Source organism: Streptomyces sp. NPDC096323 (genome assembly GCF_040302845.1).
Lineage (GTDB): Bacteria > Actinomycetota > Actinomycetes > Streptomycetales > Streptomycetaceae > Streptomyces.
The window spans coordinates 1-115,020 of sequence record NZ_JBEOSI010000016.1; the positions used below are offsets into that span (position 1 = coordinate 1).

Here is a 115,020-nt window from a genome sequence, read left to right on the forward strand (position 1 = left end):
GGCGGTCGGTGTGGAGATATCGATCAACGAGATCTTCGACGCGCCCACCGTCGCGGAACTCGACCGGCTCCTGGACACGCTGAGCACCGAGGTCTGACGACGAGCCGCTGCCGTACGGCCTGACGGCCGGCCATTGCCCGACCTCACCCGACAGATTCTGGAGTGTCACCGTGGACATGTATCCGCTGAGTTCCCGGCAGAGGGACCCGATGGGCCTGCAGCGCTCACCGAAGCACGTCTGCGCACACGTGCTTCGCATCAAGGGCGAACTGGACGTCGACGCGCTCAGGGGCGCGCTCGACGATGTGGTGGCACGGCAGGACGCCCTGCGCAGCCAGGTCCACTACGACGAGAGCGGCATGGGCGGATCTCTCAAAGTGCTGCCGCCGATGCCGGTTCCGCTCGCCGTGCGCGAGATACCCGAGGTTCCCGGCCGGTCCCGCGACGAGATCGCCGCCGAGCTGCTCCACGAGGTGAACGAGGAGTCGATGGACTTCCTCGAGGCGCCGTCGCTGCGCGCCGTCCTGCACCGGTTCGACGACCAGGACGCCGTGCTCACCCTCCTGAGCCACCACCTCTACAGCGACGGCTGGTCGGTCGGCGTCCTGCGCAGCGAAATCGCGGCCTGCTACCGGTCCAGGGTGACCGGGGTGCCGCACACGCTGCCGGCCCCCGTCCCGTTCAGCCAGTTCGCCACCTGGGAGCAGGAGTTCCTGCAGAGCGAGAAGGCGGCCGAGGCACGCCGCTACTGGAAGGACAAGCTGGCCGGCGCCACGATGTCCACGATGCCCACGGACCGGCCCTACGACCCCGAGAAGCAGTCGGCGCGCAGTGCCGTGCGGAACTTCTCGCTCGATCCCGACACCCTCGCGAAGGTCACCGCGGGCGCGGCCCGGAACCGGTGCAGCATCTGGCACGTCTGCCTGGCGGCGTACATGGTGCTGATGGAGAGGATTTCCGGCCGGACCGACATCACGCTGATGACCGTGAACAGCGGCCGGCCTGCCGGGGAGTACTACAACACCATCGGGTTCTTCGCCAACCTCGTCCCCGTCCGGCTGGAGTCCGACGGCTGCGAGACCTTCCTCGACCTCATGCTCTGCGCGCGCCGGGCGAGCGTCGAGGCCCAGCAGCACCAACTGCCCACCGAGTCGCTCCTCGGCATGTACCCCACCCTGATGAACCCTCCCGCCGATCCGATGGTGCTGCCGTCGGGCTTCAACTACGTCAGCGCGCCGGCGGACAACCAGGACACCGACTTCACCACCAGCGTCGAACCGGTGGCCCTGCCGCAGGAGGAGGCCGCCTCCTTCCGCCGCGGCGTGATCATCTGGACCTTCCTCGTCGTTCCGGGAGGCGACTTCCGCTGTGTCATCGAGTACGAACCCGGCTCGGTGGACTCCGCCACGGTGGACAGCTGGGGCTCGGACTTCGTGGAGCTGGTGCAAGCGATGACCGACCGGCCGGAGCAGGCATGGCACCGCGGCACAGCCGGAACGGTGGCTGCCCTCTCCGCGCGGGATCAGCAGTAGACCGCGGCGAATCCATCGACGCGAAGAGGACCCACCGCGCAAGCCGGCCGTTGTGACGCCGGGCGACCGCGGTGGCCATGACCGGCTGGACCGAGCCAATGGGAATGAGGTTGCCGTGTCTGATCCGCTCGAGGACCGTACGGCCGACGACGCGTCCGCGCGGCGCCCGCTGTCGGCCAACGAGGAATTCATGTGCGCCTTCGACCGGGGTGATGACCTCGGTGTGTTCGGCCCGCGAGGGATCGTCCTGGCCGGCTGGCGCGTACGCGGGCTGCTGGACGTGGCGACCGTGCAGCTCGCGCTGGACGACGTCGTCGCGCGGCACGAGGCGCTCCGCACCACCATCATCAGGAACACCGACGCCCCCTACGCACGCGTCTCCCCGCCGTGTCCGGCGTCCCTCACCGTCGTCGACCTTCCGCCGGCGGTGACGGAGGCCGACCGCGAGCGCCTGGCGCACGAGTTCCTCGACGAGGTCGACCGGGACGGCAGGCTCGGCGCCAAGGAACTGCCGTTGCTGCAAGCGACCCTGGCGCGGTTCGACGACGGCGACGCGGTGTTCGTCATCGTCACCAACCATCTGGCCAGTGACGGCTGGTCCATGCAGGTGCTCATGCGTGACTTCACCATCTGCTACGCGACCCGTCAGGGGCTGCCCGCTCCGCGTCTGCCGGAGACCAGTCAGCTCGGCGAGTACGCCTACTGGCAGCAGGAAGCCCGCGACAGCGAGTCCGCCACCATCGCGCGCGAGTACTGGAAGGACACGCTGTCGGGCGGCGAAATGCTGATCCTGCCCACTGACCGGCCACGGCGGCTGGACGTCCCACCGGTCTACTCGGTCTACCGGTTCGTGCTCGACAAAGAGCTGGCCGACGCCACCACGTCGCTGGCCAAGTCACTGCACAGCTCGCCGTTCATGGTCCTGTTCGCCTGTTTCAACCTGTTCCTGCACCGCAGGACAGGCAGGACCGACATCGTCTCCCCCGTCATCACCTCCGGCCGCACCGAGCCCGGCTTCGAGGACACGGTGGGGACGTTGTTCAACTTCCTGCCGATCCGGACCGACGTATCCGGCTGCGCGAGTTTCGCCGACCTGGTCCGCCGGACCCGGGCTTCGCTGCTTGAGGCCTACTCCTACGAACTTCCGTTCGGCGAGATCATCGCCAAGTCCGAACCGGAACTGATGTCGGGCCCGATCATGAACGTGAGCAGCGTCGTCTCCGCCTTCCAGATCTCCCAGTTCCCGGCGGAGGAGGCCGACGACATCGGCGGCCTCCGGCTCTCCGCGCTCCGCCGTCGCCTGACATCCCTCGTCGACGTGTCGGAGATCCCCGACGGCAATCTGTGGGAACTCGACCTGCACCCGGACGGGGACGTGGTGGGCGTCGTGAAGTACAACAGCCTCGACTTCGACCTGCCGACCATCGTGGCCATGGTCGACGAGTACCGGGAGCTGCTGCTCGCGTCGCTGACGTCCCCCGACTCGGCCCTGCCGAAACAGGAATCCAGCGCGTGAACCGGGAAGGGAACATCCATGCGTGCCGTCGTCGGTACCCAACCCCTGTGCAGCCGGCTCAGCTCCGGGGACAAAGCGGCCATCCTGGTCTCCGACTTCCAGCCGCTCACCACGGCCCCGCGGCTCAGCACGCTGATCGCTGACGCGGCAGCAGGTCACTCCGTCCATCAGGTGGACCCGCGCGGTGCGCTGTCGGGCGACCGGCTCTATGCCACCCTGCCGGACCTGGCTGACGAGGCCGCTGCCGCCTTCCGTGCCGGTGAGGCCTCCGCGGCGCCCGGCCGGCCGGTGTTCGTAGTGGCCCATTGCAGCTCCGCCGCCCTGTCCCTGCAGATCGCCGACCGGCTGGCGGGGGAGCGGGATGTCACGGCCATCCTGGTGCAGCCGACGTGGCCCGACACGGCCCACGTCACCGAGATCTTCACCGAGTTCCAGGGAAAGCTGGGCGCGGTCGGGCGGCCCTCTCCCGACCTGGACGGCGATCCGCTGTCCTGTGTCCTCGGGATGGAGCAGCGCATGAGCGAGGACCTGGCGGCGATGGCGGCGCGGCTCGGCCTCGGCAAGGCGCCCCTGGCCTTCTCCGAACTGCTGGTGTCCTACCGGACCTGGCTGGCCTTCCTGCTGGCCTGCCGCAACGACCGGCCCGTGACGGTGCCCTCCGGCGCGGTCGCGATCACGGCGCTGACCGACGAGCCCGGCTTCGTGCTGCCCGGTAGCGTTGCGCAACGGTGCCGCACCAAGGTACCGCCGCCCGCGAACCGGCCCGACGCCGTGACCCCGGAACTGGTCGCATCCGTGCTTGCGGAAGTCGACAATCAGCCACTGGATCACCAGGGGTTGTAAAACATCACCAAGTGGTGTCGAGTGCGTCGGTAGCGTTCGTCAAGGCCGAGTGCGCCCAGGACGGGCGCCCCCGAAATAACCGAGAAGGACGTTGTCTTGACTAGTTTAGATAAGCCTGACACGGAGACCGTGCCCGCGCCCGTCTCCCGCCGCCGGATGTGGGCGATCCTGGGGCTGGTGATCGTTGTCGACGCTCTCGACGTGATCGACGGAACCGTCACCAACATCGCGGCCCCCACCATCGCCGCCGATCTCGACGGCGGAGTGAGCCTGATCAAGTGGCTCGGGCCGGCGTACATGCTCGCCATGGGCATCCTGCTCCTGGTCGGCGGACGGCTGGGTGACAAGTTCGGCCAACGCCGGCTCTTCCTGATCGGCATCGGCGGGTTCACCCTGGCCTCGGCACTGGCCGGCTTCGCCCCCGACCCGGTATTGATCATCATCGCCCGAATCGCCCAGGGGGCGTTCGGGGCTCTGCTCATCCCGCAGGGCATGGCGATCATGATGAAGGTCTTCAGCCCCGACATGATCGCCAAGGCCTTCGGCCTGTTCGGCCCGATCCTCGGTGTCTCCGCCGTGGTCGGCCCGGTCCTCGCCGGCCTCATCATCGACGCGGACATGCTCGGCCTGAGCTGGCGCCCGATCTTCCTCCTCACGATCGTCCTCGGCCTCGCCGCGCTGCTCGCGGCCATCAAGCTCCTGCCGCGCGACGACGGCGACCGGACCGTCGTCATCGACGGGTGGGCCTCGGGCCTGCTCGGGCTGGCCATGCTCGGGATGATGTACGGCCTGATCGAGGGCTCGACCAACGGCTGGACGGCAGGCCCCGTCGCCTCGGTCGCCGCCGGCGTCCTGCTCTTCGCCGCCTTCGCCTATCGCCAGCGCACTGCGGCGAGCCCGCTCATCGTGCCCTCACTTCTGAAGAACCGGGGTTTCACCTCCGGCATGCTCGTAGGACTCGTCTCGTTCATCGCGGGCACCGGCCTGTTCTTCGTACTGTCGCTGTTCATGCAGGAAGGGCTGCACGCCAGTCCGCGGACGGCCGCGCTCAACATGGTGCCGCTCACCGCGGGGCTCATCGTCGCCACATTCGCCGCCATGGGCGGACTGGTCACCAAGCTCGGCCGCACACTTGTCTTCGTCGGCCTGGGCATCAGCATCATCGGCAGCGGCTGGCTCCTGGCACTTGTCAACCATTCCGGTGCGGACGTCAGCCTGTGGGCACTGGCCCCGGCGTTCCTGGTCATCGGCATCGGCACCGGCCTGTGCTACACCACGATTCCGACCATCGCCCTCGGCGACGCGAAGCCTGAAGAGGCGGGCAGTGCCAGCGGTTCGCTCACCTCGATGCAGCAGCTCTCCACGGCGATCGGCTCGGCCGTCATGGCGTCGGTCTTCTTCGGATACGCGTCTTCCGGATACGCCCACGCGATGCAGGTCACCCTGGTCGTCGTCATGGCCGCCACGGCCCTCAGCATCCCGTTCGTCGTCCTGATGCCCCGCCGGGCGCAGGCCGAGCCCCCGGAAGAGGGAACGGAGGGGGGACCGGCCCCGGAGCCGGCAGCCGCGTAGGACGGAAGCGGTCTGCCGGCGCGGTGTCTCCCACCTCGCCGGCAGACCGTTCTTTGCCGTTGGAACCATTACATTGAGACAGCTGATGCCGTCGGCACCAGCCGTCTTGGAGGTTGACGATGCATTCGACAGTTGACACGTTCCGCACGCCCCAAGGCGTCACACTCGGCGTCGAGCACTTCGGTGACGAGGCGGAGCCCCTGGTACTGCTCGCGGGCGGTACGACCATGTTGTCCTGGCCCGACGCCCTCTGCGAGGCGCTCGCGCGCGGCGGACGGCACGTCGTCCGCTACGACCTGCGCGACGCCGGCACGTCGACGACCGCCGACCCCGGCGCACCCGCGTACACGCTCCGGGACCTCGCCGCCGACGCGGCAGCGCTCGCCCGCGGGCTCGACGACCGCCCCGCACACCTGGCGGGGATCGGCGTCGGCGGGATGGTCGCCCAGGTGGCCGCCCTCGACCACCCCGAGGCGTTCTGCGCGCTGACGCTCGCCGGGACGCGGGCCGTCGCTCCCGGCCCGGTCGACGACGACCTGCCCGACCACGACCAGGCGGCGATGAAGGAACGCTTCACGCTCCCGAAGCCCGACTGGTCCGACCGTGACTCGGTGGCGGAGTGGGCGGCCGCCGCGGCCGGGGTCTTCGGCGACGACCCCGACGAGGCGCGGACCACCGCCGGACGGATCTTCGACCGCACACCGGACACGTCGCGCCCTGTCCAGATGGCCAACCAGCTCGGCATCGTGTTCGCCCACCTGGACTGCGGGCCCCGCTGGCGCGAGCGACTGCCCGAACTCGCGGTGCCGACGCTCGTGGTGCACGGCCGTCGCGACCGGTTCTTCCCGGTCGGCTGCGGCGAGGCGCTTGCGCGCGACATCCCCGGCGCGCGTTTGCTCGTGCTCGAGCAGGCCGCGACCGCGATCCCCGCCGCGTCCGCCGACGAGGTCGCCAAGGAGATGCTCAAGCTCTGACCTCGGCCGCTGCGACACCCCGGGGCAGGGGCCGGGTTGCCCGGTCCCTGCCCCGGATGGCTGCCGCAGCACCGGACTGCCGCCGGCCGGCGACGCCCGGGCGGGGGGGGGGGGGGGGCCCCCGGGGGGGCCCCGGGGGGGGGGGGGGGGGGGGGGGGGGGGCCGCGGGTGGGGCCGGGGGCGGGTTGCCCGGCCCCCGGCCCCGGTGGGCCGCCCCCCCCCGGGCTGGCCGGCGGCCGGCCCCCCCCGGCCGGCGCGGGCCGCCGGCCGGCGGCCCGCGCCGAAGCGAAGGGGTGGCGGCCGCGGGTCTCCGCCACCCGCCCGGTGCGCGGATCAACCGCGCCTACGCAGCCCCGCCCGGTGCGGGCAGCTGCAACCGCGCGTGGCTGTTCTGGTAGGCGGCCAGCCGCCATTCCCCGTCTCGCCTGACGACCACCCAGGATGCCCTGATCGACTGCTCGTCCGGCACCTCGGTGTGGCCGGCCGGCAGCACCCCGCCCTCGGTGAGGAGGATGCCGGAGTCCGCGCCGAGCAGGCGCAGGTCCAGCGGGCGCCCGGTGACCTGGGTGCCCTTGTACTGCCCCGCGAAGGACTCGGCCAGGTAGGCGTGAATTGCTTCACGGCCCTTGGCGTACATGCCGGGCAGGATCATCGTGCCCTCCTCGACGAAGAGGTTCGCGAAGGAGTCGGCATCGTTGTAGGCCCAGGCCGCGATCACCTTCTGGGTCAGTGCGGCGATCGCCGCCATGTCCGCCTCGGGCGCGGTGGTGCTCGGCTCGGTGTCGGTGTCGGTGCTCATATGCTCACTCCTGTCAGATGTAGGCGGTGTTCGGGTCAAGGCCGCACAGCACGCGTCCGTAGAGCTCCGCGTTCGTGTCCGGGTGCATCAGCGCGTGGAGCGTGACCGCGTTCAGGTCCCTGACATAGCGCTGGATCGGCACGCTGGTGTAGATCGAGGAGCCACCGCTCGCGGTGCCGAGGATGTCCGCCGCCTCCTTCGCCAGCCGGCCGGTCGCGCCGAGGTCGGCGCGGGCCAGCGCGCGCTCGCCGATTTCCCATGCCGAGCCCTCGGCGCTCTTCGCGTCGAGGGTGGCCGACAGCCGTTGCGCGTGGAACGCCGCCTCGTCGATCTTCATCGAGGCCTCGGCGATCTGCAGATGGGTGAGCGGCGCCTCGGACTGCTTCTCGTAGGCGGTGTAGGTGATCTTGCGGTCGGGCAGCCGCTTGACGAAGGCGTCCATAGCGCCGCGGGCCATACCGACCAGCGGTCCCACGGCGGAGGCCGAGGCCACCGGCAGCAGCGGGGCCCGGTAGATCGGCGAGTCGGCGTTCAGCTTGGACGCGGACTGGGCCTCCAGGATCGCCGGCAGCGGCAGTACGCGCTCGGCCGGGATGAACACGTCCTGCGCGACCGTGCTCACGCTGCCGGTGCCCCTCAGCCCGGAGGTGTGCCAGTCGTCCACGATCAGCAGGTCGCTCATCGGCACCAGCGCGACGATCGGATAGGGCTGGCCCTCCGGCGGTACCAGGATCGCGATGATCTCCTGCCAGTGCGCGTGCTGCGAACCGCTCTGGAAGCCCCACTTCCCGTTCACGACGACGCCGCCCTTGGTGGGGGTGGCCGTCGCCGACGGGCTCAGGGTTCCGCACACCCGGGCGTCCGGGCGGGCGAAGACCTCGTCCTGGACCTCGTCGGGGAACTGGCAGGCCATCCAGCCGGGGATCCAGTAGACCGAGGCCACCCACGCCGTGGAGCCGTCCGCGCGGCCCAGCTCGGTGGCGACGTCGACCATGGTCGCGCTGTCCGCCTCGAAACCGCCGTAGCGGGCCGGGAGGCGCAGCTTGAAGACGCCGGCGTCGGTCAGCGCCTCGATCGACTCGTCGTGGATGCGCCGGTGTTCCTCGTTCCAGGCGGCGTGCCCGCGCAGCAGCGGCGCCAGCTCAGCCACCCGGCGAACCATTTCCTGCCGGGTCGGCACTTCGATGTCGGACACGGAACACCTCCTGGGGAAGGGGAGATCTGTCGTCTGGGACCAGCCGCTACCGGCACGGGTGTCCAGGCCCCGTACGGCGAGCCGCACACCCTCACGACGGGCCGGATCGTCCCTGATGCTAAGAGCCCCGCGATCGTGGTGTCGTCTCCGAGAGTGCTGGCGCCGGCCGGGACGCGCGTGCCCGCCGCGGCGGTTTCCCGTACCGAGCAGGTGCGATGCGGCGCAGGCGCCCGGTCCGGCGTCGTCTCCTGGCAATCCCGGAGATGCAGGTTCACGTGCCACGGCGCAACGATGGGCGCAACGGCGGGCAACCTGACATACCCACTTGGAGAATCCGTGAGTGACGCTACGAAATCCCGCGCGGTGGTACTGGGTGGCAGCATCGCGGGCCTGTTCGCGGCCAGGGTGCTTGCCGACGCCTACGACGAGGTGCAGATCGTCGACCGCGACAGGCTGCTCGATGCCGAGGAGCCACGGCGCAGCTGCCCGCAGGGCAAACACATCAACGGCCTGCTGGCCCGGGGCCAGTTGGTGATGGAGGAGTTCTATCCCGGGATCACCCAGGAGATCTTCGCCGACGGGGTGCCCACCGGCGACCTGTGCGGCAATGTGCGCTGGTACTTCAACGGCGTGCGCATCGAGCAGGAGAACGCGGGTCTGACCTGCGTGGCGGCCAGCCGCCCGATGCTGGAGAAGCACATCCGCCGGCGTACCGCGGCGCTGCCGAACGTGGTGTTCGTGGAGGAGCACGACATCCTCGGCCTGGCGACCGCCCCGGACCGGGGCACCGTCGTCGGCGCACGCGTGCTGGCACACGGTCACGAGCACGAGCACACCATCGAGGCCGACCTGGTCGTCGACGCGACCGGCCGCGGGTCGCGCACCCCGGTGTGGCTGCAGGAACTGGGCTACGGAACGGTCGAGGAGGAGAGCAAGAAGGTCGGCCTCGGCTACGTCACCCAGCACTACAGGCTCAAGGCCGATCCCTACGGCCCCGACCTGTCGATCAACCCGGTCGCCAACGCCGCGCTGCCGCGCGGCGCGATCTTCACCAAGACCGACGGCGGCCGCGTCGAGCTGACCGCCTACGGCATCCTCGGTGACCACCCGCCGACCGACCAGCAGGGCTTCTACGACTTCGTCAAGACACTCGCCGCGCCGGAGATCTGGGAGACACTGCAGCACGCCGAGCCGCTGGACGAGCCGGTCGCCTTCCGCTTCCCGACCACACTGCGCCGCCGCTACGAGAAGCTGGCCCGCTTCCCCAACGGCCTGGTCGTCGTCGGAGACGCGGTGACCTGCTTCAACCCGGTCTACGCGCAGGGCATGACGGTGGCGGCGCTGTCGGCCCTGACCATGCGCGCGCATCTGCACACCGGGGCGGCCCCGCAGCCACTGCTGTACTTCCAGGACCTGGCGAAGAACGTCGTCGACCCGGCCTGGGAGATGACCAACATCATGGACCTGAGTTTCCCCGGGGTCGAGGGCAGCCGCACGCTGCAGGTCAGGGCAGCACAGAAGTTCCTGAAGCTCATTCAGATCGCCGCGACACGCGACAAGAAGGTCGCCGCCGCGTACATGCGGACGGCCGGCCTGATCGACCGGCCCGAGTCGCTGCAGAAACCCGCGTTCATCGCGCGAGTGCTGTGGAACGCGCTGCGCGGACCGGCCAAGAGTCCGACGCCACCGGCGCTGGTGCCGATCAGCCCGGTGGAGACCTGGTCCACGCAGAAGACGGCGGTATAACCCACGGCGCACCTCGCGCCATCGCAGCCGGCAGGCGAGGCGGGCGGCCAGGACGGGTTCCGCCGCGGTACAGGCGCCTACCCGCGGCCTTCGCGCTGAGCGCTGTGTTCCTCGGCCGGATCACATGCTCAGCCGAAGGCCGCCCGCACCTGCGGCGGTTACCGCTCCGGACTGCCCAACGGCTGTGACGCCTCAGGCCGACTGCTCCGCCGAGACGCCCAACAGGGCCAGGTTCCACAGACGTTGGAGCTGTTTCACGGTCCCTTCGCACCCGTGCTCGGTTCTGGGTGCCGTGCGCAGCTGCGCCTCGGCGCCATTGATCAGGTACTCCACCAGGGAGGTGACGTCCTCGGGCGGGGCGGTGCTGCGGAGCTGGTCGGCTGTGTGTGCCTCGTCGAGGAGGTTCTGGACAGCCGGGAGCCAGCTGCTGGGCCAGGACGAGGGAGCAGTCCGTTCCCGGGCAAGACGGGCCGTGGCGCGGACCGAGGGCTCCGCCTCCAGGAGCCGGACGAGGTCGAGCGTGAGGTCGGCGACCCGGGTGAGCGGTGGCGCGGTCTGCACGATCACCTGCTGAACGACGGCCTTGATGAGATTGCCGCCCTCCTCCTGTACGGCATTTGCCATCGCTGCCTTTGTCGCGAAATGGAAGCCCAATGAGCCCATGGATACGCCTGCGGTCGTGCTGATTCGAGAGAGCGATGTACCGGCATAGCCGCCCTGACCGAACTCGACGGCCGCGGCCCGGATGATGGCGGTGCGCGTCCGTAGAGCTCTGTCCTGTTTCACCATAGTTTCTCCAGGTGGGTACTTTTTAGTGGATGCACAAAGCTGCGAGTCCACGTCAACAGGTGTGTGAGCAGACGAAGTTGTCCGATCTTGCATCGGTTTGCAGAAGCCGCGACGCCATTACCGGATCTTTTCCGGCTCGTACGCTTTTGCGAGTCACGTACTTCTGTGCGGTTCTTGGTGTGTATCGGGGTGGCGAAGTGGGAACAGTTGCCCTTGTGGAAAAAAATGAGGGCGCTCCTCTTATTTTTACATCTCGGTAGTTGGGATGATCAGGCGGTATGACGTTCGGTGTGTCGTGGTAACGGATGGGGCAAGTGCCGGCCCAGGCCGCGAGTAGGAGTGGTATCTCGCGGACAGATCTGGGCTGTTGCTGCCCCTTTTGTGAGACTTTGGGCAGTCGTTGCAGGATGTGGAAGACATGGGACGGGGGGACGGGGGGACATGGCAGGGCCGGCTGTTCCAGGTGCGACCCCCGACGTGGGCTCTGCCGGGGGTCTGTTTCCTCCCGCGACAGCCGTGCTCGATGTTCCTCCCGCGACAACCGTGCTCGATGCGCCGGGCCCTGCCCCTGACGTCCCGCCCGGCTCGCGACGCCCGGCACTTCCCCCCGCACTCGGCTCCGTTCAAGCTGCAAAGACCCCATTCCTCGCCGCGCCGGCCGGTGTCTCTCGTACGGGACGTACGAGAGACACCGGCCGGCGCGGCGGGAAGCGGGGTCTCTCCTGTTCGAGGGGGGCCGGGAGCCCGGGGAAGCACCGGACGCCGCGGGGCGCGTCCTTCGGGCGTACGGCGCAACCGTGCCTCGTCGAGCATGCCGAGGCCGGGCCGCCACCAGGCGACCGCCACCGGCCCGTGGTGCGAGGCCGGAACACGCGCGAACAGCTCGAACGTGTCCGCCCGCCCCCCGACTCGCTCCGGGCACAGACTCGTATTCACCCGGTGTCACACACATCCCACGTGACACCGAGCCTGCCGGACACCCAGGCACGATGACCGCAGCCGACCTGACCCGGCACCAGTAATGCTTGCTCTTGCAAGGATGGGGGAGACGCCATGGAGACGCCTGCCACGACTCTCGCACAGGCCTCACTGCACGCGTTCGCCAGGAGTCTGTTCGAGCACCTGCCGAGGGCCGACCAGCGCCGCTGGGCGCAAATCTATCTGGAGGGGCTGCTCAATACGCCGGGAAAGAAGTCGGTGCGGCGCATCGCCGCAGCGGTCTCAGGATCTCCCACGGCCCCCCAGTCGCTGCAGCAGTTCGTCAACGCGAGTCCGTGGGACTGGATGCCCGTCCGGGAGAAACTGGCCCGTTGGGTCGAGCGGCGACTGCCCCTGCGGGCGATGGTGATTGACCGGGTCATCCTGCGCAAGCGTGGACAGCACTCCTGCGGAGTGCACCGCCGCTACCTGGCTTCCACAGGGCGCTCGGTGACCTGTCAGGTGGGGGTCGGAGCCTTCTTGGCGTCCGACGACGCCGCTCTTCCGGTGAACTGGAGCCTGCTGCTTCCCCGGGCGTGGACCGAGGATCCGCTGCGGCGGGCGCGCGCCCGCATACCGGACGGGGCGCGGGCCTGGCCTTTCGCGGCGCATGTGCTGGAGCTGGCCGGCCAGGGCGCCACGGGTGCCTGGCCGAGACCGCTGCCGGTGGTGGCCGACCTGGAAGGCTTATCCGGAGCGAGCGCGGTGATCGGCCGACTCGACGTGAACGAGCGCGAGTTCGTCGTCTCCGTTTCGGGAAAACTCAGGATTGTTCCCGGCAGCGGCCGGATGGCCCACTGTCATGTCAACGCCTCCTTCCGCGGACCGCTCCTGCCGGCGTACAGGCTCCATGAGCGCGACCCCGGCTATCAGGTCCGCACCGAGGAAGTGGTCGGGTTCGGCGACCTCGGCGCCGAGACCGTGACGTCCTGCCTGGTGCACGTGCCCGGAGCGGCCCCGCGCACCTACCGGCTGCTCGCGGTGCGGAACGGGGCGAAGGGCCGCTCGGCTCAGCTGTGGCTCACCAACATGCTGGACACCTCTACCGAGGAGGTACTCGCTCTGGCGGGAACGCTGTCCCGCACGGCAAGGGCGGTACGGGACATGGAGGAGCATGTCGGCCTGCTCGACTTCGAAGGGCGGTCCTACCCGGGGTGGCACCACCACATGACCTTGGTGTCCGCGGCCTACGCACACCGCCTGCTCAGCTCCGCCCCCCGACGGCAGGGCGTTCACCTGCTGCCGCGTGAGCGAATGCCCTTCGCGCACGCGGCAGCAGGTCCGTGACCGCACGCGGGGAGTGGTTCCGCGCGCTGTGCGGGCGCGGCGGCCGGGTGAGCGGGGCCGCCGGTCCGGCGGCCGCTGTGGCGGGCATTCACCGGGATCGGGCACTCCGCCCTTCCCGGGCTGCCACGAACGCCGTAGTGCCCGGCGAACTGACCGAGCCGGCTCAGGCCGCCCAGGGCGCGATCGGGTACCAGATCAGGTCACGGACCGCCAGGATCCGCACATCCCAGTACAGAACCAGGAAGACGCCCGCCACGATGAACCCTGCCGCCATGAGCGCCGCGGTACGGCCCGGCGAGGCTTCCATCCACCTGTGCAGCCGGTCTCCGAGGAAACCGGTCACAAGAAGGAACAGCGCCGACATGACCAGGATGTTGCCCAGGCTCTGAAACGCGAAGGCCGCCGCCCCGTAGAGCACGTTGTGACTCTCGGCGGTGTCCCGGAACAACTGGCGGAAAAGCGGAAAGGGCCGTCCGACGAGAAAGGCCCCGATCAGTCCGCCCATGAACAGCATCGGTGCACTGGGGTACTTCTCCGACACCTTTGCCAGAGGGTCTCGCACGATGCCCAGCGTCGCCAGGCCGAGGTACGTCATCACCAGACCGATGATTCCGAAGACCACCATGGCCTGAATCAGCCGGCCCGAGAGGCCGCTGCCCTGGCTCTGGTCGAACTGGGACATGTCCGTTCCGGTTATCGCGACCACCACGCCGTACAAGGCCGACACCACGACCGCTCCGGCGGCAAGATGTCCCAGCGGGCGAAGCCCGGCGGCCATCCGGCTGCGACGGGATGTGGCCCGTCCGCCGGTCAGCGGCGCCAGCGCGCTGAACACCGCGATGTTGCATGCGGTGAATGTTCCGGCGATGCCCGTGACCAGAGCGAACAGGACACCGGCCAGGGCGCCCGCGATCGGGGTGCCCTTAGCGGTGTGGCCCAGCAGCGTGTCCGCGATCGTGTCGCCGATGGTCCGGTCGACGAACTTCGCCGACCACACCACTGTCAGGGCGAAGCCGAGAACGGCGCTGGCTGCAATCACCAGCACCCGTCGGCGGGGCGCATTTCCGTTGAAGAAAAAGGACGGGGCGGCGTGTTCGGTGGACACGGACCTCTTCCGTCCTGCATCGACCTTGGCGGGTATCTGCGTCATGACGTGCCGCCTTCTGAGAGGTGGGGATACGCGGCGATACGGTATGGGTGCCGAGGCTCCGCAACAGGTATCGCGGGCATATTCAGCACGCAGGAAGAAAATCCCGGGGTCGATTTGTAAAGTTGATCCCGGAACCTGCTCCGGTCGCGCGCGGATCGGGTCGTTTCGGCGAAGGTGCACGCACGACTTCCGGTCTCACGAACCGCCCGCCGAAGCCCTCCACCGCAAAACCCGCATTCGAGACGACTCTAGGCGTGCTCGATGCGTTGGAGCTGGGGAGTGTGCTTGTAGCCCATGATCAGTACGTCGCGGGTGGCCGGCTCGTGGTTTGCTGTCCGGGTGGGCTGTACGGCGTGGAGGATCTGCCGGTCCGCCCAGAATATGGTGTCCATCCGTTCGGTGAGGGTGAACTCGGTGAGCAGTTCCTTGTCCGGGGTGTAGACCTGTGACTGGCAGCCCTTGGTGTTGGTTCGTCCCATCAGGTGGATCACGCCGTAGTCGACTTCGTCGCGGTGCGGTCCTTCGGGGGTCGGCTCGCCGATCTCGTCGGGGGTGCTGATGATGCGGAACTGATGGCACTGCACGCCCCAGGGTTCGTCCAGGCGGGTGTCGTCGTCGGCCAGGGGGAAGCGGGCGAAGTCGTCGCGCATCAGCCGGGTCAGCAGGGGGTTGGCGAGGGTGGCGGAGCTCAGCGGGGCCACTTCACGCTGGATGCCGCCCGCGTAGTCGTTGGCGCCCGGGGGCTGGTAGGAGGGCCGGTGCGGGCGCAGGCGGATCTCGCCGGTGCGGGGCAGGAAGTAGAAGCGGTCGTAGCGGCGCTCGCGGGAGCGTGAGCCGTTCGTCAGGTACTGGTCAGTCTCCAGCCGTTCCCACTCGTCGGCCAGTTCCTTCACCAGCGGCTGCAATTCGGGGGCCAGGGCGAATTGGCCGGCCGGTACCAATGCGTAGCCGTTGGCGCGCAGTTCCTCCCGCGTGGTCCGCGTGATGCTGTCCATGTCGTTACCCTCCGATGCGGATGAAATGGGTACCACAACTGCGCCCGGCCATGACAGAGCGCGATCACTGGCCCTCGTGGCGGATTTTCCACCGGCGAGTCGACCGGCGGCAGGCCGCGCCGGCGGCGCCGCCCCGGAGTGCCGGCCCCGGGGCGGCCCGTGTTCTACCGGCTGTCGGCCGCGGTCGCGGCGGGCGCACGCCGGTAGCGGACGCTGCCCGCCACCGCGAGTACCGCCACCGCGCCGGTCACCCCGGTGACGGTCCACAGTCCCGCGCGGTATCCGTTCAGTCCGCCGTCCGCGCCCAGGGTCAGGGCAGTGGCGGTGAAGGCCACGACGATGCCGTTGCCGATCTGCTGGCTCGTGCTGAACAGGCCCGAGGCCAGACCCTGTTCGTCTTCACGTGCCTGACCGACCGCCGCGATGTTCAGGGCCGGGAAGGCCGCGGCGAAGCCCAGGCCGCCCAGCACCTGCTGGACGAACATGATGAGCAGGGTGGGAGCGTGGCCCACCAGCAGGGCCCAGACCAGGTAGCCGGCGGCGAGCATGACCAGCCCCGCGCTCGCGACGGGCCAGGCGCCGTAACGGGTGACCAGGGTGGCCGCGTACCGCGCGGTGCCCCCCGTCAGTACTCCGCCGAGCAGGAAGGCGAGCCCGGCCTCCAGCGGTGACCAGTGCAGTTCGCTCTGGTAGTACAACATCAGCACGAATTGGAAGGCCACGTACGCCCCGACGAACAGCAGGCAGACGTTGGCCCGCGCCAGCTGGGGCCGGCGGAAGATGGACAACGGCACCAGCGGGTCCGGATGCCGGCGCTCCACCAGCAGGAAGAGCCCGAGCAGCACGACAGCGGCGATCAGCGTGGTGACGGTCCAGATGTCGCTCCAGCCGTCGGTGGCGGCGCGGCTGCACCCGTAAACCAGGCAGATCGCGGACCCGGTCACGGTGAGCGCGCCGAGGATGTCGATGCGACCGCCCTTCCGGTCGCCGCGTCCGCCGGGGATGGCGAAGGCGGCGAGCACGGCGACGGCGAGTCCGAAGGCGCCCGGCAGAAAGAAGATGAGACGCCAGGACACGTTCGCCAGCGCGCCGCCGAACACCAGGCCCAGGGAGTAGCCGGTCGCGGCGACTGCCATGAACGTGCCCAGCGCCTTGTTGCGGGCCGACTCCTCCCGGAAGGCGTCCAGCAGGACCGCCATCGCCACGGGGGCGGTGATGCCGGCGCTGATGCCCTTGCACAGCCGCGCGAGGGTCAGCACCAACTCGTCGTCCGCCAGGCCACCCGCGCAGCTGGCGAGCGCGAACACGCCCAGCCAGATGATCAGCAGTTTTCTGCGGTCGTAGAGATCGGCGAGCCGGCCGCCCAGGAGCAGCAGGCCCCCGAAGCCGAGGGCGTACGCACTGACCACCCACTGCAGTGCGGCGGCGGAGATGCCCAGTTCGTCCTGGATCAGCGGCAGGGCGGGGCCGACGCTCGCGATGTCCATCGAGTCGAGGAACTGTACGGCGCAGGCGACCCCGAGCAGCAGGGTGAGGTTACGCGGGGAACGGGCCCCCGCAGGCGCGGGCACCCCCGTCTGCGTATCGGACGGTGAGAGTTCGGTCATGCTCGGTCTCCGGGTCGGGGTGGTCGCGGGGTGGGGCGGGGCGCGGTTCTCACCAGCACACCGGCAGCCGTCGTACACCGCGCATCAGCATGCCGGGTACCCAGGGCAGTGTGGCCGGGTCCGCGTCCGGGGCCAGGTCGGGGCAGCGTTCGAGCAGGGAGCGCAGGGCGATGCGGCCTTCCATCCGGGCCAGCGGGGCGCCCAGGCAGTAGTGGATGCCATGGCCGAAGGCGATGTGCCCCCGGGCGTCACGGCGGATGTCGAACTCGTTGGGCGCCTCGAACCGTTGCGGATCCCGGTCGGCGTCAGCGATGGCGATGAGCACGGTCGAGCCGGCCGGGATCAGCACCCCTCCCAGCTCGACGTCGGACAGGGCGAGCCGTCCGGTGGACGTCTCCACCGGGCCGTCGTACCGGAGGAACTCTTCGATGGCGCCGTCCAGCAGGCCGTCCGGATCGGCGCGCAGCAACGCGGCCTGGGCGGGGTGGGCGAACAGCGCGCGCATGCCGCCGGAGATCAGGTTGACCGTGGTCTCGTGCCCGGCTATCAGCAGCAGGCTGCACATCCCGATCAGTTCGTTCGGGGACAGCCGGTCGCCGCCCTCGTCCACCGCGTGGATCATCGTGCTGAGCAGGTCCTCGCCGGGACTGCCGCGCTTGTCCGTGATCAGATCGGTGAAGTAGGCGGTGAGCGCGGTGTACGCGGCGGCCTGCTCGGGACCGCTGGTGGGCGCGATCGCCTGGGTGGACCAGCCGCTGAACGCGTCGCGGTCCAACTGCGGGACACCGAGCAGCTCGCAGATAACCGTCATCGGCAGGGGAAAGGCGAACGCCGCCACCAGATCGGCCCGCCGGCCGGGGCTCTCCAGCATGGCGTCCAGCAGATCGTCGGCGACCTGCTGGACGCGCGGCGCCAGTGCGGCGATCCGGCGCGGGGTGAAGTCCCGGGAGACCAGCCGCCGCAGCCGGGTGTGGTCCGGAGGATCCGCCATGAGCAGATGCGCCAGATTGGGATCGTCCTCGTCGGTGCTCTTGATCTGATGCATGCGGCCGGACCTGCGCCACTCCCGGCTCAGCCGCGGGTCGGTGAACGCGGCGCGGCACGCCTCGTGTCCGACGACGAGCCACACATGGTCACCGTCAGGCGTCCTGACGTGGTGCACCGGAGCCTGCCGGCGCAGTTCCGCGTACACCGGATACGGGTTGCTGACGAACTCCGGGCTGAGCCGCAGCAGATCCGTGACGGGCGGCTGCGCCGCCGTGCTCACCATGATGTGATGTCGCTCCCTCTCGCGTGGCGATCTCCTGTCAGCCGACCTTGAGGCTTACCTCGATGCCGTTCCGCGTCATGTTGGAGTACGGACAGATCGCGTGTGCCTTGTCCAACAGCCGCTGTGCGACCGCCGGTTCGAGACCGGGGAGGCTCGCGGTGAGGTCGGCGATGATGCCGAAGCCGTCGTTGTTCTTGCCGATCGAGACCCGGGCGGTGACGCTGGATCCGGTGATGTCCACCTTCTCCTCGTCGGCGACGATGGCGAGAGAGGCGTGGAAGCAGGCGCTGTACGTGGCGGCGAAGAGCTGCTCGGGGTTGGTGCCGCGGCCGGTTCCGCCGAGTTCCTTGGGCTGGCTGACGGTGACGTCGAGCTTGCCGTCGTCGGAGGAGACGCGGCCCTCGCGGCCGCTTTCCGCGGTGGCGACACCGGTGTAGAACAGGACGTCGCTGTGCTGAATGGGCATGACTGGCCTTTCCGTTCGTTGGTCGGGGGGTTGTGATGAGCCGGGCGGGGAGCGGGGCACGCTCTTCCCGGCGCGGCTAGGAGAGGGGCGCGAGCACGGGCAGCGCGCCCGCGGATATCCCGATGGTGCAGCGCGAGAAGTCGCCGGTCTCCGGCTCGCCGTCGTACTCGAGGACGAGTGGTTCACCGTCGGTGCGTTCCACGACGATCTCCGTTCCCTGGGCGTAGAGCACCCCGGGACGCTCCAGATGGCGTCCGCTGCGGCTGAGCTCGAGCAGGTCGGCGAGGTGCTTGCCGTCGGTCATGACGCAGATGTCGAGCAGGCCGTCGTCCGGCACCGACCGGGGCAGCAACTGGTAGTGCCCGGCCCGGTAGCGCCCGCCGCCGACGTTCGTCAGGTGGATGTCGCCCTCGTGCAGGAGCGCGCCGTCCACCTGGATCCGGCCGGGGTAGGGCTTCGTGCTGCGAAGGACCTCGTCCAGGGCCCGCCGGTAGCGTTCCCGGCCGGTGACGCCGGCGTGCCGGGCGGCCGCGTGGGTCACCTCGGCGACGAAGCCGGAGCCGGTCCCGAGGACGACCGGGGTGCCGGTCTCCCTGATCTGCAGCAGGTCGACGTGGCGGACGCGGGAGTTTCCGGGGGAGAGGGCGGCGTCCAGGGCGTCCGGCCAGGGGCGGTCCGACCAGATCTCGCGGTAGAAGGAGTTGCCGGTGCCGGCCGGCACGTTCACCAGCGCCGCGCCCGGCGAGTGCGGCTGTTCCCGGTGGGCCCGCGCCAGACCGGCGGCCGCCTCACGGGTCGTGCCGTCACCGCCGACCGTGATCAGGACGTCGGTCGCTCCGTCGGCGGTCGCCGCCGCGAGCTGCTCCGCGTGACCGGGGTAGGCCGTGCGCACCACGCGTACGTCTTCCAGCCGGCGGGAGCTGTGGCGTACCACCGCGTCGATGAGATCCGCACTGCGCCTGCCCGCGAGGGGATTGGCGACCAGCAGCCCTCTTCGCGCCCGCCGGCCCTGCACCATGCGTCCTCCCAGACGTGAACGGTCCGCCCCTGCGTGATGCTGGGTGCCTTCACGATGACTGCCCGTGATGACACGGTACTGACGGGGTACTCGGGTCCAGCTCGAGTCCCGGTCGGATTCGCTCGTCAGCGCCGCTCGGCCACGACCATCCCCATGAAGTCGTCCGCGCTGCAGTACGGATCGGCGCCGCCGTACTCCCGCATCAGGTCCGGTATCCGCAACTGCGCGGTCGGCCAAAAGCCCGCCCGCCGTACGGCCTCCCCGGCGGTCTCCGGGGTGAGCCCGGTCAGGTAGGGCTCACCCCGGGCCCCCACCTCCTGTGCCTTGGACAGGACCGCGGGGTAGGGCGTCGTGTGGTCGAGCACGGACTGGTCCATGTAGTCGAAGACGAGCGTGCTGCCGCTCGCGCACAGCTCCGACAGTTCCTTCAGCGTGTGCCGGAACGCGTCGGGGCGCAGGAAGAAGGCCACCCCCAGCCAGCCGACCACGCACGGCTCCTGGGGGTCGAACCCGACCCCGGCGAGCGCGTCGGCCAGCGATGCGCCGGCTTCGAAGTCCACCGGCACGTAGTGCACATCCGGGGTCTCGATCCCGCTCTGGCCCAGCAGTTCGAGCTTGTCGGCCTGGGTCGAGGGGTGATCGACCTCGTACCAGCGCATCGCGGTGAGGTCGGTCAGCCGCAGCGATGTCGAGTCGTAGCCCGCCCCGAGCAGCACGGCCTGCCGGACCCCGGCGGCCGCCGCCCGCCGCAGATAGTCCTCGAAGCAGCGCTGGCGCAGCAGGACGATCGCGAAGAACGGACCCTCCTGCCAGGCGTTCTCCGTCAGCCACCGCTCCGCGTCCGCGGGCGTGTCGGGCAGCTCCATGCCGGGGATGAACGCCCGCGCGTACGGGTCGTCGAGCATCCGCCGGCCGGGTTCGAGCGCGGCGTCCACGGCCCGGATGCGTGCGGTCAGTCGAGCCGTGTTGCTGGCCAGGCCCGCGGTCATGCGGGAGGGCTCGTGTGGGATGAGCACGGAGGGGCCCCTTCACGTCGAGAATGCGGGCGGCAGGCGCCACCCAACGGCATTACGCGCTCGTGCCGCGCCGCCCTCATTTTCGTTGTGTCGGGGGGCCGGCGGTGTCCGGGGCGTAACACTGGGCATGACCCTCACTGAAGAACTCTCGGCCTGGGCCGCCGGCGTCCGCTTCGGCGACGTCCCCGGGGACGTCGTGGAAGTGGCCAAGCTGCAGATCCTCTCCCAGTGCGCGGCGATCCGCTACGGCGCCGCGCACCCGCTGGGCCGGCGGCTCGTCGCCGGCTTCGGCGAGCCGTTGCAGCAGGACAGCCGGCGGTCCGCGTACGTGCTGGCGGGACTCGGCTCGTGGCTGCACTTCGACGACACCGCGTATGCCGGGCACCTGTCCAACTCGACGGTCGCCGTCCCCATGGCCTACGCGGCCGGGCAGCGGCTGGACGGGGCGGGCCTGCTGACATCCGTCGTCGTCGCCACCGAGTGCGCGGCGCGGGTGACCGCCGCCGTGACACTGGGTCCCTTCCGCGGGCAGACCGCCGCGCACACCCATGTCGCCGGCGCCGTCGCCGGCCGGCTCCGGGGCGCCGGCGTCCCCGCGGAGCTGTGGGCGAACGCGTTCGGCCTGGGACTCGGCCTGCCGCCGCGCACCGTGATCGCCGGCTTCCTGGGCGGCGATTCCAAGGTGTTCAGCGCGTCGACGCCGGTAGCCGTGGGGCTGGACGCCTGCGACGCGGCCGAGGCCGGGTTCACCGGCTGCCGGGATCTGCTGGAGAACCCCGACGGGTTCCTGCGCGCGTTCGCCGAACTGCCGCTGCCCCAGGCGGTGACCGAGTGCCTGGGCGAACGCTGGCACACGCGGACCACGTCCTTCAAGGTCCATCCGGGCGGCCCCGGCATGGACACGGCCGTGGACTGCGGCATCGAGCTGTACCGGGAGCTGGGGGCGGTGCGCGCCGGCGATATCGAGTCCGTCGAGGTCGCCACCTCGCTCTACACGGCGCTGGTCGCCCGATGGGCGCAGGAGCGGATGTGCGGCCCCGACTCACCGGTGGGCGCCCTGGTGTTCGCGCTGCCCTACCTGCTGGCGACCACGCTGCTGACCGGAGAGCTGACCGTCGCGGACTTCACGGCGCCGGCACTGGAGGAGCCGGAGCGCTGGGAGCTGGCCGACCGCGTCCGGATCGTCCTGGACGAGCAGATGACGTACGACCTCTTCCACAGCCTCGTGCCCTTCGGCCAGGGGCTGCGGCAGGCCGGCGACAGGGCCGCCGAGTGGCTGGCCGAGTTCGGGGCCCGCTGGGAGGGCGACGGCCGATGGCTGGTCGACCTGGTGGGCGAACTGCCGCCGCCCAGCCGGGATTTCCGGGACGTGCGCAAGGTGACACCGTCCCGGGTGACCGTCCGCCTGCGGGACGGCCGTTCGGCGACCCGTCAGCAGGACGTACCGGTGGGCGGCGTCGGCGCGACGGGGGGCACGCCGACGGCCGCACTCGTCCGGGAGAAGTTCCTGGGCGCCGGCGGGAGCAAGGAGGTGGCCGACCGGATCGCCGAGCTGGAGCGGGTGCCCGCCGAGGAGATTCCCGGGCTGCTGCGCGCGGCGCTCGCCTGACCGGGTCACCGGTCGTACGGGGTCAGCAGGCCAGGCTGTGGTCGTGCCAGCGCCGCAGCCGCGCCCGCGCCCGCGTGTAGGCGCCCTCCACGGCCTTGGCCGAGATGCCGTGGAGGGCGGCGTACTCGCGCGTGCCGATCCCCTCCCGGCGGGCCAGCATCACCTCGCGCTCCAGACCGGTCAGCCGCCCCACCTGCCGCAGGATCCACGCGTCCTCCGCCCGCGCGCAGACCGCCTCCTCGGGGCCCGTCGGGTCCCCGGGCAGCACCCGGTGCAGCACCCGGCGCGCGCGCTCCTCCCGGCGGTGCACATCGGTGCACAGCCGCAGGGTGACGGAGGTGAGGAAGGGGCCGATGCGGCTCTCGTCCAGCGCGTCGAACGCGGCCGCCCGCAGCAGCGCCTCCTGGGCGCAGTCCTCCGCCTCCGCCGCGCCGCGCAGGCGGGAGCGGGCCAGCCGGTGGATGCGGTCGTGATGGCTCAGCAGCTGCTGCCAGCGAAGAGCGGGCGTCGTCATCGCAGCTCCTCCTCGCCGGCCCGGCCGACCCAGTGGGCGAAGGTCCCAGCGGGCCCCGGACGGCCGTCCCGGTCGCGGAACCGTCCGTGCCGGCCGCCCGGGTCGATGGCGGCTAACCCCTGCCGCTCGTACACCCTCTCGATCCGCTCGCGCACCCGCAGCGGGTCCTGGGCCTGTTTCATCCCGTCGTTCCCGTTCAGCGCGGTCCGGCCGCCGAGCGCCCACCGACCCCCGTCGCGCCCCGCGTCCGGTCTGCGCCGCCTCGGCGCCGGCCCCGTGGCCATCACGCCCCCTTCTCCTTGAACGGTCCCGCCACCGAGGCGATCATCCCGTTGGGCAGCCAGTCGGCGGTCGTGGTGCCCTTGTGGCGGTGCTCGCCCGCGCCGGGGCCGGACAGCGGTGAGCCGGGGATGTACATCACCGCGGTGGCGTAGAGCCGCACCGAGCTGGCGTCGTCTGTCGCGGCGCCGCCCATGGTCCGGCGCCACCCCTCGTAGCCGGCCCCCGACGGATATTCGCCGGGCAGCAATGCGGACAGCGCGGACACGTACGCCATGGGCAGCTCGGTGCGCGGCGCGTAGCGCAGCGGAATGAGCTGGCCCGCGCCGGGCACCAGCAGCGGACGCGTCAGCAGCCAGGGAGCGAGGTAACTCCCCTGCGCGCGCAGCCGGCCCGCGGCCACGGCCCGGATCGTGCTCTCCGCTTCCTGCCAGCCCGCCACGACGATCAGCGGGCGGGCCGCCTTCGCCGTGCCCGGTCCCTTGGTGGGCGCCGCGAGGGTGATCCGGGCGTCGGCCGCGGCGGCGCGCACCACCGCGGCGGCGGCCTTTCCGCGCGGGGAGCCGTCGCTGACGAGCGCCGCCGTGCGGGTACCGCGCCCGGCCAGGAAGGCCACGACGGAGCGCAGGGCCGAGCGGTCGGTGGCGGCGAGGCTGTCCGAGGGACAGCTGGTGAGCGTCCGTACGGAGCCCGCGACCAGTGCGCCGGTCGCGGCGGCCGCGCACTCGGGGCCGTCCGCCCCGCGCAGCGCCGCGGGAGTGTCGGCCCGTGCGCCGGTGTTCACTTCGATCGAGGTCTTGGCGCCCGCGGCGGAGACCCACAGGCGGCTCTCGCCCGCGGGCAGGTTCACCGGGACCCACTTCTGGGCGCTGCCCGCCCGCACGGTCCCCGCGGTGAGACGGTCGCGGTCGGCGCCGGCCGCGACCGTCTCCGCGCCGCCCACCGCGACGAGGTTGGGGCCGGGCCTGTTCGGCACGACCATGACGGTCATGTGCTGTCCGCCGAGGTGCAGTTTGTGCACCGAGGGAACGCCGGGCCGCTGGGGTGCGGCGGTCTGCTGCGGTTCGCCGCGGTCCGGCAGGGCCGCGCCCGCGAACACGGCCCCGGCCACCACGGCGGCGAAAAACGCCGTGGTGGCCGGGATCCCACGCAGCCGCCTGCCCCGCAGCAGCAGCAGCCCCAGCGTGCTGCCCGCTAGCAGCACCGCGGTGGCGAGCAGCAGCGCGCTGCCGAGGACGGGAGACGAGTCGGTCATTTCAGTACGCCGTCGCTGACCGTGAACAGCACGCCGTGCGGCCGGGCGTCGCCGTTGTCACCGTGCGGCCAGGAGGTCCGGTTGAAGCTCACACACGGCTTGTGCGTGTTCTCGTCGCGGAACGACCTGTCCATGCTCAGCTTGCCCTGTTCGGTCAGGTTGAGCATGCAGACCCGGTGGTCGCCGTCGCCGCCGAACGCACCAGCGATGAAGTAGTTCGCCACGGCGAGCCGCTTGATCTTCTTCGTCTCCTTCCAGGTTCCGTTGGAGTTCTGGGCGAAGTTGTCCATGGCGCCCCAGTGCGGGCCACCGTCGGTGACGTCGCGGATCATCTGGGTGCCCACCACGGCCGGGCAGTCGTGCTCCTGACCGCCGTCGAAGACCTCCTTGAGCCGGTCGACGGAGCACTTGGGATTGTCGCCCGAGGCCAGCAGCTTGCGGATGTCCAGGACGTAGACCATGCCGGTGGTCTTGTCGAGCGGCTGGCCGTAGGCCTTGGGCACACCCATGACCGTGTGGAAGAGGAAACGGTCGTCGGGGCTGACCATCAGCCAGCTGGAGTTGTCGCCGCCGCCGCGGACGTCCGGTTCGGCACCGGCCTCGCGGTAGGCGCTGGTGTCGTCGATGATCTCTTTCCACACCGGCTTCGGCGCCTTGATGTCGGGCGTGTAGAAGACGGCGCCACCGGTCATGGAGGACACGAACGCGCCCTTGTGTTCCGGCTTGTTGGGCAGTGCGGGCTCCATCAGCACCCGTGACTCGTACCAGATGGGGTCGCTCTCCAGCTGTGCGCGGGGACCGTCCGGCACCTTGCTCACGGAGAGCATCTTCGGGTCCTTGCGGTTGCTGATGTCCCAGACCCGCACGGTGGGCCGGGCCAGGTCCTCACGCAGCGGGGCCTCGGGCGAGGAGAAGTTCGCGGCCTCGACGAAGTCGCTGGCGACCAGGATGTTGCGTCGCTCGTTGACCATGATTCCGTGCGGGTTGGCGCAGGTCGCCTTTTTCAGCACCGGCACGTTGCCGCACAGCTTCGGGTCCTCGCCGGCGGCGGTGGCCGCGGGGATCTCCGCCAGGGTCTTGCCGTTGCGGTCGAAGAGAACGATCTCGCCCGGCGACCCGGCGGCCCCGTTGCCGGTCCTGACCTGGCCGTTGGTGTAGGTGCACGGCCCGGCCACGTCGCCGCCGCCGAGGAAGGAGCCGTAGGCGGTGCCGTCCCGCATCACCTGGTAGGCGTCCGGCATCGTGCCGCACGGCGTGTCCGATGCCACGTTGACGCCGGCCAGTCGCAGGCTGGGCAGCTGGCTGGTGTCGAAGACGAAGGTGGTGTCGGACTTCAGGCCGCCGGCGTACAGCCGGTCGCCCTTGTGCCAGACGTATTGCATGTGGTGCGCCTCGTTGGCCAGGCCGGGCCCCAAGGTGACGGTGTTCACCACCTCGCCGTAGGAGGCCGACCCCTTGGTGGCGTCGAGGACCGCCATGAAGTCCGGCTTGGTCGGGTCGGCGGAGCCCGCCCAGGCGAGCATCCACTCGCGGCCGTGCCCGCGCGCACTGGGAAGCAGGTGATTGGTCGCCGTGTACTGGGTGCCGTCGGATGCGGTGATCCGGGACGTCGACTGGGCGGCGGGGGACTCCTTGGCCTGTCCTGCTCCGGTGAGGAGGGTGGAGGTCAGTCCCACCATGGCGAGACCGAAGGACAGACGCCACAGTTGCCTGCGCCGCAGACGGGGCTTTCTCATGATCCGTACGCCCTCTCCTGGAACTGTCGGTGATGATGTGACGATGAGGGGGAGTCCACTGCAAGGGCAGTGGTGCGCCGCACCTTCGCAGCGCCCGCTGACCGAGGACTGACACCGCGCTCGACACCACCCTGAGCACGGCTGCATCCGCCCCCGCCCCGGCCGCGGAGCGCCGCAGTCCAGTGAGACTCGAGCACCCGGGCAGATACTCGGCCGGAGGTCTTTAGGGGGAGTCATGCCGGATCAGTCCCAGCACACCTTCACTGACGTGGTCGCTCGCAACGTGCGGACGACGCCCGGCAAAGACGCCTGCGTTTTCCTGCACGAGGCGGCCGGCGGACGGCTGGCGGCCGACACCATCAGTTACGAGGAACTGGACCTGCGGGCCCGCGCCGTCGCGGCCTGGATCGTGGCGCACGGCTCGGCGGGCCGGCCGGTGCTCGTCGCCCCGACCCGGGGACGGCACTTCGCCGCCGCACTGCTCGGCTGCCTCTACGCCGGGGCCACCGCCGTACCCGTCGACGCCCATGCGCACCGGGCCGAGCGGCTGCTCGCCGTCGTCCGTGACTGCGGCGCCGAACTGGTCCTGGCCGAGCGCGCGGACGCGCCCGCCCTGACCCAGCAGCTGGCCCGCGCAGGACTCGGGGACACCGTCTGCCTGGCCATCGAAGCGGCCGACTCCGACGCGGTGGCAAAACCGCCCCCGCCCGGCCCCCGACCCGACGACGACGCCCTGCTGCTGTACGGGCCGGGACCGGTGACGGCCCCGCGCGGGACCCGGCTGACCTACCGGATGCTCGCGGAGGGACAGTCCTGGGCGCAGCGGGTGCTGCGCTCCTCCGCCCGCTCCCGGATCGGCGGTCTGCTGCCCTACCGGTACGGCACGGGTCTGATCATGCACCTGCTGCACCCGCTGTGGCTGGGCGCGACAGGCGTGCTGGTCCCGGTCGGCGACCCCGGGGGCAGGCCGGCCCAGTGGCTGCGGGCGATCAGCGACTTCGGCATCACCACCGGCCTCACCAGCACGTACGGCTACCAGCTCGCGACCGAGCGGACCACGGACGCCGAGCTGTCCGCGCTCGACCTCGGCCGCTGGGAGACGGCGGTGATCTGCGCCGCGCCGCAGCAGCCGGACGTCAGACGCGCCTTCGGCGAGCGCTTCGCCGCCGCCGGCTTCCGCCCGGAGGCGTTCGTCTCCTGCCTGGCGCCCCCCGAGTCCCCCTTCCCGGTGGCGGCACGCCCGGTAACGGACTCCGGCAAACCGTCCGCCGCCCGGCGGGCGGCGGAGAAGGCACTGAACCGAGGTGTGATGCGCGACGCCGCCCCGGGCGAGCCGTTCAGGACCCTCGTGAGCGTGGGCAGCAGCGTGGGTCCCGAGCTGCGCGTCGCCGCCCCGGACACCGGGGCCGAGATGGCGGAGGGGCGGGTGGGCGTGTTGCGGGTGAACGGGCTGAGCACCGGCGACGAGGCCGTCCGCTACGACGGCGAGCTCTATATGAGCGGGTGCCTGCGGGAGGGCATCAAGGTCCCGGGGCGGGCCGCCTGTGTCCTGCTGGTGCACCCGGAGGACGTCGAACGCTCCGTCCGGGAGAGCAGCGAACTGTGCCTGCACGGGGCCGCGTTCGGCGTCCCGTTCGCACCGGGCAGGGACCGGTTGGTCGTGGTGCAGGAGGTGCGCGACGGGTTGGGCCACGATGTGGACCTGTGGGGACTGGGCAGTGGGCTGCTCCGCCGGATCACCACGGAGTTCGAGGTGGGACCCGGCACGGTGGTGCTCGTGCGGCCGGGCACCGTGCGCCGCAACTTCCGCGGCCGGCTCTCCCGGTCCGCCGTGCGCGGCATGTTCCTCAGCGGCCGCCTCCAGCCGTTGCAGGAGATCTCCAGCGCTGAGGTATGAATTACTCAGGCCATGGTCGGGAAATCTTCACGCATTCGGCATGAGTCGGTAGCTGTCCCGGCCTTCCACGCCCTGTGACGCTTGGCCCAGCCACCGGTACACCGTGCCGGAGCCATATGCCTGCCTGAGGAGTTGATTCGGTGGAGATCAAATTACTGGGGGCGTTGACCGCACATGAACGCTGTGGATCCTTCGCACCGTCCGCGGCCAAGCCCCGCCAAGTCCTGGCCCTGTTAGCCCTGCACGCGGGTCAGGTGGTCCCGGTCCCCTCGCTCATCGAGGAGCTGTGGGGGGAGCACCCGCCGCGCAGCGCCATGACCACGCTCCAGACCTACGTTCTTCATCTGCGCCGGGGCATCGACCGTGCGCTCGGCCGTGACGAGGTGCTGTCCGCCAAGGAGATCCTGGAGACCGCGCACGGCGGCTACCAGCTCAACGCCCAGCCGGGCGAGGTGGACGTGCACGACCACGAGCACCTCATGATCGCCGGCCGGGCCGCTGTCCACGCGGGGGACGACGAGTCCGCGTCCCGGCTGATGGGCCGGGCACTTCAGCTGTGGCGTGGACCGGCCCTGGTGGATGTCGTGGCGGGGCCGCTGCTGGAGATCGAGGTACTGCGGCTGAACGAGGCGCGGCTGGGCGTGGTCGAGTGCCGCGTCGCCGCCGAACTGCGGCTGGGCCGGCACGCGGAGGTGCTCGGCGAACTCACCGTGCTCGCCGCCCGGTACCCGCTGCACGAACGGCTGTACGAGCAGCTGATGATCGCGCTGTACCGGGCGGGCCGGGTGTGGCAGGCGCTGGAGACGTACCAGAAGCTGCGTACGACGCTCGACCGCGAGCTGGGGCTGGAGCCCTCCGAACGGCTGCGCAGGCTGCACCAGTCGCTGCTGTCCGGCGACGAACGGCTGTACGTACCTGACGACGTACGGGTGCACGCCAGGCCGGCGTGACACGGGAGATCACGTGCGGCAGCCCCGCGGGGTGCGTCAGCGCGCCCCGCGGGACGGCGCCCGCCGCCGTCAGCCGGCGGCACCGAGCACGGCGTCCAGATCGTTGAGCGCGGCGTCCGCCGCGGCGGCCGCGTCCTCGTCGTCCGGGGCGCCGATGACGGCCAGGAGCGACGCCACCAGGGCCTCCTGGAGTTCTGCTGTGGACTGCTGTTCCGGCATGGGGTCCTCCTCGAAGGCGCGGACTCAGAAGGCATTGCAGGCGCGGAAGATGTGGGCGAAGGAGACGGGCGACGCCTGGCCGCGGAAGGCGACGTACTCCGGCAGCATCACATCAGGAGCCCACTTCTCCTTGTACGCGAGCTGCGTGCGGGCGGGATACAGGTCCTCGCCGTGTTCCCACAGAAAGCTCATCAGCCAGGCGAAGGCCGGGCTGTGGCAAGGAAGTTCGTGCGCCGGGTCCAGGCCCGTGAACGGGGTGAAACCGAAGTGCAGCCACGGCACGCCCTCGGCGCGGAAGACCTCGATGGCGGTGCTGTTGATGGCTTCCATCACCCCGGGGGAGCCGCCGGGCAGACGCCGGCTCAGATCGTGCATCCAGCCCGCCCGGTCGCCGAGGACAGGCGAGTACGAGATGTAGCCGACCGGCGCGCCGTCGATCGTTCCGACGAAGAGCCTGCGGTGCCGCTGGGCGGCTCCTCCGGTCTGGCCGACGAGGAATTCCAGCGGCCGGGCGTGCTCGCCCTTGTCGGCGAGCCAGCCGGCGTCGATTGCGGCCAGCGCCTCCCGCACGTCCCCGATGTCAGTCTCCCGCACCTGGAGGCCGTTGCGGAACGCCCGGGAGATCTTGTTGCGCAACTGCATGAACCGGGTGCCGCGCAGCGTGAAGTCCGCGAGGCCGACGGCCCACGAGGCACCCATCTGGTTGACGGTCCACCCCATGCGCGCGTAGAGCTCGGCGTCGGCGTGCTGGAGCTGTACGGCCACCACCCGCAGTTCCTGCTCCCGGGCGTACCGGTCGAAGGCGGTGAGCAGGCGTTCACAGCTGTCGGGTGCCGCGAAGGGGCCGCCGAACTGCACCAGATGGCGGGCGGCCCGCCGGTACACCACGATCCCGTCGGTGTCGGGGAGGGTGAAGAGCTCGTTACCGGTGTTCATCGCCAGGAACGAGCTGGGGTTCCCGGCCTGGGTGTGTTTTCTGATGGCCTCGAGAATGACGTCGGACGACGCCTCTCGGGTGGCTGCCGTAGTCATACGGCCTCACTCGCTTTCCACTGGTCGGTTCCGGCGGACGGGGAGGAGTGAAGCACTGCCCGCTGGAGCCTGGATAGAGCCTTTTCCGCGTCCCTGCGGTGTCAGCCGGATATCAGCGCCGAGTCAGCCCTGTACTGCAGAGTCATGTTTGTGACCGAGACCGGGAAGCATTCCGGACGGACACGAGGAGAGGTGCCCGGAGAGGCTTATCGGGGGCCTAACCCATGGTTTGGTCGGGTGGTTCGCCGCCCGCGCAGGTTCGAATCCTGCCCTCTCCGCAAAAATCACACGGTAGTACGAGAAGCGGTCACGGAGAATTCCTCCGTGACCGCTTTCCTGCTTTTCCGCGTGTGTCAGTAGCGGGTCAGTCCGCAGTCAGACCTCGTCGCCAGGATGCAGTTGTTCACCAAATTTCGAGGCGGTCGAATGGAAGGCTGACGATGGTCGAGGGCCGTGAGAAGCCGTTGCGCAACTACAAGCTCTACATCGGCGGCAAGGACGTCGAAGGCACAGGCTGGGTGTACACGGTCAGTGCCCGCTCCCTCCTGGAGGACGTCTTCACCAGCGTCCGGCTCAAGCGGTCCCTGGAGCAGGACGAGCGGTCCGACGCGGCCGACCACCCGTACGTTGTCGGCCGGTGCGCGGTGGCGGGTGACACCGCCATCGACCTGGCCACCCAGGCCGCCGCAGCGGCGGCGCCGGCCTGGGCCGCGGTCCCGCTGGAGCGGCGCATGCGGCTGGGTGTGCGCTTCCGGGAGGAACTCCTGCGCCGCCAGGAGGAGTTCCTGGAGCTCCTCACCGCGGAGGCGCACCCGCTGAAGCTGGCCCGCTGGGAGCTCAGCTGTCTGTTGCAGGTATTCAGCGAGGAGAGCCTGGGCTGGTACCAGGAGCGGATGCACACGGAGTTCCGGCACGGCGGGCGGCGTCTCATCGTGCGCCGGCAGCCGGACGGCGTCGTGGCGTTCAACCCGCCGCAGAACGCGCCCGCCCCCAGCGCGGCCCTGTCCGTACTGGCGCTGATGGCCGGGAACGCGGTGGTGGTACGAGCACCCCGGTCCATCGCGCTGAGCACGATGTTCGTCCTGCGCGAGCTCATCGCCCCGCTGCTGGACGAGGTGGGCGCCCCGCCCGGCACGCTGAACGCGGTGTGCAGCAACCCGGGTCAGACGATCGACCGTTGGCTGCAGAGCCCGCTGATCCAGGACATCTTCTACATCGGCGGCACCGAGGAAGGTCTGCGCTTCCAGCAGCGTTGCGTGGCCCAGGGCAAGAAACCGATCCTCGAACTGGCCGGCAACGACGGCGTCGTCGTCTGGCGGGACGCGGACATCCCGTACGCGGCCGAGGCCATCGCCGAGGCCTTCTACGGCTCCGGGCAGATCTGCATGGTGCCGAACTGGGTGCTAGTCCACCCCGACCGGGCGGACGAACTGATCGCCGAGATCAAGCGGCGGGCCGAGGCCGTGCGCCCCGGCTATCCCGAGGACGAGGACGTGCTGCTCTCCCCGGTCCGGCGCAGCGAGAGATTCTTCGCCCTGCTCCGCCAGTCCCTCGACGCCGGCGCGGAACTCGTCACCGGTGGTCGACGCACCGAGATCGACGGCACCCCCTCCGAGACCGGCGTCTTCCTGCAGCCCACGGTGGTCCGGGTGAACGGGCTGAGCGGAGCGCGCAGCCACGAGATCGTTCGGCACGAGACCTTCTTCCCGCTGATTCCCGTCATCGTCCCCGAAACCGCCGACGACGACAAACTTCTCGACAGTTTCATCGATTTCGTCAATACCAATGAATACGGACTGCGCAACTCGTTCTGGGCTCGCGACTCCAACGTCATCGACACCGTCGTGCAACGGGTCGTGAACGGCGGCCTGCTGAAGGTGAACGATTCCCACATCGGCTTTCTGCCCTATCTGCCCAGCCACGGTGGCACCGGCCTGACCGGCGGGGCTTTCGGCGAGGCCAACTATCCGATGCTCAAGACCTCGCACCTTCAGGGTGTGAGCGTCGCCCGCGACGTCAGCCCGCGCACAGCGGTGTTCGGCGACTGACGTGCCGGTTCCACCGGCGGAATTACTGGAGGTGCAATTCCTGTGCGCAGCCTCGACACAGCGCGTGACATGGTTGAGTTCTACCATCCCGGGCTGGTGAAAGCCCTCGCTGATATCCCCTACGCCGAGCGGGAGGCCCCGGACAGCCCGGTCATCGATCTCTTCCGGACTCATCACGGCGCCGGACTGCTGGTGCCCAAGGAGTACGACGGGCACGGCGCCTCCCTCGTGGAGGCGGTCCAGGTGCAGCGCGGCCTGGGCTCGCTCTCGCCCTCTCTCGCCGCAGCGGTGACCATGCATCACTTCACAGTGGCCACGCTCTACGCGCTGGCGGCCGAGGCCGACCGGCTCACCCCCGCCCAACTGGAACTGCTCGCCAGCGTGGTGTCCGAACAGCGGTTGCTGGCGTCGGGCTGGGCCGAGGGCAGGACCCAGCAGAACATCCTGACCCCCTCGGTCACCGCCGAGCCGGTCCCCGGCGGCTTCCGTCTGAACGGCGCGAAGAAGCCGTGCAGCCTCTCCCGCTCGATGAGTGTGCTCACGGCGAGCATCGCGGTGCCCGGCCGGGACGGCCGGCCGGAACTGGCCCTGGCCCTGGTGCCGGCCGCGACGCCGGGGCTGTCGGTGCATCCGTTCTGGGGCAGCGACATCCTCGCCGCCGCCCAGAGCGACGAGGTACGGCTGGAGAACGTCATGGTCCCCGACGAACTCGTGGTGCGGACCACGGCCGAGGACCCGCACCGGCTCGACGATCTGCAGACCGCCGGGTTCATCTGGTTCGAGCTGCTCATCTCCGCCGGATACGCGGGGGCCGCCGCGGGGCTGACCGAGGAGCTGCTGTCCAGCGGCCGGGGCAGCCCCGAGGAACGGGCCGACATCGTGATCCAGACGGAGTCGGCGTTCGAACTGGTGGTGGGCACGGCGCGGGCGATCCGCGACGGGCTGGCCGGCGACGCGGCGGTCGCCGCGGTGCTCATCGCCCGGTTCGCCGCCCAGTCGGGCCTGGTCCGTGCCACCGGCCAGGCGCTCGAACTCCTCGGCGGCATGGACTTCATCCGCTCCGGGGACCACGCCCGCCTCGCCGCCTCCGTGCGTCCTCTCGCCTTCCACCCGCCGTCGCGGGCCAGCAGCGCCGCTGCCCTGGTGCAGTACGTCGACGGCGGCCCCCTCGAACTGTCCTGAAGGAGGCCCATGACCATCACCAGCCACTCGTCCGGGGACACCGCCACGGGCGCGGCACCGGACAACGAGGCGGACATCCTGGCGCTGTACCGGGCCAGGCTCAGCAAGGGCCGCGCCACCCTGGCCGAACTCTTCGGCAGCCACATGGAGGTGGCATCCTCCGGCTCCTGGCTCACCACCAGCGACGGAGAGAAGTTCCTCAACTGCGGCGGCTACGGAGTCTTCATCATGGGCGCCCGGCACCCGCGGGTCGTCGAAGCCGTCCAGCGCCAGCTGAACACCCACCCCGTCGCCACCCGGATCCTGCTGGAGCCGACCGTCGCCCGCGCCGCCGAGGCGCTGGCCAGTATTGCCCCGCGCGGGCTGGAACGGGTGCACTTCTCCCTCTCCGGCGCCGAAGCCGTGGAGACCGGCCTCAAACTCGCCCGCGCCGCGGGGCGCCGCAGGATCGTCTCGATGCGCGGCGGCTACCACGGCAAGACCATGGGCGCGCTGTCGGCCACCGCCAAGGCCGTGTACCAGGACCCCTTCCGCCCGCTCCTCGCCGACGTCGTCCATCTCCCCTACGGGGACCCCGAGGCACTCCGCGCCGAGCTGTCCGCACACCCCGGCGAGGACTGCGTCATCATCGAGCCAGTGCAGGGCGAGGGCGGTGTCGTCCTGCCCCCCCAGGGCTACCTCAAGCAGGTCGAGGAACTGGTCCGGGAGTACGAGGGCTTCCTCCTTCTGGACGAGGTGCAGACGGGCATGGGCCGGCTGGGGGAGTGGTGGGGGGCCGACATCGAGGACATCCGCCCCGATGTGCTGCTCGTCGGCAAAGCCCTCGGCGGGGGCGTGGTCCCGGTATCGGCGGCGATCGCCACCGACAAGGCCTTCCGCCCCTTCGACAAGGACCCTTACGTGCACACGGGAACGTTCTCCGGCCAGCCGCTGCTCATGGCCGGTGTCCAGGCGGCGATCCAGGTCATGCAGGAGGAGCGGCTGGTCACCCGGGCCCGGGATATCGGCGCCCGGCTGCTGCCGGAGATCACCAGGATCGCCCGGCGCAATCTGCCCGGCCTGGTCACCGAAGTCCGCGGCCGCGGGCTGCTCATCGGCGTGGAGCTGGCCGAGCCGGGACTCGCGGGCGAGCTCCTCATCGAACTCTTCAACCACGGGGTGGTGGCCAACCACTCCATGAACGGCAACTCGGTGGTGCGTTTCACCCCGCCCGCCGTCCTCACCGAGGCGGACGAACGCTTCCTCCTCGACTCGTTCGACAAGGCCACCAGGGACCTCGTCCGACAGGCGGCCACCATGCCGGAAGGCGGTAGCTGACATGCGACATGTGCAACTGGACGCGATGGTGTACGGCGAGCGGCTCGCGGACGTCTTCGAACGGATCGTGCAGTGGGAGCGCTACGCCGAGCTCGCGCCGCACGTGCAGTCCACCACCGTGCACGAGGGCCGCCCCGGTCGGACCGGCTCCTCCAGCTGGGAGCTGCACTTCCGCAGCGGCCTGCTGCGCTGGACCGAGGCCGAGCGGTTCGTGCCGGAGCGGGGCGAGGTCCATTTCGAGCAGACGGACGGCGACTTCGACACGTTCTCCGGCCGGTGGCTGCTCACCGCACAGGGCGACGACGTCGCCGTGAGCTTCGGCTGCGACTTCGACTTCGGCATCACCAGCCTCGAAGGCATCCTCGACCCGATCGCCGAGCGGGTCATCAAGGAGACCGTCGCCTGGGCCGTGACGGGCCAGTTCGCCCGCGTCCGGCTCGCCGGCGAACCCGATCCGGGCGCCCCGGTGATCTCTGCCGCGGGCCTGCCCGCCACCGCATAGGAGTGAGTCATGGACCAGGCCAACCCCTTCGAGACACCGCGGACGTTCTCCCTGCACCGCGCCGAGTACCTGGTGGGGCTCGCGGTGACCACCGGCTTGATCGTCGCCCACGCGGGAGAGATCCGCTGGCTGCCCGCCATCGCCCTCTTCCTCTACATCGACCTGATCGGCTACATCCCCGGAGCCATCGCCTTCAAGCGGGCGGGCGGCCGGCCGATCGCGAAGGCGTACTACGTCCTCTACAACGTCATGCACAGCCTCATCACGCAGGGGGCCGTCGCCGCGCTGTGGTGGTGGCTCATCGGGCCGGAGTGGGCGCTGCTGGTGCTGCCGTTCCATCTCTTCGGCGACCGGGGGCTGTTCGGGAACTTCCTCAAGCCCTTCTCGCTGCCCTTCGAGCCGGTCCGGCAGCCGGGATACCTGCGGCTGCTCGACGACCTCGGCGTGCCGCGGCCCCGGCCGGCCGGCCACACCGGCTCCCCGGTCCCCGTCGGACACCTTCCCGCCACTGCCGCCACCCCGGGCCGGCAGCCGGAAGCCGCGCAGTGACGGGCGCTCGCACCTCCGCCGTACACCGGCTGGCCGGACCGGTCAGCATCCTGACGGTACGTCACGACAGTCGTGTGCACGGCACCACGGCCTCGACCACCACCCTGGTGTCCACGAGACCGCTCATCCTCGCTACGAGCCTGCGCGCCGGGTCGGTCCTTGGCGAACTGGCCATCGCAGCAGGCTGGTTCTCGGTCAACGTGCTGGGCGGCGGCCAGGCGGAGCTGGCCCGGTGGTTCGCGGACAGCCGCCGCCCGCCGGGCATCGGGCAGTTCGCGGGGCTCGCCTGGCGGCCGGACCCGCTGACCGCCGCACCGCTGCTCGAAGGGACGCTGGCGCACTACAGCTGCCGGGGCGCCGGCCGGTTCGTCGTCGGCGACCACGAAGTCCTCCTGGGGCGGGTCGTCGAGTGCGACACCGGATCCGGCGATCCGCTGCTGAGCTTCGCAGGCGACCTGCGCACCCTGACCGGAAAGGACGGTTCCACCCCATGACCACGGAACAGGACATCGGGCGAGTGGCCCGAGAGGCCGACTGGGACGACGCACCCGGCCTGCTCGACGGGGCGATGGAACTCACCCTGGGCCCCGCGGATTGCGACCTGCCGTACTGGATCACCCAGGTCGCGCAGGGCACACTCCGCGGCCGGGGAGCCAAGGGCCACGCGCCCGAGGCGGCAGTGCCGCAGTTCCTGCGCGAGCCGGGGCCGCTTCGCGAGGCGCTGATCCTGGAGTTCGGCTTCCGTGGTCTGGCGGAGGAACTCGCCACCCGGCTGCTGTCCGACTACGTCGCCATCGCCCCCGGCATCCCCGAGATGGAGTTCTACGCCACCCAGCTGATCGACGAGGCGCGGCACGCCCGGGTGTTCCGCGACCACCTGGTCGAACTGGGCATGCCCGCGGCCACCCTGGTCGGGGACATCGCGGAGCTCGCCGCCGACTACCGGCGGCAGATCCTCGACCCCGTCGTGGACTTCACCCGGAACATCGTCCGGGAACAGGCCGACTTCGCCGGCGGCGTCGCCGTCTTCGCCATCGTCATCGAGGGCGTACTGGCGCCCGCGGCCGAACTGAGCGAGCGCAAGTGGACCCCCCTCTCCCCGGCGACCGGCGAGATCTCCCGCGGCGCCGCGATCGACGAGATCCGCCACCTGACGGTCGCCGCCACCATCCTCAAGGACCACCTGAGCGCCCATCCGCAGTACCTGCCGCGGCTGGCGGAGATCCTCCGGTCCGGCCGGGAACTGTGGGACCGGCTGCCGGACCGACCGTTCGTGCTGCACCGGGAGGAGCTCTTCCAGAAGGGCATGCTCGCGCACGCGGAGCTGATCGGGGACTACGAGATCTGGCCCGGCGTGCGCATGCTCGACACCACGCCCGCACAGCGCTACGACATGGCCGAGGCGTGGACGGACCAGATGGCCGCCACGCGCATGGCCTACATGGGCATCCCCGCCGGCATCGCCGCCGGACAGCAGCGATGAGGGCGTCGGTCGTCTGCGGCCTGGGCGGCTACGTGCCCGAACGCCTCGTCACCAACAACGATCTGAGCGAACGGCTCGACACGACCGACGCCTGGATCCACAGCCGGACCGGCATCCGGGCCCGGCACATGATCTCATCGGACACCGCCACCTCGGACCTGGCCGTGGAGGCCGGCCACCGGGCGCTCAAGTCCGCGGACCAAGCCGCGGTGGACGTGGTGGTCCTGGCCACCACGACCCCGGACCGCCCCTGCCCCGCGACGGCCCCCGAGGTGGCCGCGCGGCTCGGGGTCGGCACGGTCCCCGCCTTCGACGTGGCGGCCGTGTGCAGCGGCTTCCTCTACGCGCTGGCCACCGCCGCGGGACTGATCGCCTCCGGCACCGCCGACCGGGCCCTGGTGATCGCCGCCGAGGCCTTCACGACGATCATCGACCCGCAGGACCGGACCACGGCGGTGATCTTCGGTGACGGCGCGGGGGCGGTGGTGCTCCGCGTCGGCGACCCGGCGGAACCGGGTGCCCTGGGGCCGATGGTGCTGGGCAGCGACGGCGACCACAGCGACCTCATCGAGGTTCCGGCCGGCGGCTCCCGGCAGCGGGCCTCGGGCCGGCCGGCTGCCCCGGGCGAGCAGTACTTCCAGATGCGCGGCCGGGACACCTACCGGCACGCCGTCGAGCGGATGACCGCGGCCAGCCGGCAGGCGGTCGAGCGGGCCGGATGGACCACCGCACAGGTCGACCGGCTCGCCGCCCACCAGGCCAACGCCCGCATTCTCGACGCCGTGGCCGAACGGCTCGGCATACCGGCCGAACGGCAGCTGTCCAACATCGCCTACATGGGAAACACCGGCGGCGCGTCCATACCGCTGCTGCTCGCGGACACGGCCGCCAGCGGCCGCCTGCGGGCCGGCCACCGGGTGCTCCTCACCGCATTCGGCGGCGGTCTGGCCTGGGGCGCGGCGACGCTGTCCTGGCCGCGGCTGGGCCCCGTGACCGATCCGCGCACTCCGTAGCACCGTCAAGGAGGACTGTCATGTTCGAGACCCTCAAGGAAATGCTCGTCAGCAAGCTCAAGGTGGACCCGGCCAGGATCACCCCCACCGCGACCAGGGAGGACATCGAACTCGACTCGCTCGCCCTGGTCGAACTCTCCATGCTGCTGGAACAGGAACTGAGCATCCACGTCAGCGACGACGACCTGATGGCGACCGAGTCCTTCGGCGCCATGGTCGAGTTGATCGAGAGCCGGCGGGCGGGCGTGTGAAGCGCTCGGTCGCCCCCGCGCGCCGGACCGCGCCGGGCATCGCCGTCACCGGCATCGGGCTGGTCACACCCGGCGGCATCGGCACGGAGGCCAGCTGGCGCGCGGTGTGTGCCGGCCGGCCCGCCGCCGCCCTGGACCCGGCGCTGCCCCCAAGCGACACGGGCGTCACCTGCCGGGTGCCCGGCTTCGACGCAGAGGCGCTGCTCGGTGGCCGCAAGGCCCACCGGCTCGACAGATTCACGCAGTTCGCCCTGGTCGCCGCCGCGGAGGCGGTGGCGGACGCGGGCCTCGACCCGGCGAGCTGGGACGGGGCCAGGGTGGCCGTGGTTCTCGGCTGCGCCGACGGCGGCCCCGAGACCGTGGAGGCACAGCACCAGGTGCTGCTCCGCCACGGCCCCGCCCGGGTCTCGCCCCTGCTGCTGCCCATGCAACTGCCCAACATGCTGGCCGGGCAGACCTCCATCGAACTCGGCGCCACCGGGCCCAATCTGGTGGTCGCCACCGCCTGCGCCTCCGGTGCCACGGCCATCGGCATCGCCCGCGACCTGCTGCTGCTCGACCGCTGCGACATCGCGCTGGCCGGCGGCAGCGAGGCCATGATCACTCCGCTGGTGATGGCGGGATTCGCTCAGATGGGAGCCCTCTCCCGGTGCGCCGGTGATCCGGCCCGCGCCTCCCGGCCGTTCGACATCGACCGGGACGGCTTCGTGGCAGGCGAGGGCAGCGGCGTTCTCGTACTGGAGCGCGCCCGCGACGCCCGCGCCCGCGGCGCCCGCGCACACGCCCTGCTCGCCGGCCACGCTCTGAGCGCGGACGCCCATCACATGACCTCCCCGCACCCCGAAGGAGCCGGCGCCGAGGCCGCCCTGCGCACCGCGCTCGCCGACGCGGGCGCCGGGCCGCAGGACGTCCGGCACGTCAACGCCCACGGCACCTCGACGCGGCTCAACGACCTGGTGGAGGCGCAGGTCCTGTGCCGGGTACTGCCGCACGCGCCGCTCGTCACGTCCACCAAAGGCGTCACCGGCCATCTGCTGGGCGCCGCCGGCGCCGTGGAGGCCGCCTTCACCGTCCTGAGCGTCGAACACTCCCTGGTGCCTCCCACCGCGGGCCTGGCCACGCTCGACCCGAAGATCCACATCAACGCCGCCACCGCGTCCGTCCCGCTCGACATCCCGCTGGCGGTCTCCAACTCCTTCGGCTTCGGCGGCCAGAACGCCGTGCTCGCCTTCGCCGCGACCTGATCCGACCAGGCCCATCTCCCCGGAGCCGACCATGCGACAACACCCGTCCACCACCCCAGTCAGACACCTGACCACCTGGCACATCGTCTTCGTGATCGTCGCCGCGGCCGCCCCGCTCTCCGCGATGGTGGGCACCGTCCCGCTGGCCTTCGCGGCCGGCAACGGCGCCGGCGTCCCCGCCGCGTTCGCCTTCGCCGGGCTGATCCTGCTGTGCTTCGCCGTCGGTTACGCGGTCAGCGTCCGCCGCACCGGGGGCAACGGCGGGTTCTACGCCTCCATCGCCGACGGGCTCGGCAGACCGGCCGCCGCGGCCGGCGGATATGTCGCCGTGCTTTCCTACAACGCCGCCACCATCGGACTCGTCGGCGCCCAGGGCTACTTCACCCGTCTCGTACTCGCCTCCCACGGCATCCACGTGCGGTGGGAGGTGTGCGCGTTGGCCGGGGTGGCGCTGGTCGCCGTGCTCGGCCGCCGGGAGATCACCGTGAGCGCCCGGCTGCTCGCCCTGCTCATGGTGGGCGAGACCGGCGTTCTGCTGGTTCTGGACGTCGCCGTGCTCGCCCGGCACGGCAGCAGCGCGCTGCCCGCGGCGTCGTTCGGGCACCAGGCGACGGGGACCGGGCTCGGGGTCGCCCTGATGTTCGCGTTCGTTTCCTTCATCGGCTTCGAGTCCGCCGCGCTCTATGGCGGCGAGGCGAAGCACCCGCGCCGCAACGTGGTCCGGGCCACCTACGCCGCCGTGCTGCTCATCTCGCTCTTCTACGCCCTGACCAGCTGGCTGGCCGTGGGAGCCATCGGCGCCGGGAAGGTCCGCGCGACGGCGAACGAACAACTGGGGAACCTGTTCTTCGTCCTGGCCCAGGACTACCTGGGCACCGTCGGGCGGATCGTCCTCGAGGTGCTGCTGTGCACCAGCCTCTTCGCCGCGATGCTTGCCCTGCACAGCGCCGCCAACCGCTACACCCAGGTGCTGGCCGCGGACGGCCTGCTGCCCGCCTCGCTGTCCGCCCGCCACCCCAGGTACGCGTCCCCGCACCGGGCGAGTGCGGTCCAGGCCGCGCTCGACATGGCCGCGGTGGCCGTGTTCGCCCTCGCGGGCCTGGACCCGTACGCCGACATGACGACCAGCATGGTCGGGCTCGGCACCCTGGGCATCATCGTGCTGCAGGCGGCCGCGGCGCTCTCCGTGATCGGGCTGCTGCGGCACGGCGCAGACGACGGCGTCGGACTCGGGCAGAGGCTGGTGGCCCCGCTGCTCGCCCTGGTGGGCCTGACCGCCACGGTCTGGCTGATCCTCGGCAACTACACGCTGCTCACCGGAACCGACTCCGCGGTGGTGGGAGCGCTGCCCTGGACCCTTCCCGCCCTCGCGCTGTCCGGCGCGGGCTACGCGTGGTGGCTGCGCACCGCCAGGCCCGAAACCTACCGAAGGCTCGCCGGGCTGGACGGCGACGGGCGCACGGCGCCCGCGCCGGCTGCCCCCGCGGCGGCGGAGGTCTCGGTCACTCGTCCAGACTGAGCGCCATGCCCCGCAGGGGCTCCAGCGCGGGAGCCTGGTTGAGTATCTGCCGGAACAGCTCCCGCAGCCGGAGCGAGGGCTCGATGCCGAGTTCGCCGACGAGCCTGGCACGCATCGCGTTGTACGTCTCGACGGCCTCGGCCTGCCGGCCGGTCCGGTAGAGCGCCAGCATCAGCAGCTCGGTGATCCGCTCCCGCCAGGGGTGCATCATGCCTAACCGGCGCAGCTCGCTGATCACGTCGGAGGGCGCCCCGTACCGCAGCTCCAGCTCCAGCCGGGACTCCTGAGCCGTCAGATAGTCCTCCTCCACCTGCACGGCCGCGCTGCGGCACAGCGGGCTGGCGGCCAGCTCCTGCGGCAGCGGCCCCCGCCAGAGGGCGAGCACCGCCTCCAGCAGGTCCCTGGCCATGGACGGGTCCTGCTGGACGGCGGTACGGGCCTGCGCCAGTCTCTCCCGGAACACATGGACGTCCACGTCCATGGGCGCCACCAGGAGCTGGTACCCGGAGGGACCGCCGATGAGCGGCGGCGGCTGCATTTTCTCACCCGCGTGCAGCCGCAGCGTGCGCCGCAGCCGGGACACGTGGGCCTGCAGGGCGTTTTCGACCGACTCCGGCGGGTTCTCGCCCCACAGTTCGGAGTAGAGCTGCTCGCTCGGCAGCAGCCGGCCGGCGGTGAGCAGGAGGGTCGTCAGCAAAATCCGCTGCCGTGCCCCGGTGATGGCGACGAAGCGCCCCTCGACGACGGTACCGATCGATCCAAGAACAGTGAAATTCATGCCGGGAGAGTTGCACCGCATTCTCGTTCGCCGCTCAAGTCCTGGTCGGACGCTGCCACAGCCGCGCGCCCCCGGTGGAGCAGCGGCCGTAAGAGCTCCGGCGCCGCGCCCGGGACCCGGTGGAGGAGGTCTGCTCGCGCGGCATCCGCCGCGATCCGCGCGTGCAGGCGGCCGGGGCGATGGCACAGGAGCGACGACCACGTGCGGTACGCCGTCGGCGCGCAGCGCACGGAGGGCGTCCCAGGTGCCTGGCAGCGCCCGCACGGCTGCGAGCAGCGCGTGAACACCCACCGCGTGCCGCGGATCGCGGCTGCGGTGGGCGAAGACCAGGAGAGGACGGCGGCAGCCCGCTCAGCTTCTCGTCAGCAGACCGCAACCGCGCAGCACATCACGCTCCAGCAGACCGCAACCGCGCAGCACATCACGCTCCAGCGGGCCGAAGACCAGCAGATCGATGACCACCAGCAGCTGCCAGACCGAGGACGACCGCGACGGCGACGACCGGCGGCAGGACCTTCCACAGCAGCCTCTCGCGCAGCGTCCGGCGGCCGGTCCGTGGGGTCTCCAGCGCGTCGAGGCCGGCCTCCAGGCGGCGAAGTCGTTGCCGCCGCCGGGGCGGCGTCAGTACTGGCCATGACGGCGGATCTCGTTCCGCAGCTCTTGGGTGATCTCGACGGACAGTTCCGCTACCGCGGAGTCCTCGATGCGTCGCGGGCGGCCGATGGTGACCTGCCACCAGCGGGCGACGCGGCCGGGGCGCGAGGACATCAGCACGACGCGCTGGGCGAGCCGGACGGCCTCGCGGACGTTGTAGGTGACGACCAGGACGGAGATGTTCGTCTCCTGCCAGAGCCGGGTCAGCTCGTCGTGGAGCACGTCGCGGGTGATGGCGTCCAGAGCCGCGAACGGTTCGTCCACAGCAGCCGGCTGTCCTGGGCGAGCGCGCTGGCGAGCGCGACGCGCTGACGCATGCCGCCGGACAGCTCGTGCACCCGTTTGCCGTGCGCGCCCCGCAGCCGTACGAGATCCAGCAGCTCCTCGGCCCGGCCCCGCCGCTCGCGCGCGCGGTACGCCGCGCGGTTTGAGTGCCAGTTCGATCGGCCGACAGCCAGGGGAACAGGGCGTGTTCCTGGAACAACAGCGCCGGTCGGGCGGCCGGGAGGGCGATCTCACCGCCGGTCGGCCGGTCCAGTCCGGCGAGCAGGCCGAACAGCGTGGACTTGCCGCGCCGGAGGCTCCCAGGAGGGCGACGAATGCGCCCGGCGCGCCATCCAGGCTGATGTCGTCCAGGACGAGCTGCTCGAGGAGACCGTTGCGAAACGACTTCGAGACGTGGTCGAGCCGCGCGGCGAACCCGGCCTCGGTCTCCGCGGCGGCCGGGCCGAGGGCGGTGGTCATCGTCATCCTCGTCACCTCCGAAGTGGCTGGGTCCTGACGGACGCCGGGCAGGGCGGCGGGCACACGGTGTCTCACGGACCGTCCCCCCGGTCGCTCCCGCCGCCCCGTGCGGTGAAGGACTCGCCGGCCATGCCGGCGGCGAGCGTGGTCCCGTCGGCGGGGTCGAGGAGCAGGAAGCAGCCGGTACCCCGGTTCTCGGCGTACGGGTCGACGGCCAGCGGCTCGGCGGTGCGCAGCACGACGCGGCCGATGTCGTTGGCGGTCAGGCGCCCCGGCAGCGGATGGGGCGCGGTGCCGTCCAGTGCGTAGCGGTACGGGATCTCCTCGACCACGGCCTGCACGGTGCGCGTGGTGTGCTTGAGCAGGATCGGCGCGCCGGCCCGCAGCGGACGGTCGGCGAGATGGCAGACGGTGGCGTCGATGTTCCGGGTGAGCGGCGGGGGGTCCGCGGCCGGGACGATGAGGTCTCCCCGGGAGACGTCGAGGTCGTCGGCGAGCGTCAGCGCCACCGACAGCGGGGCGCGGGCCTCGTGGACCTGCTCGCCCAGCAGGTCGATGCCGGTGATGACGGACGAGCGCCCCGAGGGCAGCACGGTCACACGCAGGCCGGTGCGCAGGATGCCGGAGGCGATCTGCCCCGCGTACGTCCGGTGGCCGGGAAACAGCGGGCTCTGCGGCCGGATGACGTACTGCACGGGAAAGCGCGCCGCCAGCTCCGCGGGGTCGGAGCGGACCGGGACGGTCTCCAGGTGCTCCAGCACGGTGGGACCGCCGTACCAGTCCATGCGGGCGGAGGCTCTGACCACGTTGTCCCCCCGCAGCGCGGACACCGGGATCACCGTGACCTCGTCGATCCCCAGTGCCTCCGCGCACGCCGTGAACTCCCGTGCGACGGAGGCGAATACGGGCTCGGAGTAGCCGACCAGATCCATCTTGTTGACCGCCAGGAGCACATGGGGCACGCGCAGCAGCGCGGCGACGGCGGTGTGCCGGCGAGTCTGCTCCAGTACGCCGTTGCGCGCGTCCACCAGGATGATCGCCAGCTCGGCGGTGGACGCGCCCGTCACCATGTTGCGGGTGTACTGCACGTGGCCCGGGGTGTCCGCGAGGATGAACCCGCGGCGGGCGGTGCTGAAGTAGCGGTAGGCGACGTCGATGGTGATGCCCTGCTCGCGCTCCGCCCGCAGACCGTCGGTGAGCAGGGCCAGGTCCGGTGTGTCCTGGCCGCGCTCCTTGGAGACGCGTTCGACGGCCTGCAACTGGTCCGTCGGCACCGACTTGGAATCGTGCAGCAGCCGTCCGACCAGCGTCGACTTGCCGTCGTCGACGGAGCCGGCGGTGGCGAAGCGGAGCAGTCCAGCCGCCGCGGGGACGGTTCCGGTGTCCGGCGTCATCAGAAGTACCCCTCGCGCTTGCGGTCCTCCATCGCGGCCTCGGAGACGCGGTCGTCGGCCCGGGTCGCACCGCGCTCGGTCAGTCTCGATGCCGTGATCTCGACGATCACGGCATCGGCGGTGCGCGCCTGCGAGAGAACGGCTCCGGTGCAGGACATGTCGCCGACCGTGCGGAAACGGACCATCCGCTTCTCGGCGGTCTCACCCGCCCCCGGCCCGCCCCAGGGACCTGGGCTGAGCCACATGCCGTCCCGGTGGAACACCTCGCGTTCATGGGCGTAGTAGATCTCCGGCACGTCTATGGCGTGCCGGGCTATGTACTGCCATACGTTGAGCTCGGTCCAGTTGGACAGCGGGAACACCCGGACGTGCTCGCCGGGAGCATGCCGGCCGTTGTAGAGGTTCCACAGCTCGGGGCGCTGGCGGCGCGGGTCCCAGCCGCCGAACTCGTCCCGCAGGGAGAACACCCGCTCCTTCGCGCGGGCCTTCTCCTCGTCCCGGCGCCCGCCGCCGAACACGGCGTCGTGCCGCTCCGCGGCGATCGTCTCCGTCAGCGGGAGCGTCTGCAGGGGATTACGGGAGTTGTCCGGACGTTCGCGCAGCACACCGCGGTCGATGTACTCCTGCACCGAGACCACGTGCAGCCGCAGGCCGTGCTCGGCGACGACGCGGTCGCGGTAGTCGAGCACTTCGGGAAAATTGTGGCCGGTGTCCACGTGCAGCAGCGAGAAGGGGAGGCAGGCGGGGGCGAACGCCTTCAACGCCAGGCGCAGCATGACGATCGAGTCCTTGCCGCCGGAGAAGAGCAGGACCGGGCGTTCGAACTCCCCTGCCACCTCACGGAAGATGTGCACCGCTTCGGACTCCAGCACTTCGAGGTGCTGCACGGTGGCCGTGAGCTGCGCCGTCATGAGTGCGGTCCGCGTTCCGTCTTTCCCGGACCCGCCCGGTGCCCGGCGCATGCGTGCGCGCCCTCCCGCACCCGGCGGGTGCGGGAGGCACAGCCGATCCAGGGACAGCCCTTTGGCAGAGGCGGATCGGTCAGTACGCCGTGTCCGGCCACGGATGCCACTACGGCCTCCTGGGTCCAGCGGGCGATCGGCGCGGCCTTCACCTTCTGCCGCCGGGCGTCGCGGGCCGCCACCGGGGTGTGCGCCCGGGGCGGCGACTGGTCACGCCGCAGCCCCGTGGCCCGGGCGTCGTACGCCTTCAGCCCTTCCGCCGGTAGCGCCACCGTGCGCAGGCCGCAGCAGCGGTCGGGGGCGCGGTCGTGCGGATTCGGCCCGTACCGGGCGTCCTGCGGTCTCCTGCCCGCCCGTGCCGCGAGTTGTCGAAGTCCCTGCACCGCATGCCCCCTTGGCTGAGATACGGCCATGGCAACACGGGACGGTGACACTGCACTGACGAGCGGCTGACCCGGCTGTCGGAGGGCGGTGGAAGGCGGACCGCGGAGGGCGGGAACCGTACGAGGGGAGGTGCGCGGAGTAGCCGAGGTATGGGGTAGGCGCCCCGGGCGTTGTGCGCGCCACCGGGGCCGGTCAGCCGGGGAGCCAGCCCGCGTCCTGGGCGATGCGTATGGCGTCCACGCGGTTGCGGGCGTTGAGCTTGGCCACGACGGCGGTCAAATAGTTGCGGACGGTGCCGATGGAGAGGTGGAGGGCGGCGGCGATCTCCCGTGCCTCCGCGCCGCCGGTCGCCAGCTTCAGCACTTCCGTCTCGCGGCTGGTGAGAGGGTTCTCCGCGCAGTCCCACGCGGAGAGGGCGAGGTCGGGGTCGACCACCCGCTGGCCGGCCGCCACCTTCCGTACCGCCTGGGCCAGCTGGTCGGGCGGGGCGTCCTTGAGGAGGTAGCCGTTCACCTGGCCCGACAGGGCCCGGCGCAGCGTCCCCGGCTGGCCCATACTGGTGAGGATCAGGGACTTGCACGAGGGCATCCGCTCACGCAGCCGGGTGGCCGCGGTGAGGCCGTCCAGGCCGGGCAGGCTGATGTCGATGATGGCGACGTCGGGAACTGTTAATAAGGCGGTGGGCAGTACCTCGTCGCCCCGCCCGATCTCGGCCACCACCGTGAAGTCGTGCTGGAGGCTCAGCAGGGCGACCAGGGCGCCCCGCACCATGTGCATGTCTTCCACCAACAGGATCCGGATCACGGAACCCCCCCGTTCCCCCAAATAGAATTCTATCAGCTATTCGAACTGTTCGACTGTGTCGGAATCACCGCCTGTACCCGGAACTTGCCGCCGGGGGCCAGCCCGGCGGTGAGCCGTCCCTGGACCACGACCAGTCTCTGGGTGAGGTTGCCGAGGCCGTTGCCGCTCTCCCGCGACGCGTCCCGGTAGGACGGGATCACGCCGTCGTTCTCGACCGTCAGCCGCAGCGCGCCGTCGTCCTCGGTCACTTCGATCGTGCAGTTGCGTACTTTGCTGTGCCGCAGCAGATTGGTGACCGCCTCCCGGAGCACCGCGGCCAGCACGGTGTCCACGTCCTGCGTGGGCGGATCGAAGTCCGCCACCACCGTGGTCCGCACGTCCGCCGCCGTCAACAGGGATTTCGCGGAGGTCACCTCCTGCGCCAGGGACATGGCGCGCAAGCCGCTCGACAGCCGGCGCACGTCGGCCAGCGACTGACGTGATGTGACCAGCACATCCTTGAGCTCGTCGAGAGCCCGTTCGGGGTGGACCGGCACCAGCCGGACGATCAACTCGCACTTGAGGGTGATCGCGGACAGGCTGTACCCCAGCAGGTCGTGCAGATCGCGGGAGAACCGCAGGCGCTCCGTGATCACGGCGATCCGGGCCACCTCCCCCCGCGCCTCGTTGAGTTCCTCGACCAGCTCCACGAGGCGGGAGAGCCCGAACACGACCACGCCGGTGAGCAGCGTCGACTGCCCCAGATAGATGGACTCCGTCACCGCACGTCCCTGGAGCAGCGCGATCACCAGGATGCTCGCTCCGGCCGCACCGTACAGCGGCCACGCGTACCGTCCGGGCACCAGCAGCAGGAGGGAACCGGCAAGGAATCCCGCCATCGCCCCCCACTGCACCTCGAAGAGCGCGATCGGCGTGTAGGCCAGGACGAATTGAGCGCTGAGCGTCAGCACTCTGTCGCGTGCCGGTCCGTGGCGGGCACCGGGTTCGGAGTGACGGAGCTGGAGCACGAAGCTCACCGCGAGCGCCGCCGCCGCGCAGACGAGTTCGACGGGTCCGGACGCGGAGTCGACCGCGTTCAGGAGCATGATCACGAGGAAGCTGGTGAGGGTGGCAAAGAGTACGCCTTTGGCGAGGCGTGGGGCGGGCGACACGTGGACGTTCGGCGTACGATCCTGCACGGCTCGTCATGCTCTCTCTCGCCGAGGGCCCTCTTTTCCGTAGATCGTAGGCCGCCGGCGTGCAGTTTCATGTTGTGTTCACAATTACGAGAGCGGCGGCCGCACCGTTTCAGACGAAAAGCGGCACCGGGTTGAGATCGCCGTAGGAAGTGGCCTGCGGCAGCCGGCCCAGCGCGACCGGCACGTCGTAGAGTCTGCCCGGCGCCAACCGGGCCCAGAACGGGCGCAGTCCCGGCACGACGACCCGCATGGCATGCCGATGTCCGGGCGGGTGAGGTTGTGTACCAACAGGCCCATGCCACGGGCCCGGACCAGCTCCACCATCGCGTCGACGTCGTCCCGCAGGTCCTGGCGAGGGGTGTAGTCCCAGTGCGCCGGGGCCCGCGGCGACTGTTGCGGGCCGGGCCGCAGCCAGGCCCGGTCGGCCGGGGTCACCTGCCTCGACCACTCCGTCAGTGCGGGGTCCCGCAGCGGTGACCGGTCCCGTCCGCGCAGACGCCGGCGACGGCCGGCAGCAGCCGGCCCATATCCGTGACCGCCCGCCGCAGCACGATCTCTGGGTCGAAGTGGGAGCGCTTAGAGGTCCTAACAAAAGCCTCAGATGATGTGACTGTCGGCTTGGTTGCTCGTTGGGCTGTTCGTGGGGAAGAGAGAGTCGCGTCCGTGGATCGTTTCGGACGAACTGTGGTCGCTGGTCGAGCCGTTGTTGCCTGTTCCGGGCCCGAAGCTGGTGGCTGGTCGGCCGCGGGTGCCTGACCGGCAAGCGCTCTGCGGGATCCTGTTCGTGCTGCATACCGGGATCCAGTGGGAGTATCTGCCGCAGGAGCTGGGCTTCGGTTCGGGCATGACGTGCTGGCGCCGGCTCGCTGCCTGGAACGAGGCCGGCGTCTGGGACCGGCTCCACGTCGTGCTGCTGGCCAGGCCGCGAGCAGCGAAACAGCTCGACTGGTCGCGGGCGGTGATCGACTCATCCCACGTCCGGGCCGCTCGGCGCGGCCCAAAAGCGGCCCCAGCCCGGTCGACCGCGCGCGGCCGGGCAGCAAGCACCACATCCTCGTCGACGGCCAGGGCATCCCGCTCGCGGTGTCCCTGACCGGCGGAAACCGCAACGACGTCACCCAGCTGATGCCGTTGCTTGCCAAGATTCCGTCGGTCCCGGGGCTCGTCGGGCGGCCACGTCGACGGCCCGATGCACTGCTCGGTGGCCGCGGCTACGACCACGACAAGTACCGCCGCCTGGTCTGGGCTCGGGGCATCAAACCGGTCATCGCCCGACGCGGTGTTCTGCACGGTTCTGGCCTCGGAGTTCACCGCTGGGTTGTCGAGCGCACGATCGCCTGGTTCCACGGCTTCCGACGTCTCCGCATCCGCTGGGAGAGACGTGATGACATCCACGAAGCCTTCCTCGGCCTCGCCACCTGCCTCATCACTCACCGCCACGTCCAACGCCTTTGTCAGGACCTCTAAGCCGAAGACGATGTCCTCCGCGGGCCTGCCGACGCGCCGGGAGAGCGCCGCCACCCCGGGGATTGCGAAGTCCGACGTGAGGTCCAGCGCCCACAGTTCGCGGCCGATCCGCCGGTAGGCCGCCACCAGCCGGTCGAGGTACGGCGCGTCGAACGCGCTGACCTCGACCGCCGCCTGACGGGTGCGGTTGTACCACCACAGGGCCACCGCGTCCCGTTTCACGAGCTCCAGGAATCCCTGTACGAGCGCCTCCTCCTCGGTGCCGCCCTGCGCGGTGCCGTTGGAGTCGGCGCACACCCCCTGTACGTGGGGCTGCTGCTGGCCGGGAAAGTACAGCAAAGAGGTCGGCAGAAACCGGTGTGCACGCCGGGTCAGCGACCGGACGGGGGTCCACTCCATCGGCGGGTCTCGTCCAGGGGCGGCGGTACGCACCGGAAGGGAGAGCCGTCCGCGTTCCAGCGGTCGCGCTCGCGCAACTGCCGTTCGTGGCAGAGCCGGCAGGAGTTCGGGTGCACGGCCTCGGCTCCCAGCGCCCGGTAGCTGTCCACGACGACCGGCTCGTCCCCGTGCCGCGTGGCGCTGTCCCGCTCCACGGCCTCGCCGAGCTCCCCCGTCCAGGCCTCGGCGGGGCTTACCCCCTTGCCGCCGCTGAGGGTACGCAGACCGGCGCGCAGCGCGGCGAGGGTCCGGGGACCGAACACGAGATTGGGACCCGAGACGTAGCTCTCGGTGAGATCGGGTGCTCCCGGCGCACGCCGGATGTCCTTCACCATCCCCGTCACACTGTCCACCAGATGCCCGTACCGCTCCCGGACCCTGCTCCCGCATACGCGCGCGGTGCCCGCGGCCGCCCCCCTCGGCCTTCGGCCGTGAGACCGGCCGGAAGGGCCTCATCACCTGGGCGGCGACCAGGCCCGGATCGCCGCACACGGCGCACTGCGGCCGCCGTGTCACCGGGTGGACGCGGGCGCTGAGGCCGGTGGTGTCGAGCGTGAAGACGGCCGCCTGGCCGGGATTCCGGGCTCCCGCAAGCCACTTGGCGGCCTCCAGAGAGGCCGGACCGGTGGCGATGAGCGCGGTGGCCGGCAGGGCCGCGCCGGGCCGGACCGGCGGGCGGTCGAGGCCGAAGTGCTGCTGCAAGGGCCACTCGGAGCGCCGGTGGCCCCGCAGCCGGACCGTCAGGCAGGCCAGGCAGGGCCCATCGCGGTGCTGGAAGACCGGGCCGATCCAGGGCTCGACACCGCACAGTTTCACCGGCAGCCAGGGCACGCCGCGTGCCCGCAACTCCGCGCCCGCAGAGACGAGTTCCGGCCTGAGGTAGTCATCGCAGGCGACCAGCGCCAGATCGGCGCGGCCCTCGGTGACCACCGCGATCCCCGCGTTCCCGCATGCCTCGGCCACCGCGTCGATGGCGACCTCGCCGACGGCTCTGACCAGAAGCGTCGATCCGGCGAGGCGGGACACCGCCTGCTCGCCGTCGGTCCCGGCCAGTTCCCAGTACGCCTCCCCGAAACGGTCGGCGGGGGTGAAGGGAACGACGTCGTCATCCGGCCCGGACACGCGGTACCGGAGCAGTCCGGCCTCGGTCAGTTCGCACAACCCCTCACCGCACTGTTCCGGGCTGAGCCAGGGCCGCGCGTCGCTCAGCAGGCGGGTCACCGTACGGCTGCCGTCCAGCAGCGGGGCCAGTACCCCGGCCCTGCGGCCGGGCAGCGCGGTCATTCCTTTGCGGGAGACCAGGTACGTCGCTTCGCCCGGTACCACCAATGCGTGGAGACGTGGCCTGAAGCCGACCAGGGTGCGGCCGGCTCGAGCCCCGTCGGCCGACGCCGTCTCGTACGCCTTCTGGGCCGTCCGGATTCTTCCATCAGCAGTATCTCCACGGTGTGCTTCCTTCTGCCGGTGGTCACGCGAGACGCTGCTGATTCCGCGTGGCTTTCGAACATCCAAGACAGTGAGGCGTTCAGGGCCGGACGGTGAGATTCTCATCCACAGGCACTCGACCAGGACTCCGGTCGGCCCCGACCGGCCGCCGTTAGCTTCCCCGCACGCGACGGAGAGCCGAGGACCGACCATGCCCTTACACCCGCAGGCGCGGGCATTGATATCCCGCTTCCGAGCACAGCGGCGGCCGACGGTGACCGAGGTGCCGCTCACCGTGGCCCGCGCGATGACGGGCGACTGGATATCCCTGCAGGGCGATCAGGAGCCCGTCGCCCGGGTGGGCGACGCTCTCGTACCCGGGGCGGCAGGACAGCTGCCCGTGCGTTTCTACCGGCCTGCGGCCGCCGTCGGCCGCAGGCCGCTGCTGGTGTACTTCCACGGCGGCGGCTGGATCGCCGGCGGCCTCGATGTGGTGGACCGCCCCTTGCGCAGGCTGGCCAACGCCACCGGCGCGGTCGTCGCCAGCGTGGGGTACCGGCTGGCGCCGGAGACACAGTTCCCCGGTCCGGCGGAGGACTGCTACGCCACACTGCGAGGGATACGCGCGCGGGCCGCCGAGTGGGGGGCCGACCCGGACCGGCTGGCGGTCGCCGGCGACAGCGCGGGCGGCAACCTCGCCGCGGCGGTGTGCCTGATGGCGCGCGATCGCGGGGGCCCGCGGATCGGCGCCCAGATACTCATCTATCCGGTCACCGCCCCAGCGGCCGGCTCCACGTCGGCCTCGTACCGGGAGCACGCCGACGGCTGTCTGCTCACCCGGGACATGCTGCTGTGCTACTGGCAGCACTACGCACCCGGCGCGGCCACCGACCCCCATCCCTATGCCGCGCCCCTGCACGCCGGTGACCTGAACGGCCTGCCGCCCGCCCTGGTGCTCACCGCGGAGTACGATCCGCTGCGCGACGAGGGCGAGGAATACGCTGGCCGGCTGCGCGCCGCCGACGGCGTGACGGAGGCCGTGCGCTACGACGGTTTCATCCATAACTTCTTCTGGGCGTCCGAGGCACTGGACGCCTTCGGGTTCGCCGTCCGCGACATCGCCCGCACACTCGACCGGCACCTCCCCGGTGGATAGCACGCTCCTGGCGCTTCTTTGCGGCGTCCCGGCGCCCGGTACACACCCCCGCCGCACGGCGGAGGGACACCACGCCCCGCCTCCCCACGCACCGCTGCGGAACGCCGTGATCCGCAGTGCGCCGACCCGTGACGACCCCTTTGGGAGCCGACGATGAAAGCCGTCCAGTACCGCACCGTCGGGGGCGCGCCCGAGGTCGTCGACGTGCCTGTGCCCGTACCCGGCCCCGGTCAGGTCCTGCTCGCGATGACCGCCGCGGGGGTCTGCCACTCCGACTTCGTCGTCATGGGACGCACGGCCGCGGAGCTGCGCTTCCCGCTGCCGCTCACACTGGGGCACGAGGGCGCCGGAATCGTCGCCCAAACCGGTGCGGGCGTCACCGGCGTCACCGAGGGCGAGGCCGTCGCGGTCTACGGCGCCTGGGGCTGCGGCCGTTGCGGTCCGTGCGCACAGGGCCGGGAGAACTACTGCCCGCACGCGGCCCTGCGGGGGATCTTCTCGCCGGGTCTGGGGGCGCCGGGCGCCATGGCCGAGTACATGCTGATCGATGACGCCCGCCATCTGCTGCCGCTCGGCGGCCTCGACCCGGTGCGGGCGGTCTCCCTCACCGATGCCGGCCTGACGCCGTACCACGTGATCAAAGCCCTGCTGCCCGGCCTGCTGCCCGGCGCCACCGTGGCGGTGATCGGCGTCGGTGGCCTCGGGCACGTCGCGATCCAGCTGCTCCGGGCGCTCACCGCCTGCCGGATCATCGCGCTGGACGTGTCCGCGGAGAAGCGGGAGCTGGGCGTTGAGGTGGGCGCGCATGCTGTGTTCCGGTCCGATGCGAGCGCGGTGGATGCCGTTCGGGAGCAGACGGGGGGTCTCGGGGTACGGGCGGTTTTTGATTTCGCCGGTACGCCCGCCTCCGTCGCTCTGGCCGGAGCGGTGGCGGCGATCGACGCGGACATCTGCCTGGTCGGCATCGGCGGCGGCAGTCTGCCGGTGGGCTTCGGCCGGCTGCCTCTGGGTGTCCGCGTGCACGTGCCCTACTGGGGCAGCCGGGCCGAACTCGCCGAGGTGCTGGAGCTCGGCCGCTCCGGCGCGGTGGAGGTGAGGGTGGAGACCTTCGCCCTCACCGAAGCACCGAAGGCGTACGAACGACTGCACCGCGGCGGCGTCCGCGGCCGGGCTGTCCTGCTTCCGGACGCATGACCCAGGAGGAATTCATGTCCGATACCGATACCGAATGTTCCGCAGTGCTCGACGCGGTCGTCGTGGGGGCGGGCTTCGCCGGCCTTTACCAGCTCCACCGACTGGACGGACTCGGCTTGCGGGTCCGTGTCTTCGAGGCCGGTGACGACGTCGGCGGTACCTGGTATTGGAACCGCTACCCGGGCGCTCGCTGCGACATCGAGTCGATGGCCTACTCGTACTCCTTCTCCCCGGAGCTGGAGCAGGAGTGGCAATGGAGCGAGCGGTATGCCACTCAGCCGGAACTGTTGAGTTACATCCGGCATGTGGCGGAGCGTTTCGACCTGCGCCGTCACATCACCTTCGGCGCCGCGGTGACCCGTGCGCTCTACGACCGTCACACGCACACCTGGACGGTGACCACCGACAGCGGCGAAGAGGTGACCGCCCGCTTCGTCATCATGGCGACCGGCTGCTTGTCCCGGGTCAGCACCCCCGACCTGCCCGGCCGCGACCGCTACCGCGGACCCGTTCACCACACCGGGCGGTGGCCGCACGAACCCGTCGACCTCACCGGCCGCAGGGTCGCGGTGATCGGCACCGGCTCCTCCGGGATACAGCTGATCCCGCTCGTCGCGGAACAGGCCGCCGAGGTGACCGTCTTCCAGCGCACGCCCACCTTCAGCACGCCCGCCCGCAATCGCCCGCTCACCCGTGAGGAGAGCGACGAACGCAAGGTGGGGTACGGGGAGTTTCGGGAGTGGCTGCGCACCACGTCCGTCGGTATACCGAGGCCGCTGCCCGTGCACAGCGCCCTGGAGGTGTCGGCGGACGAGCGCGAGGCCGCCTACCGGTCGGCTTGGGACGCGGGCGTACTGGGGGGCATCCAGGCGTCGTTCACCGACACCCTCACCAGCCGACGGGCCAACGACCTGGCGGCGGAGTTCGTCCGGTCCAAGATCAGGCAGATCGTCGACGACCCGCAGACCGCGTCCGTGCTCTGCCCCACCGGCTTCCCCTTGGGCACCAAACGCCCCTGCCTGGACACCGATTACTACGCCACCTTCAATCTGCCCCATGTCCGCCTGGTAGATCTCCGCAAGACCCCCCTGGTCTCCTTCACGGAGCGGGGCGTAGAGACCACCGAGGGGGAGTACGAGGCCGATGTCGTCGTCCTGGCCACCGGCTTCGACGCCATGACCGGCGCACTGCGCGCGATCGATGTCCGAGGCCGGGACGGTGTGGCGCTCAGAGACGCGTGGGCGGCCGGCCCGCGCACCTACCTGGGACTGCTCACGGCCGGCTTCCCCAATCTCTTCACCGTCACCGGGCCGCTCAGCCCTTCCGTGCTCAGCAACATGCTGATCTCCATCGAACAGCACGTGGAGTGGATCACGGACTGCATCGGCCACCTCCGCAGCCACGCCCTCACTGAGATCGACGCGACCGACGAGGCGCAGGACGACTGGGTCCGGCATGTCGCCGACCTCGCTGCCGGCACCCTGTACCCGGAGGGGGCATCCTGGTACCAGGGGGCCAATATTCCGGGCAAACCACAGGTGTTCATGCCCTACGTCGGCGGGATCGGCGCCTACCGCGAGGTGTGCGCGGCGGTCGCCGACACCGGATACCGCGGCTTCGCACTCAGCCGGCTGCCGGACGAGCATCCAAGAACCTGACGGCCAGTCAGCACCCGACGGCTCTTAACGCCGGGAGGGGGTGTTGGTGTTCTCGGTCGTTGGTGGGGCCCGGACGTCAGCCCGAGATCGAACGGTACCGATAGCGTGCGGTACAGCCCTCCGCTGTGAAAAGAGACCTCAAGCACACGCTCCGCCCGGCTGTAGCCCACCGATCGGACGTTGGAGGAGCGAACCGGCTCATGCAACAAGGTGCCTCCTGCGGCCTACGTGCTGGGCGTTGCACCATTGACCGAAAGGATAGCGCTGGACTCGGCCGCGCCAGCAACGTCCGAAAGGCTGCTCGCCTTCGTAGGGCAGGCGTGAATTGAGAGTGGTAGCGACGCAGGGCGGTACGGGGTGTCTGCGTTCGTGACGTCGCGGCACTGAGCCGGAACGTCCGCAGCTGTGCGCGCCTGACCGCCCGCCATACCCACACCGCCCTGGAGCGCACCGGACGCTCTCACGTTGACCAGAACGTTTTGCGCTGGGCCTTCAGCAGCCACAGATGACCGCCTTCCCTATGCCCACTCCATGCCCAGCCCCCGCAGCGCGTCCATGTAGAGGGGCGGTTTTTCTGATCAGTGGGTGGTGGGCTGGCCTGCGCTGATCAGTTTGCGGTGTGGCGGTGGGCGGGGGATTGCAGTGCGCCAGTAGCTGCGGTGGTGGTGGGCGCCGCGTTGGACCAGGGGCCTGGCCTGTGGCTTTGTCAGTTAGCTGGTCGGGCGATCAGGTCGTGTCAGCTGCGCTGCGCAAGGTTCAGGTGCAGTGGTCGTTGGTATATGGCGACGTTTGGACGCGCCGCCTGCTTGAACTGGTCCGTCATCGCCGGACACTTACCTCTGTCGGCCCTGCCGACGATCACGCGTGAGGGTCCCGGGTTCCGGGGCGTGCGCCGTGGGATCGTCTCGTGTTACAGGCTGTCGGCCCATGAGGGGACGGGGTAGGTGTGGACGTCGCCGAGTGCGAGGCGGAGCGGGCCGAGGAGGCGGCGGGCAAGGCTGGGGGAGAGGTCTTCGACGGCGAGGGCCGCGGCGGCGAAGCAGACGGTTTTCTGTTCGTCCGAGAAGTCCCGTACGCGTTTGCCGTGGGTGCGGGCTGCTCGGGCCAGTGCTGCTTCGGTGTGCTTGATCAGGGCGTTCTTCAGCTGTGCCCGGTTGGCGGTCGTGGCGAGGTCCTGCGCCTCGTACCAGGCGGGGTCTTCGCGATCGGTCGGCCATGCCTTGTTGTAGGAACGGCGCAGGGTGAGGACTTCGTCCCAGGTCAGCTTCTCCAGTTGGGTGAGCAGTGCTGCCGCCGTTCGCCCTTGGGGCCCCAGCGCCCACCAGGCTGGTACCCGGGACCATATTCGCTGGCCCCACGTTTGTCCGGAGCGCTCCTCATCGTCGTTCGGGACGAGACTGACGATCCACAGCCCGAACGGAATCTCGGTCGCGAAGGGCAAGTAGTTGGCACCTGATGAATGTGGTGCTGCACGGTGCCACGGCTGCTTGCGCCGCCGCAGCGGTACGCCGGGTGCTTCGTCGATGAGGATGCGACGGCAGTCGCGCAGGGCGGCGGCGTAATCTACCGGGTCGTCGTTGAAGCCGCGGCCTGAAGGGCGTGTGACCTTCCAGCCCCAGTCGGCCGGCAGACGGTTCGGATCCACTCTCGCGACTGTCCAGTCCTCCCATCCAAGACCAGGCATCTGCTCCTCCTCTGTGACGATGGTGAGGCCCCACTGGAAGCACCTCCGGTGCGTGCTCGGGCGCCAAGGGAGTTGCTTATGCACCGAAGGTGACGCTGGGCGTAAGTGCGTGGAAGAGCTCAGTAGCGGAAGCCGAAGAGTCCGCCGGTCGGGGCGTCCGTCAGGATGGTTTCGAGGGTGTACGGCTCGGCGTCGAAGCCCAGGCGGGTGGCTTTGGCGAGGTCGTCGGTGTTGAGGGTGGCGATGTACTGCATGTTCTCTTCGCGGGTGACGTCTGCGGCGAGTTGCAGTGCGGCTCTGAGTTGCCGGTCGTCGACGCCGTCGTACAAGTGGCTGTCGTGGATGAGGAAGTCTGGGCCGCGTCCGTGCCGGTGGGCGAGGACAGCAAGGGTGAGGTCGAAGCAGAAGATGACCATGTTGCCGATGCCGCGGCTGTTGTCGCTGTCGATACGTGGGGTGATCGTCAGGCTCTCGCGTCCGGCCTGGATGGCCAAGAAGGCCTCGCGGGGCCCGTAGAGGGCCTGGGCGAAACGGGAGAACAGCAAGGTGGCTTCGCGGGTCTGCTGTTCGCGTTCGTCGAGATCGGTCTCGACGGCCTGCTGGAGCTGGATGCGTCTGGCGGTGATCTGGCGGGAGCTGGACTCCAGGGTCTGGGCCGCGTCGTAACGGTGGCGCAAGGCACCAAGGGCTGCTTGCTCGCGGGCGAGGGCCTGCTGGAGGGACGTCAGCGCTTCCAGAGCGCCGCCTTCGTCGAGCTGGCGCAGCAGTTGTGCCTGTTCCTCACCCAAGCGAGCGCGCTCAGTACGGCGCTCGGCGAGCCGTGCGGTGAGCTCGCTGATCTCTTCGTCCAGGAAGCGGCGCCGGTTGCGCACGATGGAGTGATGGAAGGCCTCGACCTCCTGGAACCTGCGGCGGACCTGGTCACTGAGAACGATGCCGAGCTCACGGTAGGCGGGCTGGAGGTACTGGGTGTCGACGTCGGCTGTCTCGATGACTGCCTGTTGCAGTTCGTCGAGGTTGTACTGCTCGATGACATCGTCCTGGGAAAGCTGTTTGATACGGCGACTGAGCTCGTCGGCCTGGTCCTTGAGGTGCTCGTACTCGGGTACGACCTGGAAAGCGGCGACCTGGCCCTGCAGGCGTTCGACCTGGGCCTCGGCCAGCGCGATCTGGCCACGCAGGTCCGCGGTGGAACCGACGATCTGTTGTTGCGGCTCGGTCAGAGGTGAGCAGGCCAGGTTCTCTGGGCTGGGCATTGCTCACTTCGGTGAGCGCATCCCTTTGTAGGGACTCGGCGTATGGATCTTCCGCTGGCCATAGATGAGATCGCCTGAAGAGCTGCCGGCCTGCGTTTTCCAGGTTGTTCGTGGGTGGGAGCTGTGTTGCTCACAGGGAGCGGATGTTGTGCAGCTCCACCGAGCCGCCGGTGCAACGGTCGAATGTCCATGGTGCGGCGAGACTGCTTTTGTCGGCTTCAGGCGGTCGGCGACACCGTCTGAGCGGGTGGACTACGGGTGGCAGTGCTCGAGCGTCGCCGTTCGTGGGGGTGGCCGCCGCGGGCGAGATGGCGTCAGCGATCTCAGCGGCTTGAGGCAACAGCCAGTGCATGGCGCTGAGGGGTACGAGAATCACCTTGTCCTCAAAGGTCGCCGACAGAACCGGGAGCGCCGACATCAGCAAGCCGATCTCACCTCAGAACATGAAGAACCTGGCCTTCATCCGGCTGCTGCAGCGCCACGGTTTGGCTTCCGCGACCGGAGAGCCGTGACACCCGACCGTGTGTTACGCACCCCGGGCGACCAGGACTAGGACGCGACCATCAAGCCCTGCTGCGCACCTCGAAGATGATGTTGGCAGCGAACGCCTTCACCACCACAAGGCCGACCTCGTGTCACGTCCGCTTGCACTGCACGAGCACGACCGTCAGCGTGTCGTCATCATTCGGATCCCACGCGTTCGGAGTCGTTGCCCTCATTCACTTGGACCGGACCGAGCTCCACCCGTAGCGGCCGGTCCAGAGCGGCCTCGTCTTGGTCGTACGGGGCACCCTGTTCGTTGGTGATGCGAAATCGCCGGGAATGCCTTGTACCGCAGCACCGCCACATCCGGCAGAGACGTGGCGGGAAGGGCAACGCGGGGAGGTGAGAAGGGCCCCAGGTTCACCTGAGGCCCTTCTCACCGTGAGGCAGTGCCGGCGTGTCGCCCGTACGCCATCCCGGTCAGGAGCGGACCACTGCTCACCTCCCGCGCATGGCGCCGGTCTATGCCATGAATTCGTACCCGAGGACGCCACGGCCGCCGACGAACAGGGCTCGGCTGTCGGGATGCCAGATCACGGATTCGAGATCGCTGTCGGCCCGCATACAGGTGAGGCGTTCGCCTGTCGTGGAGTCCCAGACGGAGATCGTGTCGTTTCCCACGCCGGCTAGGTACTTGCCGTCGGGGCTGAAGGCTGCCGCCCTGACCCTGGTGCCGCGGAACCTGTGAATGACGGCCTCCGTAGCGATGTCGACGACTCGGAAGCCGACGCCTCCATCAGCGATGGCTAGTTGACTGTTGTCCGGACTGAACGCCAAGGCCAATGCCCGGGCTGAGCGGCGCGCCGGATGTGCGACCTGTGTGCCAGAGGTGGTGTCCCAGACGCTGGGGCCATAGCTGTGGCCGTGTGTAGCGAGGCGAGATCCGTCTGGGCTGAACACGAGCCTGCGAACTCTGTGGTCAGACAACTGATGCATCTGCCTGCCGCTGCCGGTGTCCCATACGCTGACGATCCCCTGCCGGTCGACCGTGACAAGAAGATCTCCGAGCGGGCTGAGCGCCAGCTTCTCCAGCGGCCCGGCACAGGCGAGTTGTACAAGGAGCGTTCCAGCTGAGTCCCACACACCGACCATGTCGCGATCTGCGGCCGCGGCGAAGCGAACGCCTGTCACCGTGAAGGCTACCGAGAGCAGGTCGGCCTGATCTCCGTAAAAGGGAGGGGCGAACCACAACTCCTGTCCGGCGGCTCCGTCGCCTCTCGCGAAGCGCTGGACTTGCGCTCCCCTTGCAGCGTCCCAGACGGAGAATCCTTCACGGCTCACGGTGGCGACGTGGGATCCATCAGCGGAGATCGCTGCGACACTGACGGAGATCTCCTGGGGCTGGGGTGAACTGGCAGCGAGGTTCCAGATCCGGACGGTCCTGTCCATGCTGGCGCTTGTGAGCCTCAAACCGTCCGGGCTGAAGCCCAGCGATGAGCAGAGCGATCCATGGTGGAAGCGGTGGATCTTTGTCCTCGTCTCGAGGTCCCACACCTCCACAACGCCTTCTCGGTTTCCGACAGCAAGCTCCGCGCCGTCGGCATTGAACGATGCCACAGTGATGTCGTGGCAGCCTCGAAGCTCATGCAGACGCGCGCCCGACGACGTACTCCAGATCCCGACACTTCCCCCCTGGGCTGTGGCAACGTGAGTCCCGTCAGCTGTCACTGCTAGCGGCCGGCCCTGCAAAGACTGCAGATCGCTGCCTGTGTGGGCGTCGCAGGAGTAGGCACGCAAGCCGCCACGCCTGGAGAAGACCAGCGTCGTGCCGTCCTGACTCACCAGAAGCCGACCTGACTTACTGATCGGTGCCTGATACTCATTGAGCCTGGCCCCGGTGGATGTCTCCCAGGTCGTAACGGCGCCGTCTTCCAGTCCGGTGAAGAGGCGAGACCCATCAGCGCTGAAAGCGATAGAGCGGCACTCGCCTGGAAAGAACCGGTGCAGCTCCGACCCGGTGGCAAGATCCCAGCCGTAGACGATGCCATCGCCATCGATAGTGAGCAGATGTGCCCCACCGTTGCTGAACGCCACCTCCGTCATACGGCTGCGACGTGGCAGCTCGCATACCTGTGCCCCGCTCGAGGCGTCCCAGATACGGACTCGGCCACTGGTTTCAACGGTGGCGAGGCGGGACCCGTCAGGGCTGAGGACCATCTCCCCAACGGGTGCCTGATGCGTAAGGGTCAGCAGGAGCGCCGAGCTGGGCAGGTCGGGCGGGGCCCACCGGTCTACGAGTACCGGCCCTGACAAGACTCCGTCGGCGGTGGCCAGCCACGCCGCACCTCCAGGGACACGGCTGCGCAGCACAGCATCGAGGGCCTGGGGTGGTGTGGCTGGGGTGAGGAGGTGCGCGGCGCGTTCCAGGTGGGAAGCGAGCGTGGCTGCGTCGGCATGGGGGACCAGAGAGAGGTCTCGAATAGGTGCGGTGGGACCGTGGTGGTGCAAACGCGTGGACACCCAGCGGAAATCCGTGGCCACGGTGACCGCGTCCTGGATACGCTCCGCGTCCACCAAATGGGCTATGAGGAAGCTCCGCAGGTACTCGTGAGGCGTGGTCCACCACTCAGGCCCGCCCTCGCCAGCAGATGTGATGGTGTCGAGAAAAACGGCATTCACTACGGGCAGACGAGCCGCCAGCTCCGCCCGGAGATGGTCGCGGATCACGTCGTGCAGAGCCACAGTCCCGCCAGGGACACTGGGGTCGAGACTGAGCAGGGAAAGATCGGCCATCTGCCTGCACAGGCTGCGCGCGGTCGCCTCGTCGAGGCCGGCCACCCCCTCCCACAGGCGAGCCACCAGCGCAATCGGGACAGCCTCATCTTCAGCGAAGACTCCAAGCTCCGCGAACCTCTGCTCCCCATCACCGGGAAGGAGTTCGGTGGCGGCTGCGAGACTGGCTCGCACAGCCCTGTTCCGCTCGTCGGTGTCGTTGAGATCGAAATCCCTCTGAGCATCGCCGGCCGCAGGCCCTTGCATACGCAGCCCGTCGAGATAGCGCCGAGCGACAACATTCGCATCGACCCCAGTGGACATTTGCTCGTGCATGACACGGTTGGCAATCCGCAGCAAGAGCACCCATCGCCCGGTCGCCTCGACAAGGTCGTTCGTCACCGCGTGTTCCGGCAGCTGCGGCAGTCCCTGAGTCAGAACCAGGAGGGCCTGGTCCCACGTCATACGGTCGACAGTGATCCGCGCAGCTTGAGCGGGGAGCACTTTCGGACTGCGGGTGGTGATCAGGCGGACACATCGCCGTTCCGCACCGATGAGGAACGGCCGCAGCTGCTCCTCCTCCCACACATCGTCGATCACCAGGAGAGTCCGCGGCAGCGAGGCAAGAAGCTTGCCCAGTTGGGCGCCGGCCTGCTCCGGATCGTCGCCAGCTGTGGACCCGACCCCGGTGATGCGCTTCATCTCCTCGGCGACCTTGGCTGCGATCGCGGCCCTGCCCCTCACGTCACGACCGATCGTGATGAACCAGATCCCGCCGGGAAACCTCTTGCGGACCTTCGGCTGGGCGGCGGCGAACCGGGCGAGTGTGGTCTTGCCGAATCCGCCCGCACCATGCAGACCGGCGGTGATGGCTACCGCATCACCCCCTTGCCAGCGTCGGCGGGTGCGTGCAAGGACAGCCGTGACCACTTGGTCGGCCTCCGCCCGGTCCACCCACCCGTCCGGAACAGCCACAGGGCCAGGCGCGGCAGGTGCAGTCGCCGCTGCTGTCGGGCTGAGCCTGGGCCAAATCATCAGGACCAGAACGATCACGACCCCCATGACGCTGGCGACCGGGTCCGCCTCGCCCCACCCCTTACGAAGGGCCGTCCATGCGAGGAACGCCAGCGCGCCCAACAGGAGCGGGCCTCGCACAATCCATTTCGATACAAAACGTCTCAAGCCCCACACCTTTGATCGTCACGGTGCCGCACCCCTCACGTTCTCGCGTTCCGGCCAGGAACCCAGCCCAGCCGTGATCGCCCGCTTCAACTGAGAGACAGAGGGTGCGCTGCGCCAAGTCTCGCGCAAACCGGTAGGGGACCAAGGCCGTTGCCCAGTGGACGGGCAGCGCCAGAGCATCACAGCGCCAGCGGGACCAGGGTGGCGCGGACGGGCCGGCGGATACCGGGACCGGCCCCACTCGTCGAAGGAATGAACCTGTCGCACCCCCGCTGCGAAGTTCCTCGGCAGCAGTGTCTACTTGGGCGCCGCGGAGCCCCAAACGAGTCGTCTGCGGTTCTTCGCAGCCCCGGCGCGTGCGCGACGGGGCCACGCCGTGGGCGACTGCCTATGGAGTGACTGACGTCACAGGATCCTTCTGGGCTTTCTTGTCGGATCAGGCTCCTGGCGGGCCCGAAAGGAGAAGGCTGATCCGCTGTTCTGCGAGGAGTACCTGTGACGAGCACTGCTGACCCCACTCGCACCTTCCGCGCGCGCCGTGGCGTTCCGGTGGAGACGAGAGCCAACGAATCCAGACCACTGTGCAATCTTCCGGAGATCGACGTCACGCTGGTCGATGCCGTCACCAAGGGCCTTACGTGCATGCCTCCGGAGGGGGTGAAGGCCGTGATTCCGGTGCACTGGAACATCGAGGGAGGTCTGATCGGCGTCCATGAGGACGGGACGGTAGCCACCCACCCCTTCGGACCCCCGCGGCCGGAGTCGGACGAGGTCCTGGCCGGCCTCCGTAACTTGCTCTCCCACCCGGACGACTTCGTGGCAGTGCCGACCACCGAGCCGACCGGCGAGTCAGTCGAGCAGGGGTTCCTGGACATGGGGTGGGAGGTGCCTCCAATCGTCCAGGCTCTGAACGCTCGCCAAGCCGCCCTGAGAGGGGACCACACCTACGTGGACGGTTTCACCTCTGAGGTCCTGGGGCGGTGGAGCGGGTGGCGCGAGTCGGTATCAACCGCCCTGCTCGGCGACTGGGCCAGCACTTTGTTCCATGAGGGCCGACTGTCGCCCGACGCACTGACGCTCCTGACGAAGGAAGCCAGCACAGTTCACCGGCAGCACACCCCCATCTGGGACCGAAAGATCGGCAGGAAGCGGCTGCTCCTGCTCGACACTCCTCTCGCCGAAGGGGCGACGCTCCACGACCTGCTGGCCGACCAGCCCGGCCCGGAGCTTCCGTCGTCCGTGGACGACCTTGACGACCCACGACTGCAAGGCATCCTCAAGCAGCTCACCCCGCAATACCGTGCCGTCGTACTGGCACTGGGCAATCCTGGGGTGTCCACATGGGCCGAGGCCGCCGCGCTAGCCGGCGCTTCCGCCCCGGGGAACTACGGCGAGAAGGTCCGACGCAAGGTGAAGCGCCTCGCCGCTGAGATCGGATCGCGAGCATGACCCCGCTGCTCATGGCCCTGATAGTGGTGGTGGCTCTGGCGGCACTCTCCGGCTACGCCCTCCACCGTGCGGCCGCAGTTGACATTCCCGCCGTCCTCGCGACGGCTGCCCGCACCCTGCCCGTGCTCACGCTCGGTGCCATCGCGCTCGTGCTGGTCGACCCCACTGAAGTACCGAGCGTCCTGCGAGCCGTGCTCTTGAAGTAGACCCCGATGGCCGGCGGCTCCACATGCGCGAGCCGCTGGCTGCCAGGCCGTCGTCTTCGGCCCAGTCCTCCTACGCGGGGACTGGCCTTGTGTACCCCCCGGGGGGTGCCTCTATGTCGTTCGTCAATCCTGCGCTGCCGGTTTTTGGGGTTTCGGTCCCGTTCATGCGGCGAGGGTGACGGCGGGGGTTCGGGACTCGTAGAACGTTCCGTCGCGGAGCATCGCGAACAGGACGCTGATGCGCTGGCGGGCGAGGCGGAGGAGGGCCTGGGTGTGGGTCTTTCCGCGGGCGCGTTGTTTGTCGTAGTAGGTCCGGGAGGCGGGATCGGCGTTCATGCAGGCGAAGGCGGACAGGAACATGGCCCGTTTGAGCTGCCGGTTTCCGCCTCGGGGTGCGTGTTCGCCGTGGATCGAGGTGCCGGACGACTTCGTTGTCGGGGCCAGGCTGGCGTAGGAGGCGAGGTGGGCGGCGGTGGGGAAGCTGGTGCCGTCGCCGATGGTGGTCAGCAGGACTGCGGCGGTCCTGACACCGACGCCGGGCATCGAGGTCAGGACCTGGGAAAGAGGGTGAGCCTCCAGCAGGGTGTTGATCTGGGCTTCCAGAGCCCGGCGCTGTTCGTGGACGGCTCCGAGGGAGCGGGCCAGGGACGGAATGACGGTGTCCAGGGTGCCCGTGCCGGGAACGACGACGGTCTGCTCGTCCAGAGCGGCAAAGACGTCGTCGATCAGCCGGGCGGCCATGCGGGGCGCCTTCGGCCGGATCACCTCGACGAGCCGTCGTCGGCCCGCCTTCCGCAGCGCGGCTGGGGACCCGTAGCGCTCCAGGAGCCAGGTGACGGCCTGGTGGTCCAGGCGGGGGCCCAGGACGCGCTCCAGGCTGGGGTGGAACTGGGTGAGCAGGCCGCGTATCCGGTTGGAGGTGCGGGTTGCCTCGGCGGCGAGGTCCTGGTCGAAGCCGACCAGGACGGTGAGCTCAGCGGTGATCTCGTCGGTCAGTTCCAGCGAGCGCAAGGTGTGGGGCAGGGTGCGGGCGGCGTCCGCGATGACTGCGGCGTCTTTCGCGTCGGTCTTCGCCTCGCCAGGGTAGAGATCGGCGATCCGGCGCATCGCCAGGCCGGGCAGGTAAGCGACCCGGCAGCCGGCGTCCCGGGCCACGGCCAGGGGCAGAGCCCCGATCGATGCGGGCTGGTCCACGATCACCAGCACCGTGCCGAACTTCGCGGCCAGCTTCTCGAACACGGCCCGCAGCTTCGGCTCGCTGTTGGGCAGCTGCTTGTCGAAGACCTTCTTGCCGACCGGCGTCAGCCCGTGACCGTGATGGGCACTCTTGCCGACATCCAGGCCCAGGAAGACGCCCACCTCAGTGGTGTCGAACATCGTCACCCTCCCTCTCCCCAAGGGGTATTCACGGTGCCGGCCTCGGCGTTGGTGTCGTGCTCGCGCATCCACGTTATGCAGACCTGCCGCCCGCGAACTGCCCGGCATTGCGCCGGACCGGACGGTGGCCGGACCTCTCATCAGCGTCTCCGACGGCACCTCCCGGGCCCGGGTTGAGTCGGCCTGGGACGCGGTGCCGGGATTGCTCCCGGTCCGTTTTCCCAGGCCGCTCGCCGAACCCGCCGTGCGCCTTACGACGCAACGGGCTCTCCACGGTCTCTGCCGTCGTGCGTGGTTATGCGGAGGTCCAGGGATTGGGAATCCTGTTGCCCCGGTAGCGGTAGCGGGTAACCGGCACCGCCGCCATATCGAACAACTCGACTCCGTCCGCAGAGATCGGCTTCCAGCTCCCGTCTGGAGCCTTGAGCCACCGGCGAACGTCCTTCCACTTCCAGCGGTGCAGGGTTTGCATCCATTTCACCATCCGCCACCAGACGAAATTCGCCAGGTTGCTCAGGGTGTGTTTGCAGACCGCGTGCCGGAAGTAGTTGACCCAACCGCGCATGATCAGGTTGATTCTGACCAGCACCTCCCTGGGATTCTGCTGCGACTTCCTGCTCGTCAGGGCACGAATCCTGTCCTTCAGCGACCGGATCGGCCGGTCCGCAATGAACGTGTAGACGTACCACTTGTCCGTTCCTCGCTTGTGTTTCCACTGGATGCGGAACCCAAGGAAGTCGAACGCTTCGCTCATGTGCACGATTCGGGTCTTGGCCGGTGAAAGCCGCAGCCCGAGCGGTTCGAGCACTTCAGTGATTTCGTGCTGCAACTTCTCGACGTCGTCGCTGGAGCCGTGCACGAGCACCACAAAGTCGTCCGCATAACGGCAGACCTTCCAGTTCGGCAGGCCCTTTGCGCGACGTCGCACGCGTTGGCTAGCGGTTCCCATGGTCCCGCTGTCCTTCCACGGCCCTTGCAGGCGCTCATCAAGCGTCGACATGGCTATGTTGAACAGCAATGGAGACAGAACACCGCCCTGCGGCGTCCCGGTGTCGGTAGCCCTCCGGTCTCCAAGTTCGGTAAGAACCCCGGACTTGAGGAACGCCTTCACCAGTGCCCCGACCCGCTTGTCCTTGACCCGCTTGCGCACTCGCTCAAGGAGAGCGGAATGCGAGACGGTGTCGAAGGCCGCTTCGATGTCAGCATCCAACACCCAGCGATAGCCTTTGGTGCCGAACAGTTGAATCTCAGCGATCGCGTCGTGGGCTCGCCGCTCGGGCCGGAACCCGTATGAGACCGGCTCGAAGTCGGCCTCGAAAATCGGTTCCAGCACCAACTTTAGCGCCGCCTGGACAACCGTCCGCCACCGTCGGAATCCCGAGGGCGCGAACCTTCCCCGAACCACCCGGCTTGGGGATCTTGCGTTCCCGCACCGGCTGGGGCCGAAACGAACCATCCTTCAGGCTGGTCCGCAGGTCGTCCAGAAAACGGAAAACCCCGATCTGCTCTTCAACCTGGGCGACAGTGACGCCGTCCATGCCCGCAGTTCGGGCTCCCTTGTTGCCCGCGATCCGATTGAACGCATGTCGCAGCGTCATCGGATCGTGCACGAAATTGAACAGGTCGTCGAACCTGCGGCCAGGATCGGCCGCCGCCCGACGGTGAAGCTTGGCCTGCATCCCCGATACCCGCCCATCGGACTCTTCCGAGTCTTCGATAAGCGCGGCACCGTCGTTCAACGGTGCGTCTTTCGGCATTGCAGCCTCCTTCCCTTCTCGATACCGCTGCCGTCCTTCCCCATGTACGCGCCTTTCGCGCGCTCGGAGTACTACGGCGGCTCCGCCCCGTTCCGGCCCGATCGGCCGACGATGAACCCAGCCCTTTCACCAGAGCGGATCCCTGGCAGAGGGCGTGAGCCGGAACGGTTCCCGTGTTCACTGCAACTCGCTCGACGAAGTAGGAGCCCAGCTCTGTCCCTGCGGCCTCGCCACGGCTACCCCGCAGCACTTCACCGTGGCCTCCCGACGGGCATGTCAAAGCCCGTCCAGAAGTTCCCCGCTCCGGTCACCCGGTTCGAGGACGCACCGCATCCGGCCCATATCTGCACAGGTTTGAGCCGGCGGGGGGTTGAGAGACGTAGACGCTAGTTCCTCTCGTACTCCTCTCCATCACGCTTGCCGGACCCGAACCATCTGGCAGTTCTGGCCCGTCCCGGCTTTGTCGGGGCCGCTCTCACCCTCACCGGCATCTCCCGGATCAGGCTGCCCCCAGCTTCACCGCCCTGCTGCGACAGGACGGCGGCGACGGTCTCTCACCTCCGCACGAGTTCACAACGCTTCACGGCGCACTGACACCACCCCCCAGGTCATGTCTTCGACAGGGGGACACAGTCATGCCGGGCCCGGAGGCCAGCGGCCCCATTGCAGGACCGCGAAAAAGATAACGGGGGAGACCTGTCTGGCATGAGACGCGGTCTGGGGCGCAGGGCGCCCCAAGGCGGCCGTGCCCGACACCGGGCGCCCAGCTGGTACCCGCAAGCCCGTCCACGACAACGAAGAGTTCACCAACGGCGCCGACGACCACAGATCTGCGGTTCAACACCCCCCCACATGCCTCGCGACCCGACCCAAGAGCATCGCGAACGGTCACCAACCCCCACACACGCCACCGGCATTGTCAGACCCGGGTGGTACTGGATTGAAGCACGGGAAGCCCGCACAAAGGAGGACACCATGGCCGGAGAACGGCATGTCGATCACAAGACCCTGAAGACCTTCGCCGAGAACAAGATCAACGTGCCCGGCCCGGAGGCCGCGGAACGCCGCGGCCAGGTCAACCACCTCCGCCAGCGCCTGGAAAGCCACATCGCCGCGCACCCCGCCTTCGACCTCGTCAAGCTCCGCGCGTCCGGCAGCACCGCCAAGTTCACGGCCATCCAACGCCGCGGCGGCGGCTCCGACGCCGACGTCGCCGCCTACCTCCGCACCGCCGACCCCGCAGTGGACGAAGCCACCCTCCTGGACTGGCTGCGCGAGCGCTGCATCGAGGTCTACGGCGACACCAAGGTCGCCGACGACTTCAAGATCTCCCAGCACGCCGTCGGCATCACCCTGCGCGCCTCCGGCCTGAAAATCGACGTCGCACCCGTGCTCTACACCGGAGAACCCGACGACAAGGGATACCTGGTCACCCGGCAGGGAACCCGCGTCCTCACCTCCGTCACCCAGCACCTCAAGTTCATAGAGAAGCGACGCAAGGCCGCCGGCCCCGGCTACGCAGAGCTGATCCGCCTGCTGAAGGGGTGGATCCGCCAGAGCAAGCTCCACGACCCGGACCTGCGGTGCAAGAGCTTCCTCCTCGAGCTCCTGGTCGCTCACCTGTGGGAGAGCGGCTGGAACGGCGAGAAGCTCCAGGTCGACGACTACCCCCGGGCCATCGAGCAGGTCCTGTCCTACATCGTCCGAACCGGCCTGCAGACCCCCGTCGTCTTCACCGACTACTACGCAGCCGACCACGTCACCCCCTCCCACGACGCCATCCAGGTGTGGGACCCCGTCAACCCTGACAACAACGTCGCCGGCACCTACCTCGAAGCCGACCGGCTGCGCTTGGTCGATCACGCCAACACCGCGCTGGAAGCCATCGTCTGGGCGGCCTGCGCTCCCACGAAGGGCGACGCGAACGACGCCTGGCGCGAACTGTTCGGCCCCACCTTCCAGGGAGCGTGACCATGTCCGGCTCGTACACCCGATCTTCGTCGTTCACCATCACCGACGCCCGCTACGTCGGCGCCAAGATCGGCGCCGACCTGCGCCTGCTCAACAACTACTACGGCACGCCCGCCCTGGACAGCATCGACGACTACGTCGAAGAAGTCGCTCTTCTCCTGCGCGACGGATACCTCGACACCGTGGACTACGGCTTCCGCGACAGCGCCACCCACGCCTGGAAGCTGCGCCTGCGCTACAAGGCGACCACCGGCGGACAGCTCACAGACAGCCGCCCCGGCAGCCTGCCCCGCGCCGCCGAACTCACCGGCTACACCTTCTACAGCTACCTCACCTACAGCAACGCATACGGCGCCCTGACCGCCGGCGAGAAGGCCGTCGTCAACGCCAACCTGCCGTTCTCCCGTACGACCGCCGATGCCCCCACGGCCCTGTCCGGCAGCACCACCACGGGAAATGGCTACGCCCGCAACGGCGCAGGTGTCTCCCGCGACATCTACCTCGCCAACTAGCCCAGCAGGAAGAGCAACCATGACCAGCCAGGACGACCTGTTCCACCCCGTCATCGAACTCCCCGACCACACCCGCCGCGCCCGCTACGACCGCCTGGTCGGCCTGGACGACGTAAAGCTGCGTCTGCGCAAAGAGGCACTCCTGCTGGCCGACCCCACCCGGCTGCAGATGTGGGCCGAGTCCTTCCACCACGGCCGCGTTGCCGCCCTTGACCTGTTCACCGACCGCGCGCCGCTGTTCGTGTTCGCCGGCGACGTCGGCTCCGGCAAGTCGGCACTCGCCGAATCCTTCGGGTGCGACCTCGCCGACCAGCTGAACCTGCCCGTCTTCCTCTACCGCCTCAAACTCGCCACCCGCGGCAGCGGCCTCGTCGGAGAGATGACCTCCCTGATCGGCGACGCCTTCTCCCACCTCCACCACCAAGGCCGCCAAGCCACCGGACCCCGCGGTTTCAACTCGGCCCTGGTCTTCGTCGTCGACGAGGCCGACGCCCTCGTCCAGTCCCGCCAAGCGGCGCAGATGCACCATGAGGACCGCGCCGGCGTGGACGCCTTCCTCGCCGGCATCGACAGCCTCGTCGGAACCCAGATCCCCGTCATAGTCGTCCTGTGCACCAACCGCGTCGGCGCACTCGACCCCGCCGTCATGCGCCGGGCCGCCGCCACGTTCACCTTCACCCGCCCCGTCGAACAGCAGCGCCGCACCGTCCTTGCCGCCGCCCTCCACGGCACCGGCATCCACCCCGAGACCCTCGACAAGCTCGTCACCATCACCGGCCCCTGCCCCGACCGGCCCGGCTACACCTACTCCGACCTCACCCAGCGACTCATCCCCGCCGCCATCCTCAACGCCTTCCCCGACCGCCCCGTCACCGACAAGGACCTCCTTGACCTCGCAGAACTGACCCAGCCCAGCCCCGTGTTCACCGAGGACAACCGATGAAGCCCCTTCCGGCACCGAGCCCCACCAGCGTCAGGATCACCGGCGACCACTACCAGTGGCTCATCGCCTGGACCGGCTGCCTCACCGTCCTGCGCGAGAACGCCATCCACGCCGCCAACCCCGCCATCTCCGTCGGTGTCGAAGCCGACGACGCCGGAAACCTCGACGACGTCGTCCTCTGGCGCCGCAACCCGCCCCACACCTACAGCCAGGTCAAATACACCGTCAGCAGCGCCACACCCGTCAACGAGGAGTACCTCACCAAGCCCAGTCCCACCGGCGGCCAGTCGATCCTGAAGAAGATCGCCAGGACCTGGCGCACTCTCACCGCCGACGGCATCGACGTCGACCTCGCGATCATCACCAACCGGGCCCCGGACCCCACCGACCCTCTCATCGCCGTCCGAGACTCCCGCACTCAGCTGCTCCTGCCGAAGGCCGCCGACGGCACCGCCCGCTCGAAGACCGGCCAGGCACGAACCCGCTGGTCCCAGAACGCCGGACTGACCGAGACCGAACTCAACGACCTCCTCTCCCGCCTGCGCTTCGACCTGTCCCGAGAACTGGCCCACGTATACGAGCACCTGCAGCTCCTGATGGCCGTCTGCGGTCTCCGCAACGACAACCACGCAGTCGACGAAGGCGCCAACTGGGTCGCCCAGCAGGTCCGCGACGGCCACCGGACCCTCACCCTCGACATGGTCAAAGCAGCCGTCGACACCCTGAGCCTGACAACCGGACCCGCTCACGCGATCCTGTCGATCGCCACCCTCAAGCCCGACCCGCTCGCCGACGAGGCCGACCACACCATCAACTGGATCGACCGGTTCGAGACCGACTCCGCGTACACCAAACGCCGCCCGCTCGCCCCCGCCACCTGGGCACAGCTCCAAAACGACATCGAGGCTGCCCCAGCCCACCTGCCCGGCCGCAGCGACGTCTCCGTGTCAGGAAGCCTCCGCCTCGCCCCCGCGTTCCTGACCGGCACAGCATTCCGCATGGTCGCCGGAGCCGACCTCGCCGTCCTCCAACGCGGAGAGTTGTGGTCCACCCGCGACACCTACGACGCCGACTGCGAGCCCACCGTCAACGAGCACGACATCGGCCAGGGCGACGACCTCGCCGTCGGCATCAACGTCACGGTCAAAGCCCAAGACTTCGCCCAGGACGTCCTCGAGTACCTCCGAGAACAGAACATCCCCGCATCCCGACTCCTCATCCTCACACCACCCGCCGGACCCAAGGACCGTTCCATCCTCGACAGCCACGGCGCCAACGCCCTCGCCGTCGGCTTCCGCGACGCCCTGCGCCGCCCCGCCCGTACCCACCCCCGCATCCACCTCTTCCTCGCCTGCCCCATGGGACTCGCCCTGCTCCTCGGCCACCGATGGAACCGGCTGCGCCCCACTGTGGTGTACGAGGACGTGGGCACGGCAGACGCCTATGAGCCAGCCTTCTTCGTCCACGCCTGACCGCGCAACCCACCCTCACGTGTCGCAGGACACTGCGATATAAGGGCCCAGCTCACAAGGCTGGTCACCGCGAAAACCTGGTGTGCGCCGGCCTGGACTGCTGACACGATGCCTCGAAGCGACTGCTTGGTTCTCTCGAACGCGCGGGTTCCGACATGCTGTAGAAGGCGACACCCGAACGCAATGGGAGTACAGCGCACTCATGACGACGCGCCCGTCCGGTAACGACATCGCCCTGCGGCTGATCGCCCAGGACGTCATGTTCCTGCGACGCTTCTTCCGAACAGTCGCCACCTCGCAAGACCGGGCCGTCGTCCCGATTTTCTGCCTGTACAACTACATGTGCCTGATCATCCACGAGTCCCACAAGGCTCTCCGCCGTATCGAACCCGACCTCGCGGCCGCACTCGCCTACGACCACGCCCCGGCGATCGAGCGCGCCCGGAACTCGGTCAAGCTCTTCGACGACAAGGCCAGGACACCGGCGGAGGTGAGCGCTGAATTCCGGCGCATCATCGAGCAGCACCGGCACGAGCATCTCAACAACACGTGGCTGGGACCCGCCGGTGCCTCCTGCGCGCCACCGCGACGGTCCGAGGCCGGTTCAGCTCACCCAGATGCCACCAGGTGAGAGCCGGCGCGCGAGCTGCCGCCCCGACCGGCTGATCGGGGTGGACCAGGACACCTCGGCGACGGGGCAGCCGAAGTCGTCGGCGAGCGCCTGGACGAGCATGGCGCCCACTCCCTGGCGCCGATAGGCGTCGGCCACCCAGATCAGCTCGATCCGCGGCCGCACAGTGTCATCCGCATCGCCGAACGGCGACTCGTCGACGAGGTCCCAAGACCGGTGATAGTCGGTGTCATGGGCCGCCAGGTAGCCGACCACGTGCCCCTTCGCCTTCAACAGGTACGCCCGGACGTTGTCCTCGGATTCCTCGGGCTCCCCAAGGTGGGTCCAGGAAGGAAAGTCGTAATGGCTCTCCCTCTGCGGCATCTTCGCCACCTTGTAGGCGAGCCTGCGCCACGCGATGGGGGACTGGGTCGTCACCACGGCCAGGTCACCAAGCCAGTCGAGGTTCTTCGGCACCCGCACGCCGAGCGCCCACGCCGCGTGGTGGTCGGCGTGCTCACGGCCGCCGTCGCCGTCCTGACCCTGCACCCCGCACCGGCAGTCATGATTGAGCGAAAGCCGCGGCAGATGGAACCGGACCGGCGTGGCGCGCTGACTGAGGTCCTGATCGCGGCCTCCGACCCAGGGCCGGTAGGGCGCGTCGTCCGATTCGACATGACCGCTCCACCGGTCCAACCAACCGGGATACTGCTCGGGAAACATCTCCCGTAGCTGCTTCTCGGCCGCCGGCATCGTCGGGCGCACCCACACACTTCCCGCCGTCGCCCGGCCGTTGAGACGCAGCCCGCTCCTCCTGGCCTTGCCGCGCAAGAACCGCAAAAACACGGCAGGTGGCGAATGGAAGTCCACTCCGCGCAGCAACTCCCGCTCACCCGGGGCCAGCCAGTCCTCCACGGGCAGCGTCAGCCGGCCGGCCAGCGCCGCAAGCCCGCTGTAGTCGTGATCAAGCTCTGCCCCGCGCAGCGCTTCGACCGCAGCCTCGACCTCCGTGTACGGAACGGACAGGGTGACCCAGCGACTGCCGCTGCTCCAGGTGAAGTCGCCCGGGTAGCCGTCGTACCAAAGCCGGTCGATGGCTGCGGCCCGGACCCTCTCGACAGCATCGGTGTACGCAGCGGGTAACTCGGCGGCGCGGCCTCTTGAGGACACGGCGTCGACGTACCCGTCACGATCGAGCTCGACCCGGGCGTACCAACGGTGCGCCCGGATGCGGATCTTCCTCGATCGCCAGTCACGGGGATCGGCATCGAGGTGGACGGTCCGCTCGCTCATCAGCTGCTCCTTGTCCTGCTGTCTGTTCACGCACCGCCCGCGGCACTGCCCGCAGGGCACAGGCTGCCGGGTAGGGCTACGCGGGAATGCCCGGCTTGCTCAGGACAGGATTCCAGGCGAACCACTCAGGGACGTCGGCGCCCAGCTCCCAGGGCGACTCCAGCAGAAGCCGGCCCGCCGCATCGATGTCTGCGGTGACGCGGTCGGGCGCCGGGCCGATGCGCTCCATCAAGTCGCCCCACTCGCGCAGGAACTCCTCGTCCTCACCGCGCAGCCGGCGCAGGGCCGCTTCCACGCAGGACGGCCACTGCGGCATACCGTAGTGATCGGTGTGAGTGCCGATCTGAGGGGCTCCGGCGAAGACGAGGAAGTCGTCCGGCTCCAGCATCTCCTCGAAGTACGCGAACTGGTCGATCCGCTTCTTCACGTGCTTCTGGATCTCCCCGAGGAAACCCCAGCCGAACTCCGTCAGTGTTCCCCCGCACCCCGGCCACTCGGTGTCGCGGTCCAGGATTAGACGCTCCAGCCCATACAGGCGGTACTGACGCGTCGATCCCAGGACGTCGAACGCCTGCCGGGTGAGCCAGGTGTTGCGGGCGAACATCACCCCGTCGGGCATCCCCTTGCGCCGGTTGGTCGGCCGAGCTGCGTGCGCGTCCTCGATCGGGCCATTGCGCCACACAGACAGAACCAGTCCGTGAGCAGCAGCCCATCGCAGACCGTCCTGCGCGGCGAACACCCCCATTTCCTCAAGTCTCTGCCGCCCCCAGGCCACCGCTTCCTGAAGCTCTGTCTCCACCGACCATTCCTCCCCGCGTTCCCCGACCCTGCCGACCAGCCTCCCTCGCGCGCTTCCAGGGCTCCGGCGCCTCGCGTGAGGATCGGCAGATCCTACGTTCCCCCACTGACAATCCGGCCGGCATCACGATGGGTGCGCCATCCCGGCGTGGGCCGGCCAGGGACGGAGCCCTGCTCCGGCACCCGCCGCGTGAGACTGAGACCTTGGCACGGGCCGGACCGCCGCCAGTTCCTGGGTCACATCCACGTCGTTATGCCTGGCCCTTCCTCTGCGACGGCCAGCTGTTGCACGGCGTCCAAACGGGCACGCACGGCGGGGTTCCCTCTCGCTGCGGCGATGGCCCGTCGCACTGCACCCTCCCGGGCTGCGGCCTTTCTCGCCGCTTTCTCCCGAGCGGCCCGGACCCGCAGGCCCTTCATCTGCATCTGAGCAAACTGCTTGCCCACTCCGTAGGCGTTCGCCACACGCTCGCTGTCCCAGCCGCGGTATACGGTGCGCTGGGCGCGGCGAACGGCCCAGCAGGCAGTCCGCCCGGGCCTGAACGGCACCCGCCCCACCGTCCTCTCCCACGTGCTGATCACGTCCTCGCGACTTGTTGATCACGCCTGAGACGTTCCGCTGGCGGGGCGACGGGCCTGCCGCAGGTGGTTTCGCAGGGCCGCTCGCAGCGTCGGCGGTGCCGTCCGTGCGCCGATGGCGCGGAAGAAGTCCGGGACGGTCCAGGTGATCAGGCCGCCTTGGCGGGACAGGTAGAACCCGACGCGGTCGATGCGATAGGTGTCGTCGTAGTCGAGGAGGAGGTAGCCGGCGAGCTGCTGTACCTGGGCCGTGCCGATCTGGTGGGGCCGGACGGTGGCCTTGCAGTCGATGAGGAGTCCGCCGGTGATGAAGTCGGCGTCCGCGCCACAGGTCGCTGCTCCCGGCGAACACCGGCCCGCACACCCGCTGCGCAGCGGGCAGCCGGCGCAGCGGGGCGAACGGCTGCTTCGCGAGCTGCATCTGCTCGGCGATGTCTTCCAGCACGTACGCGGGCACGGCCGCGGTCAGGTCCTTGAGGGTGGTGGCGGCCTCCGCCTGGGCGAGCAGGTTGCGACGCCGGGAGAAGACGCCGTTGCGGTAGACGGCCTCGAAGTTGCCCGCCACATGGCACAGCCGGGTCACATAGTCCTCGCCCAGAGGCCGACTGCCGTCGAGGTGTGCCTGCACGCGGGCGAGCAGCTGGGTTCCGGCCGCAGCCAGGGCCGAGCGGACAGGGAGCCCAGGGGCGCCTTCCAGGGGCACGAGGCTGCCGATGAGGCGAATGCCGTGGTCGACGGCGGCCCCGAGGTCGCCGCCGAGGCTCAGGCGGAGGTGGTAGTCGATGGTGTGCCCGAGCGCGGCCCAGTCCGGCCGCCGTTCGTCCATCGGCTGTACCGGGTGCGGCAGGTGACGCACCTGCTGATGGTAGGCGCCGACCACCTGCTCAGGGTGGGGGAGATGCCGGGCCATGAACACCGACATCGGTGAGCGCGGGTACTGCAGCTGCCCGGTCAGCGGAAGCGCCGCCAGCGCAACCCCCTCAGGCGTGTGATCGGCACTCGCCAGGTCTGGGCGGCGCAGCTGCGCCTCTGCCCATGTGAGACCGGTGGTGTCGAGAAGCCGGCGGGCCCGGGTCACCGCGACGTACGCGAGGCGTGCTTCGGCGGCATGCAGGCCACGGGCCGCGGCAGCGTGCTCGTCGACGGGGGTGAATCCGTCGCCGATCCGCACACGGTTCCACTCCCGTCCCTTGGACTTGTGCACGGTGGACACCACGACCTGTGCCTGGTCCTCATCGACCATCCGACTGACCGCGACGATGATCTGCTGGGGACCGTAGGCGTCGACGAGTTCTACGATCGCTTTCAGCTCGGCCGCCGCGGAGTCCTGCTCGGCATACTCCTGGACCTCGCCCCACGAGGAGAACAGGCACAGTTCGTGGTGCGACGTCCGTCGGCCGGCCTTCAGATCGATTGCCGCCTCGGCGATTTTCAGCAAGGGTTTCCCGCCGCCGGCGAGGCCCAGAAGGCACTGGAAGCCCAGCTTACGGATCCGGACAGCCCTCGCCTGACCATTGGGGTTCCGGACTCGTGCCAGGAAGGCTACAGCTCGGCCCAGGCGTTTCGCGTGAGACGAGGCGCCCAGACGATCGAGGTGGGCGAGCTCGAACTTCGGCACTTGCTGCAGTTTGTCAAGGACAAGCCGCCAGGGGAACGACTCCAAGGCCTGGGGGACTTGCGGGTCACCATGTTCAGCGATGACGACTTCCAGACCCCGGCCGGTGTTACCACCAGCGGCAAGGAATGGCTCATCGCCGATGTCCCACTCGGCACCGACCGGCTGTTCTACGGCAACGGCAAATGGTTCGAGGTGGGTGCCGGTTTTATCGAGACGCTGGAGGAGGAGCTCACCAACCTCTTTGCCCAGCCCCAGACGGTGACCTTGCCCCGCTGGACCAAAGGACCGCAGAACTCCGACGGACAGGACACCCACGACGAGGACTGGTTCAACAGGAAGGCAGCCGAGCAGGACGGGTACCTGCTGTTCGACAAGGACACCGTCCGTACGGTCAAGTTCAGGGGGGGAGGCCTGGAAATCTGCGACGTCCTGGGGCCGGACAACCAACTGATCTGCATCAAGAAGGCACCGGCCACCACGGCGCCTCTCAACCATCTCTTCGCGCAGGGTGTAGTCGCCGTCGAAACGCTCCGCAGCGATTCCGTGGGTACGCGGCAAGTTCCTTACGCAAGTGGCTGCGCACACGCCCGACCACCGTATGCTCAAGGACTTCGGGTCTCTCCGGGTGGTGTTCGGAATTCTACTGAAAGACGGCAGGGACATTGCGGTCAACTCCCTCTTCGCTTTTGCACAGGTTTCCCTGCTCCAAGCTGTCCGGCGGCTGCGAGCGATGAACGCTGAGGTCGAGGTCATCGCCATCCGAAGGTGAATCAAAAGGGGAAGCCGACGGCTCACTGCCGGGCGCCGTCGTCACAGGGGCGGCCCTGTTCGTCCTCAGTGAGAGTGCTTATGCGCGGTGGTCGCCGGTTAACACCGGCCGAGAGGCCGGTGCGCGCCTCACGTCCCGGCGGTGGAACTCCTGCCGCCGAGAGGTGGATGTCACCCTGACGCGGACGCAGGCCAGCTGCTGGGCTTCCCCTTCCCTGTTGTCCTGCTGGTCCAGGCAAGAAGCATGGCGTCGCCGGTCCAGTGAGGCTGGCTGGGCTGCCGCCGTCCGGTCGAGTGTCAGTGCCGGGTGGTAGAGCTGATAGCGAGAGAAGAGCCAGCAGTTCACTGGGTGGGGCGTCCGCGCGGTCCGCAGTGGCGAAGCGGTCCGCACACGGGTCCGGCCCCAGCGCACCACACCCCGACCGACTCCGCCCGGACCCCAACGGCACTATCGCCCGCATGACAGGAAGATCCGATGGACCGTACACCTGACCTGGTCAGGGAGATAGCAGCGATAAGAAGGATGCTCGCTGACAGCGAGCCGGCCCCCGTGCGCTCAAACTACCTTGCCGACCCCTCACAAGGCCGCCCTGTCCATCAAGGCTCAACAGCACCAGCTCTCGTTCCGGAATGGCACCAACACCCCAGCGGTTTGCTGGTTCCCGCATCGTCGGCGCAGGGCCCTGCCCCCATCGACCTGATGGCCGTCTACCTCACCGCAGAAGAGATCTTCGGGTTCGTACCGCCCAGCGACTACACAGAGCGACAGCTGGAACGAATCCCTCTGGAGGACGTGCTCCGGTTCTGCGCCTGGACACTCACCGCTCTCGCGATGCCCGATGCCTCAGCGCGAGACGTAGAGAAATCATTCGTGAACACGCTGATGCAGGGGCCATTGCGCGATCGTGTGCTGAACCTCCTCAGAGACGACCGCCGCAGGCTCCTCGTCCCCCAAGCCGTCATGCTTCTGGCCCGCACGGCAGTGCACGTATCGCCAGACACCGTGCCGCAGGGCGCCCCGAGGGGCGACTTGACCGTCGCCCTGTTGTGCAACAGCCAGAGCATGGGGCACCACTCCGAATCAGGCCCGACCGTCATCGCGGACCAGCCCGGCCCTCTGGGCCGGGAAATCATTGCCAACCAGCACTTCAACCACACCTGGTCTGTCTCCGGCGTCCTGGCCCGCTATGCACGCCGGTGGCTCGAGCTACCCATGGAGCACCTCTCAGAGCCTGGAGCCATCGACCTCAGCCAGGCCTATGAGGACTGCACCGGTGTTCGGCTCGACGACCTGGCCGCCGTCGCCGGCTACCTGTGGGCCCGTACCACACAAGGACACTTCGTCCTGGAGCATGCCGAATACTCGGCACTGACCCTGCCCGCCGAGCGACTCCACCGCGTGCTCTCGCTGATCAGCAACGATCTGCCTGGCATGAGAGAAGCAGTCCGGCAGGAACGGCCGGAACACCGCACCGAATGGTCCTTCGACCCCTTCCAGCGCTGGCCCGTCATCCGCCTGCCCGAACGCCGACTGCTGGTCCTGGACCCCCGTCATCTCGTGAGCCGTGCCTTCGGGTGGCTGCCGATCATGGACATCCGGTTCCCACCGCCCCACCACCCCAGGCCGTCCGGCCACAAGACCCTCGCCACCCGCGCCGAACAGACCCTGCGCCGCATCACCGAGGTGTACGTCAGCGAAGTTCTCCACCGGATCACCGAGGACGCATCCACCGCCCGGCGCGTCTATGACGACGCGCAGCTCAAAGCCGCCTACACGGCCAAAGGCCAGCGCATCGCCGACGCCGCGGTCGACTATCCGGGAACCTGGATTGTCATCGAGGTCACCACGACCCAGCTACGCCGTGAAGCGGCCACTGCCGTGCCCGACGAGTCACAGATCAAGGACATCGACAAGCTCATCGAGGAAGTCGACCAGATCAACGCCACCATCGATGCCCTGCGCCAGGACGAGACAGCCCTCACCGGCATATCACCCACACACCCGCGACGTTTCCTGCCCTTGCTCGTCCTGCCCGAAGGCTTTCCCGTCAACCCTGTGACTCTGACCGTGATCCGCGAGCGCGCACGATCCCGAGGCCTCCTCCAAGCGCCGGACACCGACCCCCTCGAAATCGCTGACATCGAAGAACTGGAGATGATCGAAGGCATGCAGGAAGACGGCGGACCCAGCCTCCTGGAGATCCTGCAGAGCAAGAACGCCGGCACGCTGCGCAACACTGGCCTGCGCGAGCACATCTTCTACGGCCTGAACCTCAGTCCTTCCAAGCCCGCCCGGCACGCCGAACTCTTCGCTACCGCCCTGCAACCCCTCTTCGAAGCCATGCCCAGACCGGAGCCTGGGCCGCCTGCGTGAGACAGGTCGGCCCAGGCAAACGTAGATCAACGAACCCTGCGAGCTGGCCTGAGGAACCAGATCTTTGCCGGCCTTGACAAGCCTTCCGGCCGACGAGCGGCCGCCGCCCCGCCCGAAAAAGGGATCACCTTCTGCTGGGCCCTGACCCGTCCACCTTTCCGATCTCGCTCTGCTGACCGACCTCGCGACCCAGCCCGGGCATCCTCCTCCGCCTGCCACGCGCTGCATGGCGGGGGCGCCAGATGACCCCGTTCCCACGCGCTAGGCCCGTGAGGGCCAGCAGTCAGCCTGGCGGCCTCACGCTTCGGCCGCCACGAGTTGACTCACCCTGCGGGCACATCCATGGCGCAGCCGTGGGACTACGGGCAGGAAGCCCGCAGTGACTTGCGAGCCAAGCCGGCCTCAACGAGAGGCGACAGAACGGGTCAAGGCCAGCCGGCGGACCAGCACTGCCAGCCGCCACGCCAACTGGTCACACAGATCACGGACGGCGATTCTCTTGGGGCTGACGGTGATGGCTGGGTGGGTGCTACGTTGTGGCCCAGGGGAGTGGTACGGCGCATCGCACCAGACCGAGCAGCCTAGAGCTGTATTCCTGGTGCGGCCGGTCGCAGGGGTGGGACTTGCGCCGCTCAGGCAAGCACGATCAGTAGTGGGGAACGTGGCGCGAGCAAGGTCGCATTCGGCGGCAGGGCAGATGACCGGATACCTCTACCAGTGCGAGCTGGCCCTGCTCGAGCTCGCCCGTCGCAGCTGGCAGGACCCCACCGTCGAGGTCCGCATGGAACTTCTCGACGACATCGAGTTCCTCGACCCGGACAAGACCCCGCGCGAACTGCTGCAGGCCAAACACCGTGAAGCGGCCGGCCCTCTGAGCGAGACCGGCAAGGACTTCTGGCGTTCCGTCGCATCATGGATCGATGCCCTGAAGAAACTCTCCGACCCCGCAGATGCCGCCATGCCCATCCTGCGCCTGGTCTCGACCCAGACCGCACCGCCGGGCACTTTCTTCCAGTACCTCAGTGATGGCCGGGACCGGGACGAGACCAAGGCGCTGGAGCGTATGGAGGAGACCGCCGACGACGCCGACGGGCCGGTCACCACTGCCGAAGACCGTGAGCTGTTCATGCAGCTCGCCCCGGCCCGGCGCCAGCAGCTCGTCCGCGCCATCACCGTCAATGACGCGGCCCCCCTGATGTCAGACCTGGACTCTAGTCTCGCCAACGAACTGGGGATCACGCCGAGCGACCACGCTCAGGCCGCCCTCGACGAGATCAAGGGGTGGTGGTACGGCATGGCGGTCAAACTGCTGGAACGCAAGAACCCCCAGCGCATGCGAGCCTCCGTCAGCGCCCAGGAACTCATGTGCCGACGGGACGAAGTCACCGGCCGCTACATGGGCAAGAACCTGCCGATCACCGAGACACTGCGCCACCTCACCCAGGCAGAGATCGCCGGCTACAACGACCGCCTGGTCGTCACTCAGATGCGGTGGATCGGCCTGCCCGACGACGAAGTGGCGATGCACCTGCGTGACTACCACTACGCACGGGCACAGCGCTCCGAATGGCTGCGCACCTTCAAGATCACCCCGGAACGGCTCGACGAGTACGAAGGTGAACTCCACTACGAGTGGGAGACAGCCTTCCGCCGCCGCACGCGCCGCGTCCGAGACGACATGAGTGAAGAGCAACGCCAGAACATCGGCCAGGAAATCCTGGACGCCACCATGGACCGCGTTTCTGACACCCAACTGCGACCCGGTAGCGTCACCGCCCCCTGGATCGGCACCGGAAGCACCCACGGCCTCTCCGACCAGGCCGACACCGCAGAGCCCGACCGGCAACTCGGCTGGCACCCCGACTACAGAGACCGCTGTCAGAGCCCCGACGAATCGCAGGAACAGTGACGACCGACTCCCACCGCAACGTGTCGGAGGTACAGGCGCTGTTCAACCCCGCCTTCGGCGCCTACCTCCTGGCCAGCGCCGTCAGCACCGCCACGAAGAAAGCGGACCGGCCACTGCCCTGGCCCAGCGCGTTCCTGATCCTTCCTCTCGTGCTGCCCGCAGACACCCGCGATTCTCTCCCCGGCAAGTCCACCGTCACGCTCACAGCCTGGGCACACGAACACCCGCGCCTGCAGGCCGCATTCGCCGAACGCGCCGCAGCACTGACCGACTACACCCGCACCAGCCTGCGTACCGCCATGCGCCACCGGGCCATAGACGTCATCCCCGGCGGACTCGTATGCCCCCGCACCCCCAAGCCTGCTTCCGCCGCCCCCGGCGAAGAGGTCGCCGACTGTGCCCGCGCAGCCGCACTGGTCGGCCGCTGGCTCGCCGTGACCGACCCCACCCGCGCCTTCACCACCCTCGGCGTCCGGCCCTGATCCGCCCCCATCAAGGAGTTCCAGAACCGTCATGCAACTGCTCGCCCTGGCCCTGTACCACCGAGACGGCAGGAAGCCCCCAAGGATCCTGCGGTTTCGCCCCGGGGCGCTCAACATCCTCACCGGCGAGTCCGAGACCGGCAAGTCCGAGGTCCTTACCATCGTCGACTACTGCCTCGGGCGCCGTGCACCCAACCTGCCTGACGACCTGATCGACCAGACCGTCGGCTGGTACGCCCTTCTGGTCACCTTCGCCGACAACTCACGCATGGTCCTGGCCCGGCCCCGGCCGGCAGGAGCCTCCACCCAGCACGCGTACACCCGCACCGGCGGCGCCGGCCTGGACATCCCACGACCCGACGAACTCGTCAACAACTCCAACGTCGCAGCGCTGCGCAGCGAGCTCAGCGCCCGCCTCGGAATCGAGGACTTCCACTTCCAGCCACCCACCGGCGCTGCACGTAACGCCTTCGATGTCTCCATCGGCCAGGCCGCTCTGCTCTGCTTTCAGAGCCAGAACGAGATCGCCGACCAGACGGCCCTGTTCCACCGACAAACCGAATCCGGCATGGCCCAGGCGCTCAAGGACACCCTGCCGTACTTTCTCGGCGCCGCCGGCCCCGAGCAGGCGCTGCGCCGGCACCGACTCGGCGAAGCCCAGCGCGCCCAGCGCGCGGCACAACGCAAGCTCGACGACACCGTGCGCCATCAGCAGGCCATGGACGCCAGCGGTCTCGCCCTCGTCCGCCTGGCGGAGGCCGAAGGCCTCCTCACCGACGTGCCCGCAGCACCCGACACCACCCAGGTCCTGGACCTACTCCACCAGGCTCTGGCCGCAGCCCCGCAAACCGCTGCCCCACTTGAACTGCGTGACAGGCGCCAGGAACTCAACGACGAACGCCGAGCCCTACGCGAACAGTTGCAGGAATTCGACGACGCCCTGGCCGCGGTCGACCGCTGGCAGCAGCAGGGACGAGCCTTCACCGGCGAACTCCACCTCCAGCTCGACCGCCTGAAAACGCTCGACCTCCTCGGCCCTGAACTCCGGCATGACACCAGCGTGTGCCCGCTGTGCACCCAGCCCCTGGAACACCCGGACCCCAGCGCACACGACATCGCCGAACTGACTGGCCACCTCGCACGCGAACTCGCTAAGGCGCAGACACTCCAGCCCGTCCGCGAGGAACACCGACATGCCCTGCAGGCCGAACGCGCCAACGTTACCGAGCGCCTCAGGCTGAACGGCGCCCAGCTCAAAGAACTTCTGGAAAGTGACGAGCGCCTGCGCAACCTGCAAGAACAGAACCTGAGAGTCGCCCACATCCAGGGCCGGATCTCCGAAGCGCTCACCCGCACGGGCACAGACAGCGACATTGCCCGGCTGCGCCAGAACCTCGTCCTCGCCCAGGAAAACGCAGCCACACTGGAACAACTCGTCGACGAAGACGACGTCGCGGCCGAGACGGAGCGCCGTCTCGCTGACATCGCCATCGGTATGACGGCCTGGGCCAAGCGACTCAACCTCGGAGGAGCGGCCGACGCCACCGAAGTAGCCATCAGCCTCAAGCTCCTCAACGTCGTCCTCAGGCGACCCTCCGGACGACTGCCCCTGACCCGCATCGGCAGTGCCAAGAACCACATCGGCTACCACTTGGTCGCCCACCTCGCCCTGCACACCTACCTGCGACGCAACAACCGGCCCGTCCCAGGCTTCCTGATGCTTGACCAGCCCACCCAGGCCTTCTTCCCGGAAAAGCCCCGCGACGCATCCACCATCCAAGACGCCGACTGGGCCACCGTCACCGCCTACTTCCAACTCCTCAACGACGTGGTACAGCTCAACCAGGGAGCTTTCCAGATCATCGTCTGCGACCACGCGAACTTGCCCGAAGGCTGGTTCCAGGACGCCGTGATCGGCAACTGGCGTCCCGATGCTGACGGCAGGCGCAACGCTCTGATTCCTCTGGACTGGCTCGGCTAACGACACCGCAGTGGCCAGCGCGCCTGGCCAACCAGGCACTGCCGACTTCATGTGAGCGTCCAACCGTGTAACACAGGTGGGGTCGACGAGTGCCCGCTCCAGCACTCTGCCGGCAGAAGAGAGAGAGGCGCTGGACTCTGTGCCTGTCACAGCGCCAGCCCTGCGGCCGGAGCTTTGGCGGCCGGCAGGGGCTGGCGACGATACCGACCCGGACCCTCGGCGCAGTGGGTCGCGCAGCCTTCGCAGGCTCTCACGGCCTCAGCGGTCACGGCGATCCGCGCCTTCGGCCGATGGATCGAGGCCTGATGCTCGCGGTGGAGCCGAAGGCCTTCCGGAACGTGGCTTCCCACTCCTGCTCCTTCACTCCGTTGCGATCGTCCGTGATCAGCAGGAGTCCGTTGGGGCCGCCTGCGTCGCCGGGCAGGATGCCTTGCGCGGCGTACCAGGCCTTCTTCCTCTCCCAGGTCTCTCGGTACCGGGGGTTGTCGAGCATGCCGAGGTGCTCCCAGTAGATGGGCTTATCGGATCGTCGGTCGTGACGGTGAAGTCGGGGAACTTCGTCTTTCCGTCCCTGCCGGTCAGCGGCTGCTCGTACTCGAATCGTCCGCGCGCCAGGCGGTGCAACAGGTCGGCGATGATGACTTCGTTTTTGCTGCTCACCGGGAGACCGAAGTGGGTGATGTGGATCAGGTTGGCATCGAAGCAGCCGATGCGGCGTCCCTGGCGGTCGTGCACCACAACGGGCTCAGGCGGCCTGGTGAGGTCGGTCAGCCGACGTGCGGTGTCGGATGCGGTGGGCTGGGCCAGCTCACGCAAGTCTTCCAAGGGCCCTTCGTGGCAGATGATCACCTTCCGGGTCTGCCGGGTCAGAGCGGTGTAGAGCAGTTCACGGGAGATGCCCGAAACGTGGGCGGGAAGCATGAGGACGACGGTGCCGAACTCGCTGCCCTGGCTCTTGTGCACGGTCAACGCCCAGGCGAGCTCGAGGCCCGGGTCGTCGTCCAGACCCTGATGGGCAGTGAAACGCAGATCGGGCTGGGAGGAGAACTCCACCTGGGTTTTCCACGGGGCGCCGGTCATCTTCTGAGACTTCAGCTGACCTGTGACCACACCCAGTTCACCATTGGCGACGTAACTCCTGTCCTCGGGTTTCCCGGTGGACGGCCGGAAAGAACGCAAGTACTGGTTGCGGGTGTTGACGACTTTGTCGCCCACGACGATCTGCTCGGGGCCCAGGGGCTGGGGGACGCGTCGCCGAGACTTGAAGAGCTGAGCGTCGGCAAGGGCCTGACGCCGGTAGGTCTGCTTGAAGTATCGATTGAGTTCGACGGTGCCATGCGTCTGGCCGCGGGTGGGGGACAGTGCCTGCCAGCGGTCGCAGGAGCCAGGCGCCTGAGTGTAGTTCGGGTACTCGTTGCCCTTGGAATCTGTCCTGGTGGTGGCTCCGTAGGAGTGGGCGAAAGACAGTTCGTCCGTGACGTTGAACTCTTCCCGCAGGACGTCGTCCAGGACGCGTGCAGCAGGGCGACCGCTCCAGTGAACGGCCTTCAGGGTTGCCATAGGGACCTGGGTGCGTAGCTTTTCCCACACCTCCTCGGCGTCCTCTGAGCGTTTGTCTCCGCTGTACCAGTGGGCGAGGGCGAGGTCGTCCCGCGTATGGCCTTGCTGCCGGTGCAGCACGGTCAGTTCGGCCCAGCCCGGCGCCACTCTGGGCCAGTTGCTGTTGTCGGGGCGCCGACGGCGAATGGCCGCCCGGCGCCGATCGGGGGAAGCTGTCGCGGATCACCGACCAGGATGAACCGTTCGGTGATCTCCACAGCGTCGAGGAGTGCGGCAAGCATGTCCTCGGTGAGCATGGATGCCTCATCGACGACCACAGTGCCCACAGAAATGCGGCCCCCGTCCGGGAGAGTGAGGTAGCGGCCGTACACGTCGTTGTATCGATGGGAGTGACGCAGGAACTGAGCGAGCGTGAAGGCCTGGTAGCCGACCTTCTGTTCCAGCTGCACCCGCGCCTTGCCCGTGGGGGCGAGCAGGAGCAGCCCTCGGCGTGTGACTTCGGAACGCTTGGCCAAAGCCTGGATCAGCGTTGTTTTCCCCGTACCGGCCGGCCCGTTGACGATGGTCACGCGCCGGTGAAACATCTCCCTGAACGCCGCGGCCTTCTCCACGCGGGCCCGGGTCTCGCTGTCCGAGTCCGCCGCAGCGGCCAGTCCTGAAAGAGCCGCGTCCAGGGTTTTGGCCAGGTCCGCTGGGACGCGGTGAGGCTTGCCGTCCCGTAGCTGGTTGAGACGCTCCCGGATGAAATCACGGCGCAAGGCAGCGGAAGCAAGCTTGTAGGCGGCCTCGCCGCTGGCAAGGTCCACGCGCCGCAGCTGGCTCCATACCTCGGGTTCATCGTGGCTGTCGGAGTCAAGCAGGGCTTCGGGGGCCAGGCCCAGAGGCCTGAGGATCGTCTCATCGGTGGCCAGCGGTACGGCGACGGTCAGTTGACCCAGCCGCTCTGCCATCTGCTCGACGGGGAGAAGAGTGTGTCCCTCTTCCTGGGCACGAAGCAGCACGGTCGTCATCGCCGCATCGATACGGCGCCGGTCATTGGCGTCGTCGAAGGGCTGCGTCAGCGGCAGGGGGTGGTGCTCGGTGAGCTGAAGATCGGGGAAGCACCCACGATCCACGGTCTCGAAGGCGATCGGCTCACCGTCGTCGACCGTGCAGGTCACCAGATCGTAGGGGTTGGCCAGCAGCTCATCGTGTCCGACAGGGACACTTGTAGCGCCGCTTAGCACATGCGAAACTGCCTCGGGCGGCAGATCGAACCGGCTCAATAGGCGCAAGGCCTGCCGCTCCTGCGGGCCTGTCCCGGCCCAGATCCGGCGGCGCGTCTGGGTGGCGAGCCGGGAGAGTTCGGGGGATGCGGCCTCTCCCTCGAGGATGTTTTCCAGCACTCGCCAGGGGTCGGCTCTCTCCCCCGCAGCAGAGATGATCTCGTGCGCGGCGAAGGTGGGGTGGCGGAAGCCGAGCTGGGCCAGGACGGCCGGGAGGCCGGGGCAAGGGCCCCGGCGCTTCCACGCCCGGTGCAGTTGGCCGTCCAGCCACTGCAGCGACGCCTCCGGGATCCCGATCGCAGGGTCGCCCAGGGCCGTGGCTGCTTGCGCGGCACGGCGCAGCTCCATGAGGGAGGCCACCGTACTGTCGGATGAGACATGCTCGGTGGTGTAGGAAAAGTTCCGGCCGACCTCGGGGGCCCGGGCCAGCGCCGACGTCACGTCCGTGCCACGGGCCGCGGCCACCGCCAGCGCCTGCATCGGAAGAAGAATGCCGCCCGCGCCATTGGGCCGCAGACTATGCCGCAGCGTGGTCTCCCACATGTGACTGGGGAAGGTGCTATCGGCCGACCCGGGCCACGGCGGTGGCGGTTCCTGTCCCGAGACGCAAGCGGCCCCCACCAGCATGCGCCGCGGTTGGTTCTCGAAAGGGGAGTGCTTGAGATAGAAGAAGACCAGCGACTGCTCTGGCACGACGTTACGGAAGAACGTCTTCATGATCGCTTGCTGGTTGTCGCCATGCATCACCCACGGCAGCCTGCCGTCGAGCATCGCCGCGATCTGGTCCTCGGCCTCCGGGCTGTACCCGGAAACCGGCCGTTCCTGGAGAACTACTTCCTCAACGTTGCTCCGATTCATCCAGAAGTAGGGGATGGCGTGGACTGAGAACGCCGGAACCGCAAGCTGCGCTGGCCGCAGGCCCTTGAGGAACCAACCATAAGGATGCGTTCTTCGAACCGTGTGATCCGAGCTGCTCATGAACCCGCCGCGTTCAACAACGCACGGCGGCAGCACCTGACCGAGCTTGCTCCACGGCGCACCCGCGTGAGCGGCTTCCTGCCGCACATCACGATCCTTGGCGATGTTGCCCAACATGACACATGCGTGATTGGCCCCTGGGTCGGCGCAGACGGTCCCGGTCCACCCCGTGTCGTGCCATGGGATCCGCACCGACAGGTGCTGTACATAGGCCATCGCTCGTCTCCCCGATAACGCGCGTTCATCTGTGATGATGCTCAGCCTAGACATCAGCACAGACAAGTCACCGCACAGATAGCGAGAGGCGGCATACGCCCACGCCTGACTGTGCGCCCGAAGCAGACGCGCACGAACTGACGTATGGCGATCCGAAAAGGGGCACTCGATGGATCGGACCTGTACTGCCCGCTCGGGCGCTCGGAACGAGCGCCTCTGCCTCCGAGGACAGAAGATCCGCCTTATCACGCTGTGTCCGCGGGACCGGGGAAGGGCGCACACCCTTGCCCGCCTCCCTTATGCCGTGGTGGTCGGCTTGTCCGCGGAGTCCTCCGCCGAAGAGCGAGGGCTGTTGTGTCCGGCCGCTCGGAACCCGGCCTCGTCCGGGTGGAGCTGGACCCGGGCCGAGCGCCAGGCGGCGTCGAACGACACGGTGCCATCGCTGGCTCGGGCAAGGCGCCAGGCCTGCCAGCTGGTCCGCGGTGCCAGCACCGCGCGTAAGAGGGGCAGCTTCATCAGCACTGTCTCCGTATGCCTCAAGAGCCGGAATTCTCAGAGGAGGGTGTCGCCGGGACAGGGACCTGGGCAGCCAGGTCCGGTTCTCCGAAGTCGTGGAACAGCGAGCGCAGCGTGACCAGCAGCGCATCGGCATCAGCTTCGGAGAGGCGGTCGACAAAGGTGTGGACGAGCTGCGCGATCACTACCCACCGTGACTGCGGGCTCCACCGCTGGATCTCCTGCACCACCCCGTCCACGTCCAGCCCGGGCGGCAGCACACCCAGACGGGCCGAGTTCTCGAGCATCAGATAGATCCGGGCCGAGGCGGGGGAGTGGAGGATTTCCTCGTGCATGAACTGCATACGGGCCTGTACCTGGCGGCGGGCCAGCGCGTCGAGTTCCAGCTCCCGGCGCGCCTGGGTGATCTGCTCCGCGTATGTGCGGACCTCTACCGCGACCGACACGTTCACGCAGGCCCAGCTGACCTCGAGTTCGTCTGTCCGCAGGGGCAGCGAGTGTGCAAGCAGACGGTTGATTTCCTGTTCTGCGGCAGCCGGCCGTAGCACCGTGTGCCGTGCTGCTGCCCGTTCGGTCAGCTGCCGAACGGTGCGGCTGGCTTCACCGGAGGGAAGACGGGACGCGGGCGTTGAGCGAGGGGCCTGCCACTCGGTGCGAAAGGCCACGGTGAAGTCCAGCCCCGGCTGAGAGCTGGTCACCTGGTCCTCGAACAGTTCCGGCTGTTGGTTGCGCAATCCCCACCTCAGCCAGTTCATGGTGTTGGCCCACCTGTACCGGCACGCACGGGCCGGTACAGGGCGACCGAACGGCTGCGGTCGTGATCCAGGAGATCGACCAGCTCGTGACGCAGTCGAACCCGCTCGGGATCGGCATCGACGGCAGGGACGGGCTGCCACAGGTACAGAAGGTCACGCAGCCGGTGGCGGGGATGACTGCCGCCTGCCCGCCCCACGGTGTCCACCGCGCCGCGCAGCACGTTGAACGCGACCGGCCGCCGATCCGGATACTCCACGGCGGCGTCCATCCACAGACCGACCGCCCGCGCGCTCTCATCGGCCAACGAGCGCGAGTCCAGCAGTGTGCGCCACCCCGAAATCAAGTCCGTCAGAGGGAAGTCCGGCTGGTCCGGACCGGTGCTCAGCAGCACCGGCAGGCAGGGGTCCTCCTGCGAGAGCAGTGTGGCCAGAGCCAGGAAGGAACGACGGCCGGCCTCGGTCCGTGACGGGTCTGCTGAGCACCACTCCACCACTGAGCTGAACAGCGTCGGACGGGCCGAGGCGTCCGCCCACAGGTTGCGGACCGCCTTGTACAACGAGGCTTGTACGTCATCGTGGACTGTCTCGGCGGCATGACGAAGCCGCCGCAGTGCCTTGCCGGTGTGTCGGCGGCCGAACTCGCCGGCGCAGACTTCCACGGAAAGTTTCTGCAGCGCTGCCCTGTCCGCGCCGGCGTTCTTCGACCAGCGCAGCAACACGGTATGCACGAAACGGCCCATGGTCGGATGAAGTGCCGCGGCGGAGATGAGGTCGACAGCTGCCGCCCACAGTGCGTCGTCGTCGCGCCACGCGATGACGACCTCCTCCAAGGGGTTGGCCTTGCCGTGCCGCACAGCCCACCGCACGGCGAACGTTCCGACCCGGTTGGCGAGCAGGAGGCGGTCCTGCGGTGTGAACGTCTCCAGAAACCTCGCTGTCTTGGCGATCGGGGCCTTCGCCATCCAGACGAGGAAGTCCTTGCGCGCCATGGGCCGGTCGACCCAGAAGTAGTTGAGTACTGCGTCGTCCCAGCCGGGTCTGGAGAACTGGACCGTGTCGTCCCCAGCCAGCTCCGCATCGATCGAGTCGACCATCTCGATGACGCCGGGCGAGCCCTGTCCTTCCAGAGTCACCGCCTCCGCCTTGTTGAGGTGCTCGGACAGCTCCGCGGTCTGTGCGTATACGTGCGCTACGGGCGCGTTCTTGAACATGGCCGCCACGAGAAGGAAGTTCCGCTGGAAGCTGGTCCTGCCCTCCTTGCTGTGCCACTGCAGCAGGCTGGAGCGCCAGTTGTTGCGGGCTGCTACGACGTCCAGGACCTGCTGGGCGAATGCATCGGTGATGCTCTCGCTTGTCAAGGAGACTTGGCGTGGCACCTTGATGGCGTTGAGGATCAGGCTGACGACCTGCAGGACATCGGCGGGAGGCTGGTTGCGCAGAAGGCATGTGATCCGGTCGTCCTGCACCCATCTGGAGGCGTCCAGCTCAGGTGCCTCGGCGCGAAGCCATGCAGCGGCGATTTCTGTGGGATCAGGCCGTCCCAGCACGGGCACGACGCCGGGTGGTGCACCCAGGCAGATCCTCGCCCACTGCTGCGGTGTCGTGAGAACGACCAGACGCGAGTTCCGCTTGGCCAAGGTGTACTGAATCCTGCCCAGAACCGCACCGAAGTCATCTGCGACCGTGAACTTCTCCTCATCCGCGGGCAGTTCCAGCAAGTACGCAACGTTCTCTTCCAGCGGCAGCCGGCGTACCGGGAACCGCCTTCCGCCTCCGAAACTCAGTGGTCCGACCCTTGCTCCCGTGCGCTGACGCAGATCAGCGAGCAGTGCCTGTGCCGTGAACGACCGTCCCGCACCGGGCTCACGCTGGAGCACGACAACCGATCCCGGCTCCATGAGCTGCTTCAAAGCCGCCGCGTAGCCCTCAGGCGGTGCGAACACCGCCTGAACCGTGTCCAGATAGGCATCAGGCAGCTCGGAGTGCTCCAGCATCTGCTCCAGGACCGCTGTCAGCTTCACCCCGGTCATCTCACCGAAGTTGAACAGGGCCTCCTGCCGGAGATCCGCAACTGCTCTGGCCCGAGCCAGCGCCTGCTTCACACCAGGGCCAAGGCCCCTGACCGCATCGATGTCCTCCGGCGAAAGACCCGGATAGGCCGCCGGGCCTGAAACCGAATCATTGCCGCTGGTCAAACCTGTCCGCCGCACTTCGTTTACATGATTGTCCGTACCAGAAGGTGTGCGGGACAATGGCATGGGTAAGCCTTCTCCGGGCTCGGTTAAAGGCATAAAGACTCTCCGTCAGAGCGCCTTGCGGTGGATGCGGAATTCCTGTAGGGAACGTCAGCTGATTTCGTCGATTTCAGCTCCGACGATCTCCGCACCCTCGTGGACGGTGCCCGCCCTCTGCCGCACGCTGACATCGGCCGAAGCGGCGACACGGCGTACCTTCAGAGCCGCAGCCCGGCCGTGAACGTCGTCGAGGACCTGCTCGATCCGGACCCCGCTGGCCGGCCGGTTCTCCCCGGTGAACGTCAGCCGCTGCCCTTCGACCTCCTCCAGAACGGCACGCAGCCCGCCAAGACTGCGACGAAGCCGTTCATCATCCGCCCTGATCAAGTCCCTGTGATCGTCATAGACGCCCAGGACTTCCAGCAGGGACTCGATTCGCTGCACACGTTCCGGTGTCAGAGCCGCAGCGTCAAAGGCGGGAGGCCCCGGGATGCCGACCACGACCGCGGGCACCGCATCCAGCTCACCTGCCGCCGTCCCTTCGCGCCGTGTGGCCCGGCGGTCCAGAACCGCACCGGCCCGTCCGTAGAGAAATCCGAAAGCCTGCGTCAGAGCCGATACTGCCAGCACGGGAAATGTGAACGCGTCACTCAAATCAAGCCCCTCCCCTGGAGCACACCGAAATACCCCCTGATGCTCACACCACCCAGAGTCTGGCCACCGCGAAGCCACACGACACAGGAAACAGAAGGAATGACTGAAACTCCGCCGTCTCGGGAAAATCGAACCCGATACGAACACTGGCAAGATCAATTCTCGTGAATAGAGGGCCTGCCCAGGGCACGCGCCTATCCGGCCGCACCGTCCGGGTCCGTGGCATGACACCACAAGGGGTGCAGTCGGCAGGACGAGAGGCTGAAAAGCTCCCGCACTGCCGGCACGCCCCATTGCACGCAAGCCAAGAAGGAGCTGACCCGGTGCCTACCCGGCCAGGGCTCCCTGCTCATGAAGTACGCGGCGGGGGAGCCTCCTGGCTCACCGGTTCGCAGGCGGGCTGCCGCGGACCGGACCGGTGTCAGAGGCTGTCGAACAGCGTCTCCTGTTTGCTGCAGAGCTGGCGTGGCAGTACCAGCGACTGGACCTCATCGGGGGCTGAAAGAGCACTCCGGCACGCTTCACGCAGCTCGGGAAGGGGACGGCGGGCGCCCAGAAGCCGCAGGAACTCCTGGGTGCTCCAGCCGATCAGTCTGCCCTGCCGGGCGAGGTACAGACTGACCTGACCGATCTTGAAACTGTCGTCGTAGTCGAGGAGCAGATACCCGGCGAGCTGGTAGAACTGCGGCCGACCGATTCGCTTGGGGTGGATGGTGGCCTTGCAGTCGATGAGGTTTCCCGCCGTGATGAAGTCCGCGTCGGCGCCCCCGACATGCCCGCTGCCAGCAAAGACCGGACCGCACACACGCTGGGCGGCAGGGAGCCGCAGGACTCCTTGCAGGGCTTTGGGATGGTCGGCCAGTGAGACCAGCGCGGCGATGTCACCGGCAACGTATCCGGGGACCTGATCGAGCAGCCCGTCGAGGCCGCGCGAGAGGTCTGCCTGCAGCAGAGGGCTTTTTGGGTGCAGTTGGCTGCGGAAGACCTCCTCGAACCAGCCTGCGGCGAAGCACAACCGGGCGACCTGCTCCTCGTCGGCGGGCTTCAGTAGCATGGCTCCGGGCAAGGCCGGAAGCTGCCCTTCGAGCCGTCGGAGAAGTTCCTTGCCTGCTTCAGCGACGGCCTTGCCTGCCGCGGCAGACCTGGCCTCGGCCATATCCATGGCCGTGAGCACGATGCCGGACGACAACGCCGAGCCCACAGGTGTGCCGAAGGCGATCCGCAGCCGCAGGTCGATGGCTTGACCCAGGGTGCCGTAACTGAAAGGGCCTGGAGGCTGTGGACTGACGGTGGGTGTAGCCAGGGGGAGCTGGGAGCGGAAGTCGCCGATCAGGGACGCCACGGCAGGCAGTTCCTTGCTCAGGAACCGGGAAATGGGGGAGTGGGCCTGGGCGAGGCTGCTGGTGAGACTCATCCCGGAACCACTCCGTGCGAGGCGACCGGCAGGGAAGACTGAGGGATCATGAAAGGCTCGATTCTGGCTCGGTGTATGGGTGCGATGCCCGTGAGGCCCGCCCGTCGTGAGGATCCCGGCTTATAGAGAGGAGGGAGACGACGGGCGGTGGATGCGCGGAGGCCGGGCGCAGCCGACGGCGGGAGACTGACCGGCCGTGGAATCAGGCGGGCGGTGCGGGGGGTTCCTTCACGGCACGCTCGATGAGATCTCGAAGGAGGCTCTGGACCCGCTGAGCGGGCACGATGACGGACGGAGACGCGCCCGCGGACGGCGCTCTGTCCTGGCAGCAATCGAGCTCGAACTGCACCGAGCCGTCCTCCTGAACGCGCCCCCATCGAGGCCGCGGAACCTGGCCGCAGCCCGGGTGAGGTTCGAAGCCCACCAAGCCCCGGATGGCCCGCGCATGGTGATGGCGAGGCAGCGTGCCCGCCCGGCTACAGCCGGTACACCGCAAAAGGTGCCTCACTCCACCCGGGCGGTCGGTGAAGCTCCAGCCCCCGCCTTCGGTGGTGTTACAGCTTGCGCAGACCGGCCCGCGAACAAAACCGTGCTCATGGCAATGATCCCAATACAGGGCTTGCCGCGGCTCGGGACACACACAGCACAAGAACGCGTCCGCGTTGGACCTCTTCGAGAGCGATGCATAGGCAACACCGGTGAGGTGGCCGGAGTAGGGGCGAGCACGTGAAGCCGCGCACGCAGCGCACACAGTGGTGAACCCGGTTGCGCTGGAGGTGCGGTGCTCCCACACATCCACTTTGCTCCCGCAGCCGCTGCACAAGCCGGCTTGGTCGGCCAGTTGCCGCTCAAGCTCCTCGGAGCGGTCCAGTAAAGCCGCGTAAGCGGCGGGCACCGTCCACTGCGTGCCAGACCAGGTGAGCAGGTGGAGCGGGTTCGTGCCGGCGATGACGCGGTTGCCGCACCGTTCCATGAACCGGTCCCACGTCAACCCGCATCCGAGGCCTTCAGCGTTCGGCACGTTGCAGTCACACCGTTCGGGCCTGTCGCACAGACAGCCCTCCTTGGCCTGCTCCACGTAGGCGGCTTCGTCCATCCACGCAGCGATGCGCGAGCGCCACGACGGCCCCACCCCAGGTTCTGGCCAGGCCGCGACCAGGTCATCCGGGTCGATGTCGAGGCTGGCCAGCCGCTGGGCTGCCCGCTCGATCTCACGAAGATCCAGCCGCCAGCGCTGCTTGTGCTTGTAGCCGCGCACAGCGACATCACCGACGATGACATGGTTGCTGCTCTGGAACGCATACCGGGACAGATTGAGGTCCGGGGCTGCACGCACCAAACAGTCCGCGGTCCGCTCGGTCAGGATCCGGCGCGCCTCCTGCGGCGAGATCAGCACGAGGCGCAGGTGGTCGTGACGACGCCGGCTTGCCCCGGTGCCGCAACTGGCGGAATGGTAGTGAAATGCGTGAACACGGTGTCTCTCCTTGAATCGGTGAAGGGTGCCTGAGCGGCGCGAAAATCCGGGGCTGCGACTGAGCGCACGGAGGGCTGCGGCACCTGTCCTGTCCAGAGGTCCACGAAGCGCGCTTGGGCACAAGGCACGCCGACCGAGGCGGAAGAGCCGGAAGTACCACGTCGATTCCGGTGTGCAGGACGGTCAAGATGGCTCCCATCCACCGGTCAGGGAAGATCTACCGGCCTCCTCGGTGGCCTCTCGGGAGCGGGAATCGATGAGGAAAGTGGTGCGCTCGCTGTGCTCCACCGGACGACGGGCCGGGAGAGGGACCGCCCACAGGCCGGCACCGGCCGGCTGCTCCGTACCGTCTGTTGCTCCGAGACGAGCGACCCACTGCTCCAGCAGAGCACCAGCATTCGCGCCGTTGCCGGGCCAGCGCCCGATCCGGGAGCAGGCTGCGAGCCAGTCGCCGAGCCACAAGCGCCCCGTGCGGCGGCCGAGCTCTGTCAGCAGGATCCCGGTCGCCGCAGGGGCTCCGTACGCCACGGCCGTCTCCCGCAGACGCATCTGCCAGCCGTGATCCACCAGAAGACGGGCAACGGCGACCGTGTCGGGATAGGTGATCAGTGCGTGTGCTGTGACGGCGGACGGTGAGCGGCCCGTGAGCGAGGACAGGAGAGCGGTCCGTGCGTGCCAGACGGCCTCCTGCTTCCATCCCTGCACCTGCCACGACCACACCATCGCGGCAGCCAGTTCCACCACCGCACGAGCCTGAGGATGAGTGCGCAGCAGAGCGGTGTGATGCCCGTGGGCCGAGAGGACCTCAGGCAGAGACTCAAGATTGATGGCGCAGGCCCGCTCACAGTTGGCCAGCAGCCACCTCCGGTGCCGACGGCAGATGTGGCCGGCTGCCTCCGGATATACCAGGACGGGCTGTTGAGGTGACCAGAAGCGGCCGCAACATTGCAGGCAGGCCGCCACCCATGCCTTCCCCGGGGCATACCAGGCCGCCCGGGGAACAGGGCCTTCCTCAAGCCGCTCGTGCGTGAAGGCGAATCCAGGGAGCAGAGCGGCGAGCTGGGCTACTGAGGTACCGGTGAAGCGGGCGAAGGCTGCCCGTGCAGGCGCGTTGAGATACAGCTCCAGCCCGTTGCGCGGCGTTCCGGTGATCCCGGCACTTAGTGGTCCTGTCATGACGCCGCGGACCAGGTCCTGGACGGACATGCGGTATCCGTGGGCGAGCCGCCGGCTCCAGGAGCCAGTCAGCTCCCCAGCAACGGGCGGCACCTGCACCAGCGCACGAGGCACAGCAGAGACTTCCACAGTCAAGTTCCTTAGAGAGCGGGGGACCACGCCGGTGGCACGCGGGAGACGACTCGGGCCAGGAAACGAAGCAGAAAGGAGAAGAAGGGGGTGCACTGGCGCCAGGAACCTGTTGCGCCCGGATCCGGCCGAGGCCTCACAGACCTGGTCGCAGTCAGCAGGTGTTGCTCAGCTGTTGGTATCCCGGCGAGAAGCGCGTGAACCCTTCGTTGCCTGCACGTCGAGGATGACCTTCGACAGAGACTTCTTCGTGATCGCCTGGCTGCCGTCCAGGACGGCGCAGATCGCGGCCTCACGTACGAGCTGGGACAGGCTGGCCAGCACGCCTCCCGTCCGCAGATGGATGTAGTCCGCGTGGCGTTCGAGAGTCCCGGCCCGGTGGCGTTTGAGTCGCAACGCCGACTCCACCTCTCTCAACAGCCTTCGCCACACCTGTTTCTGGTGCTCGGTCCCATTGAGCAGAGGAAGTGAGCGCAGGACCTTGAACCTGGCGGCGAGCTGGGCACCGCGCGGGCCCGTCAGCAACGGCGCCGTCTCCACATCCACACCAGCCAGAACAAACGTTGCGGGGATCCGCTCTGCCAGCGACTTCAGCTGGTCGGACGTGTCGGCCCCCGGACGTGTCCGGGTGTTGAGAAGGTGCACATCATCGATGAACACGATCTGGGTACCCCGCTCGCACAGGACGGCGCACACCGCGTTGGTGATCGTGGTCTCGGTCATCCCATCGTGCACGGGAAGACACAGAAATCGTGCCAGTGCCGTGACGAGCGTCTTCGGCGTATACGAGGGAGGGATGCCGAGGAATGCGACCGGCAGGGTGTCAGCACGGTCGGGATGCTGGCGCCGGTACTTGAGCTCAAAGCTCCGGGCCATCTCCATAAGAGTGGTGGACTTCCCCGTACCAGGGGGACCGGAAACAATCAGCCCACGTCGCGCGGAGCCCTCCTGATGACGGTTGAGGACCAGGAGCACCCTCAATTGCTGCAGACTCTGCTCCATGGAAGCGGTCGTCAGCGTCACGAACTTGGAGTGATAGTCCAGCTGGGAACGGCCCGTCCACGTCGGGTCACTCACCGGCAGAGCAACTTCACGCTGCTGCGCAAGATAGGACCTCCACCGGAAGTAGGTGACGATCGGATTGCACACCGACCCTTCGTCCCCCAGACCTCCCTCGGGAGGGAACCCCGCGCCTACAGCAACCACTGGTCCTCCTCCGCGCTCGCGTCCGTACGGACAGCGGAACCCCCCGAAGCCGCGGGGACGTCTCCCAGCGGCGCCCCGTCCCAACCGGCCAGAATCTCGTCGTCCTCGTCCGGAACAGTCTCGTCGTCCATGTCAGGCGCCTCGTACACACCGGTCAGCCCGAACGACAACGTCGGAGCGCTCAACAGGTCCAGCCCCGCCGCCGGCACAGCCAACGTCTGGACCGCACGGGACTTGGCCACCACACGCTGCTCGCGGCGCGACAGATTCCCGTTGCCCGACGCCCGCTTCAGGAAATCATCCAGAGCCAACGCAAGCTGCGCCTCGTGCTCATCACGCCCCTGGGTCCGTTCGACGACCTTGCACAGGTGCTCCCAGACATGGTGGGTGAACGGCTGGCTTACCTGGGTGGCATGGATCCAGGGCACCTCCCTGAACCCTTCCGGAAGGCGCACCCAGATCCGAGTCACGTCGTAGGGGTTGTAGTGCACCTCCCAGAGGCCCTTCTGCGCTCCCACACCGGAGCTCTCGCCGCGGGACCCGTTGAGACACTTGTCGTCATACGTGCGGTAGTCGAACCTGATCCCGTTGTCAGTGATCGCCTGCCAGCGCACCGGCAGAAGTTCCACGTAATCGTCCGTGCCCAACGGCACCGGCACATACCCCACCACCGGCAACAACGCCGCCCACATCTCACACGGAGTGAGAGCCTTCTTCGGCATCAGAGGATGGCGCAGGCCTTCATGCGGACGGTGATGCCACAGCACCAACTGCTCATCCAGGAGCTCCTGCAACTCCCGCAAATTCCACAGCTTTTCCTCACCTGCCTTCGAACCACGCTCGGACAGGTTCGATCCGATGTAGCCGGGTACCCACTGCCAGTACAACGAGTTCAACGAGCCGAACGTCCGCTCCACGTGGCCCTTGGCCGGCCCGTTGCCCGGCGGGACGGGCTGCAACGAGATCCCCAGGCTCTCGCACGCGGCCCGCGTAGCGGGCGACACGAAGACCTTGCCCTGATCAACCACGATCGTCTCGGGCACGATCACCGGACGAGCCGCCGCCTCCTCCAGCCGCCTATCCAGGCTGACTAGCCGTTCATACGGGATGACCGACGCGGACATACGCAACGCCTCGTCCCAACCAGGCTGCATCACCTTCGGGGTCATCATCTGCGCCAACAGCACCGCAATGTCCGTCAGTTTGCTTCCCGGCGGACGCAAAATCGCCCACAGGCCTCCGATTGCCACATCCAGCGCCGTAGTCAGCTCCGGACGGCCCACCACTCCGTCGTCCAGAGCAACCAGCACATCAAGCGGCGTGCTGTCCATCATCACCAGCTCACCCGGACGCAACGCCACCGTCCGGGCGAACGGCGGAGCAGGCCGCGACGCCCGCGAACGCCGCTGCGCCACCGTCCCCTCCAGTCCGAGCTCCCTTTCCAGCTTGCGCAGAAGCTTGTTGAACGTCGACTGAGGCGGCGCCTCCACCACACCCACGCCGTGTGCAGCGTCCAGCAGCCACTGGCACTGGCGGTGCATACGCTTGGCCCACCCCCGCGAACGGGATCGCGACTCCTCCTGCCGCAGCAGCTTCTCCAACACCGCCAGCACCCGCTTGTCGGCGCGGTCCAGCAACGAAGACCCCCGCTGCTTGGGCACCAGCTCCCACACGCCGCCCCGGCCGTACCGCTCACGCCACCTGCGCACCGTGGCCCGGCTGACCTTCCAGCCCGACGCCAGCAACTCGTCCGCCTTCGCCAGCTCCCGCTGCTCCAACGTCGTGCGTGCCGGGTCGTACATTTCCCGCACCGGCCCGCGACCGCCCGGCACCGGATACCCGGTCTCGACCTCACGGACATGCCGTTCCATCGAGAAAGCCCGCTCGCGCACCTCCTCCGGCAAAGTGGCCAGCAGACCGTACTGGGGCGCCTTCAGTGGCGACGGCCCTCCGACCACCTCGAATCCCGGGCTGCTGAACAGTGCGGACAGCCCGAGCACCGCCATCACGCCAGTGCTGCTCTGTTCGGTCAGCCAGACGCGTCCCGACTCCAGACCGCTCACCGTCCACCGGCGACCGTCGAAACGAACTTCCCCGTCGATTTCCAGCACGGGCCGCGTCACAGCTGCCCCTCCGTCTCCGGGTGGGCCGACACCGTCATGACGCGCTCATGGAGCGGCCGGTTGAGAGCTGTACTCAATACACCTCTCCACAGCGCATGGAAGACAGCCGGCCACACCGCGATCGGGTCACCCAGCAGGCGCACACCCTCCACCAGGGGCCTCAGAACGCGGAAACACTCCGTGACGCGGGACAGCCCGTCCGGTGCACACCGCGGATGCCGGTATCCGGCAAGCCAGCGGACGTTGGCTTCGACTGCCGCGGAAGGCGGGCCCACCAGCCTGTAGTGCCATCCAGCTGCCTCGGCCGCGGACTCGACATGCAGGGCCCGCCGGACCAGGCGCCGACCGGCACCGCGGGCACCTGCACAGTCGATGAGCACACCGCTGCCATTGGCGAGCCTCGCCATGAGATGCGGCGCATGTGACACCACGTTCCCGCCCCGGCCCCGCCACATCAGTTCCACCGGCCGGCAGGCGACAGCAATCACCTCAGGGTCACGGTCCAGCAGCATCACCTGGGTCCGCATCGCCCCGAACCCGTAGTGCACGTGACGCCCGGACGTAGCCATCCACCACCAACCCGGAGCGATGCGCCGCCCCTTGAGTACCGGGAACTGCTGAACAGGGACGCACTCCTCCAGCGGATACTCTCCGGCCGCTTGAAGCCATGGAGTCTGATGCTCCTGGCCGGCACCATCCACATACCGGGCCTCCACCAACGCCGGATCTACCCGACGGGCACCGAAACGGGGCAAGGAGGCGGCAGCGGGCGTCAGCAACGCCGGCTTCTGCGCGGACAAGGGGATCACGTGATTGAAGGCCCTTCTTGAGGCAGGGACACAGATCAGGCGCCCAGCGGACGTCTTCTCGCTGGGGCGGGGAGCGGGCAGTGGGCACAGCTTCGGACTCCGGCATGAAGGCATGCCGGATCCGCACCAGAGGCAACGGCCAAAGCGTCGAGAATCACGCAAGGCCGATGAATGCCTTCGACGTCACCAGCGCCTGTCCGGAGGCGGACACGACGGATCGCGCAGTGTGAAAGGCAGGGAAAGGAACGCCGGCGCCCGGCACGCGGGCAGCCAGGAGAAGAACGAACACCTTCGTCGGCGAAGGTGCGCGAGCATGACAGCGTCAGCGGCCCTCGGGGGACCTCAGGAGTCGAGCTCCGTCTCCCTGCTCCGGCGGCAGGGAGCATGACGACGATGATCCGCGCGACCCCTCGGCGCGATGCAAGCGGCCGCGCGGCGTATGCGTCAGGCCGGGTCAAGCGACACGAGGGTCGCCAACTGGTCGAGGAAAGCGATGTACTGACGAGGCGGGAGAGACCTCAGCTCCTGACGCGTCATGCCCATCACCGTCCCCTGCTCCACCGCCGGCCGCGGCTCGGGCTCAGGCGCCCTGGCGGGGCGGCGGCCGCCGGCCGACGCGATCAGCGCCGCGGACGGGGAGATGCGCATGGCGGAGTCCCGTTGGACAATCAGGGCCCGCACCAGCCACTCGATCAGATAGAGCCCACGCCTGGACTTGCCCGGAAGGTCTTTGTGAAGCCGGCACCCGAGCGTCTTCTGATCCACCGGCGCATCGCGCAGACATTCGAGAGTACGGGCCGCGGGCCAGTGCTCCAGGAACTGCGCCTGGAGCAGCAGGCGGGCCTGGGTCTCATCCTGCTTCTGCATCTCTGCAATCGCCCAGCCTGAACTCGTCAGAGCGTAATTGCCGCGAGACCCTCGAAGGAGACCTACTGCCTGCAGGAAGCCCGCCACCGCGCCGACCGTGTCCTTGCGTAGCTGCACCTGCGCGGCGAGCTGGGATACGGAAACCACTCGCAGGTCCGGTCCGCTGAGATGAGCGAAGACCAGATAGATCTCCCACTGCCGGTCAGGCGTAGCCCTGTCCGAGGGGGTCGGATAGATGTTCGGCTCGGGAGTGGGATTCATCGGGAGCCTCCCCGGCCTGCCGCAGCGGACGAGGCGCGAGGGGCGAGGGTGAGTGGAACGCTGTTCATGTCGTGAGGCCTCATTCTCTTACACGTTGGAATGACGCAGGCCGCACCGCACCAGAACATCTGGATATAGTGGCTGCGCGCGTGAGGCCTAACCATGCGTAAGCACATTCACCGCCAGACGCACTCTGGTGGTGTTTGTGCATGGCCAGGCCGCGTTTCATCTACGAGTTCATCGGTCCATCCTGAGGGGCAACGAGCCGGTACGTGCCGGTCCGGGGGCGAACGAGAAGCCCTCGCCCGACCATCCGGCCCAGGTCTCGCGCACAGTTCTCCGCGACCACATCCGGACGCCTCCGCCGCACCTGTTCGGTGATCTCGCTGTAGCTCGCCTCCTCCCGGTCGCGAAGGAAAGCAAGAATCACACCAGCCACGCTGTCCGGAGCGTGCCATGTCTTCTCCTGCTGGCGCTGGGAAGGTGGCTGCTCGGTGTTGGTGTCAGCCTTCCCGGAGTCGGGGTGAGCCCGCTGAATCTGCTCCGTGATCTTCTCGAGGGCGTTGCGTGAGCTTCTTGCCATGAGGACGGCAGCATCGGAATGCGCCTGGGCCGCCTCCAGTTCGGACGCAGCCAAGCGCAGGCGCTGTGCCGCCTCACGCTCCCGCGCTTCATCCTCAGCGGCCAGCACTCCCAACTCGGCCATCCAGGCCTTGAGTCGCTCCGGATTCATCGACATCCTCCCCTCGGGATTCGCTCGTGGAATGAAGCAGACTCTAGGCGCCGCAGAGGTGTGCCCTGGTTGGTTGCGGGGCTGCGTGAGGCAGCGCGCACTGCTTGAGTCCTGTCTTACGGCTGCCCTGCCTTGCAGGGCCTGCCTTCCAAGCATGCAGACGCCCTACCCGTTTGGGTGTATCCCGCAAAAGGCGTCAGGTTGACCTCGCCTCCGCCGGCTAGAACCTTCTCGGCAGGGACGGTCATCTCGCCCTGAATGCAGGGGGGTTGACCTGGGATTCATGCGCCAGAGCCGACTTGCCGTCAAGGTCCGGAAGTTGCTGCAGAAGCACTCCGGCGGCCGCGCTCGCAACATTTCCGCTGGGCGGAACGGCCGCGGCTGGCGGGACTTGCCAGCAGCCCTGACGAGCAGCCCGGGCCTCGCGGCAGGCGCACCCTCGCGGGGCGGCCCTGTCAGGGCTGATGGCACCGGGGAGGGCCGCGCCGCGAGAGGCGGATGCCCTCTCAAAGCCAATCAGTACGTGCATCAATCTGTATTGAAGATTGATGATTCCTTATTTGTTATTGCCAATTCTGAGTGAGTTGTGGTACATTTACTATCCTTGAGGTGATGCGGAGGTAGCGAGCATGGACAGGGACGACGCGAGGGAGGTGGCCGCGCCCGACTTCCTTACTGTGGAGCAGGCCCGCGCCGGCCTGCACGCCCGGGTAAAAGCTGCCGAAGAAGGCCAGGTCACCTATGTGCGGCGGCGCCATGAAGAGGCCGTACTCGCGCCACTGGATCATTTGCCTGCAGCTCGCGACGCGGGATCAGGTCTTGCCACTCACACTCTCTCCGGAGCCCAAAAGGACCTGGGTGACCTGGTGAAGGCAGCTGCCGCAGGACACCCGCAGGTTCTTCTGCGCCGATCGGAACCAGTAGCCGTACTCCTGCCCGCCCACCCCCAGCCCGCGTCTCCCGGTCCGGCCGCCACGAAAGAGCTACCGCCCGACAACGCTGGCGCCTCGCCCGCTCCCAGACAGCCCGCAAGCCAGAGGGCCGCCCCGGCTGTGCACGCGACCCCACGCAGACTCGCAGCTCTGGGTGACATTGTGGGTGACGTCCTCTCCACGGCCGGGCCCACGGCGCCACGCTTCGGACTGGCTGATCTGGATGCTGCAGTGGGCAGCCTTCAACCCGGCCGCCTGATCCTCATCGCCGCTTCTCCGGGAGCCGGCGGAAGTCTCCTTGCCCTGGCCGCGGCACGACACACAGCACTCGTGGCCAACCAACGGGTGCTCTATGCAGCATCCGGTCTGACCCGTGCAGACGTCGCACGCCGAATCATTGCCGCGGAGACTGGCACCGACTACCGCCGGCTGACCACGAACACCCTCACCAATCAGGAACAAGCTGCGGCCAGAAATGCAGACGCCCGCCTCACCCAAGCACCCCTGCTGATCGACGACGGAAGCGGACTGACCGCCGAGGCAATCGCGCAGACCGCCCCCTACGTCAACGACCTGGCACTCATCGTCGTGGACCGCCTGCAACGCGCACCGGCCGCCCACATTCCCCTCTCAGGGGACCAGCTCCCTGCAGCCACCCGCACACTGGCCCGCCTGGCCCGGCAAGCCGACGTCCCCGTCCTCGCGGTCATCGACACTGACGACCCGCACCTGGTGCAACGGCTGGACGCAGACGTCACCCTGCACCTCACCCTCCACAAGAACACCGGCACAGCCGAGATCACGGTCGCGGAGCGAGACTTCGGCCCGCTGGCCACTACCCGCGTGGGCGAAGACCTCGCACACGCCCGCTTCACCACCCTTCCCCAGGCCCCAGCCCACGACGCAGAGCAACAACTCCTCCACGCAGCTCTGCCCTTCACCTCCGGCGCCCGCCAAGGACTGCCCGCCCCCGTCCAGCAGACCCTGGCCGCACTCCGGGACGCGACAACCACCGGCGACCAGAACCTGCTCCCGGCACTGCGCGAAGCCACGGCCGCGCTGGCCGTGAACCCCCCGGCCCTCAACGACGGGCCGCAGGAACAGAAACTGCGCACCGCCCTGGCCGCCTACGCCGCAGCCACACCGAAGACCAACCCGCACCCGCCCCACCCGCCGGCACCGGCCATCGCGGACACCTCACACAGCAGTCCGGCAGCCACCCTCCAGAACGAAAGCATGACACCGGAACAGGAGCCGACAACGGACCTGCAACCCGGTGACGAACAGGACCCGAAAGACACAGTCTTCCCAGGGCTGAGCATCCTGAAGGACAGCATCAGCCGCTCCAAGATGCACCCCCTTCCCGCTGTACGCGCAGACCAACGCGAAGCAGAACCCTGGACACTGCTCCGCGAGTTCATGGACGGCGAACCACGCTGGGTACACCCGGACGTCGAGCGAGTACGCAACGGTGCCGGCCAGCGCGACACACTCATCGTCCCCGACAGCTTCGGACCCGGCGCCCTGTGCACCATCGACCGCAACGGCTCCTATCCCTCAGCCTGCTCCGCCGTCCCACTCGCCCCCAACAAACTCCTGCACACCGGCGCCCTTCCCGAGCGCACCCGCGACCAGGCCGGAATCTTCTACATCGACGTCCCCACCTGGACCCACACCCAGATGCCTCACCCGCTGGGCCGCCTCGCCGACCGTGCCGACGCACACGGCCGGGTCTGGGCCGTCACCTCACACATCCAGCTCATCGAACGCCTCATCAAGTCCGGCCACATCACCGAACCCCTCCACATCCACGACTCCTGGACCGGCCGCGCCAACGAAAGCCTCTTCCAGCACTTCTACAAAGAAGCCCGACGCGCACGCACCGACCTCATCGACACCGGCGGCGAACCGTATGCCGCATACAAACGCCGCCTGTCCATCGCACTGCGTCTGCTGTGGCCCAAAGGCGACGTCGTGAAGTCCCCCTTCTGGCGGCCCGACTGGCGCATGAGTGTCGTCGCCGAAGCATCCGTCCGCCACTGGGTCACCGCATGGAAAGCCGTCCAGGCCGGACACACCCTCATCGCACTGCGCAACGTCGACGAAGCCGTCTTCCACACCCCCGACGGCACCGCACCCGACACCTACAAAGTCGGCACCGGCTTCGGTGAAGTCAAGGTCAAGCACGGTCAGGAAGGCACCTGATGGCCCAGGGCGCCACTCTCGGCGAAGCCCTCAGCAGCCTCCTGCACGATTACGGCGCCCGCCCCCAGGACCGCCTCAAGTCCTACCGGGCCAAACAATGGCACGCCCAGCTAGTCCAGCTGACCGGCACCCACCGCGGCTACGAAGCACTCGAACACGCAGGACTCAACGTAACCGCCCGAACCCTAGCCAACTGGCTGTCGGACTCCGAATACCCAGTGCGACGCAGCTACCAGGAACAGATCAGAGCTGCCTACGAAGGCACAGCAACGATCCCGCCCACACCCGTGCCACCGGAGTTCCAGGTTCACCAATTCAGGATCACCGGCACGGTCCAGATCGCCGGCGACATACGGGACCGCGGAACCCAGGGCGAAGCCCCGCTGCGTATCGACGCACGTAACGGAGCGTGGGCACGCATTGAGCAGGCTTGGCTCACAGGCCAGCTGACCGACGAAGTGTTCGAGGAGTACTTCATCGACGACATCATCGTGGAAGACATCGGCGACGGGACCGACGGCTGGCAGTTCCCCGGAGACCTCTACCTGGTGCTCTGACCCCTCGAAGACCCATAGGCAAAACTGCCTGACTGGACGCCCACCACAGGGTTCCTTACCTTCCTCGCCGGCCCCGGCATCGTGGTCGCACTCGACCCAACCTGTCTGGCGATTGGGAGCACAGAGGTTCGCGCACTGGATATCCCGTAGGGAGCAACAGAGTGGTCGTTTGAGCCTGTGGGTACTATCGCTGCTACCCGCTCAGACCCCCACTTCGAGAGTCGAGGACCACATGTCCGTAAGCCCTTCAGTCCCGAGTGTGACGGCAGACTACGCGCAGCGGGTTGCTGACGACCTGTCTGCGAACCGGGGTGAGCAGGAGCGTGTGCGTTCTGAACTGGATCGGCTGCAGGACGAGCTTGTCCGTCTGGGGGAGAGTGAGCAGGTCCTGACGAAGATGCAGGATGTACTCGGCGGCGCACCCAAGCAGACGGCGAAGCAGGGCAAGGGCCACAAGGCGGCTGCGGTTCCGGCAGCCCGCCGATCCAACGCTAAGACAGTGGCAGGGAAGTCGGGTGCCGCTGGCAGGCGCAAAGCTGCCAAGAAGTCTGCCTCAGCCAAGAAGCCGGGCGACGCGACCTGGCTGGAGCTGACCACCGCCTACCTGGGCGGACAGAGCGAGCCCAGGTCTGCGGCCGAGGTCTCGGCCTCGCTGACCGAAGCACACCCTGAGCGCGCAGTTCAGGTGACAGTAGTGCGCAACGCTCTGGAACAGGGAGTCGACAAAGGGCTGCTGGAGCGATCCAAGCAAGGGCGCTCGGTCTTCTACAGCCCCGCCGCCACTGTTCCAGCTCCGTCCGACTCCTGACGTCCTGCGACCGGGTGGCGGTCCTGGGCGCGGGCGAACCGAGTTCGGCCGAAGGCGTCTGAAGCCGCGCTGAGGCGGGCGGGGAACTTGCCTGGCGGGGTCGGCTGCCAACGAGGGCCGAGCCGGACCTGGCGAAGAGCTTCCATGTCCAGTGCTCGGCGGTTTCAGGAGTGCGGATCACCGTGCCTGTCCAGCCCAGTGTCTGTTCGAAGGGTCGAAACGCGTGCCCGATAGCCGCGTGGCAGGGTGATCGGCTCCTACGTCTTCCACAGCACTGGCGCTGTCGCGTCGGTACGTCTCTGGCTCAGACCATGATCAGTGTGCGTCCGGGGTATCGGCCCGCTTCGCCAGCTCGGAGGTGACCTGGCTCAGCAGCATCGTTGGCGATGGCATGACGGCGTACCAGGTGTTCGTGCTTTCGTCAGCGGCCGGGGCCCAGGCTGCCACCACGGGGAGTTCACAGTGGTCGCCGGCTTCCAGTGGAGGCAATGACCAGGACATGCCCTGGTAGTGGCCGTAGTCCACGCCCCACGTGCTGAACGAATGATCATGCACCTCGTCAAGCAGCCCAGCCCACCGCCGGGGTACCTCTCCCGTGTCGGCGGCCCGGCAGATCGCCTCCTCGTCGCTGCCTCCGATGGTGAGCCGGGTCATCTCGTCTTCCACCGTGATCGCAGCCAGGGCTTGTCCCCGTCGTACCCTCCGTCAGCACCCTTCGGAAGCCCCGCCGAGAACTGCACCCGCCCGAGCAACGTCTGGGCATCGATCCGCCAGACCGCCGCGCGGCAACCGGTCAACGGCCCCCAGCGCTCCGGGTCGAGCTTGGGATCGTACGGGGTCAGTAACAACTCGACGCGCACCCCGGGAGCCACCCAACGGGCAAGCATGCGGGCACCCGGCAGCTGGAACAGCTCATCGGGCTGCAGCGGAAGGCTGATGCCCCCGATTGTCGTGGTGAAGGTCAGCGGGCCGAACGGCGTGTCGATAGCTGGCCGATTGGTGGGACGCAGGCGGGTGCGCGAGACAGTAGGGAGCAGCACCGCCCCAACGTACTGCGGTGTGACCTGCCAAGATCCGCTGGACAGGAACTTAGCCCTGGCCCGCTGCTGGCGTCCTGGCCACGCGACCAGCGTGGCCAGGACGCCAGCAGCAGAGGCCGGCGGCGGGACGAGGAGGTCGCGCCGGGTAGCCGTAGCAAGGCACGCTGCACCACCCAATCCGGGCGGAGACCGGTCAGGAGCCGGGCGTGGGCGTATGCACCGCATGGTGCTCTGGCCTTTGCGGCAGCACCGCGGGCAGCGCTCCGAGGACCAGCACTTACGGGTTGAGGAGTTCCGGACGGCACCTGCGGGGAGCCCTCCGTGATCGCTGCCAACTGTTGGCAAGCCCACTGGTACGGCAGAAAGGATCAGATTCCGCATATACCGGGGAAGCCGACCACCACGGTTGTGTCATCGCGGTCTTCTCTGCTCCTGATGTCGGCACGCCAGGCCAGAGAGTCGTACCACACGTACCGGACTTTCATGCCACCCAGTGAACCGAAACTTTCTCCAGGTACGATTCCGGTTCTCCGCAGCTCGATTTCCGCCGCCAGATTGGTGGCAGCTTTTCCAGGAACCTCCAGCCGCTTATAGGCGGCGAGTGTCAGAGTCTCCAGCTCCCACGTGAGCTTCTCAGCTTCTTCTAGTGGCGCCAGATGGGCCTGGACTACGGTCCGGGTCAGGTATGTCAGTTCGCCAATACCGAGAGCAGCGCCTGCCTTTGTCGCATCCTGCAGGAGCGTCAGGACAAAGCTGGGGTGCGGTGCCCGTGTGCCTGCCAGATATCGGGAGATCACGGAGCAGTCCATGTGGCAGTGCTTGGCGTACTGGCGCATCGTCACGCCGAGATGATCGAAGAGAGCTCGTAGCTCCAGCCCTAACTCGAGCCGCCAGGAGGACAGATCTGCAGACAAGGGCTGAGTGGTCATGCGGTCATCGACTCCCACTGGCGCGGCCGTTCGGCAGGGCGCCGCTATCGTCAGTATCTCCGTGCCGATCGGCGCGAACCCACTGGGCAGCGTAAACAGGGGTCAGGGCGGCGAGGATCACACCGACATCGGCTGCGTCCATACCGATGGCGATCAGAATGACCCCGAGCACCAGAGCCCCCACGTAGGGGGTCGTCTCGCTCAAGGGCAGTGAAAAGCGGTTGGACATCGTTACCTCCGAAGCTAGGGTGTTGCTCTTGTTGAGCAGTGTGGAATGCTCCAGCCCGGCGATGGAACCCTCTGCTGATGCCAGTAGCTGCAACGGTGGACGCCGTGTGAAGTCTGAGCTTGTGAAGCAATCTTGCTGAGATCCCCTGACTGGTCGACATCAGTCGGGTCTGCCGCACGAACGGGTGACATCTGAACTGGCTTGCCTTGTATGGCAGGTGGGAAGGATGTCGCTGTGCCCAAGCCCTATCCCCAAGAGTTCCGCGAGGACGTCGTGCGGGTTGCGAGGAACCGCGGCCCAGGCATCAGCGTCGAGCAGGTGGCCGCCGACTTCGGCGTCCACGCGATGACGCTGTGGAAGTGGATGCGCCGCGCGGACATCGAGGACGGCACGAAGCCCGGGACGACCAGCCAGGAGAGCGTGGAACTACGGGAAGCGCGCCGGAGGATCAAGCTGCTGGAGCAGGAGAACGAGGTCCTGCGGCGGGCGGCGGCCTATCTGTCGCAGGCGAACCTGCCGGGAAAAGGATCTACCCGCTCGTGAAGGAGCTGGCCGGCGACGGGGTGCCCGTCGCGGTCGCGTGCCGGGTGCTGAAGCTCGCCAGACAGCCTTACTACCGTTGGCTCGACGACCCGGTGACCGCAGCCGAGTTCGAGGAGGCGCATCGTGCGCACGCGCTGTTCGCCGCACACCGCGACGACCCGGAGTTCGGCTACCGTTTCCTGGCCGACGAGGCCCGCGACGCCGGTGCCGGCATGGCCGACCGGACCGCGTGGCGGATCTGCCGGGACAACCAGTGGTGGAGCGTGTTCGGCAAGAAACGCGGCCGGGCCAAGAAGGCGGGCCCTCCGGTCCACGACGACCTGGTGAACCGAGCCTTCACCGCGACCGGCCCGAACCGGCTGTGGCTCACCGACATCACCGAACACGCCACCGGCGAGGGCAAGCTGTATCTCTGCGCGGTCAAGGACGTCTTCAGCAACCGGATCGTGGGCTACTCCATCGACGCGCGGATGAAGTCCCGGCTGGCCGTGACTGCTCTGGACAATGCCGTTCGCCCGGCGCCAGGACGTTGCCGGTTGCATTCTGCACAGCGACCGCAGATCGCAATTTCGCTCCCGGAAATTTGTCCGGGCCCTCGGCCGCCACGGGATGGCCGGCTCGATAGGAAGAGTCGGGGCGGCCGGGGACAACGCGGCCATGGAGTCCTTCTTCAGCCTGCTGCAGAAGAACGTCCTCGACCGTCGCACCTGGGCCACCCGCGAGGAACTGCGCATCGCGATCGTGACCTGGATCGAGCGGACCTACCACCGACGCCGCCGACAAGCCGCCCTCGGCCGGCTGACCCCCGTCGAATACGAGACCGTCATGACCACACCAGCCCTCCAGGCCGCGTGACTGAACCTGTCACCCAACGCTGCATCAGACCCTCAGGATCCTGGGTCCTCGTTGCTGGGTGCTGCGGTCCGATGCGAGCTCATGGACCAGGTCAGGTCGTCGGTCGTGGAATCGAGACTCCAGTGGCTGATGCCCCCGGCTGCAGACAGCAGCCGCATGACGTTGAGCAGTTCGGACACTGACAGGCCACTGGCACGGGCCAGTTGATCGATCTCCGCAGTCCCGTCATCGCGATGCGGTGCATTGTGGGCGGACAGGGCGAGGGCCGCCAGTCGCACCGCAGGTGTGCCCGCGCGGACCGAGCGGGATTGATGGGTGCGCAGGGCCCAGTCCGCAGCACGGCCCCGTACCTTGCGGCCGGGTGCTCCGATGAGAGGGTCTGTGAGCTGCGCACTGCTGACGAGACTGCCTTGGACGCTCTGACGGATCCAGCGCATCTCCTCCAGCTCCTGCCATGCGGCGGCGGGCTGCGGTAGGGCCATGGCGCGGATCAGTCCGGCCGGGAGCCGGACTCGGCCGGGCGGAGCCGAACGCAAGGCGCATTGCAGGGCCAGGAGCCGGGCCTGGGGACTGCATGGCGCAAGCGAGGAGGCCAGGAAGCTGAGCATGTCCCGCACCAGAGCCCTGTCTGTCCGGTCGGTGAGGGTGCGTCTGCTGCTTAGTGACCGGGCGGGAGCGGTGGAGGCGGTGGTGGCGCGGTGTGGGGCGATGAGGGTTGTCTCCGGCACGACGGAGGCATCGGGCATGGCCCCTGCGCAAGCGGTGCAGGCGTCCGTGAGCCTCCACAGCCGGCCCCCGAGTTCACGGGAGAGCACCAGTAGGAGAGGGCCGCCGCAGCCGCGGTGCCGGGGGTGCCAGCGGCAGCCGCGTTCGTGGCATTGGCAGGTCCGCAGGTGAGGGAGGAGGAGCGAGCGGCGGGCGTGGCGCGCGAGGTGCGCGAGGGCAGCCGATCGTGCGGAGCGGCCGTGAAGGGCTTCGGGGACGGAGCTGCAGTGGGGGCAGACGAGTAGAGGGCCCTGAGCCTGGGGGCGTAGCTCGACGGTCCACGTGCGAGGTGCCAGTGGGCGTGTGGTGCACAGCCTCATCGGCCGAAGGTCCTTCTCTGCTGTCCACCGGGCTCGGATCCGAGTGATGCCCGCGGCGGGGGAGTGGAGTGCTGGCGGCACACCGTAGTGCAGACCTCTGCCCTGCGGAGTGGACCCGCCATCTGCGCAAATAGGGCAGACCTCTGCACTGACAGGGCAGGGGGCTGCACCATCGGATGGACGGGTGACGATCTTGCCGCCCGAACCGAACCTCGAGGCGCTGCGCCACCAGCTCGCGCGACTCCGAGGCGACCGCGGCTGGACCTACGACGAGCTCGCCGAAAGAACCGCCCTGTCCAGGCGCACCCTCATCGAAATCGAGCAAGGCCGCACCATCGGATCCCTCGCCACCTGGCACGCCCTCGGCCACGCCTTCGACGTACCCCTCGGCGGACTCTTCGCCGCCCTCTGCGAAGGCCACACACCCCCCGGCGGAACGACGAAATAGCTCCACGCTCAAGTCTGATCGAATCACCTGAACCGGCTACCGAATGGGAACAGGAAAGCGCCCCATCGGACACCAGTAGCCATCCACTGAGCCGATCGATGGATCACTGGCGCGTGGACAGCATCACCACGGCGCGTCGCCTGGAACCTTCGCGACCATGCACCCCATCCACACCCCCCGCAGCCGTCACTGGGACGGCAGCCCGCACACGCAAGGCCGCCGCCGCACTCTGCGCGTAAGTGCCGACAGCCCCACCCGCCTCCTGCGCACAGCGCAACGAGCCGAATGCCGTGACTGCGGCAACCCGATCGACTTCCACCCCACCCTCACCCGACAGACCGTCCCACTCCACCCCACTGAACTGCCCACGGCGATCGTCCCCGCACCGCACCGCTGGCACGTCGCCTCCGGCATCGCACGCCACGCGGGGGACGGAACCCCCTGGTGCCGCATCACCCACCCCACCCTGTGCCCCGCGCACACCACACCCCAACTGCTCCCACCCGCCCTCGACACGCTCCGACGACGCCTCGCCCTACGCACCCGCCGCCTCCTCGACGCTGGCGCCTTCACTCCCGGAGAGCACCCGGCCGCTGAACCTTCATCCGAAGACGCCTGCCGGCCCGCCCGCCCCGTCGTCCAGCTCCTCTACAACCGCTACATCGCCGCCAGACCGGTCGAGAACATCCAATGCGTCGCCCAGACCGCCCGCCGTACCCGGTGCACTCACCCCGTCCTCACCCCCGGAACCACTCCCGGAAAGTGGACCCTCACCCCCACCACACTCCACCCCACCCACCGACAGCGATCCCTGCCGGCGACCGCCATTGCCCTCTACGACCTGGGACACCTGCCCCACAGCGAGCAACGGCGCTGGCGCACCCAACACTGCACCGTCCACGCCACAGCCCAGAGCGCACCCGACCTCGCCCTCACCGAATGGGAACCCTTCGACCCGCTGCACCACCACGCCTTCCTCGCCACTCGCCTGCCAGGAACCGCCCAGCACCACCGATAAATGGCGTCCTCATCTGCTCGAGCCCGCCACGGTCAGCCCTCGCAGCAAGCTCAGCCCACCCCCTCGTCGAATCCGGAGCAGACCCCGATGTTCACCCCCACCGACGAACAGACACGAGCAGCCGACCACTTCCACACCGGCGACCACATGGCTCTCCAAGCCGGCGCCGGGACAGGCAAGACCTCAACCCTGGCCCTGCTCGCCAAGAGCACCCGCCGCCGCGGCCGCTACATCGCCTACAACCGCGCCATCGCCCACGACGCCACCACCCGATTCCCCAGCACAGTCACATGCAAAACCGCCCACGCCCTCGCCTACGCAGCCATCGGCCACCGCTACGCACGCCGTCTCGACGCACCCCGCCGCCCCGCATGGAAGACAGGACAAGACCTCGGGATCACCAAGCCCGTCCGCATCGCAGGCCACGACCTCATGCCGACCACCCTGTCCAACACGGTCATGCGCACCGTGACCCGGTTCTGCCACTCCGCAGACACCACGATCACCGACCACCACGTCCTACCCCTGCGTGGCCTCGACAGCCCAACCGCGCACAGTCAGCTCGCCGCCGTCGTCCTCCCGTTCGCCCGCAAGGCATGGGAGGACCTCCAGCGTTCCGACGACGGCGTCGTCCGATTCGACCCCGACCACTTCCTCAAGATCTGGTCCCTCACCAACCCCAAAATCCCCGCCGACTACCTTCTCCTCGACGAAGCACAGGACACCAACCCCGTCGTCGAGCACATCTTCAACAGCCAGCGCGACCACGCCCAACTCGTCCTTGTCGGAGACTCAGCACAGGCCATCTACCACTGGCGCGGAGCCAAAGACATCATGACCGGCTTCGACGGCACCCACCTCACCCTGTCCCGGTCCTTCCGCTTCGGCCCCCACCTGGCCAGGGAAGCAAACCGATGGCTCACCATCGCCCAGGCAC

Annotated in this window: 95 protein-coding genes, 1 tRNA gene and 8 pseudogenes (1 of these 104 only partly in view); 48 read left to right on the forward strand and 56 right to left on the reverse strand. The window is 68.6% G+C overall.

All coding sequences use genetic code 11. The annotated features are described in order from the left end of the window. Positions 1-176: 176 nt before the first annotated feature. The 5 genes from ABTX18_RS33500 (at position 177) to ABTX18_RS33520 (ending at position 6,437) form a co-directional block, all read left to right on the forward strand. Positions 177-1,532: a condensation domain-containing protein gene (locus tag ABTX18_RS33500; RefSeq protein ID WP_352126676.1), complete on the forward strand. Its 1,356-nt coding sequence runs from the start codon at positions 177-179 to the stop codon at positions 1,530-1,532. A 115-nt stretch (positions 1,533-1,647) separates the two neighbouring features. Next, on the forward strand, positions 1,648-3,048 hold the full coding sequence (locus tag ABTX18_RS33505) for a condensation domain-containing protein (protein WP_352126588.1): 1,401 nt from the start codon (positions 1,648-1,650) through the stop codon (positions 3,046-3,048). Positions 3,049-3,066: 18 nt separating this feature from the next. Then, positions 3,067-3,891, forward strand: a complete 825-nt coding sequence (locus ABTX18_RS33510) for an alpha/beta fold hydrolase (protein WP_352126589.1) — start codon at positions 3,067-3,069, stop codon at positions 3,889-3,891. Positions 3,892-3,987: 96 nt separating this feature from the next. Further along, a complete protein-coding gene (locus ABTX18_RS33515) occupies positions 3,988-5,463 on the forward strand; it encodes an MFS transporter (protein ID WP_352126590.1) in 1,476 nt (491 codons plus the stop codon). Positions 5,464-5,582: 119 nt separating this feature from the next. Then, positions 5,583-6,437: an alpha/beta fold hydrolase gene (locus ABTX18_RS33520; protein ID WP_352126591.1), complete on the forward strand. Its 855-nt coding sequence runs from the start codon at positions 5,583-5,585 to the stop codon at positions 6,435-6,437. Between the two features lie 343 nt (positions 6,438-6,780). Here ABTX18_RS33520 and ABTX18_RS33525 read toward each other — a convergent pair whose 3' ends face one another. Together ABTX18_RS33525 and ABTX18_RS33530 are read right to left on the reverse strand one after the other, a co-directional pair. Beyond that, positions 6,781-7,236, reverse strand: a complete 456-nt coding sequence (locus ABTX18_RS33525; RefSeq protein WP_352126592.1) for an SgcJ/EcaC family oxidoreductase — start codon at positions 7,234-7,236, stop codon at positions 6,781-6,783. Positions 7,237-7,249: 13 nt separating this feature from the next. After that, positions 7,250-8,431, reverse strand: coding sequence for an acyl-CoA dehydrogenase family protein (locus ABTX18_RS33530; RefSeq protein ID WP_352126593.1), 1,182 nt, complete (start codon positions 8,429-8,431; stop codon positions 7,250-7,252). 336 nt (positions 8,432-8,767) lie between these two features. On the opposite strand from ABTX18_RS33530, the gene ABTX18_RS33535 reads away from it, so the two are divergent. Next, positions 8,768-10,177: an FAD-dependent oxidoreductase gene (locus ABTX18_RS33535; RefSeq protein ID WP_352126594.1), complete on the forward strand. Its 1,410-nt coding sequence runs from the start codon at positions 8,768-8,770 to the stop codon at positions 10,175-10,177. 192 nt (positions 10,178-10,369) lie between these two features. Here the strand turns inward: ABTX18_RS33535 and ABTX18_RS33540 are convergent, their stop codons facing one another. After that, a complete protein-coding gene (locus ABTX18_RS33540; RefSeq protein WP_352126595.1) occupies positions 10,370-11,059 on the reverse strand; it encodes a TetR family transcriptional regulator in 690 nt (229 codons plus the stop codon). 960 nt (positions 11,060-12,019) lie between these two features. Between ABTX18_RS33540 and ABTX18_RS33545 the strand changes: the two genes are divergently transcribed. After that, a complete protein-coding gene (locus ABTX18_RS33545; RefSeq protein ID WP_352126596.1) occupies positions 12,020-13,231 on the forward strand; it encodes an IS701 family transposase in 1,212 nt (403 codons plus the stop codon). A 163-nt stretch (positions 13,232-13,394) separates the two neighbouring features. On the opposite strand, the gene ABTX18_RS33550 is transcribed toward ABTX18_RS33545, so the two are convergent. The 7 genes from ABTX18_RS33550 to ABTX18_RS33580 form a co-directional block, all read right to left on the reverse strand. Continuing rightward, positions 13,395-14,381, reverse strand: coding sequence for a hypothetical protein (locus ABTX18_RS33550; protein WP_352126597.1), 987 nt, complete (start codon positions 14,379-14,381; stop codon positions 13,395-13,397). Between the two features lie 248 nt (positions 14,382-14,629). Continuing rightward, entirely contained in the window at positions 14,630-15,376 is a 747-nt protein-coding gene (locus ABTX18_RS33555) for a 2OG-Fe dioxygenase family protein (protein WP_352126598.1), read from the reverse strand. Between the two features lie 164 nt (positions 15,377-15,540). Beyond that, positions 15,541-16,983, reverse strand: a complete 1,443-nt coding sequence (locus ABTX18_RS33560) for an MFS transporter (RefSeq protein WP_352126599.1) — start codon at positions 16,981-16,983, stop codon at positions 15,541-15,543. 49 nt (positions 16,984-17,032) lie between these two features. Continuing rightward, positions 17,033-18,253 (reverse strand): cytochrome P450 family protein, encoded by a 1,221-nt coding sequence (locus tag ABTX18_RS33565; protein ID WP_352126600.1) that lies wholly within the window; start codon positions 18,251-18,253, stop codon positions 17,033-17,035. Positions 18,254-18,290: 37 nt separating this feature from the next. Then, positions 18,291-18,719 carry an organic hydroperoxide resistance protein gene (locus ABTX18_RS33570; RefSeq protein WP_352126601.1) on the reverse strand — a complete coding sequence of 143 codons (429 nt, stop codon included), beginning with the start codon at positions 18,717-18,719 and terminating at the stop codon, positions 18,291-18,293. Between the two features lie 76 nt (positions 18,720-18,795). Next, positions 18,796-19,737 carry a diacylglycerol/lipid kinase family protein gene (locus ABTX18_RS33575; RefSeq protein ID WP_352126602.1) on the reverse strand — a complete coding sequence of 314 codons (942 nt, stop codon included), beginning with the start codon at positions 19,735-19,737 and terminating at the stop codon, positions 18,796-18,798. A gap of 125 nt (positions 19,738-19,862) precedes the next feature. Then, a complete protein-coding gene (locus ABTX18_RS33580) occupies positions 19,863-20,753 on the reverse strand; it encodes a class I SAM-dependent methyltransferase (RefSeq protein WP_352126603.1) in 891 nt (296 codons plus the stop codon). Between the two features lie 127 nt (positions 20,754-20,880). On the opposite strand from ABTX18_RS33580, the gene ABTX18_RS33585 reads away from it, so the two are divergent. Beyond that, the gene (locus tag ABTX18_RS33585) at positions 20,881-22,362 is read left to right on the forward strand and encodes an MmgE/PrpD family protein (protein ID WP_352126604.1); all 1,482 of its coding nucleotides are present in this window, start codon (positions 20,881-20,883) and stop codon (positions 22,360-22,362) included. A 22-nt stretch (positions 22,363-22,384) separates the two neighbouring features. On the opposite strand, the gene ABTX18_RS33590 is transcribed toward ABTX18_RS33585, so the two are convergent. Genes ABTX18_RS33590 through ABTX18_RS33605 form a run of 4 tightly spaced genes read right to left on the reverse strand, consistent with a single transcriptional unit; the run spans position 22,385 to position 26,146 of the window. Beyond that, complete coding sequence (locus ABTX18_RS33590) at positions 22,385-22,876, reverse strand: RNA polymerase sigma factor (protein ID WP_352126605.1); 492 nt, start codon at positions 22,874-22,876, stop codon at positions 22,385-22,387. Then, a complete protein-coding gene (locus tag ABTX18_RS33595; protein WP_352126606.1) occupies positions 22,873-23,160 on the reverse strand; it encodes a hypothetical protein in 288 nt (95 codons plus the stop codon). Before ABTX18_RS33595 ends, ABTX18_RS33590 begins: the two co-directional genes overlap by 4 nt. Next, a complete protein-coding gene (locus ABTX18_RS33600; protein ID WP_352126607.1) occupies positions 23,160-24,410 on the reverse strand; it encodes a hypothetical protein in 1,251 nt (416 codons plus the stop codon). The genes ABTX18_RS33595 and ABTX18_RS33600 overlap by 1 nt, the downstream gene beginning before the upstream one ends. Next, positions 24,407-26,146 carry a hypothetical protein gene (locus tag ABTX18_RS33605; protein ID WP_352126608.1) on the reverse strand — a complete coding sequence of 580 codons (1,740 nt, stop codon included), beginning with the start codon at positions 26,144-26,146 and terminating at the stop codon, positions 24,407-24,409. Before ABTX18_RS33605 ends, ABTX18_RS33600 begins: the two co-directional genes overlap by 4 nt. 235 nt (positions 26,147-26,381) lie before the next feature. Here ABTX18_RS33605 and ABTX18_RS33610 point away from each other — a divergent pair, with 235 nt between their 5' ends. Then, a complete protein-coding gene (locus ABTX18_RS33610) occupies positions 26,382-28,043 on the forward strand; it encodes an AMP-binding protein (protein ID WP_352126609.1) in 1,662 nt (553 codons plus the stop codon). A gap of 140 nt (positions 28,044-28,183) precedes the next feature. Next, complete coding sequence (locus tag ABTX18_RS33615; protein WP_352126610.1) at positions 28,184-28,993, forward strand: AfsR/SARP family transcriptional regulator; 810 nt, start codon at positions 28,184-28,186, stop codon at positions 28,991-28,993. Between the two features lie 69 nt (positions 28,994-29,062). Here the strand turns inward: ABTX18_RS33615 and ABTX18_RS33620 are convergent, their stop codons facing one another. Together ABTX18_RS33620 and ABTX18_RS33625 are read right to left on the reverse strand one after the other, a co-directional pair. After that, positions 29,063-29,212, reverse strand: a complete 150-nt coding sequence (locus ABTX18_RS33620) for a hypothetical protein (RefSeq protein WP_331734499.1) — start codon at positions 29,210-29,212, stop codon at positions 29,063-29,065. Positions 29,213-29,236: 24 nt separating this feature from the next. Continuing rightward, positions 29,237-30,244 carry a DUF2156 domain-containing protein gene (locus ABTX18_RS33625; RefSeq protein WP_352126611.1) on the reverse strand — a complete coding sequence of 336 codons (1,008 nt, stop codon included), beginning with the start codon at positions 30,242-30,244 and terminating at the stop codon, positions 29,237-29,239. Between the two features lie 186 nt (positions 30,245-30,430). Here ABTX18_RS33625 and ABTX18_RS33630 point away from each other — a divergent pair. The 12 genes from ABTX18_RS33630 to ABTX18_RS33685 all read left to right on the forward strand — a co-directional run bounded on the left by ABTX18_RS33630 (position 30,431) and on the right by ABTX18_RS33685 (position 41,352). Then, a tRNA-Met gene (locus ABTX18_RS33630) sits at positions 30,431-30,522 on the forward strand. A gap of 162 nt (positions 30,523-30,684) precedes the next feature. After that, entirely contained in the window at positions 30,685-32,292 is a 1,608-nt protein-coding gene (locus tag ABTX18_RS33635; protein WP_352126612.1) for an aldehyde dehydrogenase family protein, read from the forward strand. Positions 32,293-32,334: 42 nt separating this feature from the next. Then, complete coding sequence (locus ABTX18_RS33640; RefSeq protein WP_352126613.1) at positions 32,335-33,474, forward strand: acyl-CoA dehydrogenase family protein; 1,140 nt, start codon at positions 32,335-32,337, stop codon at positions 33,472-33,474. 9 nt (positions 33,475-33,483) lie between these two features. Next, complete coding sequence (locus ABTX18_RS33645; protein WP_352126614.1) at positions 33,484-34,791, forward strand: aspartate aminotransferase family protein; 1,308 nt, start codon at positions 33,484-33,486, stop codon at positions 34,789-34,791. Position 34,792: 1 nt separating this feature from the next. Then, a complete protein-coding gene (locus tag ABTX18_RS33650; RefSeq protein ID WP_352126615.1) occupies positions 34,793-35,293 on the forward strand; it encodes a type II toxin-antitoxin system RatA family toxin in 501 nt (166 codons plus the stop codon). 9 nt (positions 35,294-35,302) lie between these two features. Next, on the forward strand, positions 35,303-35,842 hold the full coding sequence (locus tag ABTX18_RS33655; RefSeq protein ID WP_352126616.1) for a hypothetical protein: 540 nt from the start codon (positions 35,303-35,305) through the stop codon (positions 35,840-35,842). Beyond that, the gene (locus tag ABTX18_RS33660; protein ID WP_352126617.1) at positions 35,839-36,336 is read left to right on the forward strand and encodes a flavin reductase family protein; all 498 of its coding nucleotides are present in this window, start codon (positions 35,839-35,841) and stop codon (positions 36,334-36,336) included. Before ABTX18_RS33655 ends, ABTX18_RS33660 begins: the two co-directional genes overlap by 4 nt. Further along, a complete protein-coding gene (locus ABTX18_RS33665) occupies positions 36,333-37,325 on the forward strand; it encodes a VlmB-like protein (protein WP_352126618.1) in 993 nt (330 codons plus the stop codon). The genes ABTX18_RS33660 and ABTX18_RS33665 overlap by 4 nt, the downstream gene beginning before the upstream one ends. Then, positions 37,322-38,338 carry a beta-ketoacyl-ACP synthase III gene (locus ABTX18_RS33670; RefSeq protein WP_352126619.1) on the forward strand — a complete coding sequence of 339 codons (1,017 nt, stop codon included), beginning with the start codon at positions 37,322-37,324 and terminating at the stop codon, positions 38,336-38,338. The genes ABTX18_RS33665 and ABTX18_RS33670 overlap by 4 nt, the downstream gene beginning before the upstream one ends. A gap of 20 nt (positions 38,339-38,358) precedes the next feature. Then, on the forward strand, positions 38,359-38,589 hold the full coding sequence (locus tag ABTX18_RS33675) for an acyl carrier protein (RefSeq protein WP_352126620.1): 231 nt from the start codon (positions 38,359-38,361) through the stop codon (positions 38,587-38,589). Continuing rightward, positions 38,586-39,833 (forward strand): beta-ketoacyl-[acyl-carrier-protein] synthase family protein, encoded by a 1,248-nt coding sequence (locus tag ABTX18_RS33680; RefSeq protein ID WP_352126621.1) that lies wholly within the window; start codon positions 38,586-38,588, stop codon positions 39,831-39,833. The genes ABTX18_RS33675 and ABTX18_RS33680 overlap by 4 nt, the downstream gene beginning before the upstream one ends. A 31-nt stretch (positions 39,834-39,864) precedes the next feature. Then, complete coding sequence (locus ABTX18_RS33685) at positions 39,865-41,352, forward strand: APC family permease (RefSeq protein WP_352126622.1); 1,488 nt, start codon at positions 39,865-39,867, stop codon at positions 41,350-41,352. Here the strand turns inward: ABTX18_RS33685 and ABTX18_RS33690 are convergent. Beyond that, positions 41,336-42,130: an AfsR/SARP family transcriptional regulator gene (locus tag ABTX18_RS33690; RefSeq protein ID WP_352126623.1), complete on the reverse strand. Its 795-nt coding sequence runs from the start codon at positions 42,128-42,130 to the stop codon at positions 41,336-41,338. The two genes, ABTX18_RS33685 and ABTX18_RS33690, sit on opposite strands and share 17 nt — an antisense overlap. A 454-nt stretch (positions 42,131-42,584) precedes the next feature. On the opposite strand from ABTX18_RS33690, the gene ABTX18_RS33695 reads away from it, so the two are divergent. Then, entirely contained in the window at positions 42,585-42,767 is a 183-nt protein-coding gene (locus ABTX18_RS33695) for a hypothetical protein (RefSeq protein WP_352126624.1), read from the forward strand. Here the strand turns inward: ABTX18_RS33695 and ABTX18_RS33700 are convergent. The 8 genes and pseudogenes from ABTX18_RS33700 to ABTX18_RS33735 form a co-directional block, all read right to left on the reverse strand. Further along, positions 42,752-43,528, reverse strand: a pseudogene (locus ABTX18_RS33700) (ABC transporter ATP-binding protein). The gene ABTX18_RS33695 and the pseudogene ABTX18_RS33700 overlap by 16 nt on opposite strands. A 71-nt stretch (positions 43,529-43,599) precedes the next feature. Next, the gene (locus ABTX18_RS33705) at positions 43,600-44,922 is read right to left on the reverse strand and encodes a sulfate adenylyltransferase subunit 1 (RefSeq protein WP_352126625.1); all 1,323 of its coding nucleotides are present in this window, start codon (positions 44,920-44,922) and stop codon (positions 43,600-43,602) included. Next, positions 44,922-45,833: a sulfate adenylyltransferase subunit CysD gene (gene cysD / locus ABTX18_RS33710; RefSeq protein ID WP_331734574.1), complete on the reverse strand. Its 912-nt coding sequence runs from the start codon at positions 45,831-45,833 to the stop codon at positions 44,922-44,924. The genes ABTX18_RS33705 and cysD overlap by 1 nt, the downstream gene beginning before the upstream one ends. Further along, positions 45,830-46,222, reverse strand: a pseudogene (locus ABTX18_RS33715) (phosphoadenosine phosphosulfate reductase domain-containing protein); the annotation flags it as partial. The gene cysD and the pseudogene ABTX18_RS33715, both read right to left, overlap by 4 nt. A 238-nt stretch (positions 46,223-46,460) precedes the next feature. Continuing rightward, positions 46,461-47,072, reverse strand: a complete 612-nt coding sequence (locus ABTX18_RS33720) for a response regulator transcription factor (RefSeq protein WP_352126626.1) — start codon at positions 47,070-47,072, stop codon at positions 46,461-46,463. 32 nt (positions 47,073-47,104) lie between these two features. After that, positions 47,105-48,250 (reverse strand): sensor histidine kinase, encoded by a 1,146-nt coding sequence (locus ABTX18_RS33725; RefSeq protein ID WP_352126627.1) that lies wholly within the window; start codon positions 48,248-48,250, stop codon positions 47,105-47,107. 109 nt (positions 48,251-48,359) lie between these two features. Then, positions 48,360-48,500, reverse strand: coding sequence for a hypothetical protein (locus ABTX18_RS33730; RefSeq protein ID WP_352126678.1), 141 nt, complete (start codon positions 48,498-48,500; stop codon positions 48,360-48,362). 56 nt (positions 48,501-48,556) lie between these two features. Continuing rightward, positions 48,557-48,685: pseudogene (locus ABTX18_RS33735) on the reverse strand (hypothetical protein); the annotation flags it as partial. A 232-nt stretch (positions 48,686-48,917) separates the two neighbouring features. Here ABTX18_RS33735 and ABTX18_RS33740 point away from each other — a divergent pair. Then, positions 48,918-49,717 (forward strand): IS5 family transposase gene (locus tag ABTX18_RS33740; RefSeq protein WP_503061254.1). Its coding sequence is split into 2 segments (ribosomal slippage): positions 48,918-49,248 and positions 49,248-49,717, totalling 801 coding nucleotides; the frame shifts between segments, so codons are not numbered across the junction. Between the two features lie 66 nt (positions 49,718-49,783). On the opposite strand, the pseudogene ABTX18_RS33745 reads toward ABTX18_RS33740, so the two are convergent. Then, positions 49,784-50,611, reverse strand: a pseudogene (locus ABTX18_RS33745) (YcaO-like family protein); the annotation flags it as partial. After that, positions 50,594-51,793, reverse strand: a pseudogene (locus ABTX18_RS33750) (TOMM precursor leader peptide-binding protein); the annotation flags it as partial. The pseudogenes ABTX18_RS33745 and ABTX18_RS33750, both read right to left, overlap by 18 nt. Here ABTX18_RS33750 and ABTX18_RS33755 point away from each other — a divergent pair. From ABTX18_RS33755 to ABTX18_RS33765, 3 genes are all read left to right on the forward strand, one after another. After that, complete coding sequence (locus ABTX18_RS33755) at positions 51,792-52,736, forward strand: alpha/beta hydrolase (protein WP_352126628.1); 945 nt, start codon at positions 51,792-51,794, stop codon at positions 52,734-52,736. The pseudogene ABTX18_RS33750 and the gene ABTX18_RS33755 overlap by 2 nt on opposite strands. 153 nt (positions 52,737-52,889) lie before the next feature. Beyond that, positions 52,890-53,930 (forward strand): NAD(P)-dependent alcohol dehydrogenase, encoded by a 1,041-nt coding sequence (locus ABTX18_RS33760; RefSeq protein WP_352126629.1) that lies wholly within the window; start codon positions 52,890-52,892, stop codon positions 53,928-53,930. Positions 53,931-53,944: 14 nt separating this feature from the next. Beyond that, a complete protein-coding gene (locus ABTX18_RS33765; protein WP_352126630.1) occupies positions 53,945-55,588 on the forward strand; it encodes a flavin-containing monooxygenase in 1,644 nt (547 codons plus the stop codon). Here the strand turns inward: ABTX18_RS33765 and ABTX18_RS33770 are convergent. The 4 genes from ABTX18_RS33770 to ABTX18_RS33785 all read right to left on the reverse strand — a co-directional run bounded on the left by ABTX18_RS33770 (position 55,501) and on the right by ABTX18_RS33785 (position 62,965). Continuing rightward, positions 55,501-55,797: a KTSC domain-containing protein gene (locus ABTX18_RS33770; protein ID WP_352126631.1), complete on the reverse strand. Its 297-nt coding sequence runs from the start codon at positions 55,795-55,797 to the stop codon at positions 55,501-55,503. The two genes, ABTX18_RS33765 and ABTX18_RS33770, sit on opposite strands and share 88 nt — an antisense overlap. A 701-nt stretch (positions 55,798-56,498) precedes the next feature. Beyond that, complete coding sequence (locus ABTX18_RS33775; protein WP_352126632.1) at positions 56,499-57,233, reverse strand: hypothetical protein; 735 nt, start codon at positions 57,231-57,233, stop codon at positions 56,499-56,501. Between the two features lie 158 nt (positions 57,234-57,391). Next, a complete protein-coding gene (locus ABTX18_RS33780; protein ID WP_352126633.1) occupies positions 57,392-58,528 on the reverse strand; it encodes an ABC-three component system protein in 1,137 nt (378 codons plus the stop codon). A 1,005-nt stretch (positions 58,529-59,533) separates the two neighbouring features. Further along, positions 59,534-62,965, reverse strand: coding sequence for an NB-ARC domain-containing protein (locus ABTX18_RS33785; RefSeq protein ID WP_352126634.1), 3,432 nt, complete (start codon positions 62,963-62,965; stop codon positions 59,534-59,536). Between the two features lie 495 nt (positions 62,966-63,460). Here ABTX18_RS33785 and ABTX18_RS33790 point away from each other — a divergent pair, with 495 nt between their 5' ends. Both ABTX18_RS33790 and ABTX18_RS33795 read left to right on the forward strand, forming a co-directional pair. Beyond that, positions 63,461-64,414, forward strand: a complete 954-nt coding sequence (locus ABTX18_RS33790) for a hypothetical protein (RefSeq protein ID WP_352126635.1) — start codon at positions 63,461-63,463, stop codon at positions 64,412-64,414. Beyond that, positions 64,411-64,620, forward strand: a complete 210-nt coding sequence (locus ABTX18_RS33795) for a hypothetical protein (protein ID WP_352126636.1) — start codon at positions 64,411-64,413, stop codon at positions 64,618-64,620. The genes ABTX18_RS33790 and ABTX18_RS33795 overlap by 4 nt, the downstream gene beginning before the upstream one ends. 162 nt (positions 64,621-64,782) lie before the next feature. Here ABTX18_RS33795 and ABTX18_RS33800 read toward each other — a convergent pair whose 3' ends face one another. The 3 genes from ABTX18_RS33800 to ABTX18_RS33810 all read right to left on the reverse strand — a co-directional run bounded on the left by ABTX18_RS33800 (position 64,783) and on the right by ABTX18_RS33810 (position 67,754). Then, positions 64,783-65,997 carry an IS110 family RNA-guided transposase gene (locus ABTX18_RS33800; protein ID WP_352126637.1) on the reverse strand — a complete coding sequence of 405 codons (1,215 nt, stop codon included), beginning with the start codon at positions 65,995-65,997 and terminating at the stop codon, positions 64,783-64,785. A gap of 295 nt (positions 65,998-66,292) precedes the next feature. Beyond that, entirely contained in the window at positions 66,293-67,330 is a 1,038-nt protein-coding gene (locus ABTX18_RS33805; RefSeq protein ID WP_352126638.1) for a reverse transcriptase domain-containing protein, read from the reverse strand. Continuing rightward, entirely contained in the window at positions 67,245-67,754 is a 510-nt protein-coding gene (locus tag ABTX18_RS33810) for a hypothetical protein (protein WP_352126639.1), read from the reverse strand. The genes ABTX18_RS33805 and ABTX18_RS33810 overlap by 86 nt, the downstream gene beginning before the upstream one ends. Before the next feature lie 975 nt (positions 67,755-68,729). On the opposite strand from ABTX18_RS33810, the gene ABTX18_RS33815 reads away from it, so the two are divergent. The 5 genes from ABTX18_RS33815 (at position 68,730) to ABTX18_RS33835 (ending at position 73,283) form a co-directional block, all read left to right on the forward strand. Then, positions 68,730-69,725 carry a CBASS oligonucleotide cyclase gene (locus ABTX18_RS33815; RefSeq protein ID WP_352126640.1) on the forward strand — a complete coding sequence of 332 codons (996 nt, stop codon included), beginning with the start codon at positions 68,730-68,732 and terminating at the stop codon, positions 69,723-69,725. 2 nt (positions 69,726-69,727) lie between these two features. Continuing rightward, positions 69,728-70,237 (forward strand): HORMA-1 domain-containing protein, encoded by a 510-nt coding sequence (locus tag ABTX18_RS33820; RefSeq protein ID WP_352126641.1) that lies wholly within the window; start codon positions 69,728-69,730, stop codon positions 70,235-70,237. A 19-nt stretch (positions 70,238-70,256) separates the two neighbouring features. Further along, complete coding sequence (locus ABTX18_RS33825; RefSeq protein WP_352126642.1) at positions 70,257-71,180, forward strand: AAA family ATPase; 924 nt, start codon at positions 70,257-70,259, stop codon at positions 71,178-71,180. Next, positions 71,177-72,652, forward strand: a complete 1,476-nt coding sequence (locus ABTX18_RS33830; RefSeq protein ID WP_352126643.1) for an SAVED domain-containing protein — start codon at positions 71,177-71,179, stop codon at positions 72,650-72,652. Before ABTX18_RS33825 ends, ABTX18_RS33830 begins: the two co-directional genes overlap by 4 nt. A 202-nt stretch (positions 72,653-72,854) precedes the next feature. Then, a complete protein-coding gene (locus ABTX18_RS33835; RefSeq protein ID WP_352126644.1) occupies positions 72,855-73,283 on the forward strand; it encodes a hypothetical protein in 429 nt (142 codons plus the stop codon). On the opposite strand, the gene ABTX18_RS33840 is transcribed toward ABTX18_RS33835, so the two are convergent. Together ABTX18_RS33840 and ABTX18_RS33845 are read right to left on the reverse strand one after the other, a co-directional pair. After that, complete coding sequence (locus ABTX18_RS33840; protein WP_352126645.1) at positions 73,257-74,555, reverse strand: GNAT family N-acetyltransferase; 1,299 nt, start codon at positions 74,553-74,555, stop codon at positions 73,257-73,259. The genes ABTX18_RS33835 and ABTX18_RS33840 overlap by 27 nt on opposite strands. 76 nt (positions 74,556-74,631) lie before the next feature. Continuing rightward, a complete protein-coding gene (locus ABTX18_RS33845; protein WP_352126646.1) occupies positions 74,632-75,354 on the reverse strand; it encodes a hypothetical protein in 723 nt (240 codons plus the stop codon). 885 nt (positions 75,355-76,239) lie between these two features. Here ABTX18_RS33845 and ABTX18_RS33850 point away from each other — a divergent pair. Continuing rightward, positions 76,240-76,860 carry a hypothetical protein gene (locus ABTX18_RS33850; RefSeq protein ID WP_352126679.1) on the forward strand — a complete coding sequence of 207 codons (621 nt, stop codon included), beginning with the start codon at positions 76,240-76,242 and terminating at the stop codon, positions 76,858-76,860. A 186-nt stretch (positions 76,861-77,046) separates the two neighbouring features. On the opposite strand, the pseudogene ABTX18_RS35925 reads toward ABTX18_RS33850, so the two are convergent. Then, positions 77,047-77,370: pseudogene (locus ABTX18_RS35925) on the reverse strand (P-loop NTPase family protein); the annotation flags it as partial. Between ABTX18_RS35925 and ABTX18_RS33860 the strand changes: the two are divergent. The 6 genes and pseudogenes from ABTX18_RS33860 to ABTX18_RS33885 all read left to right on the forward strand — a co-directional run. Continuing rightward, positions 77,314-78,084 (forward strand): annotated as a pseudogene (locus tag ABTX18_RS33860) (DUF6119 family protein); the annotation flags it as partial. The pseudogenes ABTX18_RS35925 and ABTX18_RS33860 sit on opposite strands and share 57 nt — an antisense overlap. 64 nt (positions 78,085-78,148) lie before the next feature. Beyond that, positions 78,149-78,319, forward strand: coding sequence for a DUF6119 family protein (locus ABTX18_RS33865; protein ID WP_352126647.1), 171 nt, complete (start codon positions 78,149-78,151; stop codon positions 78,317-78,319). 699 nt (positions 78,320-79,018) lie between these two features. After that, on the forward strand, positions 79,019-80,692 hold the full coding sequence (locus ABTX18_RS33870; protein ID WP_244300427.1) for a hypothetical protein: 1,674 nt from the start codon (positions 79,019-79,021) through the stop codon (positions 80,690-80,692). A gap of 697 nt (positions 80,693-81,389) precedes the next feature. Continuing rightward, positions 81,390-82,601, forward strand: coding sequence for an ABC-three component system protein (locus ABTX18_RS33875; RefSeq protein ID WP_352126648.1), 1,212 nt, complete (start codon positions 81,390-81,392; stop codon positions 82,599-82,601). Next, entirely contained in the window at positions 82,598-83,083 is a 486-nt protein-coding gene (locus ABTX18_RS33880) for a three component ABC system middle component (protein ID WP_352126649.1), read from the forward strand. Before ABTX18_RS33875 ends, ABTX18_RS33880 begins: the two co-directional genes overlap by 4 nt. Positions 83,084-83,114: 31 nt before the next feature. Next, a complete protein-coding gene (locus tag ABTX18_RS33885) occupies positions 83,115-85,064 on the forward strand; it encodes a DUF3732 domain-containing protein (RefSeq protein ID WP_352126650.1) in 1,950 nt (649 codons plus the stop codon). Between the two features lie 384 nt (positions 85,065-85,448). On the opposite strand, the gene ABTX18_RS33890 is transcribed toward ABTX18_RS33885, so the two are convergent. The 14 genes from ABTX18_RS33890 to ABTX18_RS33955 all read right to left on the reverse strand — a co-directional run bounded on the left by ABTX18_RS33890 (position 85,449) and on the right by ABTX18_RS33955 (position 103,434). Next, positions 85,449-86,771: an ATP-binding domain-containing protein gene (locus tag ABTX18_RS33890; RefSeq protein ID WP_352126651.1), complete on the reverse strand. Its 1,323-nt coding sequence runs from the start codon at positions 86,769-86,771 to the stop codon at positions 85,449-85,451. Then, entirely contained in the window at positions 86,747-88,984 is a 2,238-nt protein-coding gene (locus ABTX18_RS33895; RefSeq protein ID WP_352126652.1) for an AAA family ATPase, read from the reverse strand. Before ABTX18_RS33895 ends, ABTX18_RS33890 begins: the two co-directional genes overlap by 25 nt. Before the next feature lie 396 nt (positions 88,985-89,380). Further along, a complete protein-coding gene (locus ABTX18_RS33900) occupies positions 89,381-89,599 on the reverse strand; it encodes a hypothetical protein (RefSeq protein WP_082317733.1) in 219 nt (72 codons plus the stop codon). 20 nt (positions 89,600-89,619) lie between these two features. Beyond that, entirely contained in the window at positions 89,620-90,354 is a 735-nt protein-coding gene (locus tag ABTX18_RS33905; RefSeq protein ID WP_352126653.1) for a hypothetical protein, read from the reverse strand. Beyond that, positions 90,351-92,612 carry a hypothetical protein gene (locus ABTX18_RS33910; RefSeq protein WP_352126654.1) on the reverse strand — a complete coding sequence of 754 codons (2,262 nt, stop codon included), beginning with the start codon at positions 92,610-92,612 and terminating at the stop codon, positions 90,351-90,353. Before ABTX18_RS33910 ends, ABTX18_RS33905 begins: the two co-directional genes overlap by 4 nt. A gap of 87 nt (positions 92,613-92,699) precedes the next feature. Then, entirely contained in the window at positions 92,700-93,242 is a 543-nt protein-coding gene (locus ABTX18_RS33915; RefSeq protein ID WP_158791336.1) for a hypothetical protein, read from the reverse strand. 421 nt (positions 93,243-93,663) lie between these two features. Next, a complete protein-coding gene (locus tag ABTX18_RS33920; RefSeq protein WP_352126655.1) occupies positions 93,664-94,656 on the reverse strand; it encodes a hypothetical protein in 993 nt (330 codons plus the stop codon). A 202-nt stretch (positions 94,657-94,858) separates the two neighbouring features. Then, positions 94,859-96,052 carry an endonuclease domain-containing protein gene (locus ABTX18_RS33925; RefSeq protein WP_352126656.1) on the reverse strand — a complete coding sequence of 398 codons (1,194 nt, stop codon included), beginning with the start codon at positions 96,050-96,052 and terminating at the stop codon, positions 94,859-94,861. Positions 96,053-96,313: 261 nt separating this feature from the next. Continuing rightward, positions 96,314-97,435: a TniQ family protein gene (locus ABTX18_RS33930; protein ID WP_352126657.1), complete on the reverse strand. Its 1,122-nt coding sequence runs from the start codon at positions 97,433-97,435 to the stop codon at positions 96,314-96,316. 168 nt (positions 97,436-97,603) lie between these two features. Then, on the reverse strand, positions 97,604-98,584 hold the full coding sequence (locus ABTX18_RS33935) for an AAA family ATPase (protein WP_234433411.1): 981 nt from the start codon (positions 98,582-98,584) through the stop codon (positions 97,604-97,606). 44 nt (positions 98,585-98,628) lie between these two features. Next, positions 98,629-100,752, reverse strand: a complete 2,124-nt coding sequence (locus ABTX18_RS33940; protein WP_031088686.1) for a TnsB C-terminal domain-containing protein — start codon at positions 100,750-100,752, stop codon at positions 98,629-98,631. An 8-nt stretch (positions 100,753-100,760) separates the two neighbouring features. After that, positions 100,761-101,573 carry a TnsA-like heteromeric transposase endonuclease subunit gene (locus ABTX18_RS33945; protein WP_234433412.1) on the reverse strand — a complete coding sequence of 271 codons (813 nt, stop codon included), beginning with the start codon at positions 101,571-101,573 and terminating at the stop codon, positions 100,761-100,763. Between the two features lie 444 nt (positions 101,574-102,017). Next, the gene (locus tag ABTX18_RS33950) at positions 102,018-102,701 is read right to left on the reverse strand and encodes a hypothetical protein (RefSeq protein WP_352126658.1); all 684 of its coding nucleotides are present in this window, start codon (positions 102,699-102,701) and stop codon (positions 102,018-102,020) included. Between the two features lie 229 nt (positions 102,702-102,930). After that, the gene (locus ABTX18_RS33955) at positions 102,931-103,434 is read right to left on the reverse strand and encodes a hypothetical protein (RefSeq protein ID WP_082317737.1); all 504 of its coding nucleotides are present in this window, start codon (positions 103,432-103,434) and stop codon (positions 102,931-102,933) included. 629 nt (positions 103,435-104,063) lie between these two features. Between ABTX18_RS33955 and ABTX18_RS33960 the strand changes: the two genes are divergently transcribed. The 3 genes from ABTX18_RS33960 (at position 104,064) to ABTX18_RS33970 (ending at position 107,936) form a co-directional block, all read left to right on the forward strand. Continuing rightward, a complete protein-coding gene (locus tag ABTX18_RS33960; protein WP_352126659.1) occupies positions 104,064-106,571 on the forward strand; it encodes a type II toxin-antitoxin system prevent-host-death family antitoxin in 2,508 nt (835 codons plus the stop codon). Further along, on the forward strand, positions 106,571-107,128 hold the full coding sequence (locus ABTX18_RS33965) for a hypothetical protein (RefSeq protein ID WP_352126660.1): 558 nt from the start codon (positions 106,571-106,573) through the stop codon (positions 107,126-107,128). The genes ABTX18_RS33960 and ABTX18_RS33965 overlap by 1 nt, the downstream gene beginning before the upstream one ends. 259 nt (positions 107,129-107,387) lie before the next feature. Next, positions 107,388-107,936, forward strand: coding sequence for a hypothetical protein (locus ABTX18_RS33970; RefSeq protein ID WP_420713403.1), 549 nt, complete (start codon positions 107,388-107,390; stop codon positions 107,934-107,936). A 315-nt stretch (positions 107,937-108,251) separates the two neighbouring features. Here ABTX18_RS33970 and ABTX18_RS33975 read toward each other — a convergent pair whose 3' ends face one another. The 4 genes from ABTX18_RS33975 to ABTX18_RS33990 all read right to left on the reverse strand — a co-directional run bounded on the left by ABTX18_RS33975 (position 108,252) and on the right by ABTX18_RS33990 (position 110,227). Further along, a complete protein-coding gene (locus ABTX18_RS33975) occupies positions 108,252-108,590 on the reverse strand; it encodes a hypothetical protein (RefSeq protein WP_031088693.1) in 339 nt (112 codons plus the stop codon). Further along, positions 108,587-108,976 (reverse strand): hypothetical protein, encoded by a 390-nt coding sequence (locus ABTX18_RS33980; RefSeq protein ID WP_031088694.1) that lies wholly within the window; start codon positions 108,974-108,976, stop codon positions 108,587-108,589. Before ABTX18_RS33980 ends, ABTX18_RS33975 begins: the two co-directional genes overlap by 4 nt. A gap of 368 nt (positions 108,977-109,344) precedes the next feature. Next, positions 109,345-109,905 (reverse strand): helix-turn-helix domain-containing protein, encoded by a 561-nt coding sequence (locus ABTX18_RS33985; protein ID WP_352126661.1) that lies wholly within the window; start codon positions 109,903-109,905, stop codon positions 109,345-109,347. A 4-nt stretch (positions 109,906-109,909) separates the two neighbouring features. Next, complete coding sequence (locus ABTX18_RS33990) at positions 109,910-110,227, reverse strand: hypothetical protein (RefSeq protein ID WP_158791338.1); 318 nt, start codon at positions 110,225-110,227, stop codon at positions 109,910-109,912. A gap of 141 nt (positions 110,228-110,368) precedes the next feature. Here ABTX18_RS33990 and ABTX18_RS33995 point away from each other — a divergent pair. After that, positions 110,369-111,532, forward strand: a pseudogene (locus ABTX18_RS33995) (IS3 family transposase). 32 nt (positions 111,533-111,564) lie between these two features. On the opposite strand, the gene ABTX18_RS34000 reads toward ABTX18_RS33995, so the two are convergent. Continuing rightward, positions 111,565-112,140, reverse strand: a complete 576-nt coding sequence (locus ABTX18_RS34000; protein WP_352126662.1) for a hypothetical protein — start codon at positions 112,138-112,140, stop codon at positions 111,565-111,567. Between the two features lie 661 nt (positions 112,141-112,801). Here ABTX18_RS34000 and ABTX18_RS34005 point away from each other — a divergent pair. From ABTX18_RS34005 to ABTX18_RS34015, 3 genes are all read left to right on the forward strand, one after another. Beyond that, positions 112,802-113,065, forward strand: coding sequence for a helix-turn-helix transcriptional regulator (locus tag ABTX18_RS34005; RefSeq protein WP_352126663.1), 264 nt, complete (start codon positions 112,802-112,804; stop codon positions 113,063-113,065). 157 nt (positions 113,066-113,222) lie between these two features. Next, positions 113,223-114,083, forward strand: a complete 861-nt coding sequence (locus ABTX18_RS34010; protein WP_352126664.1) for a DUF6083 domain-containing protein — start codon at positions 113,223-113,225, stop codon at positions 114,081-114,083. An 87-nt stretch (positions 114,084-114,170) separates the two neighbouring features. Further along, positions 114,171-115,020, forward strand: partial view of a UvrD-helicase domain-containing protein gene (locus tag ABTX18_RS34015; RefSeq protein ID WP_352126665.1) — the 5' portion only. It continues 629 nt past the right edge of the window; only the first 850 of its 1,479 coding nucleotides appear in the window; its start codon is at positions 114,171-114,173; its stop codon lies off the right edge, out of view.

What these genes read in the sequence shown, in the direction of transcription:
- ABTX18_RS33500 (WP_352126676.1), top strand. Translation starts at nt 177, where the DNA reads ATGTATCCGCTGAGTTCCCGGCAGAGGGACCCGATGGGCCTGCAGCGC.
- ABTX18_RS33510 (WP_352126589.1), top strand. Translation starts at nt 3,067, where the DNA reads ATGCGTGCCGTCGTCGGTACCCAACCCCTGTGCAGCCGGCTCAGCTCC.
- ABTX18_RS33520 (WP_352126591.1), top strand. Translation starts at nt 5,583, where the DNA reads ATGCATTCGACAGTTGACACGTTCCGCACGCCCCAAGGCGTCACACTC.
- ABTX18_RS33525 (WP_352126592.1), bottom strand. Translation starts at nt 7,236, where the DNA reads ATGAGCACCGACACCGACACCGAGCCGAGCACCACCGCGCCCGAGGCG.
- ABTX18_RS33540 (WP_352126595.1), bottom strand. Translation starts at nt 11,059, where the DNA reads ATGCAAGATCGGACAACTTCGTCTGCTCACACACCTGTTGACGTGGAC.
- ABTX18_RS33545 (WP_352126596.1), top strand. Translation starts at nt 12,020, where the DNA reads ATGGAGACGCCTGCCACGACTCTCGCACAGGCCTCACTGCACGCGTTC.
- ABTX18_RS33550 (WP_352126597.1), bottom strand. Translation starts at nt 14,381, where the DNA reads ATGACGCAGATACCCGCCAAGGTCGATGCAGGACGGAAGAGGTCCGTG.
- ABTX18_RS33555 (WP_352126598.1), bottom strand. Translation starts at nt 15,376, where the DNA reads ATGGACAGCATCACGCGGACCACGCGGGAGGAACTGCGCGCCAACGGC.
- ABTX18_RS33560 (WP_352126599.1), bottom strand. Translation starts at nt 16,983, where the DNA reads ATGACCGAACTCTCACCGTCCGATACGCAGACGGGGGTGCCCGCGCCT.
- ABTX18_RS33565 (WP_352126600.1), bottom strand. Translation starts at nt 18,253, where the DNA reads ATGGTGAGCACGGCGGCGCAGCCGCCCGTCACGGATCTGCTGCGGCTC.
- ABTX18_RS33570 (WP_352126601.1), bottom strand. Translation starts at nt 18,719, where the DNA reads ATGCCCATTCAGCACAGCGACGTCCTGTTCTACACCGGTGTCGCCACC.
- ABTX18_RS33575 (WP_352126602.1), bottom strand. Translation starts at nt 19,737, where the DNA reads ATGGTGCAGGGCCGGCGGGCGCGAAGAGGGCTGCTGGTCGCCAATCCC.
- ABTX18_RS33585 (WP_352126604.1), top strand. Translation starts at nt 20,881, where the DNA reads ATGACCCTCACTGAAGAACTCTCGGCCTGGGCCGCCGGCGTCCGCTTC.
- ABTX18_RS33590 (WP_352126605.1), bottom strand. Translation starts at nt 22,876, where the DNA reads ATGACGACGCCCGCTCTTCGCTGGCAGCAGCTGCTGAGCCATCACGAC.
- ABTX18_RS33595 (WP_352126606.1), bottom strand. Translation starts at nt 23,160, where the DNA reads ATGGCCACGGGGCCGGCGCCGAGGCGGCGCAGACCGGACGCGGGGCGC.
- ABTX18_RS33600 (WP_352126607.1), bottom strand. Translation starts at nt 24,410, where the DNA reads ATGACCGACTCGTCTCCCGTCCTCGGCAGCGCGCTGCTGCTCGCCACC.
- ABTX18_RS33605 (WP_352126608.1), bottom strand. Translation starts at nt 26,146, where the DNA reads ATGAGAAAGCCCCGTCTGCGGCGCAGGCAACTGTGGCGTCTGTCCTTC.
- ABTX18_RS33610 (WP_352126609.1), top strand. Translation starts at nt 26,382, where the DNA reads ATGCCGGATCAGTCCCAGCACACCTTCACTGACGTGGTCGCTCGCAAC.
- ABTX18_RS33620 (WP_331734499.1), bottom strand. Translation starts at nt 29,212, where the DNA reads ATGCCGGAACAGCAGTCCACAGCAGAACTCCAGGAGGCCCTGGTGGCG.
- ABTX18_RS33625 (WP_352126611.1), bottom strand. Translation starts at nt 30,244, where the DNA reads ATGACTACGGCAGCCACCCGAGAGGCGTCGTCCGACGTCATTCTCGAG.
- ABTX18_RS33635 (WP_352126612.1), top strand. Translation starts at nt 30,685, where the DNA reads ATGGTCGAGGGCCGTGAGAAGCCGTTGCGCAACTACAAGCTCTACATC.
- ABTX18_RS33645 (WP_352126614.1), top strand. Translation starts at nt 33,484, where the DNA reads ATGACCATCACCAGCCACTCGTCCGGGGACACCGCCACGGGCGCGGCA.
- ABTX18_RS33650 (WP_352126615.1), top strand. Translation starts at nt 34,793, where the DNA reads ATGCGACATGTGCAACTGGACGCGATGGTGTACGGCGAGCGGCTCGCG.
- ABTX18_RS33655 (WP_352126616.1), top strand. Translation starts at nt 35,303, where the DNA reads ATGGACCAGGCCAACCCCTTCGAGACACCGCGGACGTTCTCCCTGCAC.
- ABTX18_RS33665 (WP_352126618.1), top strand. Translation starts at nt 36,333, where the DNA reads ATGACCACGGAACAGGACATCGGGCGAGTGGCCCGAGAGGCCGACTGG.
- ABTX18_RS33670 (WP_352126619.1), top strand. Translation starts at nt 37,322, where the DNA reads ATGAGGGCGTCGGTCGTCTGCGGCCTGGGCGGCTACGTGCCCGAACGC.
- ABTX18_RS33675 (WP_352126620.1), top strand. Translation starts at nt 38,359, where the DNA reads ATGTTCGAGACCCTCAAGGAAATGCTCGTCAGCAAGCTCAAGGTGGAC.
- ABTX18_RS33685 (WP_352126622.1), top strand. Translation starts at nt 39,865, where the DNA reads ATGCGACAACACCCGTCCACCACCCCAGTCAGACACCTGACCACCTGG.
- ABTX18_RS33690 (WP_352126623.1), bottom strand. Translation starts at nt 42,130, where the DNA reads ATGAATTTCACTGTTCTTGGATCGATCGGTACCGTCGTCGAGGGGCGC.
- ABTX18_RS33695 (WP_352126624.1), top strand. Translation starts at nt 42,585, where the DNA reads ATGACCACCAGCAGCTGCCAGACCGAGGACGACCGCGACGGCGACGAC.
- ABTX18_RS33705 (WP_352126625.1), bottom strand. Translation starts at nt 44,922, where the DNA reads ATGACGCCGGACACCGGAACCGTCCCCGCGGCGGCTGGACTGCTCCGC.
- cysD (WP_331734574.1), bottom strand. Translation starts at nt 45,833, where the DNA reads ATGACGGCGCAGCTCACGGCCACCGTGCAGCACCTCGAAGTGCTGGAG.
- ABTX18_RS33730 (WP_352126678.1), bottom strand. Translation starts at nt 48,500, where the DNA reads ATGCGGGTCGTCGTGCCGGGACTGCGCCCGTTCTGGGCCCGGTTGGCG.
- ABTX18_RS33755 (WP_352126628.1), top strand. Translation starts at nt 51,792, where the DNA reads ATGCCCTTACACCCGCAGGCGCGGGCATTGATATCCCGCTTCCGAGCA.
- ABTX18_RS33760 (WP_352126629.1), top strand. Translation starts at nt 52,890, where the DNA reads ATGAAAGCCGTCCAGTACCGCACCGTCGGGGGCGCGCCCGAGGTCGTC.
- ABTX18_RS33765 (WP_352126630.1), top strand. Translation starts at nt 53,945, where the DNA reads ATGTCCGATACCGATACCGAATGTTCCGCAGTGCTCGACGCGGTCGTC.
- ABTX18_RS33780 (WP_352126633.1), bottom strand. Translation starts at nt 58,528, where the DNA reads ATGCCCAGCCCAGAGAACCTGGCCTGCTCACCTCTGACCGAGCCGCAA.
- ABTX18_RS33795 (WP_352126636.1), top strand. Translation starts at nt 64,411, where the DNA reads ATGACCCCGCTGCTCATGGCCCTGATAGTGGTGGTGGCTCTGGCGGCA.
- ABTX18_RS33800 (WP_352126637.1), bottom strand. Translation starts at nt 65,997, where the DNA reads ATGTTCGACACCACTGAGGTGGGCGTCTTCCTGGGCCTGGATGTCGGC.
- ABTX18_RS33810 (WP_352126639.1), bottom strand. Translation starts at nt 67,754, where the DNA reads ATGCCGAAAGACGCACCGTTGAACGACGGTGCCGCGCTTATCGAAGAC.
- ABTX18_RS33815 (WP_352126640.1), top strand. Translation starts at nt 68,730, where the DNA reads ATGGCCGGAGAACGGCATGTCGATCACAAGACCCTGAAGACCTTCGCC.
- ABTX18_RS33820 (WP_352126641.1), top strand. Translation starts at nt 69,728, where the DNA reads ATGTCCGGCTCGTACACCCGATCTTCGTCGTTCACCATCACCGACGCC.
- ABTX18_RS33825 (WP_352126642.1), top strand. Translation starts at nt 70,257, where the DNA reads ATGACCAGCCAGGACGACCTGTTCCACCCCGTCATCGAACTCCCCGAC.
- ABTX18_RS33830 (WP_352126643.1), top strand. Translation starts at nt 71,177, where the DNA reads ATGAAGCCCCTTCCGGCACCGAGCCCCACCAGCGTCAGGATCACCGGC.
- ABTX18_RS33835 (WP_352126644.1), top strand. Translation starts at nt 72,855, where the DNA reads ATGACGACGCGCCCGTCCGGTAACGACATCGCCCTGCGGCTGATCGCC.
- ABTX18_RS33840 (WP_352126645.1), bottom strand. Translation starts at nt 74,555, where the DNA reads ATGAGCGAGCGGACCGTCCACCTCGATGCCGATCCCCGTGACTGGCGA.
- ABTX18_RS33850 (WP_352126679.1), top strand. Translation starts at nt 76,240, where the DNA reads ATGAAGTCGGCGTCCGCGCCACAGGTCGCTGCTCCCGGCGAACACCGG.
- ABTX18_RS33865 (WP_352126647.1), top strand. Translation starts at nt 78,149, where the DNA reads ATGCTCAAGGACTTCGGGTCTCTCCGGGTGGTGTTCGGAATTCTACTG.
- ABTX18_RS33870 (WP_244300427.1), top strand. Translation starts at nt 79,019, where the DNA reads ATGGCCGTCTACCTCACCGCAGAAGAGATCTTCGGGTTCGTACCGCCC.
- ABTX18_RS33875 (WP_352126648.1), top strand. Translation starts at nt 81,390, where the DNA reads ATGACCGGATACCTCTACCAGTGCGAGCTGGCCCTGCTCGAGCTCGCC.
- ABTX18_RS33885 (WP_352126650.1), top strand. Translation starts at nt 83,115, where the DNA reads ATGCAACTGCTCGCCCTGGCCCTGTACCACCGAGACGGCAGGAAGCCC.
- ABTX18_RS33895 (WP_352126652.1), bottom strand. Translation starts at nt 88,984, where the DNA reads ATGTTGGGCAACATCGCCAAGGATCGTGATGTGCGGCAGGAAGCCGCT.
- ABTX18_RS33900 (WP_082317733.1), bottom strand. Translation starts at nt 89,599, where the DNA reads ATGAAGCTGCCCCTCTTACGCGCGGTGCTGGCACCGCGGACCAGCTGG.
- ABTX18_RS33905 (WP_352126653.1), bottom strand. Translation starts at nt 90,354, where the DNA reads ATGAACTGGCTGAGGTGGGGATTGCGCAACCAACAGCCGGAACTGTTC.
- ABTX18_RS33910 (WP_352126654.1), bottom strand. Translation starts at nt 92,612, where the DNA reads ATGCCATTGTCCCGCACACCTTCTGGTACGGACAATCATGTAAACGAA.
- ABTX18_RS33920 (WP_352126655.1), bottom strand. Translation starts at nt 94,656, where the DNA reads ATGAGTCTCACCAGCAGCCTCGCCCAGGCCCACTCCCCCATTTCCCGG.
- ABTX18_RS33950 (WP_352126658.1), bottom strand. Translation starts at nt 102,701, where the DNA reads ATGAATCCCACTCCCGAGCCGAACATCTATCCGACCCCCTCGGACAGG.
- ABTX18_RS33955 (WP_082317737.1), bottom strand. Translation starts at nt 103,434, where the DNA reads ATGAATCCGGAGCGACTCAAGGCCTGGATGGCCGAGTTGGGAGTGCTG.
- ABTX18_RS33960 (WP_352126659.1), top strand. Translation starts at nt 104,064, where the DNA reads ATGGACAGGGACGACGCGAGGGAGGTGGCCGCGCCCGACTTCCTTACT.
- ABTX18_RS33965 (WP_352126660.1), top strand. Translation starts at nt 106,571, where the DNA reads ATGGCCCAGGGCGCCACTCTCGGCGAAGCCCTCAGCAGCCTCCTGCAC.
- ABTX18_RS33975 (WP_031088693.1), bottom strand. Translation starts at nt 108,590, where the DNA reads ATGACCCGGCTCACCATCGGAGGCAGCGACGAGGAGGCGATCTGCCGG.
- ABTX18_RS33985 (WP_352126661.1), bottom strand. Translation starts at nt 109,905, where the DNA reads ATGACCACTCAGCCCTTGTCTGCAGATCTGTCCTCCTGGCGGCTCGAG.
- ABTX18_RS34000 (WP_352126662.1), bottom strand. Translation starts at nt 112,140, where the DNA reads ATGCTCAGCTTCCTGGCCTCCTCGCTTGCGCCATGCAGTCCCCAGGCC.
- ABTX18_RS34010 (WP_352126664.1), top strand. Translation starts at nt 113,223, where the DNA reads ATGCACCCCATCCACACCCCCCGCAGCCGTCACTGGGACGGCAGCCCG.